The 112779-nt window shown below is 65.0% G+C and carries 100 protein-coding genes and 2 pseudogenes (1 of these 102 only partly in view); 37 read left to right on the forward strand and 65 right to left on the reverse strand.

The features are described 5' to 3' along the window. Positions 1–527 precede the first annotated feature (527 nt). On the forward strand, positions 528–2603 hold the full coding sequence (locus DK261_RS17385; protein WP_038630479.1) for an AsmA family protein: 2076 nt from the start codon (positions 528–530) through the stop codon (positions 2601–2603). A 241-nt stretch (positions 2604–2844) separates the two neighbouring features. Here DK261_RS17385 and DK261_RS17390 read toward each other — a convergent pair whose 3' ends face one another. Continuing rightward, positions 2845–3756: a LysR substrate-binding domain-containing protein gene (locus tag DK261_RS17390; RefSeq protein WP_009046727.1), complete on the reverse strand. Its 912-nt coding sequence runs from the start codon at positions 3754–3756 to the stop codon at positions 2845–2847. Positions 3757–3898: 142 nt separating this feature from the next. Here DK261_RS17390 and DK261_RS17395 point away from each other — a divergent pair, with 142 nt between their 5' ends. From DK261_RS17395 to DK261_RS17405, 3 genes are all read left to right on the forward strand, one after another. Then, positions 3899–4537 carry an FMN-dependent NADH-azoreductase gene (locus tag DK261_RS17395; protein WP_009046728.1) on the forward strand — a complete coding sequence of 213 codons (639 nt, stop codon included), beginning with the start codon at positions 3899–3901 and terminating at the stop codon, positions 4535–4537. 9 nt (positions 4538–4546) lie between these two features. Then, entirely contained in the window at positions 4547–4852 is a 306-nt protein-coding gene (locus tag DK261_RS17400; RefSeq protein WP_009046729.1) for a multidrug efflux SMR transporter, read from the forward strand. A 307-nt stretch (positions 4853–5159) separates the two neighbouring features. Then, on the forward strand, positions 5160–6050 hold the full coding sequence (locus DK261_RS17405) for a triacylglycerol lipase (RefSeq protein WP_110176062.1): 891 nt from the start codon (positions 5160–5162) through the stop codon (positions 6048–6050). A 103-nt stretch (positions 6051–6153) separates the two neighbouring features. Here DK261_RS17405 and DK261_RS17410 read toward each other — a convergent pair whose 3' ends face one another. After that, on the reverse strand, positions 6154–7041 hold the full coding sequence (locus tag DK261_RS17410) for a DMT family transporter (protein WP_009046731.1): 888 nt from the start codon (positions 7039–7041) through the stop codon (positions 6154–6156). Between the two features lie 97 nt (positions 7042–7138). Here DK261_RS17410 and DK261_RS17415 point away from each other — a divergent pair, with 97 nt between their 5' ends. From DK261_RS17415 to DK261_RS17425, 3 genes are all read left to right on the forward strand, one after another. Continuing rightward, a complete protein-coding gene (locus tag DK261_RS17415) occupies positions 7139–7927 on the forward strand; it encodes a helix-turn-helix transcriptional regulator (RefSeq protein ID WP_016704103.1) in 789 nt (262 codons plus the stop codon). Between the two features lie 71 nt (positions 7928–7998). Next, positions 7999–8298: a PsiF family protein gene (locus tag DK261_RS17420; RefSeq protein WP_009046733.1), complete on the forward strand. Its 300-nt coding sequence runs from the start codon at positions 7999–8001 to the stop codon at positions 8296–8298. 163 nt (positions 8299–8461) lie between these two features. Next, positions 8462–9472: an AI-2E family transporter gene (locus DK261_RS17425; protein WP_009046734.1), complete on the forward strand. Its 1011-nt coding sequence runs from the start codon at positions 8462–8464 to the stop codon at positions 9470–9472. Between the two features lie 124 nt (positions 9473–9596). Here the strand turns inward: DK261_RS17425 and DK261_RS17430 are convergent, their stop codons facing one another. Then, entirely contained in the window at positions 9597–10862 is a 1266-nt protein-coding gene (locus DK261_RS17430) for an Hsp70 family protein (RefSeq protein WP_009046735.1), read from the reverse strand. Between the two features lie 299 nt (positions 10863–11161). Here DK261_RS17430 and DK261_RS17435 point away from each other — a divergent pair, with 299 nt between their 5' ends. Together DK261_RS17435 and DK261_RS17440 are read left to right on the forward strand one after the other, a co-directional pair. Further along, positions 11162–12100, forward strand: a complete 939-nt coding sequence (locus DK261_RS17435) for a DnaJ C-terminal domain-containing protein (RefSeq protein ID WP_016704101.1) — start codon at positions 11162–11164, stop codon at positions 12098–12100. Between the two features lie 41 nt (positions 12101–12141). After that, a complete protein-coding gene (locus tag DK261_RS17440; RefSeq protein WP_009046737.1) occupies positions 12142–12444 on the forward strand; it encodes a chaperone modulator CbpM in 303 nt (100 codons plus the stop codon). A 316-nt stretch (positions 12445–12760) separates the two neighbouring features. On the opposite strand, the gene DK261_RS17445 is transcribed toward DK261_RS17440, so the two are convergent. From DK261_RS17445 to DK261_RS17570, 26 genes and pseudogenes are all read right to left on the reverse strand, one after another. Beyond that, positions 12761–13903, reverse strand: coding sequence for a sensor histidine kinase KdpD (locus DK261_RS17445; RefSeq protein ID WP_110176063.1), 1143 nt, complete (start codon positions 13901–13903; stop codon positions 12761–12763). A gap of 138 nt (positions 13904–14041) precedes the next feature. Further along, positions 14042–15742, reverse strand: a complete 1701-nt coding sequence (gene ureC / locus DK261_RS17450) for an urease subunit alpha (protein WP_009046739.1) — start codon at positions 15740–15742, stop codon at positions 14042–14044. 140 nt (positions 15743–15882) lie between these two features. Further along, positions 15883–16188, reverse strand: coding sequence for an urease subunit beta (locus tag DK261_RS17455; protein WP_009046740.1), 306 nt, complete (start codon positions 16186–16188; stop codon positions 15883–15885). Beyond that, positions 16185–16718 carry an N-acetyltransferase gene (locus DK261_RS17460; protein ID WP_110176064.1) on the reverse strand — a complete coding sequence of 178 codons (534 nt, stop codon included), beginning with the start codon at positions 16716–16718 and terminating at the stop codon, positions 16185–16187. Before DK261_RS17460 ends, DK261_RS17455 begins: the two co-directional genes overlap by 4 nt. 6 nt (positions 16719–16724) lie before the next feature. Then, positions 16725–17258, reverse strand: a complete 534-nt coding sequence (locus DK261_RS17465; RefSeq protein WP_009046742.1) for a GNAT family N-acetyltransferase — start codon at positions 17256–17258, stop codon at positions 16725–16727. Between the two features lie 9 nt (positions 17259–17267). Further along, positions 17268–17570 (reverse strand): urease subunit gamma, encoded by a 303-nt coding sequence (gene ureA / locus DK261_RS17470; RefSeq protein WP_007927275.1) that lies wholly within the window; start codon positions 17568–17570, stop codon positions 17268–17270. 130 nt (positions 17571–17700) lie between these two features. Beyond that, a complete protein-coding gene (locus DK261_RS17475; RefSeq protein WP_110176065.1) occupies positions 17701–18540 on the reverse strand; it encodes an urease accessory protein UreD in 840 nt (279 codons plus the stop codon). A 30-nt stretch (positions 18541–18570) separates the two neighbouring features. Beyond that, the gene (gene urtE / locus DK261_RS17480; protein WP_009046744.1) at positions 18571–19269 is read right to left on the reverse strand and encodes an urea ABC transporter ATP-binding subunit UrtE; all 699 of its coding nucleotides are present in this window, start codon (positions 19267–19269) and stop codon (positions 18571–18573) included. A 113-nt stretch (positions 19270–19382) separates the two neighbouring features. Then, complete coding sequence (gene urtD, locus DK261_RS17485) at positions 19383–20243, reverse strand: urea ABC transporter ATP-binding protein UrtD (RefSeq protein ID WP_038582464.1); 861 nt, start codon at positions 20241–20243, stop codon at positions 19383–19385. Further along, the gene (gene urtC, locus DK261_RS17490) at positions 20240–21319 is read right to left on the reverse strand and encodes an urea ABC transporter permease subunit UrtC (protein ID WP_110176066.1); all 1080 of its coding nucleotides are present in this window, start codon (positions 21317–21319) and stop codon (positions 20240–20242) included. The genes urtD and urtC overlap by 4 nt, the downstream gene beginning before the upstream one ends. Next, complete coding sequence (urtB, locus tag DK261_RS17495; protein WP_110176067.1) at positions 21319–22821, reverse strand: urea ABC transporter permease subunit UrtB; 1503 nt, start codon at positions 22819–22821, stop codon at positions 21319–21321. The genes urtC and urtB overlap by 1 nt, the downstream gene beginning before the upstream one ends. Before the next feature lie 176 nt (positions 22822–22997). Beyond that, on the reverse strand, positions 22998–24263 hold the full coding sequence (gene urtA / locus DK261_RS17500) for an urea ABC transporter substrate-binding protein (RefSeq protein WP_009046748.1): 1266 nt from the start codon (positions 24261–24263) through the stop codon (positions 22998–23000). A 409-nt stretch (positions 24264–24672) separates the two neighbouring features. Further along, on the reverse strand, positions 24673–25683 hold the full coding sequence (locus DK261_RS17505) for an iron ABC transporter permease (protein ID WP_038630492.1): 1011 nt from the start codon (positions 25681–25683) through the stop codon (positions 24673–24675). Beyond that, entirely contained in the window at positions 25680–26651 is a 972-nt protein-coding gene (locus DK261_RS17510) for an ABC transporter substrate-binding protein (RefSeq protein ID WP_110176068.1), read from the reverse strand. Before DK261_RS17510 ends, DK261_RS17505 begins: the two co-directional genes overlap by 4 nt. A gap of 244 nt (positions 26652–26895) precedes the next feature. Then, a pseudogene (locus DK261_RS17515) lies at positions 26896–27436 on the reverse strand (ABC transporter ATP-binding protein); the annotation flags it as partial. A 105-nt stretch (positions 27437–27541) separates the two neighbouring features. After that, positions 27542–29668, reverse strand: a complete 2127-nt coding sequence (locus tag DK261_RS17520; RefSeq protein ID WP_110176105.1) for a TonB-dependent siderophore receptor — start codon at positions 29666–29668, stop codon at positions 27542–27544. A gap of 171 nt (positions 29669–29839) precedes the next feature. Then, on the reverse strand, positions 29840–31222 hold the full coding sequence (locus DK261_RS17525) for a PepSY domain-containing protein (RefSeq protein WP_110176069.1): 1383 nt from the start codon (positions 31220–31222) through the stop codon (positions 29840–29842). 144 nt (positions 31223–31366) lie between these two features. Next, positions 31367–33502 carry a TonB-dependent copper receptor gene (locus tag DK261_RS17530; RefSeq protein WP_110176070.1) on the reverse strand — a complete coding sequence of 712 codons (2136 nt, stop codon included), beginning with the start codon at positions 33500–33502 and terminating at the stop codon, positions 31367–31369. Between the two features lie 91 nt (positions 33503–33593). Then, complete coding sequence (locus DK261_RS17535) at positions 33594–33941, reverse strand: DUF2946 domain-containing protein (RefSeq protein ID WP_232788626.1); 348 nt, start codon at positions 33939–33941, stop codon at positions 33594–33596. 105 nt (positions 33942–34046) lie between these two features. After that, on the reverse strand, positions 34047–34541 hold the full coding sequence (locus DK261_RS17540) for a copper chaperone PCu(A)C (RefSeq protein ID WP_016703762.1): 495 nt from the start codon (positions 34539–34541) through the stop codon (positions 34047–34049). Between the two features lie 48 nt (positions 34542–34589). After that, positions 34590–34988: a DUF2946 domain-containing protein gene (locus DK261_RS17545; RefSeq protein WP_028683706.1), complete on the reverse strand. Its 399-nt coding sequence runs from the start codon at positions 34986–34988 to the stop codon at positions 34590–34592. A gap of 104 nt (positions 34989–35092) precedes the next feature. Beyond that, complete coding sequence (locus DK261_RS17550) at positions 35093–35416, reverse strand: DNA-binding protein (RefSeq protein ID WP_009046758.1); 324 nt, start codon at positions 35414–35416, stop codon at positions 35093–35095. Positions 35417–35421: 5 nt separating this feature from the next. Further along, on the reverse strand, positions 35422–35757 hold the full coding sequence (locus DK261_RS17555; RefSeq protein ID WP_028683705.1) for a type II toxin-antitoxin system RelE/ParE family toxin: 336 nt from the start codon (positions 35755–35757) through the stop codon (positions 35422–35424). Positions 35758–35973: 216 nt separating this feature from the next. Beyond that, positions 35974–36687: a cobalt-precorrin-6A reductase gene (locus DK261_RS17560; protein ID WP_028683704.1), complete on the reverse strand. Its 714-nt coding sequence runs from the start codon at positions 36685–36687 to the stop codon at positions 35974–35976. Beyond that, positions 36684–37781: a cobalt-precorrin-5B (C(1))-methyltransferase gene (locus tag DK261_RS17565; protein ID WP_016703764.1), complete on the reverse strand. Its 1098-nt coding sequence runs from the start codon at positions 37779–37781 to the stop codon at positions 36684–36686. Before DK261_RS17565 ends, DK261_RS17560 begins: the two co-directional genes overlap by 4 nt. A gap of 108 nt (positions 37782–37889) precedes the next feature. Further along, positions 37890–39095 carry a bifunctional cobalt-precorrin-7 (C(5))-methyltransferase/cobalt-precorrin-6B (C(15))-methyltransferase gene (locus DK261_RS17570; RefSeq protein ID WP_028683703.1) on the reverse strand — a complete coding sequence of 402 codons (1206 nt, stop codon included), beginning with the start codon at positions 39093–39095 and terminating at the stop codon, positions 37890–37892. Between the two features lie 138 nt (positions 39096–39233). On the opposite strand from DK261_RS17570, the gene cobG reads away from it, so the two are divergent. The 5 genes from cobG to DK261_RS17600 all read left to right on the forward strand — a co-directional run bounded on the left by cobG (position 39234) and on the right by DK261_RS17600 (position 44786). Continuing rightward, positions 39234–40541: a precorrin-3B synthase gene (gene cobG, locus DK261_RS17575; protein ID WP_037006053.1), complete on the forward strand. Its 1308-nt coding sequence runs from the start codon at positions 39234–39236 to the stop codon at positions 40539–40541. Continuing rightward, a complete protein-coding gene (locus DK261_RS17580) occupies positions 40534–41160 on the forward strand; it encodes a precorrin-8X methylmutase (protein ID WP_028683701.1) in 627 nt (208 codons plus the stop codon). The genes cobG and DK261_RS17580 overlap by 8 nt, the downstream gene beginning before the upstream one ends. Further along, on the forward strand, positions 41160–41891 hold the full coding sequence (locus DK261_RS17585; protein ID WP_009046765.1) for a precorrin-2 C(20)-methyltransferase: 732 nt from the start codon (positions 41160–41162) through the stop codon (positions 41889–41891). Before DK261_RS17580 ends, DK261_RS17585 begins: the two co-directional genes overlap by 1 nt. Beyond that, the gene (gene cobJ / locus DK261_RS17590; RefSeq protein WP_110176072.1) at positions 41891–43588 is read left to right on the forward strand and encodes a precorrin-3B C(17)-methyltransferase; all 1698 of its coding nucleotides are present in this window, start codon (positions 41891–41893) and stop codon (positions 43586–43588) included. The genes DK261_RS17585 and cobJ overlap by 1 nt, the downstream gene beginning before the upstream one ends. 937 nt (positions 43589–44525) lie before the next feature. After that, positions 44526–44786 carry a hypothetical protein gene (locus DK261_RS17600; RefSeq protein ID WP_028681593.1) on the forward strand — a complete coding sequence of 87 codons (261 nt, stop codon included), beginning with the start codon at positions 44526–44528 and terminating at the stop codon, positions 44784–44786. Between the two features lie 88 nt (positions 44787–44874). Here DK261_RS17600 and DK261_RS17605 read toward each other — a convergent pair whose 3' ends face one another. The 14 genes from DK261_RS17605 to DK261_RS17670 all read right to left on the reverse strand — a co-directional run bounded on the left by DK261_RS17605 (position 44875) and on the right by DK261_RS17670 (position 63687). Further along, the gene (locus DK261_RS17605) at positions 44875–45468 is read right to left on the reverse strand and encodes a MarC family protein (protein ID WP_009046767.1); all 594 of its coding nucleotides are present in this window, start codon (positions 45466–45468) and stop codon (positions 44875–44877) included. A 62-nt stretch (positions 45469–45530) separates the two neighbouring features. Continuing rightward, the gene (locus DK261_RS17610) at positions 45531–48314 is read right to left on the reverse strand and encodes a hybrid sensor histidine kinase/response regulator (protein ID WP_016703771.1); all 2784 of its coding nucleotides are present in this window, start codon (positions 48312–48314) and stop codon (positions 45531–45533) included. 99 nt (positions 48315–48413) lie between these two features. Then, positions 48414–49709 (reverse strand): phosphoribosylamine--glycine ligase, encoded by a 1296-nt coding sequence (gene purD / locus DK261_RS17615; protein WP_016703772.1) that lies wholly within the window; start codon positions 49707–49709, stop codon positions 48414–48416. A gap of 170 nt (positions 49710–49879) precedes the next feature. Further along, on the reverse strand, positions 49880–51487 hold the full coding sequence (gene purH, locus DK261_RS17620) for a bifunctional phosphoribosylaminoimidazolecarboxamide formyltransferase/IMP cyclohydrolase (protein ID WP_009046770.1): 1608 nt from the start codon (positions 51485–51487) through the stop codon (positions 49880–49882). A gap of 81 nt (positions 51488–51568) precedes the next feature. Beyond that, positions 51569–51889 carry a DNA-binding transcriptional regulator Fis gene (fis, locus tag DK261_RS17625; protein ID WP_007921650.1) on the reverse strand — a complete coding sequence of 107 codons (321 nt, stop codon included), beginning with the start codon at positions 51887–51889 and terminating at the stop codon, positions 51569–51571. Further along, positions 51886–52899, reverse strand: a complete 1014-nt coding sequence (gene dusB / locus DK261_RS17630; protein ID WP_007921649.1) for a tRNA dihydrouridine synthase DusB — start codon at positions 52897–52899, stop codon at positions 51886–51888. Before dusB ends, fis begins: the two co-directional genes overlap by 4 nt. Positions 52900–53095: 196 nt before the next feature. Next, positions 53096–54337, reverse strand: coding sequence for a DUF3426 domain-containing protein (locus DK261_RS17635; protein ID WP_110176074.1), 1242 nt, complete (start codon positions 54335–54337; stop codon positions 53096–53098). Between the two features lie 30 nt (positions 54338–54367). Then, entirely contained in the window at positions 54368–55246 is an 879-nt protein-coding gene (prmA, locus tag DK261_RS17640; protein ID WP_028681590.1) for a 50S ribosomal protein L11 methyltransferase, read from the reverse strand. 287 nt (positions 55247–55533) lie between these two features. After that, on the reverse strand, positions 55534–56889 hold the full coding sequence (gene accC / locus DK261_RS17645; protein ID WP_007921646.1) for an acetyl-CoA carboxylase biotin carboxylase subunit: 1356 nt from the start codon (positions 56887–56889) through the stop codon (positions 55534–55536). Between the two features lie 17 nt (positions 56890–56906). Then, positions 56907–57368, reverse strand: a complete 462-nt coding sequence (gene accB, locus DK261_RS17650; RefSeq protein ID WP_009046774.1) for an acetyl-CoA carboxylase biotin carboxyl carrier protein — start codon at positions 57366–57368, stop codon at positions 56907–56909. A gap of 24 nt (positions 57369–57392) precedes the next feature. Next, a complete protein-coding gene (aroQ, locus tag DK261_RS17655) occupies positions 57393–57848 on the reverse strand; it encodes a type II 3-dehydroquinate dehydratase (protein ID WP_007921644.1) in 456 nt (151 codons plus the stop codon). A gap of 134 nt (positions 57849–57982) precedes the next feature. Further along, a complete protein-coding gene (locus DK261_RS17660; RefSeq protein WP_110176106.1) occupies positions 57983–59776 on the reverse strand; it encodes a protein-disulfide reductase DsbD in 1794 nt (597 codons plus the stop codon). Positions 59777–60005: 229 nt separating this feature from the next. Next, positions 60006–61970, reverse strand: a complete 1965-nt coding sequence (locus DK261_RS17665; RefSeq protein WP_110176075.1) for a methyl-accepting chemotaxis protein — start codon at positions 61968–61970, stop codon at positions 60006–60008. A gap of 52 nt (positions 61971–62022) precedes the next feature. Further along, complete coding sequence (locus DK261_RS17670; protein ID WP_009041984.1) at positions 62023–63687, reverse strand: PleD family two-component system response regulator; 1665 nt, start codon at positions 63685–63687, stop codon at positions 62023–62025. A gap of 292 nt (positions 63688–63979) precedes the next feature. Here DK261_RS17670 and DK261_RS17675 point away from each other — a divergent pair, with 292 nt between their 5' ends. The 4 genes from DK261_RS17675 (at position 63980) to speA (ending at position 68296) form a co-directional block, all read left to right on the forward strand. Then, complete coding sequence (locus DK261_RS17675; protein WP_110176076.1) at positions 63980–65047, forward strand: DUF2333 family protein; 1068 nt, start codon at positions 63980–63982, stop codon at positions 65045–65047. Between the two features lie 3 nt (positions 65048–65050). Continuing rightward, positions 65051–65587 carry an NUDIX hydrolase gene (locus DK261_RS17680; protein WP_009046778.1) on the forward strand — a complete coding sequence of 179 codons (537 nt, stop codon included), beginning with the start codon at positions 65051–65053 and terminating at the stop codon, positions 65585–65587. 201 nt (positions 65588–65788) lie between these two features. Further along, positions 65789–66160, forward strand: a complete 372-nt coding sequence (locus DK261_RS17685; RefSeq protein WP_007921638.1) for a translation initiation factor Sui1 — start codon at positions 65789–65791, stop codon at positions 66158–66160. A gap of 222 nt (positions 66161–66382) precedes the next feature. Further along, positions 66383–68296 (forward strand): arginine decarboxylase, encoded by a 1914-nt coding sequence (gene speA / locus DK261_RS17690; RefSeq protein ID WP_009046779.1) that lies wholly within the window; start codon positions 66383–66385, stop codon positions 68294–68296. Between the two features lie 61 nt (positions 68297–68357). Here speA and DK261_RS17695 read toward each other — a convergent pair whose 3' ends face one another. Then, complete coding sequence (locus DK261_RS17695) at positions 68358–69704, reverse strand: MATE family efflux transporter (protein ID WP_053268124.1); 1347 nt, start codon at positions 69702–69704, stop codon at positions 68358–68360. Next, the gene (locus DK261_RS32900) at positions 69692–69883 is read right to left on the reverse strand and encodes a hypothetical protein (protein ID WP_138984938.1); all 192 of its coding nucleotides are present in this window, start codon (positions 69881–69883) and stop codon (positions 69692–69694) included. The genes DK261_RS17695 and DK261_RS32900 overlap by 13 nt, the downstream gene beginning before the upstream one ends. 126 nt (positions 69884–70009) lie before the next feature. On the opposite strand from DK261_RS32900, the gene DK261_RS17700 reads away from it, so the two are divergent. Beyond that, positions 70010–74914 (forward strand): alpha-2-macroglobulin, encoded by a 4905-nt coding sequence (locus DK261_RS17700; RefSeq protein ID WP_110176077.1) that lies wholly within the window; start codon positions 70010–70012, stop codon positions 74912–74914. Positions 74915–74978: 64 nt separating this feature from the next. Here the strand turns inward: DK261_RS17700 and DK261_RS17705 are convergent, their stop codons facing one another. Next, positions 74979–75272: a hypothetical protein gene (locus DK261_RS17705; protein WP_007921634.1), complete on the reverse strand. Its 294-nt coding sequence runs from the start codon at positions 75270–75272 to the stop codon at positions 74979–74981. A 223-nt stretch (positions 75273–75495) separates the two neighbouring features. Here DK261_RS17705 and pbpC point away from each other — a divergent pair, with 223 nt between their 5' ends. The 6 genes from pbpC to DK261_RS17735 all read left to right on the forward strand — a co-directional run bounded on the left by pbpC (position 75496) and on the right by DK261_RS17735 (position 82295). Further along, the gene (gene pbpC / locus DK261_RS17710) at positions 75496–77802 is read left to right on the forward strand and encodes a peptidoglycan glycosyltransferase PbpC (protein WP_110176107.1); all 2307 of its coding nucleotides are present in this window, start codon (positions 75496–75498) and stop codon (positions 77800–77802) included. Positions 77803–77869: 67 nt separating this feature from the next. Further along, entirely contained in the window at positions 77870–78172 is a 303-nt protein-coding gene (locus DK261_RS17715; protein ID WP_009041990.1) for a MazG-like family protein, read from the forward strand. Beyond that, positions 78172–78921 (forward strand): methyltransferase, encoded by a 750-nt coding sequence (locus tag DK261_RS17720; RefSeq protein ID WP_016703782.1) that lies wholly within the window; start codon positions 78172–78174, stop codon positions 78919–78921. Before DK261_RS17715 ends, DK261_RS17720 begins: the two co-directional genes overlap by 1 nt. 12 nt (positions 78922–78933) lie before the next feature. Next, the gene (locus DK261_RS17725) at positions 78934–79545 is read left to right on the forward strand and encodes a DUF4136 domain-containing protein (protein ID WP_009046784.1); all 612 of its coding nucleotides are present in this window, start codon (positions 78934–78936) and stop codon (positions 79543–79545) included. A 112-nt stretch (positions 79546–79657) separates the two neighbouring features. Further along, positions 79658–80215, forward strand: coding sequence for a DUF4136 domain-containing protein (locus tag DK261_RS17730; protein ID WP_110176078.1), 558 nt, complete (start codon positions 79658–79660; stop codon positions 80213–80215). A 133-nt stretch (positions 80216–80348) separates the two neighbouring features. Then, a complete protein-coding gene (locus tag DK261_RS17735; RefSeq protein ID WP_110176079.1) occupies positions 80349–82295 on the forward strand; it encodes a TadG family pilus assembly protein in 1947 nt (648 codons plus the stop codon). Here the strand turns inward: DK261_RS17735 and DK261_RS17740 are convergent. Together DK261_RS17740 and DK261_RS17745 are read right to left on the reverse strand one after the other, a co-directional pair. Beyond that, a complete protein-coding gene (locus DK261_RS17740; protein ID WP_110176080.1) occupies positions 82280–85048 on the reverse strand; it encodes a PAS domain-containing sensor histidine kinase in 2769 nt (922 codons plus the stop codon). The genes DK261_RS17735 and DK261_RS17740 overlap by 16 nt on opposite strands. Then, positions 85045–85491, reverse strand: coding sequence for a TadE/TadG family type IV pilus assembly protein (locus tag DK261_RS17745; protein WP_110176081.1), 447 nt, complete (start codon positions 85489–85491; stop codon positions 85045–85047). Before DK261_RS17745 ends, DK261_RS17740 begins: the two co-directional genes overlap by 4 nt. Before the next feature lie 75 nt (positions 85492–85566). Here DK261_RS17745 and DK261_RS17750 point away from each other — a divergent pair, with 75 nt between their 5' ends. After that, positions 85567–86037 carry a prepilin peptidase gene (locus DK261_RS17750; protein ID WP_038630516.1) on the forward strand — a complete coding sequence of 157 codons (471 nt, stop codon included), beginning with the start codon at positions 85567–85569 and terminating at the stop codon, positions 86035–86037. Positions 86038–86161: 124 nt separating this feature from the next. After that, on the forward strand, positions 86162–86953 hold the full coding sequence (locus DK261_RS17755; RefSeq protein WP_009046790.1) for a response regulator transcription factor: 792 nt from the start codon (positions 86162–86164) through the stop codon (positions 86951–86953). 98 nt (positions 86954–87051) lie between these two features. Here the strand turns inward: DK261_RS17755 and DK261_RS17760 are convergent, their stop codons facing one another. From DK261_RS17760 to cpaB, 6 genes are read right to left on the reverse strand one after another with little or no spacing between them, the layout of a single operon-like run. Beyond that, positions 87052–87939, reverse strand: a complete 888-nt coding sequence (locus tag DK261_RS17760; RefSeq protein ID WP_009046791.1) for a type II secretion system F family protein — start codon at positions 87937–87939, stop codon at positions 87052–87054. A gap of 1 nt (position 87940) precedes the next feature. Then, positions 87941–88825 (reverse strand): type II secretion system F family protein, encoded by an 885-nt coding sequence (locus DK261_RS17765; RefSeq protein WP_110176082.1) that lies wholly within the window; start codon positions 88823–88825, stop codon positions 87941–87943. 18 nt (positions 88826–88843) lie between these two features. After that, positions 88844–90118 carry a CpaF family protein gene (locus DK261_RS17770; RefSeq protein WP_009046793.1) on the reverse strand — a complete coding sequence of 425 codons (1275 nt, stop codon included), beginning with the start codon at positions 90116–90118 and terminating at the stop codon, positions 88844–88846. Next, positions 90115–91305 (reverse strand): pilus assembly protein, encoded by a 1191-nt coding sequence (locus tag DK261_RS17775; protein WP_110176083.1) that lies wholly within the window; start codon positions 91303–91305, stop codon positions 90115–90117. The genes DK261_RS17770 and DK261_RS17775 overlap by 4 nt, the downstream gene beginning before the upstream one ends. Further along, positions 91302–91469, reverse strand: a complete 168-nt coding sequence (locus tag DK261_RS33210) for a hypothetical protein (RefSeq protein ID WP_164485438.1) — start codon at positions 91467–91469, stop codon at positions 91302–91304. Before DK261_RS33210 ends, DK261_RS17775 begins: the two co-directional genes overlap by 4 nt. A gap of 20 nt (positions 91470–91489) precedes the next feature. After that, a complete protein-coding gene (gene cpaB, locus DK261_RS17780) occupies positions 91490–92428 on the reverse strand; it encodes a Flp pilus assembly protein CpaB (RefSeq protein ID WP_110176084.1) in 939 nt (312 codons plus the stop codon). A 322-nt stretch (positions 92429–92750) separates the two neighbouring features. On the opposite strand from cpaB, the gene DK261_RS17785 reads away from it, so the two are divergent. The 3 genes and pseudogenes from DK261_RS17785 to DK261_RS17795 all read left to right on the forward strand — a co-directional run. Next, on the forward strand, positions 92751–92963 hold the full coding sequence (locus DK261_RS17785; protein WP_009046797.1) for a Flp family type IVb pilin: 213 nt from the start codon (positions 92751–92753) through the stop codon (positions 92961–92963). Between the two features lie 74 nt (positions 92964–93037). Further along, positions 93038–93451, forward strand: a complete 414-nt coding sequence (locus DK261_RS17790; protein ID WP_028681576.1) for a response regulator — start codon at positions 93038–93040, stop codon at positions 93449–93451. A 6-nt stretch (positions 93452–93457) separates the two neighbouring features. After that, positions 93458–93805 (forward strand): annotated as a pseudogene (locus tag DK261_RS17795) (autotransporter outer membrane beta-barrel domain-containing protein); the annotation flags it as partial. Positions 93806–93868: 63 nt separating this feature from the next. On the opposite strand, the gene DK261_RS17800 reads toward DK261_RS17795, so the two are convergent. Both DK261_RS17800 and DK261_RS17805 read right to left on the reverse strand, forming a co-directional pair. Beyond that, positions 93869–95539 (reverse strand): ShlB/FhaC/HecB family hemolysin secretion/activation protein, encoded by a 1671-nt coding sequence (locus DK261_RS17800; protein WP_009046800.1) that lies wholly within the window; start codon positions 95537–95539, stop codon positions 93869–93871. Between the two features lie 198 nt (positions 95540–95737). Next, entirely contained in the window at positions 95738–97372 is a 1635-nt protein-coding gene (locus DK261_RS17805; RefSeq protein WP_103331480.1) for a collagen-like triple helix repeat-containing protein, read from the reverse strand. A gap of 374 nt (positions 97373–97746) precedes the next feature. Here DK261_RS17805 and DK261_RS17810 point away from each other — a divergent pair, with 374 nt between their 5' ends. Then, entirely contained in the window at positions 97747–98196 is a 450-nt protein-coding gene (locus DK261_RS17810) for a DMT family transporter (protein ID WP_016703794.1), read from the forward strand. 7 nt (positions 98197–98203) lie between these two features. Here the strand turns inward: DK261_RS17810 and DK261_RS17815 are convergent, their stop codons facing one another. Both DK261_RS17815 and DK261_RS17820 read right to left on the reverse strand, forming a co-directional pair. Beyond that, positions 98204–99058, reverse strand: a complete 855-nt coding sequence (locus tag DK261_RS17815; RefSeq protein ID WP_009046804.1) for a MaoC family dehydratase — start codon at positions 99056–99058, stop codon at positions 98204–98206. Positions 99059–99060: 2 nt separating this feature from the next. After that, entirely contained in the window at positions 99061–100413 is a 1353-nt protein-coding gene (locus tag DK261_RS17820) for a 3-oxoacyl-ACP reductase (RefSeq protein ID WP_103331821.1), read from the reverse strand. A 273-nt stretch (positions 100414–100686) separates the two neighbouring features. Here DK261_RS17820 and DK261_RS17825 point away from each other — a divergent pair, with 273 nt between their 5' ends. Both DK261_RS17825 and DK261_RS17830 read left to right on the forward strand, forming a co-directional pair. Next, a complete protein-coding gene (locus tag DK261_RS17825; protein ID WP_101281754.1) occupies positions 100687–101964 on the forward strand; it encodes an acetyl-CoA C-acetyltransferase in 1278 nt (425 codons plus the stop codon). A gap of 236 nt (positions 101965–102200) precedes the next feature. Then, positions 102201–103097, forward strand: coding sequence for a PA4780 family RIO1-like protein kinase (locus DK261_RS17830; protein ID WP_096372983.1), 897 nt, complete (start codon positions 102201–102203; stop codon positions 103095–103097). A gap of 172 nt (positions 103098–103269) precedes the next feature. Here DK261_RS17830 and cueR read toward each other — a convergent pair whose 3' ends face one another. From cueR to DK261_RS17845, 3 genes are all read right to left on the reverse strand, one after another. After that, positions 103270–103671 (reverse strand): Cu(I)-responsive transcriptional regulator, encoded by a 402-nt coding sequence (cueR, locus tag DK261_RS17835; RefSeq protein WP_016703798.1) that lies wholly within the window; start codon positions 103669–103671, stop codon positions 103270–103272. Beyond that, complete coding sequence (locus DK261_RS17840; RefSeq protein WP_110176085.1) at positions 103668–106064, reverse strand: heavy metal translocating P-type ATPase; 2397 nt, start codon at positions 106062–106064, stop codon at positions 103668–103670. Before DK261_RS17840 ends, cueR begins: the two co-directional genes overlap by 4 nt. A gap of 163 nt (positions 106065–106227) precedes the next feature. Next, the gene (locus DK261_RS17845) at positions 106228–106611 is read right to left on the reverse strand and encodes a hypothetical protein (RefSeq protein WP_009046810.1); all 384 of its coding nucleotides are present in this window, start codon (positions 106609–106611) and stop codon (positions 106228–106230) included. Positions 106612–106759: 148 nt separating this feature from the next. Between DK261_RS17845 and DK261_RS17850 the strand changes: the two genes are divergently transcribed. Further along, positions 106760–106957 (forward strand): heavy-metal-associated domain-containing protein, encoded by a 198-nt coding sequence (locus DK261_RS17850; RefSeq protein ID WP_007923288.1) that lies wholly within the window; start codon positions 106760–106762, stop codon positions 106955–106957. 107 nt (positions 106958–107064) lie between these two features. Further along, positions 107065–108261 carry a multidrug effflux MFS transporter gene (locus DK261_RS17855; RefSeq protein WP_016703800.1) on the forward strand — a complete coding sequence of 399 codons (1197 nt, stop codon included), beginning with the start codon at positions 107065–107067 and terminating at the stop codon, positions 108259–108261. Here the strand turns inward: DK261_RS17855 and DK261_RS17860 are convergent, their stop codons facing one another. The 3 genes from DK261_RS17860 to DK261_RS17870 all read right to left on the reverse strand — a co-directional run bounded on the left by DK261_RS17860 (position 108262) and on the right by DK261_RS17870 (position 109928). Further along, the gene (locus DK261_RS17860) at positions 108262–108441 is read right to left on the reverse strand and encodes a hypothetical protein (RefSeq protein WP_038582330.1); all 180 of its coding nucleotides are present in this window, start codon (positions 108439–108441) and stop codon (positions 108262–108264) included. Between the two features lie 147 nt (positions 108442–108588). Next, positions 108589–109602 (reverse strand): zinc-binding alcohol dehydrogenase family protein, encoded by a 1014-nt coding sequence (locus tag DK261_RS17865; protein WP_016703802.1) that lies wholly within the window; start codon positions 109600–109602, stop codon positions 108589–108591. A 32-nt stretch (positions 109603–109634) separates the two neighbouring features. Beyond that, the gene (locus tag DK261_RS17870; protein WP_110176108.1) at positions 109635–109928 is read right to left on the reverse strand and encodes a putative quinol monooxygenase; all 294 of its coding nucleotides are present in this window, start codon (positions 109926–109928) and stop codon (positions 109635–109637) included. 132 nt (positions 109929–110060) lie between these two features. Here DK261_RS17870 and DK261_RS17875 point away from each other — a divergent pair, with 132 nt between their 5' ends. Then, the gene (locus DK261_RS17875) at positions 110061–110990 is read left to right on the forward strand and encodes a LysR substrate-binding domain-containing protein (protein ID WP_029526873.1); all 930 of its coding nucleotides are present in this window, start codon (positions 110061–110063) and stop codon (positions 110988–110990) included. A 109-nt stretch (positions 110991–111099) separates the two neighbouring features. After that, positions 111100–112476 carry an MFS transporter gene (locus DK261_RS17880; protein WP_016703805.1) on the forward strand — a complete coding sequence of 459 codons (1377 nt, stop codon included), beginning with the start codon at positions 111100–111102 and terminating at the stop codon, positions 112474–112476. Positions 112477–112591: 115 nt separating this feature from the next. Here DK261_RS17880 and DK261_RS17885 read toward each other — a convergent pair whose 3' ends face one another. Then, positions 112592–112779, reverse strand: the 3' end of a protein-coding gene (locus DK261_RS17885; RefSeq protein WP_007923280.1) for an adenosine deaminase. 766 nt of this gene lie beyond the right edge of the window; 188 of the gene's 954 nt are visible here — the last part of the coding sequence; its start codon lies off the right edge, out of view; it ends in the stop codon at positions 112592–112594.

Below are 112779 nucleotides of genomic sequence, written 5' to 3' on the forward strand. Positions count from 1 at the left end.
ACCGTCGGAAGCCAGGGTCTGGGTGAATACCGAGGTGCTTGCCTTGACTTGTGGGGTAGCCTGTTCAGCGGCTGGCAGGGCGAAAGCGTTGGCTGCCAGGATCGAGAGGGTCAGGCTAAGCAGTAATTGGCGTTTCATGATGAGTTGCTCCTTGGAAGGGCGATAAAGTGGGTACGGAGCCAATGTTACGCGCGCTAAATCGATATAAAAGTTCATAAAGACAATGGTAATAATCAACAGAATTGATTGTTCGGCCCGAGGGCTCTAGAACGGGCGTTTTCGAAGAAGGGTTTTGCACCGGGGTGGGTATTTTCGACCCATCTGCGCCTCGCAAAAGTGCGGCGGCGGTAACGCCAAGCTGGCGCTTCGGTCAGAAAAATCCGTGCTTTTGTGTCTGAGTCGCGGCTTTTGGGTTAAACCTGCGGGCCGTTTGTCAGTCCTAGTTTCCATGACCGGTGGATTTCAACCCCGGCAGTTCATAAGGGCGTCGCCATCCAGGCGCCCGTCAGCAGTCAGGAGCCCTGTGCATGACGCGCACCCGTAAAATTCTCGCCTGGACAGTCGGTAGCCTTTTCCTGCTGCTGGCCGTGCTGGTACTGATCATCGCGTTCTTCGATTGGAACCGGATCAAGCCGCCACTCAATGCCAAAGTCTCCGAAGAACTGCATCGCCCCTTCGCCATCAACGGCAACCTGGCGGTGATCTGGCAGCGCGAACTCGACGAAGGCGGCTGGCGGGCCTGGGTGCCCTGGCCGCACGTGGTGGCCGAAGACCTGACCCTGGGCAACCCCGAGTGGTCCAAGGCGCCGCAGATGGTCAGCCTCAAGCGCGTCGAATTGCGCATTTCACCCCTGGCGTTGCTGGCGCAGCGCGTGCGCATTCCGCGTATCGACCTCACCGAGCCGAATGCCGCCCTCGAGCGCCTGGCCGACGGCCGCGCCAACTGGACTTTCCAGTTCGACCCGAAAGACCCGAACGCCGAACCCTCCAACTGGGTGGTGGACATCGGCGCCATCGGCTTCGACAAAGGGCATGTCATCCTCAATGACCAAAACCTGAAAACCCGCCTCGACCTGCTGATCGACCCACTGGGCAAGCCGATTCCGTTCAGCGACATCGTTGGCGACAAGGCGGCGAAGAAAGCCGAGGAGAAGGGCGCAGCTCCCCAGTCCTATGCCTTTGCCTTCAAGGCCAAGGGGCAATATCACGGCCAGGCCCTGGCCGGCTCCGGCAAGATTGGCGGCCTGCTGGCGCTGCAGGATGCGAGCAAGCCGTTCCCGCTGCAGGTCCAGGCAACGATCGGCGATACTCGCGTCGAACTGGCCGGCACCCTGACCGATCCGCTGAACCTCGGCGCGCTGGATCTGCGCATGAAGCTCGCCGGCACCAGCCTGGGCAACCTGTACCCGCTGACCGGCGTGACCCTGCCGGACTCGCCGGCCTATGCCACCGATGGCCACCTGAGCGCGCAGCTGCGCGATCCGGCCGGGGCGAAGTTCCAGTACCAGGACTTCAACGGCAAGATCGGCGACAGCGACATTCATGGCAACCTGACCTACGTCGCCAGCCAGCCGCGGCCCAAGCTGACCGGCGCGCTGGTGTCCAATCAGTTGCTGTTCAGCGACCTGGCGCCGCTGATCGGTGCCGACTCCAATGCCGAGCAGAAGGCCCGTGGTGGCGACAGCAAGCAACCGGCGGACAAGGTGCTGCCGGTGGAAGAGTTCCGCACCGAGCGCTGGCGTGACATGGACGCCGATGTCGAATTCACCGGCAAGCGCATCGTCCAAAGCGCCGATTTGCCCTTCACCGACCTGTACACCCATCTGGTGCTCGACGACGGGCGCCTGAGCCTGGAGCCGCTGCGTTTCGGCGTGGCCGGCGGCAAGCTGGATGCGCAGATTCGCCTCAATGGCCAGGCCGCGCCGCTGGAAGGCCGGGCCAAACTGACTGCGCGCAACTTCAAGCTCAAGCAGCTGTTCCCGACCTTCGAGCTGATGAAAACCAGCTTCGGCGAACTCAACGGCGATGCCGATATCGCCGGGCGCGGCAATTCGGTGGCGGCCCTGCTCGGCAGCGCCAACGGCGAGCTGAAGATGCTGATCAACGACGGCGCCATCAGCCGCAGCCTGATGGAGATCGCCGGGCTCAACGTCGGCAACTATGTGATCGGCAAGATGTTTGGCGACAAGGAAGTGAAGATCAATTGCGCCGCCGCCGACTTCGGCATCAAGACCGGCCTGGCCACCAGTCGCCTGTTCGTGTTCGATACCGAGAACGCGATCGTCTACATCGACGGCACCGCGAACATGGCCAGCGAGCAACTGGACCTGACCATCACGCCTGAGTCCAAGGGCCTGCGCCTGTTCTCCCTGCGCTCGCCGCTCTATGTGCAAGGCAAGTTCATCAAGCCGGAGGCCGGGGTCAAGGCCGTGCCGCTGATGTTGCGCGGCGCTGGCATGGTGGCGCTGGGGGTGATCGCCGGGCCGGCGGCCGGGTTGCTGGCGCTGGTGGCGCCGAGCGGTGGCGAGCCGAACCAGTGCGCGCCGCTGCTCGAGCAGATGCGCTCGGGCAAGGCGCCGGTGGCGGTCAAGCCGACCCGCTAAGGCCCGCTTTTCTGTAGGAGCAGCCGGTCGACGCTCGATTGCTCGCGATGAACGATAACGCGGTACTACAGGCACTCCGCGGCGCCTGAATCGCGGGCAAGCCTCGCTCCTACGGGGAGGATGGCCCCACGCATCCAGTGTAGGAGCGAAGCTTGCTCGCGATGAACGATAACGCGGTATTACAGGCACTTCGCGGTGCCTGGATCGCGGGCAAGCCTCGCTCCTACCTGTTCGGCGGGCCTCAGCCGGCGGTGAGCATCGGATGTCCGGCCGCCTGGGCCTCTTCGCGCAACCACTGGAAAAACGCCCGCACCGGCGGATGCCGTTCGCGCCCGGGCACGCACAAGGCGCTGTAGCCTGCACCGTCGACATGGATCTGCGGGCGATACGGCACCAGCAGGCCGCTGGTCACGCTCTCCGACACCAGGATATTGCTGGCCAGCACCAGGCCCTGGCCGGCAATGGCCGCTTGCAGGGCGTAGTGCTCCTCGTCGTATTCGCGAAACACCGGGCGATCCCGCATCCAGCTTTCCTGCGCCTTGTCGCACCAGGCCTCCCAGCCATGGGCATAGAGCTTGGAGTTGTGCCAGCGCACGCTGATCAGCGTCGGCGTTTGCTGGCGGGCCAGGGCCACCTGTTCCGGCGAGCCGTAGACCGCGAAGCACTCGTCGAACAGGCACAGCCCATAGAGGTTCGGGTAGTCGTCCAGGCTGTAGCGGATCACCAGGTCGACGCTCGCGTCCTGCTGCAGGTCGATGACCTCGCAATTGGTGTCCAGGCGCAGGTTGATGTTCGGGTGCCGGGCATAAAAACGCCCCAGGCGCGGCACCAGCCACAGCGCGGCGAAGGCTGGCGTGGTGGAGATCATCAGGTTCGCGCCGCTGCGTTGCGGGCGCAGGCTGTCGACGCTCTGCGCCACTTCCAGCAAGGCGCCGTGCAGGCTGTGGAACAGGCGCTCGCCGCATTCGGTCAGGCGCACCTGGCGTGGCAGGCGCTGGAACAGCGGCACGCCCAGCCAGCTTTCCAGGGAGCGGATCTGGTGGGAAATCGCCGTGGGCGTGACCGACAGCTCCTCGGCAGCGGCCTTGAAACTCAAGAGCCGGGACGCCGATTCGAAGGCGCGCAAAGCGGTCAGCGGCAGGTTGGCAAACATACAGGGTCACCTTATGGGTGAAATGGATTCATCCTGATCAACTATTGCTCATTTGTTCCATGGGGCCGGCATCAATAGCTTTATTCCCGCCCAGGAAGGCTTTTTACGGTCTTCCAGAATGATCCAGGATGAGGAATGACAGATGAGCAGAATTCTAGCAGTACATGGCAGCCCCCGTGGCGAACGCTCCCATTCGCGGCGGCTGACGGAACGCTTTCTCCAGGCCTGGCTCGAGGCCCATCCCCAGGGCCAGCTGACCCGTCGGGAAGTCGGCCGCGCTTCGCTGCCCCATGTCAGCGAGGCCTTCGTCGCCGCGGCGTTTTATCCCGAGCCGCAGGCGCGGCCCTTGTCGATGCAGGCCGACCTGGCCCTGAGCGACGAGTTGGTGACCGAGCTGCTGGAGCATGAGCTGCTGGTGATCTCGGCGCCGATGTACAACTTCAGCGTGCCCAGCGGCCTCAAGGCCTGGGTCGACCAGATCGTGCGCCTGGGCCTGACCTTCAATACCGTGCAGGACAATGGCATCGCCCAGTACGAGCCGCTGGTGCGGGGCAAGAAAGCGCTGATCGTCACCAGTCGCGGCGGCTTCGGCTTTGGTCCGGGTGGCGAGCTGGAAGCCATGAACCACGCCGATCCGTGGTTGCGTACCGCGCTGGGCTTTATCGGGATCGAGGACGTCACGGTGGTCGCGGCCGAAGGCGAGGAGTCGGCCGAGCGCACGTTCCAGGTGTCCTGCGCCGAAGCCGAGCAACGCCTGCTGGCGCTGGCACGGACCTTCTGAGGAGGCGACATGGCCTGGCTGTTCTTGCTGATCGCCGCCGCCTTCGAAGTCACCTTCGCCATGGGCATGAAGTACGCTGAGGGTTTCACCCGGCTCTGGCCGTCGCTGCTGACGGTGGTGGCCGCGCTGGGCGGCATCTACTTCCTGACCCTGGCGATGCGTGAGCTGCCGGTGAGCATCGCCTACCCGATCTGGACCGCCATCGGTTCCCTGGGCACGGTGTTCCTCGGTTTTGCCTTGCTGGGGGAGAGCCTGACGCTGGTCAAACTGGTGTCGGTGGGGCTGATCGTGGCCGGGGTGGTGGGGTTGAAATAGCCTATCCCTTGTAGGAGCGAAGCTTGCTCGCGATGGGCTGCGCAGCAGCCCCAAACCCGCTTCAGTTCTACTGGAAGAAATCCATTGCCTGAACCGGAGCTATCGCGAGCAAGCTTCGCTCCTACAGACCCGGGGCGATCCATTTATTGCCAATCCCCTGTAGCGAGCTTGCTCGCGTTAGCCTCGGGGGAATGTCATACAGTGGTCGTGAAGCTGTCATCTTGGCTGTCGATGCTCTTGGCTGCTGCCGACATCCAGCCTCGGGCGCCGCGGTCCCTGATACAAGTCCGATCACAAGGATGTTCCCATGTCCCAAGAGCTTGCCACGCGTTACCCGCTGGTCCTGGTCCCCGGCATGCTGGGGTTTATCCGGCTGGTGCTGTACTCCTACTGGTTCGGCATCGAGTCGGCGTTGCGCCGCGGCGGGGCCACGGTGATTGCGGTGCAGGTTTCGCCGCTGCATAGCACCGAGGTGCGCGGCGAGCAGTTGCTGGCGCGGATCGAGGAGATCCGCCGCGAAACCGGCGCCGACAAGGTCAACCTGATCGGCCACAGCCAGGGGGCGCTCACCGCCCGCTATGCCGCGGCCAAACGCCCGGACTGGGTGGCCTCGGTGACCTCGGTGGCCGGGCCCAATCATGGCTCGGAGCTGGCCGACTACATCGAACGCCACCATTCCATCGACACCCTGCGCGGGCGGGTGCTGAGTTTTATCCTGCGGGTGATTGCCGCGTTGATGTGCTGGCTGGACACCGGCTATCGCGGGCCGAAGCTGCCGGCGGATATCCATGCCTCGCACCGCTCGCTGACCAGCGAGGGCGTGGTGCTGTTCAACCGCCAGTATCCCCAGGGCCTGCCGGAAACCTGGGGCGGGCAGGGGCCGGAAGAGGTCAACGGGGTGCGTTACTACTCCTGGTCCGGCACCTTGCAGCCGGGCAAGACCAATCGCGGGCGCAACCTGTTCGACGGCACCAATCGCAGCTGCCGGCTGTTCGCCAGGACCTTCGTCCGCGAAGCCGGGCAGTGCGATGGCATGGTCGGCCGCTACAGCTCGCACCTGGGCACGGTGATTGGCGACGATTACCCCCTGGATCATTTCGATATCGTCAACCAGTCCCTGGGGCTGGTGGGCCGGGGCGCGGAGCCGATCCGGCTGTTCGTCGAGCATGCGCAGCGATTGAAAGCGGCGGGGGTATAGCCAGGGAGAGATGTGGCGGTTTTGAGATTTATCGCGAGCAAGCTCGCTCCTACAGGATCGAGCCATCCCCTGTAGGAGCGAGCTTGCTCGCGATGACGATCTGTCAGGCGACGCTGACCTTGCGCCCCAGCACCGTGGTCCAGCGTTCCGACAGGATCACCCCGCCCAGGGTCAGCATCCCACCCACCAGGTGATACAGCGCCAGCTGTTCATGCAGCACCACGGCGGCGATCAGCGCGGTAATCAGCGGCAGCAGATTGAAGAACAGCGTGGTGCGGCTCGGCCCCAGGCGCACCACGGCCTGCATCCAGGCCAGCGGCGCGAGCATCGAGGCCAGCAGGCAGGCGTAGAGCACCAGGGGAATGTTGTGCAGGGTCAGGCCGGTTTTCGGCGAGGCCAAGAACAGCGGAAACAGCACCACCACGGCCACCAGCACCTGCAGGTACAGCAGCACCAGCGGCGGCAGGCGCAGCTGCCATTTTTTCAGCAGGGTGCTGTAGATCGCGTAGGCCAGGGTGGCGATCAGCATCATCGCGTCGCCCAGGTTCACGCCGTGTTCCAGCAGCACCTCGAGGCTGCCGGACGACACCACCACCAGCACCCCGGCAAACGACAGCACCGCACCGACCAGGGCACCGGCCGTCAGGCGTTGGCCGAGGCTGGCGATCGCCATGGCCAGCGACATCAGCGGCATCAGCGAAAGAATGATGCCCATGTTGGTGGCCGAGGTCAGTGTCGCGGCGAAGTACGCCAGGCTCTGGTACACCGCCATGCCCAGCACGCCGAGGATGAAGATCTTGCCCAGGTTCGGGCGGATCACCGCCCAGTGGGCGACCACCGCCTTGAGCATGAACGGCGTGAACAGCAGGCCGGCCAGCAGCCAGCGATAGAAACCGATCTCCGCGGGGAAGATCGCCCCGACCGCCAGCTTGTTGATGACGGTATTGCCGGCCCAGATAAAGACGGCCAGTAACGGATAAGCGTATTGCATGAGGAAAAACCAGAACGTTGATGAAGGGTGATTATCCCTCTGTCTGGATCAAAGCCTATACTTCGATCCAGACAACCCGCCCTTGAATCCGGACAGCATGAGCAAAAAACACATCGACCTGCTGCCCTTCAGCGGTCTGCCGGCCCCGGTGTACTTCCGCTACGCCGATTTCGACGCCCACAGCCATGCGCTGGAGCATCGTCATCCCTGGGGCTGCCTGGAGTATTCGGCCCACGGCGTGATGCACATGGAGATCGCCGGCCAGCGCTTCATGTCGCCGCCGCAGTACGCCATCTGGATTCCGCCGGACACCGAGCACAGCTTCTACAGCCCGCAGCCGATCGTATACCGCGCCGTGTGCCTGGTCCCGGAGCTGTGCCGGGTGCTGCCGCAGCAGGCCTGCACCCTGGCCATCAGCGATATTCTCAAGGCGATCCTCAAGGACTTCGCCGCGCGCGATGTGCAGATCCCCGAGCAGGAAACGGACAGCCGCCTGGCCCAGGTAATGCTCGACCAGTTGCAGCAGGCGCCGGTGCATGACGGTTACCTGCCTTATGCCAGCAGCCCGGCCTTGCTCGGCGTGCTGGAGGCATTGCAGGCCGCCCCGGGGGATAACCGCGCGCTGGCCGATTGGGCGCGGCAGATCCATGTCAGCGAACGCACCCTGGCCCGGCAATTCGTGCGCGAGCTGGGCATGAGTTTTGGCGAGTGGCGCCAGCGCCTGCGCTTCCTGGCGTCCATCGAGGCGCTGGACAGTGCGCGCAGTGTCCAGGAGGTGGCGTTCGACATGGGCTACAGCAGCGCCTCGGCGTTTATCGCGATGTTCCAGCGCCAGGCCGGCTGCACGCCCGAGCAGTACCGGCGCACCAGCCTACAGAACAGGTGAACCTGTAACAGGGTTTGTCTACACTGCGCTGGAGGCCGCGCCCGTCGGTGCGGTAACAAGGAGAAAACTCCATGAAGATGCTGCGTATCCCTTTGTTGATGGTTGGCCTGCTGCTCTGTTCCCAAGGATTTGCCGCCACCGCCCAGCAGAACAAGATGACCACGTGCAACGCCGACGCCACCGCCAAAGCCCTCAAGGGCGATGAACGCAAAGCCTTTATGAGCACCTGCCTGAAAGCCACCCCGGCTGCCGCGGCGACCCCGTCCACCCCGCAGGAACGGATGAAGACCTGCAACGCCGACGCCACCGCCAAAGCCCTCAAGGGCGACGAGCGCAAGACCTTCATGAGCACCTGCCTGAAGAAGCAATAACCTTTTCCCTCGCAGGCGCGAGCTTGTTCACGATCCGGTCGCGGCAGTTTGCCTGACACACTCTGTATCGTTGATCGCCAGCAAACCCGCGCCTGTCGGCCTCGCATCGTCAGTGCAACGCTGGCAGACTGCCAATCCTTTCACGCTGTTTGTTTGAGGCTGTATGCCAACGTTTTCTCAGCGTCATCTGTTGTTGTTCAGTTGGGTGATCATCTTCGGCGGCCTGCTGCTGGTAATACCGTTGCGGCTATTACCGAGCCTGCTGGCGGGCCTGCTGGTGTTCGAACTGGTCAACATGCTCACCCCGCAATTGCAACGGCTGATCGAAGGTCGGCGGGCGCGCTGGTTGGCGGTGGCCCTGCTCGGCACCCTGGTGGTCAGCGTGCTGACGCTGCTGTTCGCCGGCGCCATCAGCTTCCTGCTGCACGAAGCGGAAAATCCGGGGGCTTCCCTGGACAAATTCATGGCGGTGGTGGACAAGGCGCGCGGCCAGTTGCCGCCGTTCCTCGACTCCTATCTGCCGGCCAGCGCGGCGGAGTTCCAGGTGGCCATCGGCGCCTGGGCCAGCAAGCACCTGAGCGAGCTGCAACTGGTGGGCAAGGACGCGGCGCACATGTTCGTGACCTTGTTGATCGGCATGGTGCTGGGGGCGATCATCGCCTTGCAGCGCGTGCCCGACCTGACCAAGCGCAAGCCGCTGGCGGCCGCGCTGTTCGACCGCCTGCACCTGCTGGTCCAGGCCTTTCGCAACATCGTGTTCGCGCAGATCAAGATTTCCCTGCTCAACACCTTCTTCACCGGGATCTTCCTCGCGCTGATCCTGCCGATGTTCGGCGTCAAGCTGCCGCTGACCAAGACCCTGATCGTGCTGACCTTCCTCTTGGGGCTGTTGCCGGTGATCGGCAACCTGATCTCCAACACCCTGATCACCATCGTCGGCATGTCGCTGTCGATATGGGTGGCCGCGGCGGCGCTGGGCTACCTGATCTTTATCCACAAGCTGGAATACTTCCTCAACGCGCGGATCGTCGGCGGGCAGATCAGTGCCAAGTCCTGGGAATTGCTGTTGGCGATGCTGGTGTTCGAGGCGGCGTTCGGCCTGCCGGGGGTGGTGGCCGGGCCGATTTATTACGCCTACCTGAAGAGTGAGTTGAAGCAGGCGGGGTTGGTTTGAGCTGACGCTATCCCTGTAGCCGCTGCCGAAGGCTGCGATCGGCCGAAGGCCGTAGCGATCTCAAAATCGCTGAAGGTCCTGCGGACCTTATCGCAGCCTGCGGCAGCGGCTACAGGGGGGGCGTTTAGCCGTAGCGTTTTTTCGCTTCGATCGCCAGGCCGCTGCCGATGCTGCCAAAGATGTTGCCTTCGACGTGGCGTGCGTTGGGCAGCATGTCCGCGACGCTCTGGCGCAGGGCCGGGATGCCGCTGGAGCCGCCGGTGAAGAACACCGTATCGACCTGGCCGACGCCGACATTGGCATCGCCCAGCAGTTGCGTGACGCTGCCGCGGATGCGCTCCAGCAGGCTGTCGATGGACGACTCGAACAGCGCCCGGCTCAAGTCCACGCTCAGGCCCGCCTCGATACGGTCCAGGGGCACCACGCGGTTGTCGGCGTGGGTCAGCTGGATCTTGGTCTCTTCCACCTCCATCGCCAGCCAGTGTCCGGCGCGCTGCTCGATCAGCTTGAACAGGCGGTCGATGCCGCCGGTGTCTTCGATGTCGTAGCGCATGCTGCCCAGGGCCAGCTGGGACTTCTGCGAGTACACCGAGTTGATGGTGTGCCAGGTCGCCAGGTTCATGTGGGTGCTGGTGGGCATGTAGGCGCCGCTCTTCATCCGGCTGCCGTAGCCGAACAGCGGCATCAGGCCCTGGAGGCTCAACTGCTTGTCGAAATCGGTCCCGCCGATGTGCACGCCGCCGGTGGCGAGGATGTCCTCGTGGCGGTTGTCCAGGCCACGGCGCTCGGGCGACAGGCGCACCAGGGAGAAGTCGGAAGTACCACCGCCGATGTCGACGATCAGCACCAGCTCTTCGCGTTCGATGGTCGACTCGTAGTCGAAGGCCGCGGCGATCGGCTCGTACTGGAAGGAGACTTCTTTGAAGCCCAGCTTGCGCGCCACTTCCACCAGGGTGTCCTGGGCCTCCTGGTCGGCGGCGGCATCGTCATCGACGAAAAACACCGGGCGGCCCAGTACCACTTCCTCGAACTCCCGGCCAGCGGCAGCTTCGGCGCGGTTCTTGAGCTGGCCGATGAACAGGCCCAGCAGGTCCTTGAACGGCATCGCCGTGCCCAGCACGCTGGTGTCGTGCTTGATCAGCTTGGAGCCCAGCAGGCTCTTCAGCGAGCGCATCAGCCGGCCTTCGTAGCCCTCCAGGTACTCATGCAGCGCCAGGCGGCCATACACCGGACGGCGTTCTTCGATGTTGAAGAAGACCACCGACGGCAGGGTGATCTTGTCGTCTTCCAGCGCAATCAGCGTTTCCATGCCGGGGCGCAGCCAGCCGACCGTGGAGTTGGACGTGCCGAAGTCGATACCGCAGGCACGGGCCGCAGATGCGTTTTTCATGTCTTTCGAGTTCCGGTTGGAAAAAACGGCCGCGCAGTGTATGCCAGTCGTTCGCAGAATCGAAGGCCGACTATCCGCTAAATCGAAACCCGCAAGCCTTGAAAGACTATTCTTTACCCCAAACTTGCAGGCATGGGCCGGGCAGCCATCGGGCGGTCGCAAGAACCGCCGCCAGCTGCCGATAAACTTCTGCTGCGCCGCGTGAGTCACAGTATTGAGATCGATCAGCCTTGACGCTGCTCAAGAGTGCATGCTGTACGTCCCGCCGCGCCACATTGATAACGGATGGTGATCCTTAGATGGACTTCAAAGACTATTACAAGATTCTCGGGGTGGAGCCGACGGCGGACGACAAGGCGATCAAGGCCGCCTATCGCAAGCTGGCGCGCAAATACCACCCTGATGTCAGCAAGGAAAAAGACGCCGAAGCCAAGTTCAAGGACGCGTCGGAAGCCTATGAAGCGCTGAAAAGCGCGGACAAGCGGGCCGAATACGACGACCTGCGGCGTTATGGCCAGCACGGCCAGCCGTTCCAGGGCCCACCGGGCTGGAAAGGCCGCGCGGATGCGGGCGGTTTCGGCGATGGCGGGGACTTTTCGGACTTCTTCAGTTCGATCTTCGGCAACCGCGGGCCGGGTTTCGGCGGTGGACAATCGCGCAGCGCCGGGCGCAGGGGGCAAGACGTGGAAATGGAATTACCGATCTTCCTGGAAGAAACCCTGTCGGCCGAGTCGAAGAAGGTCAGCTTCAAGGTGCCGCAGTACAACGCCGCCGGGCAGCATGTCAGCAACACCAGCAAGAGCCTGAACGTGAAGATCCCGGCCGGCGTCGCCGACGGCGAGCGCATCCGCCTCAAGGGCCAGGGCGCGCCCGGTGTCGGCGGCGGGGCCAATGGCGACCTGTACCTGACCATTCGTTTCGCGCCCCATCCGAAGTTCGATATCGAGGGCGAGAACCTGATCATCACCCTGCCGCTGGCCCCTTGGGAGCTGGCGCTGGGGACCGAGGTCGCGGTGCCGACCCTGACCGGCAAGATCAACCTCAAGGTGCCGGCCGGCAGCCAGAACGGCCAGCGCATGCGCGCCAAGGGCCATGGCCTGCTGAACAAGGCCGGGCATCGCGGTTATCTGTTCGTGCAGCTCAAGGCCGTGATGCCCAAGGCTTCCGGCGACGACGTCAAGGCGTTGTGGCAGGAGCTGGCGAAGAAGGCCGCCTTCAACCCGCGGGAGCATTTCTGATCCGCAACCCATTCTGATCTGGAACATAGGAGTCGCTGACCATGAGCACCCTGATCGTTCAGCTGGATATGGAAGAGTTCTGCGAGGTGGCCGATCTGCCGGCCGCCTATGTGATGGAAATCGTCGAGCACGGGATCCTCGATCCCCATGGCGCGGCGCCCCGCGACTGGCGCTTCACCGACTATGAACTGGCGGTCGCCAAGCGCGCCGCCAAGTTGCGGCGCGACCTGGAATTGGAGTGGGAAGGCGTCGCCCTGGCGCTGGAACTGCTCGACGAAGTCCGCGAGTTGCGCACGGAAAACCAGATGCTCAAGCAGCGCCTGGGGCGCCTGCTCGCCGACTGAGACTGCGCGTTATCGTTCATCGCGCTCCTACGGAGGCATGGGTGGTGATGTTGTAGCCGCTGCCGAGCCCGCGAGGCTGCGATCGGCCGCGAAGCGGTCGCAAAACCGGGCAACCCGTTCTTCCAGACACACCCCATGCCCAGGCTTTGCGAGGACTTCGTCCTCGATCGCAGCCTCGCGGGCTCGGCAGCGGCTACGGTGCGTTCGTCTCTATAGCGGTTGGAAGGCTCGGGCATCGTCCATCGCGAGCAATGGCGCGTCGGCCGGCCGCTCCTACAGAAGCATGGGCAGCGGCTACAGGGTTCTGTGTTGGCGGCTACAACGATTCGGCGCGGGATACTCGTGGCAGGGTCACGGTGAAGGTGGTGCCATCGCTCTCGTTGGAGCTGACCTCTATGCTGCCCTGGTGGGCGGTGACCACTTCCTTGACGATGAACAGGCCCAGGCCGAGGCTGGTGGAAGGGCTGCCGAGCTCTTCGTTGGCACTGCGCACCAGGGGATCGAAGAGGGTGCCTAGGGCTTCCTTGGGAATCGGCGGGCCGTAGTTGTGGATGGTCAGCAGCACCTGCTCGGCGCTGCCAGTGAGGGTCACGGTCACGGTGCGACTGTTGTTGCCATGCTGCAGGGCATTGCCGATCAGGTTCTGCAGCATCTGTTCGATACGCCCGCGATCCCAGATGCCATGGCTGTCGCCATGGAAGTTCAGCGCCGGTGTGCAGTCCGGCTGGCCGGCGCAGGCTTCGTCCATGGCTGCCTTGATGGCACTGGCCATGTCCATGGGCGCCGGCTCGATGGGCAGGCTGCTGCCCAGGCGGCTGCGCACGAACTCCAGCAGGTCGCCGACCATCGCCGCCATGTGCCTGGCGCCACTCTTGATCCGCGACACATAGGCCAGCGCATCGGCGTCCAGCGCGACTTTGCGCGCCAGCATCTCGGTGGACATGCTCACCGCCTGCAAGGGCGCGCGCAGGTCGTGGCCGAGAATCGCCAGGAAGATATCCCGCGAGCGGTTGACCTGCTCGGCATAGGCCGTGGTGGATTCGGCCAGCGCCTCGTCGATGGTTTCGTTGAAACGGATCATGTCCTGGAAATAGGCCAGCTGCGGCGACTCCAGGCTGGTGACCCAGAGACGGATCACGCAGGCGCGCAGGTGGCGGAATTCCGAGGTCATCTGTACCAGGTCGAAGCCGACGTTGTGGCGCAATTCGCCATGGCTGGCGGCGGCCTCGTCGAGGCTCGGGGTCTTCTCCGGGCCTTCGCCCCTGGCCTTGGCCGCCTGTTCGCTGGCGGTCTGGGCGGTGCGCATGTCGCGAGCGGCGGCCAGCAGGATGGACTTGGCATGGTCGCGCAATTGCAGGCGGGTCAGGGAGTCGGTTTCGGGGGCGATGGATCGGGCGAATTGCTCCCACTCATCAACGATTCGATCAACCTGTTGCACGATGAAGTCGGGTAGACGCATGGCCGGGAACCTTGTCAGGCAGCAAGAGTGAGAACGGCCTGTCGAATTCTAGCCGCGATTGAGCCGTTCAACACGGCAAGACGTCCGGCTTTGCTGACCGTTGGGCGGCCCGCATGGGCGCCCGTTGGATCCAGGTTTCTAGAACAGAAAGTAGCGCTGGGCCATCGGCAACACGTCCGCCGGCTCGCACCACAGCAGCACACCGTCGGCCTTGACCTGATAGGTCTGCGGGTCGACCTCGATATCCGGCAGGTAGTCGTTGTGGATCAGGTCGGTCTTTTGCACGTCGCGGCAGCCCTTGACCACCGCGATCTGCTTTTTCAGCCCCAGTTGCTGCGGCACCCCGGCCTCCAGCGCGGCCTGGCTGATAAAGGTCAGGCTGGTGGCGTGCCGACTGCCGCCGTAACTGGCGAACATCGGCCGGTAATGCACCGGCTGCGGGGTCGGGATCGAGGCGTTGGCGTCGCCCATCAGGCTGGCGGCGATGGCCCCGCCCTTGAGGATCAGCGTCGGCTTGACCCCGAAGAACGCCGGACGCCAGAGCACCAGGTCGGCCCATTTGCCGATTTCGATGGAGCCCACTTCGTGGCTGATGCCGTGGGTGATCGCCGGATTGATGGTGTATTTGGCGATGTAGCGCTTGACCCTAAAGTTGCTGTTGCCGGCACCGTCGCCCGGCAGCGGGCCGCGCTGGCGGTGCATCTTGTCGGCGGTCTGCCAGGTGCGGGTGATGACCTCGCCGACCCGGCCCATGGCCTGGCTGTCGGAGCTGATCATCGAGAAGGCGCCCAGGTCGTGGAGGATGTCTTCGGCGGCGATGGTTTCGCGGCGGATGCGGCTTTCGGCGAAGGCCACGTCCTCGGCGATGCTCGGGTCGAGGTGGTGGCAGACCATCAACATGTCCAGGTGTTCGTCGATGGTGTTGCGGGTGAACGGCCGAGTCGGGTTGGTCGAGCTCGGCAGCACGTTGGGGAAACCGCAGGCCTTGATGATGTCCGGGGCGTGGCCGCCGCCGGCGCCTTCGGTGTGGTAGGTGTGGATGGTGCGGCCCTTGAAGGCGCCGAGGGTGGTTTCGACGAAGCCCGACTCGTTGAGGGTGTCGGTGTGGATCGCCACCTGCACATCGTACTGGTCGGCGACGCTCAGGCAGTTGTCGATGCTGGCCGGGGTGGTGCCCCAGTCTTCGTGGAGCTTGAGGCCGATGGCCCCGGCCTTGACCTGCTCGATCAGAGGCTCCGGCAGGCTGGCGTTGCCCTTGCCGGTGAAGCCGATGTTCATCGGGAACGAGTCCGCCGCCTGGAGCATGCGCGCCATGTGCCAGGGCCCGGAGGTGCAGGTGGTGGCGTTGGTGCCGGTGGCCGGCCCGGTGCCGCCGCCGATCATGGTGGTGACGCCGCTCATCAGCGCCTCTTCGATCTGCTGCGGGCAGATGAAGTGGATATGGGTGTCGATGCCGCCGGCGGTGAGGATCATGCCTTCGCCGGCGATCACTTCGGTGCTGGCGCCGACGGCGATGGTCACGTCGGGCTGGATGTCCGGGTTGCCGGCCTTGCCGATGGCGGCGATGCGCCCGTCCTTCAGGCCGACGTCGGCCTTGACGATGCCCCAGTGATCGATGATCAGCGCGTTGGTGATCAGGGTGTCGACCACCTCGGCCGCGAGCAGCTGGCCCTGGCCCATGCCGTCGCGGATCACCTTGCCGCCGCCGAACTTCACTTCTTCGCCGTAGGTGGTGAAGTCCTTCTCGACTTCGATCCACAGCTCGGTGTCGGCCAGGCGCACCTTGTCGCCGACGGTGGGGCCGAACATGTCGGCGTAGGCTTGTCTTGAAATCTTCATGTGCTTGCCTTGGGATTCAATTGGATTTGAGACCGCTCGCGTAGCTCGCTATTCGCGGGCAAGCCTCGCTCCTACATTTGATCGCATTCCCTTGTAGGAGCGAGGCTTGCCCGCGATGGCGTCAGAACAGGCAATGCACCTCAAAGGTCGCCCATGACCCGCCCGGCGAAACCGAACACCCGGCGATGCCCGGCCAGGTCCACCAGTTCCACCTCGCGGGTCTGCCCCGGCTCGAAGCGCACGGCGGTGCCGGCCGGGATGTTCAGGCGCATGCCTCGGCTGGCGGCGCGGTCGAAGGTCAGGGCGTCGTTGGTTTCGAAAAAGTGATAGTGCGAGCCCACCTGGATCGGCCGGTCGCCGCTGTTGGCGACGCTCAGGCTGAGGGTGCGGCGGCCGGCGTTGAGTTCGATGTCGCCGGGCTGGATCTGGTATTGGCCTGGAATCATACGGGTTGCCCCAGAGTCTTGAAGTAAATGGCGGTCGGGCTGTAGGCGCCGTCCGGGCTTTGGCAGTAGTTCGGCAGTTCGCCGACGCGGGTGTAGCCGAGGGCGCTGTAGAAGGCTTCGGCGTCCGAACCGGCTTCGGTGTCCAGGTACAACAGGCCGCGCTTGTGCTGGCGCGCCGCGAGCTCCACGGCGTGCATCAATTGCTGGCCCAGGCCACGGCGGCGGGCGTCGTGGCGCACCTGGAGCTTCTGCACTTCGGCGCGATTGAGGCCGTTGGGTTTCTGGCACAGCGCCAGTTGCACGCTGGCCAGGACCCGCTCGTCCTGCACCACCACCCACAGCAACAGGCTGCCGTCGGCCACGCTGGCCTGGACGCTGTTGACGTAGGCGCGGGCCTGTTCCTCGTCGAGGTCGGCCATGAAACCCACCGAGGCGCCGTGGCCCACGGCGTCGAACAACAGATCAATCAACCCCTGGCGATAGTGGGCAAAGCTCTCCGCATGGACTCGACGCAGTTGGGCAGCGTTCATCGGGTATCACTCCTTGTGGATAGTGGGCGGTAGCGCCCCCGGATCGAGGGTCAGTTGCATGAACGTCAGGTCCAGCCAGCGCCCGAACTTGGTGCCCACTTGCGGCATCTGTCCGGTGGTGACGAAGCCCAGGCGTTCGTGCAGGCGGATCGAGGCGGCATTGCCGCTTTCGATGGCCGCGACCATCACGTGCTTGTCGCAGGTCCTGGCGCGTTCGATCAGCGCTTGCATCAGGCGCGGGCCGAGGCCGTTGCCGCGCTGGTCGTTGCGCACATAGACCGAGTGCTCGACGGTATGGCGGAAACCGTCGAAGGGCCGCCAGTCGCCGAACGAGGCATAGCCGAGCACGCTGTCGTCGGCGTCGACCGCCACCAGCACCGGATAGCCCTGGGCCTGACGGGCGCTGAACCAGGCCTGGCGATTGCCCAGGTCCACGGCCTGCTCGTTCCAGATCGCCGTGGTGTTAAGCACGGCGTCGTTATAGATATCGCGGATCGCCGGCAGGTCGGCATGCACGGCATCGCGGATGGAATACGTCATGGCGCGGCCTCAGGCGATCGGTTGATGGACGGTGACCAGCTTGGTGCCGTCGGGGAAAGTCGCTTCCACCTGGATTTCCGGAATCATCTCCGGGATGCCTTCCATCACCTGTTCGCGGGTCAGCAGGGTGGTGCCGTAGTGCATCAGTTCGGCCACGGTCTGGCCGTCGCGGGCGCCTTCGAGCAGCGCCGCGGAAATGTAGGCCATGGCTTCCGGGTAATTGAGCTTCACCCCCCGGGCCAGGCGCCGTTCGGCCACCAGGCCGGCGGTGAAGATCAGCAGTTTGTCTTTTTCGCGTGGGGTCAGGTCCATCGTTGGCAATCCGTTGTTGTAGGAGCGAGCTTGCTCGCGAAAAGTGTTAGCGATAATGCGTACTGCCTGAAGGAGCGCGGTGACTTGGCGTTTTTCGCGAGCAAGCTCGCTCCTACAGGGACATGGATATTCATGTGCTCCAGATCCTCGGCGGCAGCGCCTCGCGGCCCAGCAGGGCGGGGCGCAGCAGGCGCCACAGGTCGATCAGCCAGGCGCGGGCCAGCAGCGCTTCGCTGGCCAGGCAGCGGGCTACCAGCAGGCCGGGCAGTTGCGTCAGGTCGCCGCGCACGGCATGAGGCAGTGCGCGGCAGCGTTCCAGCAACGGGCTGTCGATTTCGCCGGTAGCCAGCAAGGTGGCGAAGACCGGCTGGCCGTCCAGGCCGATCGGCGAGTCGAGCAAGCCGTCGCCGCCGACAATGCGCTGGCGTTCGTGCCAGAGCAACTGGCCGTCGCGGCGGATGTCCAGGTGCGACTGGAAATGCCCGAGGTCGAAACGTTCGTTGCTGGCGGGGCGCCCGAGGGCCACCAGGTCCCAGTAGAACAGCCGGGCGTCGCCTTGCAGTTCGATACGGGTGCTCAGCTCGGCCTGGGCGGCGCTGAACACGATGGTTTCCTGGGGCAGCCATTCCAGGGTGGCACCGGCGGCGACGCTCAAGTCCAGGGTCTGATAGGCCGGCCCGGTGGCGCGATACCACTTGGCGGCGCCGGGGCTGGTCAGTTGCGCCCAGGCATCGCGCTCGACGCTGGCGCGGATCTGCAGGCGGTCGCCGCCGGCAATCCCGCCGGGCGGATGCACGATGATGTGCTGGCAGACTTCGGGGCCTTCGGCGTACAGGTGCTTCTGCACCCGCAGCGGGCCCTTGTGCCGGCGCTGCACCGGGCGCGTGCTGTCGCCAAAGCGGGCGTAGCCGAGTTCCAGCTCGGCATGCCAGCTGGGGGTGAACAGGGCGGTGTGGGCAGGCAGATTCATGATTCGTGCTTAATGTCGGGACGTTACAGGTTAGATCGTAACCAGTCCGCGTACACCCTCGGCTTCCATATTTTCACCGCGGCCCTGCTGGACGATTTCGCCCCGGGACATCACCAGGTACTGATCGGCCAGTTCGGCGGCGAAGTCGTAGAACTGTTCCACCAGCAGGATCGCCATGTCGCCGCGTGCCGCGAGTTTCTTGATCACCGCGCCGATCTCCTTGATCACCGACGGCTGGATGCCCTCGGTGGGCTCGTCGAGGATCAACAGCCGTGGCCGGCTGGCCAGGGCGCGGCCGATGGCCAGCTGCTGTTGCTGACCGCCGGACAGGTCGCCGCCGCGCCGCTGCTTCATTTGCAGCAGCACCGGGAACAGCTCGTAGATAAAGGCCGGCACTTCCTTGGCCTCTTTCGCGCCAAAACGCGACAGCCCCATCAGCAGGTTTTCTTCCACGGTCAGGCGGCCAAAGATTTCCCGGCCCTGGGGCACGTAGGCGATACCGGCGTGTACCCGCTGATGGGGCTTGTAGGCGGTGATCGCCTGGCCTTCCCAGTTCACCGCGCCTTCCCTGGCCGGCAGCAGGCCCATCAGGCATTTGAGCAGGGTGGTCTTGCCCACCCCGTTGCGCCCGAGCAGGCAGGTGACCTCGCCGACCTTCACCTCGAAGCTCAGGCCCCGCAGGATGTGGCTACCGCCGTAGTACTGGTGCAGGTGTTGGACTTGTAGCATTGGAACTCCGTTAGTAGGGCTTCAAGCGGCAAGCTTCAAGCTGCAAGTAAGGGCGGGGGATGTGGCTTTGCTGTTCACTTGCCGCTTGAAGCTTGCGGCTTGAAGCTGGCCGATCATCTGCCCAAATAGACTTCAACGACACGTTCATCGGCCTGCACCTGTTCCAGCGACCCTTCGGCTAGCACGCTGCCCTGGTGCAGCACGGTGACGTGGTCGGCGATCGAGCCGACGAAGCCCATGTCGTGCTCCACCACCATCAGCGAATGCTGGCCCGCCAGGCGCTTGAACAGCTCGGCGGTGAACTCGGTCTCGGCGTCGGTCATGCCCGCCACCGGCTCGTCGAGCAGCAGCAGTTGCGGGTCCTGCATCAGCAGCATGCCGATCTCCAGGAACTGCTTCTGGCCGTGGGACAGCAGGCCGGCCTGGCGCTCCACCGAGGCGGTCAGGCGAATGGTTTCCAGCACTTCGTCGATGCGGTCCTTCTGCTCGCCGGAGAGTTTCGCCCGCAGGCTGGCCCATACCGACTTGTCGGTCTTCTGCGCCAGCTCCAGGTTTTCGAACACGCTCAGGGCCTCGAACACCGTGGGCTTCTGGAACTTGCGGCCGATGCCGGCCTGGGCGATCTGCACCTCGCTCATCTGCGTCAGGTCCAGGGTTTCGCCGAACCAGGCCTTGCCGTGGGTGGGCCGGGTCTTGCCGGTGATCACGTCCATCAGGGTGGTCTTGCCCGCGCCGTTGGGGCCGATGATGCAGCGCAGCTCGCCGACGCCGATGTACAGGTTGAGGTCGTTGAGCGCCTTGAAACCGTCGAAGCTGACGCTGATGTCTTCCAGGGTCAGGATGGTGCCGTGGCGGGTGTTCAGGCCCTTGCCGGCGGCCTGGCCGAGGCCGATGGCGTCGCGGCTGCTACCCGCGTCCTTATTGGGTTCGAGGATGGGCTCAAGCATGAAGTCAGCCGTCGCAGTGACTCTCATTGTTCACCTCGTTTTTTCAGCAGGCCGATTACACCTTTAGGCAGGTACAGGGTCACGACGATAAACAGCGCGCCGAGGAAGAACAGCCAGTATTCCGGGAAGGCCACGGTGAACCAGCTCTTCATGCCGTTGACCACGCCGGCGCCGAGCAGCGGGCCGATCAGCGTGCCGCGACCGCCCAGGGCGACCCACACGGCGGCCTCGATGGAGTTGGTCGGCGACATTTCGCTGGGGTTGATGATGCCCACCTGCGGCACGTACAGGGCGCCGGCCAGGCCGCAGAGCACTGCGCTCAGCACCCAGACGAACAGCTTGAAGCCGCGCGGGTCGTAGCCGCAGAACATCAGGCGGTTCTCGGCATCGCGCAGCGCGGTCAGCACCCGGCCGAACTTGCTCCGGGCCAGGCGCCAGCCGATGTACAGGCTGGCCACCAGCAACAGCACGGTGGCCAGGAACAGCACCGCGCGGGTGCCCGGCTCGGTGATGCCGAAGCCGAGGATGGTGCGGAAGTTGGTGAAGCCGTTGTTGCCGCCAAAGCCGGTCTCGTTGCGAAAGAACAGGAGCATGCCGGCGAAGGTCAGGGCCTGGGTCATGATCGAGAAATACACGCCCTTGATCCGCGAGCGGAAGGCGAAGAAACCGAACACCAGCGCCAGCAAGCCCGGCGCCAGCACCACCAGGCACATCGCCCAGAGGAAGCTGCCGGTGCCGCTCCAGTACCAGGGCAGCTCGCTCCACGAAAGGAAGGTCATGAACGCCGGCAGGCTGTCCCCCGCGGCCTGGCGCATCAGGTACATGCCCATGGCGTAGCCGCCGAGGGCGAAGAACAGGCCATGGCCCAGGGACAGCAGCCCGGCATACCCCCAGACCAGGTCCAGGGCCAGGGCGACTATGGCGTAGCAGAGGATCTTGCCCACCAGGGTCAGGGTGTAGGCCGAGACGTGCAGCGAGTTGTCCGGCGCCAGCAGCGAGAGCAGCGGCAGGGCCAGCAGCACCGCCAGGATCAGCGCGCCGACGGCGACCGAGACCTTGGGCCCGGCTTTCTGGCTGGCGGTAATGAGCAATGGTTGATTCATCAGTCGATCACCCGTCCTTTCAATGCGAAGAGGCCTTGCGGACGTTTCTGGATAAACAGAATGATCAGCGCGAGGATCAGGATCTTGCCGAGCACGGCGCCGATCTGCGGTTCGAGAATCTTGTTGGCTACCCCTAAGCCGAATGCGGCGAACACGCTACCGGCCAACTGGCCGACGCCGCCGAGCACCACCACCAGGAACGAGTCGATGATGTAGCTCTGGCCCAGGTCCGGGCCGACGTTGCCGATCTGGCTCAGGGCCACGCCACCGAGGCCGGCGATGCCGGAGCCGAGGCCGAAGGCGAGCATGTCGACCCGTCCTGTCGGTACGCCGCAGCAGGCGGCCATGTTGCGGTTCTGGGTGACCGCGCGCACGTTCAGGCCCAGGCGGGTCTTGTTCAGCAGCAGCCACGTGAGGACGACGACAAACAGCGCGAAGGCGATGATCACGATGCGGTTGTAGGGCAGCACCAGGTTGGGCAGCACCTGGATCCCGCCGGACAGCCAGGCCGGGTTCGACACCTCGACGTTCTGCGCGCCGAACACCAGGCGCACCAGCTGGATCAGCATCAGGCTGATGCCCCAGGTGGCGAGCAGGGTTTCCAGGGGCCGGCCGTAGAGGTGGCGGATCACCGTGCGTTCCAGGGCCATGCCGATGCCGGCGGTGACGAAGAACGCCACCGGCAGGGCGATCAGCGGGTAGAACTCGATGGCCTGCGGGGCGTAGCGCTGGAACAGCAACTGCACCATGTAGGTGGAGTAGGCGCCGAGCATCAGCATCTCGCCGTGAGCCATGTTGATCACCCCGAGCAGGCCGAAGGTGATCGCCAGGCCCAGGGCCGCCAGCAGCAGGATCGAGCCCAGGGACATGCCGCTGAAGGCCTGGCCGAGCACTTCGCCCACCAGCAGCTTGCGCTTGACCTGGGCCAGGCTGGTTTCGGCAGCAGTGCGCACCCCGGCATCGGCTTCCACCCCGGGTTCGAGCAGGCCTTCGAGGCGGGTGCGGGCCAGCGGGTCGCCGGTTTCACCCAGCAGGCGTACCGCGGCCAGGCGCACGGCCGGGTCGCTGTCCACCAGTTGCAGGTTGGCCAGGGCCAGGCTCAGGGCGTCATGCACGCCCTGGTCCTGTTCGGCGGCCAGGCTGGCATCGAGGAATTTCAACTGCGCCGGCTTGGCGCTTTTCTGCAACTGCTGCGCGGCGGCCAGACGGATGTTGGCATCGCTGGCGAGCAGTTGATGGCTGGCCATGGCGGTGTCGATCAGGCCGCGCAGGCGATTGTTCAGGCGCAAGGTCTTGGCTTGCCCATCGACGGTCAGATGGCCTTGCTGCAAGGCGCCGAGCAGTTCGAGGCGCGCCGGGTCGGGTTGCGCGGCCCAGCTTTCCAGGAGCCTGGCCTGTTGCGTGGCGTTGGCCGCGACGAAGTCTTCGGCATCGCCGGCCCTGGCGGCCAAGGGCAGCAACAGCAGGCAGGCGAGAATGAAACGGTAGAGGGCAGTGGGCATATCGATGTCCTTGAAAGGTCCGGATGACCTCGCGGTACACCCGGACACCTGTAGGAGCGAGCTTGCTCGCGATGAGGCCCGCAGGACCTCCAGCGGTGATTGCTCTTGCGACCGCTTCGCGGTCGATCGCGAGCAAGCTCGCTCCTACAGGGAAGGCGTCAGACCTGAGGTCAGGATCAGTTGCTCTTCACCGCGTAATCCGGCTTCTTGTCGTTGCCCGGGATGAACGGGCTCCACGGCTGGGCGCGGATCGGGCCTTCGGTCTGCCAGACCACATTGAACTGACCGTCCGGCTGGATCTCGCCGATCATCACCGGCTTGTGCAGGTGGTGGTTGGTCTTGTCCATGGTCAGGGTGTAGCCCGACGGTGCGGCGAAGGTCTGGCCGGCCAGGGCTTCGCGGACTTTGTCGACGTCGGTGGACTTGGCTTTCTCCACCGCCTGGGCCCACATGTGGATGCCGACGTAGGTGGCTTCCATCGGGTCGTTGGTCACGGCTTTATCCGCGCCCGGCAGCTTCTTGGCCTTGGCGTAGGCTTTCCAGTCGGCGACGAACTTCTGGTTCACCGGGTTCTCCACGGACTCGAAGTAGTTCCAGGCCGCGAGGTTGCCCACCAGCGGCTTGGTGTCGATGCCGCGCAGTTCTTCCTCGCCCACGGAGAAGGCCACCACCGGTACGTCGGTGGCTTTCAGGCCCTGGTTGGCCAGTTCCTTGTAGAACGGCACGTTGGAGTCGCCGTTGACCGTGGAGATGACTGCGGTCTTGCCGCCGGCGGAGAATTTCTTGATGTTGGCGACGATGGTCTGGTAGTCGCTGTGGCCAAACGGGGTGTAGACCTCTTCGATGTCCTTGTCGGCCACGCCCTTGGAATGCAGGAACGAGCGCAGGATCTTGTTGGTGGTGCGCGGGTAGACATAGTCGGTGCCGAGCAGGAAGAAGCGCTTGGCGCTGCCGCCGTCTTCGCTCATCAGGTATTCCACCGCCGGGATCGCCTGCTGGTTAGGCGCCGCGCCGGTGTAGAACACGTTCGGCGACATCTCTTCGCCCTCGTATTGCACCGGGTAGAACAGCAGGCCGTTGAGTTCCTCGAACACCGGCAGCACCGACTTGCGCGACACCGAGGTCCAGCAGCCGAACACCACGGCGACCTTGTCCTGGGTCAGCAGCTGCCGGCCTTTCTCGGCGAACAGCGGCCAGTTCGACGCCGGGTCGACCACCACCGCCTCGAGCTTTTTACCGTTGACGCCGCCCTTGGCGTTGATCTCGTCAATGGTCATCAGCGCCATGTCCTTGAGCGAGGTTTCGGAGATCGCCATGGTCCCCGACAGCGAATGCAGGATGCCGACCTTGATGGTCTCGGCGGCCTGGACGGTCCAGGTCATGCCCATCGCGGCAATGCTTGCCGTGAGTGTGAAAGCCTTGATCAAGCTGCGACGCTTCATTGTGCGATCTCCATGAACTTATGAGTTTTCTTGGTTGGCAGATGCGGACTACTGAAGGGCTGTTTTGCAAGGGGTGTGCCTAGTCGGCACAGGGCATGAAAACGTCGCTTTTACGGAGCAGGGGAGAAAGCTGGCGCACCAATGCGGGGCCATCAGGCGTCTTTGGTGCGGGCGAATGCGCTCCGTTGGTGCTGGTGGCGACCGCCTTTGTAGCCGCTGCCGCAGGCTGCGATCGCGACCGAAGGGCGCGCAAGGCTTCAAGATCGCCGAAGGCCTTCGGCCTTATCGCAGCCTGCGGCAGCGGCTACAGGGCAGCGTCCGCTAAACCGTGCGCATTGTTCTTCTGCAGGAGCGAGTGGGCGGCGATCCGACTTGCCCGCGATGGCGGCGCATCAGGCACACCGCTTTTTCAGCGGCGGCGCATCAGGCCGATAAAGAACAGCCCACCGATGGCCGCCGTGGCCACGCCTATGGGCAGGTCTTCGGGGGCGATCAGGGTGCGGGCGGCGACGTCGACCCAGACCAGGAACACGCTGCCCAGCAACACGCACACCGGCAACAGCCGACGATGCTCGGCGCCGACCAGACGCCGGGCAATATGCGGCACCATCAGCCCGACGAAGCCGATGGAACCGCTGATGGACACCAGCACCCCGGTCATCAGCGAAGCGATCAGGAACACCCGCAGCCGCACATTGCGGGCATTCAGGCCGAGGGTCACCGCGGTCTGCTCGCCGGCCATCAGCGCGTTCAACGGCCGCGCCATGCCCAGCAGCAGGACCAGCCCGAGCAGCACGCTGGCCGCCGGCACCGCCAGCAGTTCCCAGCGCGCCAGGCCCAGCCCGCCGAGCATCCAGAACATCACCGCCGAACTGGCGCGGTGGTCGCCCATGAACAGCAGCAGGTTGGCCACCGCCATCATCACGAAGGACACCGCCACCCCGCACAACAGCAGGCGGTCGCTGTCGAGCCGGCCATGGCGCGCGGCGATGCCGAGCACCAGCAACATGCTCGCCAGGGCACCGATAAAGGCGGCGATGGGCAGGGTCAGCAGGCCGACGATTTCACCCACATGCAGCACCACGATCACCGCGCCCAGGGTGGCGCCGGAGGTCACGCCGAGCAGGTGCGGATCGGCCAGCGGGTTGCGCGTCACCGCTTGCAGCACCGCGCCGATCAAGGCCAGCCCGGCGCCGACCAGGGCGCCGAGCAGCATGCGCGGCACGCGGATCAGCCAGACGATATGTTCCTGCCCGGCGCTCCAGTCCACCTCGCCCAGGCCGAGGGCCTTGTGCAGCAGGATGCGCCAGACCACGTCCACCGGCACCCGCGCCGAGCCGAAACCCAGGGACAGTACGCAGGACGCCAGCAACAACGCGCCGAGGGCAGTTAGCAGCAAGGCATAACGACGATCGATCATGCGCCGTGGAAACCCTTGGCCAGGGTTTGCACCGCTTCGACGTTATCGATGCCCGGCGTGGCCTGCACGTAGGGGATCACGATGAAGCGCTGGTTGCGGATCGCGTCCACCGATTGCAGCGCCTTGTTGTTGAGCAGGAACTGCTGCTTCTGTTCGGCGCTGATCTCGCTGTAGTCGACGATCACGATCACCTGCGGGTTGCGCTCGACCACGGTTTCCCAGTTGACCCGGGTCCAACTGGCCTCCACGTCGTCGAGGATGTTGCGTCCGCCGGCGGCGTCGATCAGCGCCTGGGGCATGCCCAGGCGGCCGGAGGTCATGGCGCGGTCTTCGCCGCTGTCGTAGAGGAACACCCGAGGTTTTTCCGTGGGCAGGTCCTGCTGGATCGCGGCGACCTGTTGCTGCATGTCGGCGATCAACTGGTTGGCGCGGTCCTGCACATCGAAGATCCGCCCCAGGTTGCGCAGGTCGTTGTAGGTGTCGTCGAGGCTGGCCGGCGGGCGCTTCATCACGAAGGCGCAGGACTCGGTCAGCTCCAGCACATTGATGCCCAGCGGCGTCAGGGTCTGCGGGGTCAGGTCGCCGCCGACGCGCATGCCGTAGTCCCAGCCGGCGAAGAAGAAATCGACATTGGCGTCGAGCAGGGTTTCCACCGACGGGTACTTGGCCGCCAGCTCCGGCAGGCCGTCGAGGATGGTCCGCATCTCGGGCGTCACCGCCTTCCAGCCGCTGATGCCGCTGTAGCCGACCATTCGCGACTTGAGGCCGAGGGCGAGCATCATCTGGGTCATGTTGATGTCGTGGCTCAGGGCGTGTTTCGGCGTTTCCTTGAAGGTCACCTCGCGGTTGCAGCTGTGGATGGTCAGCGGGTAACGGGTGGCTTCGGCGCAGGCCTGGCCGGCGAGCAGCGACAGGGCCAGGCACAGGCTGGAGCGAAACAGGCTGTTGAGTGAGACGCGCAGGGTCATGGTTGGGTTATCCAGGTGATTCGTGGGTAGCCGGACAGCGGGTGTTGGTCGACCAGGGCCTGGACGCCGAACACCTGCTGCAGCAGTTCGCGGGTCAGCACTTCGGCCGGTGTGCCGCTGGCGACGATGCGCCCGTGATCGATCACATACAGGCGATCGCAGAAGGCCGCGGCGAGGTTCAGGTCATGGATGCTGGCGAGGGTGCCGATGCCCAGGCGCTTGACCCGTTGCAGCAGCTCCAGCTGGTAGCGTGGGTCGAGGTGGTTGGTCGGCTCGTCGAGGATCAGCAGTTGCGGTTGCTGGGCCAGGGCGCGGGCCAGGATGACGCGCTGCTTTTCGCCGCCGGACAAGGTAGCGAAGGCATGCGCCTCGAAACCCAGCAGGCCCACCGACTCCAGCGCCTGGCGGGCGATGGCGCGGTCTGCGGCGCTGTCGCCGTCGAACAGGCCCTTGTGCGGCGTGCGGCCCATGGCGACCACTTCTGCGACGGTCAGGCCGAAGGCCTCGGGAAACTCCTGCAACACCACGGCGATGCGTTGCGCGCACCAGCGCGGTGTCTGTTTCCAGACGTTGTAGTGATCGAGCCGGACTTCGCCCTGGTCCGGCCGGCTGAAGCGATAGCTGCAACGCAGCAGGCTGGTCTTGCCGCTGCCGTTGGGGCCGATCAGCCCGACGAACTCCCCCGGCGCCACGCGCAGGCTGGCCTCACGCAGCTGGAACTGGTGATGACAGTGGCCCTGGCCCAGGGGCGTCCAGGCCAGGTTGGTGAGGTTCAGCGAGGTCATGCGGTTGCTCTTGAATACGGGGTGATGCGACAGGCGTCGTCGCGGGCAAGTCGGATCACCGCCCGCTCTGTAGGAGCGAGGCTTGCCCGCGATGGGGCCATCGGCTCAAAACTGATAATCGGCGGTCACGAAAAACGACCGCGGTTCGCCGAGGATCCATTGCTGGCCCTCATTGTATTGGCTTTGCGCGTACTGCCGGTCGAACAGATTGTTCAGCTGCAAACCGAAGGTGGTGTTGCGCAGGGCTTTCCACGACAGCACCGCATCGACCACGGTGTAGCTGGGCAGTTCGTTGCGGTTGGCCAGGTCGGCATAACGGGCATCGACATAACGCACCCCGGCGCCGGCTCGCAGGTTATCGGTCACCGCCTTGTTCAGCCACAGGTTGGCGGTGCGCCGCGGCACGTCCACCGGGCGATTGCCACTGCGCGAGACGAACCGGTTGCCGACCTGCTCTTCGAAGTCGTCGTACTGGGCCTTGACGATGGCGGCGTTGGCTTGCAGCTGCCAGGCGTGCGGCAGTTGCAGGTCGAGGCTGGCTTCCAGGCCGCGTGACGACTGCTGGCCGACCTGTTGCTTGAGTGTCGGGTTGCCCGGGTCGTCGGTCAGCAGCTTCTTCTTGACGATGTGATAGGCCGCCAGGGTCCACTCGCCGCGCTGGTCCCAGAACATCTGCTTGAGGCCGATCTCGCTCTGCCGGGCGCGGGCCAGGTCGTATTGCTGCTGGCTCGGGCTCAGGGAAATCAGGCCGCCGACGCCGTCGGTACTGGTGGCGTACTGGCCGTAGAACGAAGTGTCCGGCGTCAGGGCGAACACCAGGCCGACCTTCCAGTTGTTGCCGGTCAGGGTCTTGTCGCTCTGGCTGCCGTCCACCAGGTTGTCGCGATCCACCTGCACGTAGTCGCGGCGCACGCCGGTCACCAGCGACCAGCGCTCGCTCAGTTGGGTACGGTTTTCGGCGAAGGCCGACATCTGTTTGGTGGTGCTCTGGAACTGCGGGCGATAGGCCGAGGCGCTGTCGAAACGGCCCTTGTCCGGGTGTTGCAGATCCAGCGGCTGGCCATCCGGCAGCGCATCGTTGAACGGCGAGTTGCTGTTGAGCTGGAAGCGGATGCGGTTGTAATCGACCCCGGCCAGGGTCTGGCTGTCGAGGCCGAACAGGCTGTGCTTGAAGGTGAAGGTCTGGCGATCGCCGACCTGCTCCTGCTGGTGCTTGATGGCGAAGTTGCCGCTGCGCAGAAGCTGCTGGCCGGCGGTGTCCCAGTTGTAGTTTTCGGCGTTCTGCCAGCGCCGTTGGGCCTTGAGGTAATACAGCTCGTTGCTGGCGCTGACGCTGTCGGAGAGCTGCCACTCGCTGGTCAGGCGCGTCCACTGATCGTTGTAGTGCTGCTTGTCGTTGCCGATGTTGTAGTTCTTGTCCCGCAGGCCCTCATGGAAGCGGCCATTGACCAGCGGGGTGCCGAAATAATTCATCGGCTGCTGGTCGCCGTAGTCGTGGGCGAGGGTGAAGGCCAGGTCGTCCGTGGCCTGCCAGCGCAGCGCCGCGCTGATGAAGTCGCTGGCGCTGTCGCCGCGATCGATCCAGCCGTTGCTGCGTAGGCGGTTGAGGTTCAGGCGATAGCTCAGGGTGTCGCTCAGCGAGCCGCCGCTGTCGAGGGCCTGCTGCTGGCTGTCGTAGGAGCCGTAGCCGAGGCGCAGGTGGTTTTCGATTTCGCCGGCGAAGGGTTTCTTCGGAATCACGTTGACCACCGCGCCGGTGGCGCCTTCGCCATACAGCACCGAGGCCGGGCCGCGCAGCACATCCACCCGTTCCACCGACCAGGTGTCCACCGGGAAGGTCACGGTGCCCATGCCGCTGTACAGGCGATTGCCGTCATACAACTGCATCACCGAACCCTGGCCGGTAAAACCACGGGCCGACAACGAAGTGCCGCCGTCGCCGGGTGTGCCGGTACGGCTGATCCCGGTGCCGCGCGACACCGCGTCCTGCACGCTGCGGTCGCCACGCTGGCGAGTGCGCTCGCCGCTCAGGCTCTCGGTGCTGGCCGGGGTTTCCAGGGCGCTCAGGCCCAGGCGCGAGCCGGCGGTGGTCGGGGTTTGCAGGCTGATGTCCTGGGCGTCGATGGCGGGCGCGCTGATGGTGCCGGTGGGCAGCGTCAGCGGTGCGTCGTCGGCCTGGGCGGGCTGATTCAGGGCCAGCAGGCAGAGGCTGGACGCAAGGTACTTATTTATTGAGGGGCAGTTCATTGGGGCGGTTGAATCGCTTCTTCGAAAGGAATACCCGCAGCCTTGGCGCTGCGGGTAGGGATCTTACACGAAAGTGTTATAAAGTAACATTATGCGTGTCGGAAATTGAAGCGACAGCAGTCTACAGATCCCTCTAAACCGCGCATCTCGCCTGATTCATGATGAAGATGAGGCCGATTCAGCCGAGCGGTTCCAGCGCGACAACAGCAAGCGATCCAGCAGCCACACGGCCACCAGCGAGGCCCCGACCAGAGGAAAGGCCACGGCCAGCGCCAACATGATCGCCATCGCGGTTTTCCATTTCGGCAGGTCGTGGCGCAGCGGCGGTACGCCAAGGCGTCCCTGGGGGCGGCGCTTCCACCAGATCACCAGGCCACTGACGGCGCTCAGCAGGATCATCAGGCAGATCAGCAGCACCACGATCTGGTTGAACGGGCCGAACATCTTGCCTTCGTGCAGCATCACCCCGACTTCGGTGGCGCGGGCGACGTTGCTGTACTGCTGCCAGCGCACATCGGCCAGGACCTTGCCGGTGTATTGGTCGACATGCAGGGTGGCGTCGTTGCGCGGGTCGTCGGCGAACACGGCAATGGTGAATACGCCGCTGGCGGTGGTCGGCAAGGTGATGCTGTAACCGGCTTCGACCTGGCGCTGGGTGGCGATGTCCTGCACCTGCTGCAGGCTGATCACGGGCGCCGCCGGGCCTTCGTGCGCGGCGCCGTGGGCCATGTGCTCGGCATGGTCGCCGGACATCGGCATCGGCGTGTTCTCCATGGCCCAGGGCACGGTCTGGCGGCTGGCGGTGTTGAGTTCGCCAGCCTGCTGGTCGGACTTGGGCACGTCATTCCACATCGCCGCCGGAAAGCGGTTCCACAGCTCGGCGTATTGCTTGCCCCAGAAGCCGGTCCAGGTCATGCCGCTGAGCAGCATCAGCAGCAGGAACGCCGCGCCCCAGAAGCCGACCACCGCATGCAGGTCGCGCCACAGCACGCGGCCGCGGCTGCCCAGGCGTGGCCACAACACCCCGGCCGACGACTTGCCGCGCGGCCACCACAGGTACAGCCCGGACACCACCAGGACGATGCCCCAGCCTGCCGCCAGCTCTACCAGGCGGTCGCCGAGGGTGCCGATCATCAGCTCGCCATGAATGGCCCGGGCGATGGCTTGCAGATTGTTCTTGGCGTCCTGCTCGCCAAGGATAGTGCCGTGGTAAGGGTCGACGAACACATTGAGTTCACCGCCTTCCTTCTGCACCACGAACTGCGCGCTGCGCCCGGCTTCGAGCGGCGGCAGGTACTGTTTGACGTGGCCCTGGGGATACGCGGCCTGGACCCGCTGGAGCTGCGCATCGGCGCTGAGGATGTGGTGCCCCGCCGGCACCTGCAGCAGGTGGCTATACATCAGTTGGTCGAGCTGGGGTTTGAACAGGTAGATGATCCCGGTCAGGGACAGCATCACCATGAAAGGGGCTACGAACAGCCCGGCGTAGAAATGCCAGCGCCAGGCCAGGTTGTAGAACGACACTTTGGGTTGGCTCATCAGGGAATGCTCCGCATGGGCAATTGTCTCTGTAGCCGCTGTCGAAGGCTGCGATCGGCCCCAACGGCCGCAGCGTATTCAAGATCGCTGAAGGCCTTCGGCCTTATCGCAGCCTGTCGGCAGCGGCTCCATTTCTTGTTGTGTTTAGAAGCTCAGGTCCACCTTGGTCCAGAGCGTGCGCCCCGGTTCGTTGATGGCTTGCGGGTCATTGGCCGGGTAGCCGAACCCGGCGTTGCCGGCCAGGTTCAGGTGCTCGGCGTAAGCCTTGCCGAACAGGTTGTCGACGCCGGTGCTGACCTTCAGGTTCTTGTTGATCCGATAGGCGCCGTTGAGCGAGAACACGCCGAAGCCGCCGCTCTTGCCGAAGTCCTTGCCGACCACGTTGCCCTTGTTTTCGTCGATGCGGTTCTGCGCCGCCACCACCCGCCACAGGGCGCCGGCACTCCAGTTGTCCTCGCTGTAGGTCAGGCCGAAACGCGCGTCCAGCGGCGGCATCTGCGGCAATGGCGTGCCGTCACTGCTGTTCTTGCCCCAGGCATAGGCCAGGGTGGCGTCGGCCTTCCAGTTGTCGGTCAGCTTGTAGGCCGCGCCGAGTTCGCCGCCCATGATGCGGGCGTCGATGTTCTCGGCTTGCGAGGTCATGCCCATCATTCCCGGGCGGTAGTTGAACAGGATGTAGTCGCGCACCTGGCCGATGTAGCCGGAGGCCCAGGCTTCCAGTTCGGCGGTCTTGTATTGCAGGCCGAAGTCGAGCTGGGTGGTCTTTTCCGGCTTGATCGAATCGAAGGCGTTGAGCGATCCGGCCGGGCCCATTTTCGGCGAGAACAGCTCCCAGTAATCCGGGAAGCGTTGCGCGTGGCCGAGGCCGGCGTAGACCGTGGTCGGGCTGTCGGCCAGGTCATGCTCGTAGCGGATGAAACCGCTGGGCAGGGTGTCGGCGCGGGTATCGCCAGCGGTCGGGTTGGGCCGGCTCATCATTCCTGAACCGATGCGCTGGCGGTAATCCTTGGCCGAGGCGCGGTCCACCCGGGCGCCGCTGATCAGCCGGTCGCGGTCGGCGGCGTACCAGGTCAGCTCGCCGAACGCGCCGTAGTTGTGGAAGTCGGCGTCCTTGGTGCGGGGCTGGTCCTTGTAGGTGTCGATGCCCATGGCGCTGCGCTGGCGGTGTTCGTTGGTCTGCGCATCGATACCGCTGATCAACTGCACGTCGGCCCAGCGCCAGGTGGCCTTGATCCGCGCGCCGAGGGTGCGGCGGTCGACGTTGCTGGCCATCGGGCCGGCCATCATCCCGGTGCCGGACGGCGTGCGCAGGGTGTAGTTGTCCATCACATGGTCGGCATAGTTGTAGTAGACCTGCGCCTCGACCTTATCCAGTACCTCGCCGATATTGGAGCGCTCGAAACGCAGCCCCAGGCTTTCACGCTTGAACTGCGAACCGTCCATGCCGCGCCCGGCGTAACGCGCTTCGCCGTCGCCCTTGCCGGCGGTGAATTCCAGCAGGGTGTCGGCGTCCGGGGTCCAGCCGACGGCGACGTCACCGTTCCACTTCTCGTAGCGCGACGGCACGGTGTCGTTGTTGCCGTCCTTGTAGTCGTCGGAATGGGCCTGGTTGCCAATCACCCGCACGTAGCCCAGCGGCCCGCCGGCGGCGGCATCCACCACCTTGTCGAAGCGGCCGTTGGAGCCGGCCAGGACGCTGGCGTTGACCCGGGTACCCAGCTCGCCAAAGTTTTCCGGCTCGCGGTCGAAGAGGATGGTCCCGGCCGAAGCGCCCGGACCCCAGAGCACGGTTTGCGGGCCCTTGATCACCGTCAGCTTGTCGTAGGTTTCCGGCGAGATATAGGAGGTCGGCGCGTCCATGCGGCCAGGGCAGGCGCCGAGCATCATGCTGCCGTTGGTGAGGATGTTCAGGCGCGAGCCGAACATGCCGCGCAGCACCGGGTCGCCGTTGGTACCGCCGTTGCGCACCAGGGCGAAGCCGGGGATGGTTTTCAGGTAGTCGCCGCCATCGCTGGCCGGGACCGGTTGGCGCGGATCCTTGGGGTTGGTGACCACGGTCAGCGGCGAGCTGGGGGCGATGGCGGTGATCACCGTCGGGCTCAGTTCTTCGCCGTGCAGGCTGTGATCCACCGGCTGTTCGGCCGCCAGGGCCAGTGGCGTGAGCAGGGCGCCGCACAGGACGGCGATGGCATGGCTGAAACGTACGCGAGGTTCGTTCAGGGCAAAGGTAGCGCAGGCCTGGGCAGAGCACAGGCGAGTGTCAGCAGAAAACCTGGACATAAAGGTTCCATCAATCATTTCGTAAACAACACGGCCAGCAGCCTGCGGCTGTCTTTTCTACAGTCGGCCGGGTGAAGTGCGGTTGAGGGGTTTACGCAATGACTGGCGGGGCGCGGGTCCGGGCACCGGGGAACACCGTCTGCCGGGCATGGCCCAGGCGCGGCGAGGGGGTGAGGAAGTGGCTGGACGGCGAACTGTCGAGCGCCGTGAACGACAGGCTGCCAGGCAATGCCGGGCAGTTGAACAGCAGGCTGCAATAACCGCACTTTTCCCAGAGTGCATGGTGTTCGCCCTGGACCTTGCCGTGCTCTGTGCCGTGCGGGGTTTCACCGTGGCAGCCGGGCTCGCCCATGTCCATCGACATGGACAGGTTCATCGGCATGGCCTGATCCATCGGCATCGACTGGGAAATCAGCGGGCCGATAAAGATCATCAGCATGGCGAACAGGCTGATCCAGCTGGCGCGCCGTACTTTCAGGGGCGTGCGCACGGATCGCCGGGTGCCAGGCGAGCGCGGGGAGTTCACGGTAATGACGGCCGGCGCTTATTGGGCGTGCATGTGTTCCTGGGTGCCCGCGGGCGCCTGCTTCTGCACCGCCACCTCGACCGTGACGTCGCCGGATTTCTCGAAGTGCAGGGTCAGCGGGAAGCGCTTGCCGTCGCCGAGCAGGCTGCGGTCTTTGAGCTCCAGCAGCATCACGTGATAGGCCATGGGCGCGAAGGTGACGGTATCGCCCGGGGCAATCGCCACGTTGGGCACCTGCTGCATCTTCATCAGGTCGCCCTGCTGCACGTGTTCATGCAGCTCGGCCTTGCCCGCGATCGGCGAGTCGACGCCAAGCAGGCGGTCGGCATTCTTGCCGGTGTTGTGTATGACGAAATAGGCCGCCACCGTCGGAGCATTGGGCGGCAGCTCCTGCGACCAGGGGTGGGCAATCTGCAACTCGCCGGCCTTGTATTCATGGGCGGCGACAAAACCAGCGGGCAACAGCAGGGCGGCCAGCAGCAGAGCTTGCAAGGCCTGTACGGATTTCAACATGACAGTTCTCCAGAACGATTCGACACGCAGATCAATTGCGAGGTGGAATCAGGCCAGAGGTGAGGCGCGGGGATTGAGGCTCGGCCATTGCTGGCGCGGCGTGGGCATGACCAGCGCGGGTGGCGCGACGCTGCGGTTGGACTCGAAACGGGCGAAATACAACTGCGGCGCATGGCCTGGCAGGGCAACCAGGGGCGCCGAGCCGGAACAGCACCAGCAGTGCTGCATGGTGGAGTGATCGTCGTTCTGCGGGGCTTGCTGCTCCAGCTTGCCCAGGGATATCGCCACCAGCTTGGTGCCGCTGGAGGAACAGAAGCTGCCCCACAACAGCTGTTCGGCAGGTGCTCGATCGGTCTGCTGCATGGCTCCCGAAAGCGGCATGGCAAGCATGTTGAACAGCACTGCGAAGCAGGCGATCCAGGCAAATGCGAGCCGTTGTCGGGACATGGTGACGATCCGTCAGGTTGAGCGAACAGGGGGGGTATTTAGCCTGATCGCTGTGGATAAGTAAAAAGGCGCCGTGCGGTGTGGTGTCGCAGCGCCACCGTTGCTCAGTGAGCCGGTACCGCGCGGACCTCGATGGCAACGCCGAGCTTGGCGCGGATGGCGGCAAAGATCGCGGCCAGGTTGTCCATGCTCGGGTTGCCGCTGGCGGACAGCATGCGATGCAGGCTCTTGCTTGGCTTGGCGGTCTCCCGGGCCAGGGCTTCGAAGCCGACGGTGGCGTTGATCAGGTCGCGCAGAATGATCCGCGACATCTCCGGTTCGCCGTTGAGAAACAGCGTAGCAGCCTCGTCCAGCAGCGCCTGGGAAAACGCCGGGTCGCGCTCGGCGCGTTCGGCAATGCTGTGCTTGAAGCTTCGAGTCAGTGCCATGGGTGTCACCTCGTTTTCAGTTCGGCCTTCTTGCGGTGATGGAATTCGGCGATCAGTTTTTTTGCCTGCCTGATGTCTGCCTGCTGGCTGGACTTGTCGCCACCGCCAAACAGGATCACCAGGTGCCGGCCTTCCTGGATCAGGTAGATCCTGTAGCCCGGACCCCAATCGATGCGGTATTCGCCAAGCCCGTCGAACCACTTGATGTTGGACGTGTTGCCCATTTCCAGGCGTAGCAGCGCGGTGGAAACCTTGACGGCTGCCTGGGTATCCAGCGTTTCGAACCAGCGACCGAAGGGGCTGCGCTGGTTCTTTTGCTGGTATTCCTCGACTGTGATCATCGCCGGCCTTAAGGGTAACAAATAAGTTACTATATGGATAGGCCTTTGATCGTGACGCAAAGCCTGTTCGTGGCCAACGCCGCAAGTGTTTCTACTGTCTTCAATACGCGAAGGCCCCGTGGCACGGCGGCCGGGGCTGCGCCTTGCCGTTCAGCGGGGAACGTCGGATGGCTTGGTAACTCGATGTATCGGCCGCGCTTTGGCGCGGCCAGAAGGTCAGCGCAGGGCCAGGAGCAACTCGCCCAGGTCATGGAATTCCCGATCGACCGCTGGCAACGGCGGCCGCTGCAGGATCAGCACCGGCAGCCCACGCTCGCGCGCCACTTCCAGCTTGGGTTCGGTGGCGCTGCTGCCGCTGTTCTTGCTGATCAGCACGTCGATACGACGGCGTTCGAACAGTTCGCGTTCGCTGTCGATCAGGAAGGGGCCGCGTGCGCCTATCACTTCGCACCGCTCATTACCGGGGTACGGGTCGAGGGCGCGCAGGGTCCAGAACTGCCCGGCGGGGATCTCATGCAGGTGCTGCAAGGGCTCGCGGCCCAGGGTGAACAGCGGGCGCTTGAAGGGTTGGAGTGCCTGGACCAGTTCGGCCCAGTCGCGGACTTCGCGCCAGTCGTCACCGGCCTGTGCTTGCCAGGCCGGTCGGCGCTGGGCCCAGCAGGGGATGCCACACAGCTGCGCGGCCGTGGCGGCGTTCTGGCTGATCTGTGCGGCATAGGGGTGAGTGGCGTCCAGCAGCAGCTCGATGCCTTGCTCGCGGATGAACCGGGCCAGGCCCTCGGCGCCGCCGTAGCCGCCGACCCGCACCTGGCAGTCCAGGTCTGCGGGCACGCGCCCGATACCCGCCAGGCTATAGATGTGCTCCGGCCCCAGGGTCCGGGCGATGGCCAGGGCCTCGGTCACGCCACCCAGCAGCAATATGCGTTTCATCGAAAAGCTCCGGCATGGCCAACGATGCCGCCCTGGCGATCGATGGCGAAGACTTCGACCTGGACCTGTGCCGGCACCACGCTGCGTGCAAAGTTAAGGGCGTGCTGGCACACCGCGTCGCCCAGGGCGATGCCGGCGGCGCTGGCCATGGCCAGGGCCTGCTGGCTGGTGTTGGCGCCACGGATGGCGTCTTGCAGCGCCTGGTCGGCGCCGACCGCCGCGGCCCATTCGGCCAGTTGCGGCAGGTCGATGCTGGAATGGCGGCTGTGCAGGTCCATGTGCCCGGCCGCGAGCTTGCTGATCTTGCCGAAACCGCCGCACAGGCTGAGCTTGTCCACCGGCACTTTGCGCAGGTGCTTGAGTACGGCGCCGACAAAGTCGCCCATTTCGATCAGGGCGATTTCCGGCAGGTCGTAGACGCGGCGCATGGTGTCTTCGCTGGCGTTGCCGGTACAGGCGGCGATGTGCAGGTAGCCGTTGGTCTTGGCGACGTCGATGCCCTGGTGGATCGAGGCGATATAGGCCGCGCAGGAAAACGGCCGCACGATGCCGCTGGTGCCGAGGATCGACAGGCCGCCGAGAATACCCAGGCGCGGGTTCATGGTTTTCAGTGCCAGGGCTTCGCCGTCCTCGACGTTGACCGTGACCTCGAAACCGCCCTGGTAGCCGCGTTCCCGGGCCAGCGTCGTCAGGTGTTCGCTGATCATCCGGCGTGGCACCGGATTGATCGCCGGCTCGCCCACACCCAGCACCAGGCCGGGGCGGGTCACGGTGCCCACGCCTTGGCCGGCGATGAAGCGAATGCCGCTGTCCGGGCTCAGGCGCACCTGGGAATAGAGCAGGGCGCCGTGGGTCACGTCGGGGTCGTCGCCGGCATCCTTGATCGTGCCGGCTTCGGCGCCGTTGTCGGTAAGGCGGCAGAACTCCAGGCGCATCTGCACCTGCTTGCCCTTGGGCAGGACGATCTCCACGGCGTCGCTACTGGTGCCTTCGAGCAACAGGCGCGCCGCCGCCAGGCTGGTGGCGGTGGCGCAGCTGCCGGTGGTCAGGCCGCTGCGCAGCGGGGCGGGTTGTTCCGCCGTTTCTTCACGCATGCTGCGCGGCCTTGTGTAGGAGCGAGCTTGCTCGCGATCCAGGCAACTCTGTCCGTCTGGCAGACGCTATCGCGAGCAAGCTCGCTCCTACAGGGGAGGGCAGGGCGTTCATAGCGGTTTGACGAGGTCGAGCAAGGTAATGGGCAGCGCCTGGCGCCAGGTGTCGAAGTCCCCCAGGGGCAGGGCCTGGGCGACATGGATGCGGGTCAGCTCGCCGCCATGCCGTTCGCGCCAGGCCATCAGGGTCGTTTCGCTTTGCAGGGTCACGGCGTTGGCCACCAGCCGGCCACCGGGCTTGAGCCGGGCCCAGCAGGTGTCGAGCACGCCGGGGCGGGTCACGCCGCCGCCGATGAAGATCGCGTCCGGGGCTTCCAGGCCATCCAGCGCCTGCGGCGCGCTGCCGCGAATCAGTTGCAGGCCGGGCACGCCGAGGGCGTCGCGGTTGTGTTCGATCAGTTGCTGGCGGCCTGGGTCGGCTTCGATGGCCAGGGCCCGGCAACTGGGGTGCGCGCGCATCCATTCGATGCCGATCGAGCCGCTGCCGGCGCCGACATCCCACAGCAGTTCGCCCGGGACAGGGGCCAGGCGAGCCAGGGTGATGGCGCGCACATCGCGCTTGGTCAGCTGGCCGTCGTGCTGGAAGGCCGCGTCCGGCAAGCCGGCCAGGCGCGACAGCCGCAGCGTATCGGGCTCGGCCAGGCATTCGATGGCCACCAGATTGAGGTCGGCGATGGCCGGGTCGCTCCAGTCGTTGGCGGTGCCGTCGGTCCGTCGCTCGGCCTCGCCGCCCAGGTGCTCGAGCACGCTGAGCCGGCTCGGGCCAAAGCCGCGTTCGCGCAACAGCGCGGCGATGGTCGAGGGGCTGAGGCCGTCATTGCTCAGGACCAGCAGGCGCACGCCGCTGAACAGCTGGGCGCTGAGGGCCGCCACGGGGCGGGCGACCACCGAGAGCGTCACCACCTCTTGCAGCGGCCAGCCCAGGCGCGCGGCCGCCAGGGAATAAGAGGAGGGCGCGGGCAGGACATACATTTCCTCCTGAGCCACCTGGCGCGCCAGGCTGGCGCCGACGCCGAACAGCATCGGGTCGCCGCTGGCCAGCACGCACACCGGCTCGCCGCGCTTGGCCAGCACCGGTTCCAGTGAGAAGGGGCTCGGCCACAGTTGCCGCTCGCCACGGATGCACACCGGCAACAGGTCCAGTTGCCGCTGGCTGCCGACGATCCGCGAAGCGCCCAGCAGGGCGCGCCGGGCGTTCTTGCCCAGGCCCTTGAAGCCGTCTTCACCGATTCCCACTACTGTCAGCCAGGGCGACATCGCTATTCCTCGAGGGTAAAACCTGTTCTTCCGACAGGCAGGCTTTTCATGCCTTCGGACAAAGCAGGCATAATACCGCGCCTTCGCCCGCGAAGCGCCTTTCCCACACAGCCGGTCACCCCTTTGAACGAACGCCCGATGTCCACCGCCTTACGCCCCTCGGCCTGTCCGGGGTTGCTGCGTATCGTCCCGGCGCTGGACGGCGGTATCTGCCGGATCAAGCTGGCCGGCGGGGCGATCAGCGCGGCCCAGGCCCGCGCGGTGGCCGATGCGGCCGAGCGTTATGCCGGCGGGGTGATCGAGGCGACCAACCGCGCCAACCTGCAGATCCGCGGCATTGGCGCCGAGCATCAGGCGCTGATCGCCGAGCTGCTGGCCGCCGGCCTGGGGCCGACCACCGCGGCCGGCGATGATGTGCGCAACCTGATGCTCAGCCCCACGGCCGGGATCGACCGGACGCTGCTCATCGACACCCGGCCCCTGGCCGCGCAGATTCTCGCCACCTTGCAGAGCCATCCGCGTTTTCATGAGTTGTCGCCCAAGTTTGCCGTGCAGCTCGACGGTGGCGAGGCCCTGGCCATGCTGGAGCATCCCCATGACCTGTGGCTCTCGGCGTTCGAAGGCGCGGGCGAGCCCTGGCTGGCCTTCGGCCTGGCCGGCTGCCCTGGGGACCTGCCCCTGGCCAGCGTGGCGCTGGAGGATGGGCTGGCCCTGGTGGTGGCGGTGCTGGAGCTGTTCCTCGACCTGGCCCGCCCCGAACAGACCCGTATGCGCCAGCTGTTGGCGGAACACTCGGCGGCTGAACTGCTGGCGCAGGTGTCCGCGCGCTTGCCGGGGCCGGTGATCCGGGTGGGCGATTGGCAGCGCGTAGCCCCTTCGGAGCCGCTGCATATCGGTACTTATCCACAGCGGCAACCGGGCCAGGTCTATGTCGGTGCGGTCACACCCCTGGGGCGGCTGGACCCGCCGATACTGCGCGGCGCGGCGCAGCTGGCCGAGCAATGGGGCGACGGCAGCCTGAGGTTCACCCCCTGGCAAAGCCTGCTGCTGCCGAACCTGCGGGCCGAGGACGCGCCTGAAGTCACGCGCCGCCTGCAACAGCTGGGTTTTCTCTGCTCGCCAGAGCAGCCCCTGGCCCACCTGATTGCCTGCACCGGTTCCAGCGGCTGCGGCAAGGCCCTGGCCGATACCAAGGGCGACGCGGTGAAGCTGGCCGCCTTGCTCCAGCACCACGGCCTGGACGTACACCTGTCCGGCTGCTCGCGTTCCTGCGCCGCCGCCCATGTGGCACCGGCTACTTTGCTGGCCGTCGCCCCCGATCGTTACGACCTCTATTTTCGCGATGCCGCGCAGCCGGGTTTCGGCACGCTGCACGCCCGCAACCTTTCCCTTGAAGCGGCCGGCGCATTGCTCGATGCCCGCCCACGGAGCACCCTTGATGATTGATTACATCCGCGACGGTCAGGAGATCTATCGCAACTCCTTCGCGATCATTCGCGAGGAGGCCAGGCTCGATCGCATTCCCGCGGACCTGGAAAAACTCGCGGTGCGGGTGATCCATGCCTGCGGCATGGTCGATGCCATCGACGGTCTGCAATTCTCCGAAGGCGCGGGCCAGGCCGGGCGCGTCGCGCTGGCCGCCGGGGCGCCGATCCTCTGCGATGCGCGGATGGTGGCCGAAGGCATTACCCGTGCCCGTCTGCCGGCGAACAATCAGGTGATCTGCACCCTGCGCGACGAGCGCGTGCCGGAGCTGGCCCGCGAGCTGGGCAACACCCGCTCGGCGGTGGCCCTGGAACTGTGGCGGCCGTACCTGGAAGGCAGCGTGGTGGTGATCGGCAACGCCCCGACCGCGTTGTTCTACCTGCTGGAAATGCTCGACGCCGGCGCGCCGAAACCGGCGCTGATCCTTGGCTTCCCGGTAGGCTTCGTCGGTGCGGCCGAGTCCAAGGCGATGCTCGCCGCCGACAGCCGCGGCGTGCCTTTTGTGATCATGCAAGGTCGCCTGGGCGGCAGCGCCATGGCCGCCGCCGCCGTCAACGCCCTGGCCACGGAGATCGAATGATGCAGCAACCTGGACGTTTGATCGGCCTGGGCGTCGGCCCCGGTGATCCGGAACTGATTACGGTCAAGGCCCTGCGCCTGCTGCGCGAGTCGCCGGTGGTGGCGTACTTCGTCGCCAAGGGTAAAAAGGGCAATGCCTTCGGCATCATCGAAGCGCACCTGCAGGACGCACAGACCCTGTTGCCACTGGTCTACCCGGTGACCACCGAAGTGCTGCCGGCGCCGCTGTCCTACGAGCAAGTGATCAGCGACTTCTACGACACCGCCAGCGAGCAGTTGGCCGAACACCTGGACGCCGGCCGCGACGTGGCGGTGATCTGCGAAGGCGACCCGTTCTTCTATGGCTCCTACATGTACCTGCACGACCGCCTGGCCGAGCGTTATGAGGCCGAAGTGGTGCCGGGCGTGTGCTCGATGCTCGGTGGCGCCTCGGTGCTGGGCGCGCCGCTGGTGTATCGCAACCAGAGCCTGTCGGTGCTCTCCGGCGTGCTGCCCCATGACGAACTCAAACGTCGTTTGGCCGATGCCGACGCGGCGGTGGTGATGAAGCTGGGGCGCAACTTCCCCAAGGTGCGCCAGGTGCTCGAAGAACTGGGCCTGGCCGAGCGCGCGCTGTACGTCGAGCGCGCAACCATGGCCAACCAGAAGATCGTACCGCTGGATGAAGTGCAGCCGATGTCTTCGCCGTATTTCTCGCTGATCATCGTGCCCGGTGAAAGGTGGCAAGGTTGATGGCCCGTTCCGCGCCGGCCATCGTCATCCTTGGCCAAGGCAGCCTGGCGACTGCGCGCAAACTTCAACAGCTGTACCCGGATGCGCTGATCCACGGCCTGGCCGAACGGGTCGAAGGCGCCGACCGCCCGTACCAGGAGTTCGGCGCGACCCTGCGCCAGCTGTACCAGCAGGACACGCCGATCATTGCCCTGTGCGCCGCGGGCATCGTCATCCGGACCCTGGCGCCGCTGCTGCTGGAGAAGGGCGCGGAGCCGCCGGTGCTGGCCGTGGCCGAAGACGGCAGCGCCGTGGTGCCGTTGCTCGGTGGCCTGGGCGGGGTGAACGTCATGGCCCGGGAAATCGCCGCCGGCCTGGGCGTGGCGGCGGCCATCACCACCAGCGGCGAGCTGCGCTTCGGCACCTGCCTGCTCAACCCACCTAGCGGCTATGCCCTGGGCGATCTGGAGCTGGGCAAGCGTTTCGTCTCCGACCTGCTGGGCGGGGAAAGCGTGCGCATCGAAGGCGCCGCGCCCTGGCTGGCCGAGGCCCGGTTGCCGCAGGACCAGCAAGCCCGGCTGACCATCCGCGTCGGCTCGGCCGAGCGCGAGCCGGCCGCCAACGAACTGCTGATCTATCCGCGCAGCGTGCTGATTGCCTGCAACGGCAAGATCGCGGGCGCCGCTGCGCTGCGCGATGCCCTGCACCAGAAGCAGATCGCCGTGCAATCCGTCGCCTGCCTGCTGGCCGCCGACGGCGACATGGCCAGTCCGGCCCTGCGTGAAGCCGCCGCCGAGCTGGGTGTGCCCCTGCGTTTCGCCCCGGCCGCCAGCAGCGTCGCCGAGCTGGCGCAACAGGCCGTGCCGCAACTGCTGCCGCCGCTGAGCGTGGGGGAAGACATCGCCATTGCCGTGGCCAGCCAGCCGCTGGACCCGCAGCAGATCGGCCGCCCTCGTGGTCGCCTGGCGGTGATTGGCCTGGGCCCTGGCGCCGCTGAGCTGATGGTGCCGGCGGTGAAAGCCGAACTGGCGCGGGCCAACGATATCCTCGGCTACGAAACCTATGTGCGCATGGCCGGCCCGTTCCGTGCCGACCAGGTCATGCACTGCACCGATAACCGTGAAGAAATGCAGCGTGCGCGCCACGCCTTTGAACTTGCCGCCCAAGGCCGTTCGGTGGTGGTGGTGTCCTCTGGTGATCCGGGTGTCTTTGCCATGGCCGCGGCGGTGCTGGAGGCGCTGCATGAATCCAGTGAGCCGAGCTGGCATCAGGTTGAGCTGGAAATCCTTCCCGGGGTTTCCGCTTCCCTGGCTACCGCCGCACAGGCTGGCGCGCCGCTGGGCCACGACTTCTGCGTGCTGTCGCTGTCGGACAATCTCAAGCCCTGGGCAATCATCGAGAAGCGCCTGGACCTGGCGTCCCAGGCCGACCTGGCGCTGGCCTTCTACAACCCGATCTCGCGTTCGCGTCCTTGGCAGCTGGGGCGCGCGCTGGAGATCGTGCGTCAGCACCGCACCGCGGATACGCCGGTGGTGCTGGGGCGGGATATCGGCCGTCCGGGGCAGACTCTGCGGGTTACCACCCTGGGTGCCCTGACTCCGGAGCAGGTGGATATGCGCACCATGGTGTTGGTGGGGTCTTCCACTACCTGTGTATTCCCCAGGGCTGGAGGTGGGGAGTGGGTGTATACGCCGAGGTGGTACGGCCAGAAGCCATAGACCTGCCTTGCTCCCGGGCGGCTGTATGGTTCCGCCGTTATGGCGAGGGCATGTTTTTGTAGGAGCGAGGCTTGCCCGCGATGGCGTCCGTGCTGGCGCTGCATTTTTTGGACGGTGTACATATCCGTTCCTGCGGTAACGGCGGCTGGCGGTTTCGCCCTTACGGCGACTCACTTTTTACAAACGCCTAAAAAGTAAGCAAAAACGCTTGCCCCTGCGTACGGCCTTCGCTGCGCTCAGGTTCCCTCGCTCCGGTGTCCATCAGGGGGCATCGACTCCGGTCGGCTTCGCTTCGACCTCCATACGATGTCCTCGACTGCGTCGAGGGGCGCTGCGCGCCATCCCCCTGATGAACACCTCCGCTCGGCCTCCCGATGGGGCGGGTGGATCAAGATCAAAAGCCAAAGCCAAAGCCAAAGCCAAAGCCAAAGCCGGGCGCGACCTGCCGGTCGGCGCGAAACTCTGTAGCCGCTGCCGAGCTTGCGAGGCTGCGATCGACCGCGCAGCGGGCGCAGGGATCTCGAAACCGCTGGAGGACCTGCGGTCCTATCGCAGCCTCGCTAGGGCTCGGCAGCGGCTACAGGAGGAATAGGGTCGCCCCCGGTCGGTATGGCAAGTCTGGTTCTGCGGAAGGTAATGGCAACACTTTGACGGTTGCCGCTGATTTTTTGCGAAGCCATAGTTGCCCGGTCGCCGACGCATCGGCGGCCGATCTTAGCCGGTCGGAAAGCATCTCTATGAATGCTTAAGCGCCATCCATTAACATGCTGGCGCTTTTTGCTGCATGGCACCTTCTATGGCAGCTGTGCGCGGGACACCTTCGGGTGTGCCGGGTTTCTCATAGGCTGCACCCGGTCGGCTAACCCTCGTACAGCTGCCACCCTTTTGTTTAGCCGCTCAGGGTGGTTGTTCTTCAGCAACCTATGGAGATATACCCGTGACGGATTTCATCCCCCTACAAAGCAATCTCACCCCCACCCCGATTTTCCATCTTGACCGCAACGCGCCTGCAATTGATCTGCATGGCGGTGCGGTGCAGCGCATCAAGGCCTCGCGCGATTTGATGCACAGCCTTAATTGTCTGAGTGTCAAAGGTGTGGGCGATCAGGATCTGATTCATTTCGTCAACGCCGCCCACCTGTTGCTACAAGACGGCTGCGACGCCCTGGATGCCTTGCAGTGGCAACTGCAGGCATAAAAAGTCCACCCCAGAAACAGCACAGGCTCACTGTCCCCAGTGAGCCTGCTCGTTCTTGCCGCTTAAAGCTTGAAGCTTGCCGCTGCCCCTAACCCAGGTACCCCTTGACCCCGGTAAAGATGATCTGCGCCGCCAGGGCGCAGACGAACAGGCCCATCAGTCGGCTGACGATCTGCAAGCCTTGCTCGCCGAGGATCCGTTCGATGCGGTTGGACAGGTAGAGCACCACGCCGACGGTGAAGCTGGCCAGGGCGATGCTGAGAATCGCGGTGAGTTTGTCGTCCCAGTGCGGCTGGCCGACGCCCATCACCAGCAGGGCGCCGATGGTGCCGGGGCCGACGGTCAGGGGGATGGTCAGCGGCACGATGGTCACGTCCTGCTGCACGTTGTCGGTCTGGATCGCCGACTTGCCCTGGGCCATGCCCAGCGCCGAGATGAACAGCACGCTGCCCGCGCCGATGCGGAAGGCATCCACAGTGATGCCGAACACGCTGAAGATCACCCGTCCGAACAGGTACAGCAGCACGCTGGAGGCCAGGGTCGCCAGGGCGACGTTCCACGCCAGGCGCCGACGTTCCTTGTTGGAGTAGCCACGAGTCAGGCTGATGAAGCAGGACAGGACGAAGAAGGGGCTGTAGAGCACCAGCATCTTCAGGTACACGCTGAACAGCACATGGAGCATGGCGCAAACTCACAGCGAGGGAGGGCGAGCGGAGTTTAACAGGCGTTTGCCGTGCTGTCGGCTCAGGACGGTTGCGCCGTGGTGCGGTTCTGCAGGTCGCGCTGCGCCACCCAGTGCTCGATCAGTTCGCGCAGTTGCGACAGCTCCACCGGCTTGGCCATGTGCCCGTCCATGCCGGCCTGCCGCGCACGTTCCTTGTGTTCGGTGAGGATGTGCGCGGTCAGTGCCACCACCGGCGTGCGCACGCGCTGGTTGCCGACTTCCCAGGCCCGCAGCTGCTGGGTGGCGGAGAAGCCGTCGAGGATCGGCATTTCGCAGTCCATCAGCACCAGGTCGTAGCGCTGGGCCTTCATCGCTTGCAGGGCTTCCTCGCCGTTGCTCGCGGTATCGGGCTGCAGGTTGAGCTTGCCGAGCATGCCGCGAATCACCTTGGTGGAAATGCTGTTGTCCTCGGCCACCAGGATGCGGAAGTCGCTCGGTACCTTGACCGGCACCGGAACCCCGCTCAGCGCATGGGGCTGATGCGGCACGAACTGGCCCTTGTTGCGCTGGGTCAGCTCGTCGGCCAGGGTGGTCTTGAGGGTATAGCCGGCCACCGGCTTGGCGAGGATGCGCTTGACCCCGGCGTTACGCGCGATGACCTTGCTCGGCGCGTTGCTGATGCCGGTGAGCATGATCAGCAGGATGTCGTGGTTCAGGCTCGGGTCTTCCTTGATCTTGGCCGCCAGTTGCATGCCGGTCATGCCGGGCATGTTCTGGTCGAGCAGCACCACGTCGAAGTAGTCGCGCAGGTGCGCCTTGGTGCGCAGCAGGGCCAGGGCTTCCTTGCCCGAAGGCACGGCGCTGACGTTCAGGCCCCAGGCGCTGCATTGCTGCACCAGGACCTTGCGGCAGGTGTCGTTGTCGTCCACCACCAGCACCCGCGCCCCTTGCAGCGGGCCATCCAGGTCGGAGGTCGGGTGCTCCAGGCGTTCCGGGTCCAGCGGCAGGGTCAGCCACAGGGTGCTGCCCTGGTTGGCGCTGGTCTTGATCCCGAACTCGCCATGCATCAGCAGGATCAGCTGGCGGGCGATGACCAGGCCGAGATTGCCGCCCAGGCGGGTGCTGGCGAGGAAGTTCTTGCTGTGCAGTTCCGAGTGCAGCAGGGCATCGCGCTCTTCGGCTTCCATCGGCTGGCCGCTGTCCTGCACGGCGATGCGCAGGCGCGGTTTGCTGGTGCGCTCGTCCAGCGCGACCACCACCAGGACCTCGCCTTCGTCGGTCTTCTTCAGGGCGTTTTCCAGCAGGCTGAGCATGGCCTGGCGCAAGCGGGTCGGGTCGCCGCTGATCACGCGCGGCACCTGCGGCTGGATGAAGCTGATCAGCTCGACGTTCTGCTGCTCGGCCTTGGCGCGGAAAATACTCAGGCAGTCTTCGATCAGTGCATTGAGGTCGAATTGCACATCGTCCAGCTCGATCTGCCCGGACTCGAGCTTGGAGATGTCGAGGATCTCGTTGATCAGGGTCAGCAGCTCATTGCCGGCGCTGTGGATGGTCTGCACGTAGTCGCGCTGCTTGACCGACAGGGGCGTGCCCAGCAGCAGTTCGGTCATGCCCAGCACGCCGTTCATCGGTGTACGGATCTCGTGGCTGATCTTCGCCAGGAACTCGGCCTTGGCATTGACCTCGGCGTTGCTGGCGGCGAGGTCGCGGCTGACGCTGAACTCATCCTCGGTGATGCTGCGCTGGCGCTCGCCCAGGGCGATGCTCATCGCCCAACCGCTCAGGCACATGGTCACCAGCAGGGTGACGATCAGCCCCTGGGGCGCGACCATGGTCAGCCCCAGCAGCGCCGGCAGCACGATCAGCGCGCCGATGTTGAAGATGCCCATGCCGGCCACGAAGTAGCGCGCCGGGCGGTAGCCTTTGTGCCAGTGATAACCGGCGATGAACAGCATGCTCAGGCCGACCAGGGCCACCAGGCCGTAGGTGATGAGATTCAGCGGCAGCGAGTCGACGAACAGCAGCAACAGGCTGCACAGGCCGACCATCAGGATGTCGACCAGCAGCAGCTTGTTCAGCGGATGCGGGCCCAGCGGGGCGAAAAAGCGATAGACGAACATCAGCCCGCAAGGGGTGGTCAAGAGCAGCGCGAGGTAGGCACCAGGGGTCTGTATCGCATGCCAGTCCGGCAGCCAGGGGCCGAACAGGTTGAGCATCAGCGCCAGGCTGAGCATCACCAGGGCTTCGCAGGACGCCAGCCACAGGCTGCTGCGCGAACGGGTGTAGGCGTAGCGCACCAGGTTGTGCAGCATCAGCATGCCCATGCAGCCGAACAGCAGGCCGTAGAGCACGCTCTGGCCCTGATTGGCCGCGGTCATGACCGCCGGTTGCAGGGTGATGTAAGGGCGCAGCTGATGGTCGGAGACCAGGCGCAGATAGACATCGAGGGTCTTCTGCTCCTGTGGCAGCGGCAGCATGAAGTCGCTGCTGGGCAACGGCCGTTCGGCCTGGGGTTGTTGGGTGCCGGAGGTCAGCTGCTCGACCAGGTTGTCGCCGTCCAGCACATACATGTCCAGGCGTGACAGGTCGGGCGCGAAGATCCGCAGCAGTTGTTCGTGCTTGCCCGGTTGCAGTTTGAAACGCAGCCATAACGCGCCTCCGGGTTCGGCGGCGGTGATGCGTTCCAGTTCGATCGGGCTGAATTGATTGGTGTAGCGCGGGGAGCGGATATCGCTCAGTTGCAGGTCGGCCTGTTCATCGAGCAAAACGGCCCAGTTACTGCCTTGTGCGGCCTGGGCCGGGATCAAGCAGAGCAGGGTCAGCAGAGTGACGGTGAAACCTATGGCAGTCCTGAGCCAGCGCACGGCGAAATCCCTTCGTAGGTTGATGCCAGATTATAACTATGCGCGGCGCTGGAGCCGTCCGGCAAGGGCCTGGGGCGCCTGCCGGACGGGAAGACAGGATTACTCCTGATTTTCGCCACGCTCGCGGGCAATGGCCCGGTAACCGATGTCTTTGCGGTAGAAGCAGCCTTGCCAATCGATCTTAGCTGCCAGTTGGTAAGCCTGCTGCTGCGCGGCACTTACGCTGTCGCCCAGGGCGGTGGCGCAGAGCACGCGGCCGCCGGAGGTTACCACTTGACCGTCCTTGAGCGCGGTACCGGCGTGGAAGACTTTGCCTTCCAGTTTGGCGGCTGCGTCCAGGCCTTCGATCACCGCGCCCTTGGCGTAGTCACCAGGATAGCCGCCAGCGGCCAGGACGATGCCCAGGCTCGGGCGTGGATCCCATTGCGCTTCGACCTTGTCCAGCGCCTGGGCCAGGGCGGCCTCGACCAGCAGCACCAGGCTCGACTGCAGGCGCAGCATCACCGGTTGGGTTTCCGGGTCGCCGAAGCGGCAGTTGAACTCGATGACCTTCGGGTTGCCGGCCTTGTCGATCATCAGACCGGCGTACAGGAAACCGGTGTAGACGTTGCCTTCGTCGGCCATGCCGCGCACGGTCGGCCAGATCACCTGGTCCATCACGCGCTGGTGCACGTCGGCGGTGACCACCGGGGCAGGGGAGTAGGCACCCATGCCGCCGGTGTTCGGGCCGCTGTCGCCGTCGCCGACACGTTTGTGGTCCTGGCTGGTGGCCATGGGCAGCACGTTCTTGCCGTCGACCATGACGATGAAGCTGGCTTCCTCGCCGTCGAGGAACTCTTCGATCACTACACGCGAACCAGCGTCGCCGAAGGCATTGCCGGCCAGCATGTCGCGCACGGCGTCTTCGGCTTCGGCCAGGGTCATGGCGACGATCACGCCCTTACCGGCGGCCAGGCCGTCGGCCTTGATCACGATCGGCGCGCCTTTTTCCCGCAGATAAGCCAGGGCTGGCTCGATCTCGGTGAAGTTCTGGTAGTCGGCGGTCGGGATCTTGTGGCGAGCCAGGAAGTCCTTGGTGAAGGCTTTCGAACCTTCCAGCTGGGCCGCGCCAGCGGTCGGACCGAAGCAGTCCAGGCCGCGGGAGCGGAACAGATCGACCACGCCGGCGACCAGCGGGACTTCCGGACCGACGATGGTCAGGGAAACGTTCTTCTCGGCGAAATCGGCCAGTTGCTCGAGGGCCAATACATCGATGGCCACGTTCTCGCACTTGGCTTCGATGGCGGTGCCGGCGTTGCCCGGGGCAACGAAGACTTTCTCGACCCGTGGGTCTTGAGCGACTTTCCAGGCCAGGGCGTGTTCACGACCGCCGCTACCAATGATCAAAACGTTCAAGTCAGACTCCTTCGGAGGAAGCTATAAGCCGCAAGCTGCAAGTTAAGAGCAATCTGGATCGCTCTGAAGTGCTGCGTGCAGCTTTGAATTAGGAAGGCTGCAAGGGCAAGGCAAGAGCAACTGCGGTCGGCTCTGCCTTGTCGCTTGCAGCTTGAAGCTTGTGGCTGCTCTTAGTGGCGGAAGTGGCGCATACCGGTGAACACCATCGCGATGCCGGCCTCGTCGGCGGCGGCGATCACTTCGTTGTCGCGCATCGAGCCGCCTGGCTGGATCACCGCGGTGATGCCGACCTTGGCCGCGTTGTCGATACCGTCGCGGAACGGGAAGAACGCATCGGATGCCATGACCGCGCCCTGCACTTGCAGGCCGGCGTGTTCAGCCTTGATCGCGGCGATACGGGCGGAGTTCACGCGGCTCATCTGGCCGGCGCCGACGCCGATGGTCTGACGGTTCTTGGCGTAGACGATGGCGTTGGACTTGACGAACTTGGCCACTTTCCAGGCGAAGATCAGGTCGTGGATTTCCTGTTCGGTCGGGGCGCGCTTGGTCACCACTTTCAGGTCGTCGGCGCCGATCATGCCGATGTCGCGGCTCTGCACCAGCAGGCCACCGTTGACGCGCTTGTAGTCCCAGGCCGGAACACGGTCCGCCGACCATTGGCCGCAGGCCAGCAGGCGCACGTTGGCCTTGGCGGCAACGATGGCGCGGGCTTCCTCGCTGACCGAAGGGGCGATGATCACTTCGACGAACTGACGCTCGACGATGGCCTTGGCGGTCTCGGCGTCCAGTTCGCGGTTGAAGGCGATGATGCCGCCGAAGGCCGATTCGGTGTCGGTGGCGTAGGCCAGCTCGTACGCCTGGCGGATACCGCCTTCAGCGTCCGGGCTCACGGCCACGCCGCACGGGTTGGCGTGCTTGACGATGACGCAGGCCGGCTTGACGAAGCTCTTCACGCATTCCAGCGCGGCGTCGGTGTCGGCCACGTTGTTGTACGACAGTTCCTTGCCTTGCAGCTGGGTAGCGGTGGCGATGCCGACTTCGGCAGGCTTGGCTTCCACGTAGAACGCCGCACTCTGGTGCGGGTTCTCGCCGTAGCGCATTTCCTGGGCCTTGATGAACTGGCTGTTGAAGGTGCGCGGGAATTCGCTGCGGCCTTCGGTGGTCAGGGTTTCAGCCGCCTGGTTCACGGTGCCCATGTAGTTGGCGATCATGCCGTCATAGGCCGCGGTGTGTTCGAAGGCCTTGAGCATCAGGTCGAAACGCTGGGCGTAGGTCAGGCCGCCGGCCTTCAGGCTTTCCAGCACCTGGCCGTAGTCGCTGGCGTTGACCACGATGGCCACGTCTTTGTGGTTCTTGGCCGCCGAGCGGACCATGGTCGGGCCGCCGATGTCGATGTTCTCGATGGCGGTCGGCAGGTCGCAGCCCGGCTTGGAGATGGTGGCTTCGAACGGGTAGAGGTTGACCGCTACCAGGTCGATCGGCTTGATGCCGTGCTCGTTCATGATGGCGTCGTCGATACCGCGACGACCGAGGATACCGCCGTGGATTTTCGGGTGCAGGGTCTTCACCCGGCCGTCCATCATTTCCGCGAAACCGGTGTAATCCGCGACTTCTACTGCGGCCACGCCGTTGTCCTGCAGCAGTTTGAAGGTCCCGCCGGTGGAGAGGATCTCCACGCCCAGGGCTTCCAGCTCCTTGGCGAATTCGAGGATCCCGGTCTTGTCGGAAACACTGATCAAGGCGCGGCGGATCGGCAGGCGGGTAGTCTGGTCGGTCATCTCAATTTCCATCAAAAGCAAAGGAGTCAGCAAAAAAGGCGACCGGTTTTACGCGGGCGCCTTTCTGGTTTGATTGAATGCTTACAGCAAATCGTACTGCTTGAGTTTCTTGCGCAGGGTGCCGCGGTTCAGACCGAGCAGCTCGCTGGCCTTGGTCTGGTTGCCCTTGACGTAGTTCATCACGCTTTCGAGCAACGGAGCCTCGACTTCGGAGAGCACCAGGTTGTACACGTCCGTGACGGCCGCGCCCTCAAGGTGGGCGAAATAATTGTGCAGCGCCTTCTCGACACTCCCGCGAAGGGTCTGGCCTTCTTCGCTCGGTGTATTGAGGTGCTGTTTCAAATTCACGTTGTCGCTCACGGGTGCTGTTCCACTCACTAAAGTCTCGGTCATCATCGTCATGCGGCCACCCCCTCTCCGTCCCCTGTCACCAGGCTCTTGTAACGCTCGGCAAAGAACTCACGAACGTTGGCGCACTGTGCTTCCGTATCTTCCAAACGATTGAAGTGGGCGCGAAACTCCCTGGCGCCCGGCAGGGTTGCGAGATACCAGCCCACATGCTTGCGAGCAATGCGTACGCCCATGACATCGCCATAGAAGGCATGCAGCGCGGCCAGATGCTCAAGCAGAATACGTTCCACCTCGAACAGCTCAGGTGCCGGCAGGGTTTGACCGGTACGCAGAAAATGCTCGATTTCACGAAAAATCCATGGCCGCCCCTGAGCGGCCCGGCCAATCAACAGCCCGTCGGCACCGGTAGCGTCGAGGACGTAGCGGGCCTTTTCGGGCGAGTCGATATCGCCGTTGGCGAAGACCGGGATCGACACCGCCTGCTTGATCGCAGCGATGGTGTCGTACTCGGCAACACCGGTGTACAGGTCGGCCCGGGTCCGGCCATGGACCGCCAATGCCGTGATACCTGCCTGTTCGGCGATCTTCGCCACCGTCAGGCCGTTCTTGTTCGCCCGGTCCCAGCCGGTACGGATCTTCAGGGTGACCGGCACATCGACTGCGGCCACCACGGCCTGCAGGATCTCGTTCACCAGATCTTCATCTTTCAGTAACGCGGAGCCGGCGGCCTTGTTGCAGACCTTCTTTGCCGGGCAACCCATGTTGATATCAATAATCTGTGCGCCCAACTCGACGTTGGCGCGGGCGGCATCCGCCAGCATCTGTGCATCGCCACCGGCGATCTGTACCGAGCGCGGCTCGGGATCACCCTCGTGGATCATGCGCAGACGCGATTTGCGACTGTTCCACAAACTCATGTCGCTGGTGACCATTTCCGAGACTACAAGGCCTGCACCCAACCGCTTGCAAAGCTGACGAAAGGGCTGGTCGGTGACTCCCGCCATGGGGGCGAGAATCAAGCCGTTGTGCAATGTATATGGGCCGATGCGTACCGCCGACATAGGACTTCCCTGTTGTGGGGCCGGATCATGAGAGTTCGAAAAAGGGTTGGCATGATACCCGCTCTCGATGACCGGATAAAGGCTGAATTGGATAAAATCTGAACAGTTATTCTGTTATCGCCAACGGTTTGGTCCGCTGGGCAGCAGTCAGAAAACCGTCGTCAATCCAGCGCGGCCTTTGCTCGGATGGCCCGTCTTACTCGGGCGAGTGAAAGCTTAGGCTGTAGTTGACGGCCTTGGGGCCCGGATCGAGGATGTCCAGCGCGATATGGATCGGCGTCTGCGGCGGCATCTCCGACACGCCTTCGAGTTCACCCTTGACGTATTCGCCGGGCTTGAAGCGACGACTGGCGATCAGATGGCCGTTGAGGTCGGCGAAACGCAGCTCCAGCAGCGGGAAGGGCTGGGAGAACGGCGCGCGGTTGTAGATGATCGCATCCACTACCAGGGCGCCGCTGAAGTCCGGGTGGCTGCGCACCACCAGGTTGCTGCTCTTGATGCGACCGATATCGACCTTCGAGGGCACGGTGCAACCCAGTTCCGGGCACAGTTGCTGGAACCAGGGGCGGTACTGGTCCTGGCGCGCCAGTTCGTCGAAGTGATAGGCAATGTACTGGCCCGCCAGGCCGGCGGCGGCCAGCAGGATCAACAAACTCCAGAGCAGGCGGCGGCCCCAGGGCGAGCGGCGCTTTTGCCAGTCCAGCTGGATCGGGTCGTCTTCCAGGTCCAGCAGCACGGCGTCCGGCGCCTCGGGCTCGGCGCGGCCACGCTTGTTGCGTCGTGGCGCCGGGCTGGCCGGCGGCTCGATCTCATCGGGCTCGTCGGCCTTCAGGGAGCTGTGCGCTGGCACGGGCTCCAGGTCGTCGTCCGGGAGCAGGGAGGGCGCCTTGGGTTCGTCTTCCAGATCGTCCAGGTTGAAGGACAGCGACGGTTCGGTACGCCCGGAGCGGCCGGCGTCGACGGCGGGCGGCTCGGGTTTTTCGTCGAGGTCGTCGCTGCTGCCGGGTGGCTGGCTGAACAGGCTGTCGGGCCAGTGTTCCTCCTCGGCTTCCGGCTGGTCGCGGCGGGCACTGAGGGTATCCTCCCTGGAAGCGCGCTCCTGGCCGAAGGCCTTGGTCGGCTGGATTTCCCGCTGTTCGAGCTTGGCCAGCTCCTCGTCCAGGTCGAGGCTGTCCAGGTCGAGTTCGGTGGCGCTCCACTGCTTCTGGCTGATGGCGCGCGGTGGCGGCGGGGTCAGCGGTTCGGCAGGGGTGGCCGGTGTGGAAGGTGCAGCGACAGCGTCCTTGCCAGCGCGTTGCTCAAGCAACTGCCGTGCGGCGTTGAACACCTGCAGGCACGAGCCGCAGCGCACCACGCCCCGGGCCACGCTCAACTGAGCGTGGCTGACGCGGAAGCTGGTCTGGCAATGCGGGCACTGGGTGACGAAACTGTCGGTCATGCGGCGATCCGGTTCATGCAGGCGGCCATTCTAGCGCCGACGGCCGGTGATGCGTACCCAGCCATCGAGGTTGGCGATAGGATCCAGGTCGAAGTCCTGGGCGTAGGCGGCCGCGACTTCTTCACCTTGTTCGGCGAGGATGCCCGACAGCGCCAGGCGTCCGCCGCTCTTGACCAGGCGGGATAGTTGCGGCGCCAGGGAAACCAGCGGGCCGGCGAGGATATTGGCGACCAGCACGTCCGCCTGGACCTGTGGCAGGTCTTCCGGCAGATAGAGCGGGAATAGTTCTTCGGCGATGTTGTTGCGCCCGGCGTTGTCGCGGGAGGCTTCCAGGGCCTGCACGTCGATGTCGGTGCCCACCGCCTGCTTGGCGCCCAGCAGCAGGGCGGCGATCGCCAGGATCCCCGAGCCGCAACCGAAGTCCAGCACGTTGCAGCCTTTCAGGTCCTGGCCGTCGAGCCATTCCAGGCACAGCGCGGTGGTCGGGTGCGTGCCGGTGCCGAAGGCCAGGCCCGGATCGAGCAGCAGGTTGACCGCGTCCGGCTCGGGAGCGGCGTGCCAGCTGGGGACGATCCACAGGCGCTGGCCGAAACGCATCGGCTGGAAATTGTCCATCCAGCTGCGTTCCCAGTCCTGGTCTTCGATCACTTCGCTGTAGTGTTCGGGCAGCGGGCTGCCGGTCAGCAGCTCAAGGTGGGCCAGCACGCTGGCGGCCTCGGTGCCGCCTTCGAACAGGGCCAGCAGGTGAGTGTGATTCCACAGCGGGGTGGTGTTGAGTTCCGGTTCGAAGATCGGCTGATCCTCGGCGTCCATGAAGGTCACCGAAACGGCGCCGACTTCGAGAAAAGCGTCTTCGTAGGTTTCGGCTTGTTCTGGGCTGATGGCGAGACGGACTTGCAGCCAAGGCATGGCGGGCACCTTTGAAATATGTAATGTGCAGCCTAGCGGGCTGCGAGAAGCGCGCAAGTTTACGCGAGCGAGGCGCAGAAGACGACACGCCAGGCGCCATTTCCACTTGCCCGCACCGCCTCTCTGTAGGGGCGAGCTTGCTCGCGATGCCTGCAGGGGCGCCGCGTAACACCAGGAAAATGCGTGTTGTCGCTGATGGCCCTGTCGCGAGCAAGCTCGCTCCTACAGGGGGGGCAGAAACGACAAGGCCGCTCGAAAGCGGCCTTGTCGGTCTGGTGCGGTGTCGATCAGTGTTGACCGGCCAGCTTGTGCTCCAGGTAGTGAATGTTCACACCACCTTTGCAGAAGCCTTCGTCACGAGTCAGGTCGCGGTGCAGCGGAATGTTGGTCTTGATCCCGTCGACCACGATTTCGTCCAGCGCATTGCGCATGCGCGCCATGGCTTCTTCACGGGTTGCCCCGTAAGTGATCAGCTTGCCGATCAACGAATCGTAGTTCGGTGGAACCGCGTAACCGCTGTACAGGTGCGAGTCGACGCGTACGCCATTGCCGCCCGGAGCATGGAAATGCTTGACCGTGCCTGGGCTTGGCATGAAGGTTTTCGGGTCTTCGGCGTTGATCCGGCATTCCAGGGCGTGGCCACGAATGACTACGTCCTTCTGGGAGATCGACAGCTTGTTGCCAGCGGCGATGCTCAGCATCTCCTTGACGATGTCGACGCCAGTGACCATTTCCGATACCGGGTGCTCTACCTGCACGCGAGTGTTCATCTCGATGAAGTAGAAACGACCGTTCTCGTACAGGAACTCGAAGGTACCGGCACCGCGGTAGCCGATGTCGATGCACGCCTTGACGCAGCGCGCGAAGACTTCCTGGCGAGCGGTTTCGTCGATGCCCGGGGCCGGCGCTTCTTCAAGCACCTTCTGGTGACGACGCTGCAGGGAGCAGTCGCGGTCGCCCAGGTGGATCGCGTTGCCCTGGCCGTCGGACAGTACCTGGACTTCCACGTGGCGTGGGTTGGTCAGGAACTTCTCCAGGTAGACCATCGGGTTGCCGAACGCCGCGCCCGCTTCGGAGCGGGTCAGCTTGGCCGAGGAGATCAGGTCTTCTTCTTTATGCACCACGCGCATGCCGCGACCACCGCCGCCGCCAGCGGCCTTGATGATCACCGGGTAGCCGACTTCACGGCCGATGCGCAACGCGGTTTCTTCGTCTTCCGGCAGCGGGCCGTCGGAACCGGGAACGGTCGGTACACCGGCAGCGATCATCGCGTGCTTGGCCGATACCTTGTCGCCCATCAGGCGAATGGTCTCGGCTTTCGGGCCGATGAAGGCGAAGCCGGAGTTCTCGACCTGCTCGGCGAAGTCGGCGTTTTCCGCGAGGAAGCCGTAGCCTGGGTGAATGGCGGTGGCGCCAGTCACTTCGGCGGCCGCGATGATCGCCGGAATGTGCAGGTAGGAGTGCGCGGCGGAGGCCGGGCCGATGCAGACGGATTCGTCTGCCAGACCCAGGTGCATCAGTTCCTTGTCGGCCTTGGAGTAAACGGCGACGGTCTTGATACCCATCTCTTTGCAGGCACGCAGGATCCGCAGGGCGATTTCACCGCGGTTGGCGATCAGAACTTTTTCCAACTTCGCAGACATCGTTGGCTCTCCGCGGTTCAAACGATGGTGAACAGCGGTTGGTCGTACTCAACCGGCTGGCCGTCTTCGACGAGGATGGATTCGATCACACCGCTGGTTTCAGCTTCGATGTGGTTCATCATCTTCATGGCTTCGACGATGCACAGGGTGTCGCCTTTCTTCACGCTCTGGCCGACTTCAACGAAGGCTGGCGAGGTTGGCGAGGATTTGCGGTAGAAGGTGCCGACCATCGGCGAACGGGCAACGGTGCCGTTCAGCGCTGGGGCAGCTGGAGCTGCTGGTGCAGCGGCGGCGGCCGGAGCGGCAGCGGCAGGTGCGGCGGCCGGAGCAGCCATCGGTGCCGGTGCGTAGTACTGCTGGGCTGGAGTCTTGCTGTGGCGGCTGATGCGTACGGACTCTTCGCCTTCCTTGATCTCCAGCTCGTCGATGCCGGACTCTTCCAGCAGTTCGATCAGTTTCTTAACTTTACGGATATCCATGAATCATCAACTCCCAAGGGTCGGTCAGGGGCGTTTAGCTTGTTGTTCAAGCTGCTCTAGTGCGGCCTCCAGGGCCAGTCGGTAACCGCTGGCGCCAAGGCCGCAGATCACTCCCACCGCAACGTCGGAGAAGTAGGAGTGATGGCGGAAAGGTTCGCGTTTGTGCACGTTAGACAAATGCACTTCGATGAATGGGATGCTCACCGCCAGCAGCGCGTCACGTAATGCGACACTTGTATGCGTAAAAGCTGCTGGATTGATCAGAATGAAGTCCACGCCTTCATCGCGGGCAGCATGGATACGGTCGATCAATTCATACTCGGCGTTGCTTTGCAGGTAGAGCAAATGGTGGCCGGCCTCGCGAGCCCGGCGTTCCAGGTCCTGGTTGATCTCAGCCAGGGTGACTGCGCCGTAGACCCCCGGTTCACGGGTGCCGAGCAGGTTCAGATTGGGTCCGTGAAGCACCAGTAGGGTCGCCATCTGCCGTTCCTTGTTTTATCTGTGGGCCATTATTCAGAACCCGGCGACTATGCCGCAAAGCCTTTGTGACTGTCCAGTTCTCTGCAATAGGCAGCACGATGACCGATGTTTACGCGAAATATGTGACCAACTGACTAATTCCGGTCATTCGCTGCGGCAATGCGTTCGGCGAAGTCCGCGGCGCTGATTTCGCCGACCACGCGCACATCGGCACGTTCGACGCCATCTTTGCCGAAGAACATCAGCGCCGGCGGGCCGAACAGGTGGTAGCGGTCCAGCAGGGCGCGCTGTTCGCGGTTGCTGGCGGTGATATCGAAGCGGACCAGGCGATAGCCCTGCAGGCGTTCGACGACCTGGCGGTCGCCGAGCACCTCGCGTTCGATGACTTTGCAACTGATGCACCAGTCGGCGTACCAGTCGAGGAGCAGTGGGACACCCGCGTTTCGGGCATCGGCCAGGGCCTGGTCCAGCTCGCCCGGAGTGGTGACGGTCTGCCACTGGCCGGCGCTGGTTTTCTCAGGGCTGTTGCTGGTGGTCGCGACCGGTGCGCGGGCGAGCGGGCTGAACGGATCGGTCTGGCCGCTGAATGCGCCGTACCAGCAGGCCAGGGCATACACCAGCAGGAACAGCCCGCACAGCTGCGCCAGGCGCGCGCGCGGTGCCTTGTAGACAAACTCCAGGGCGCCGAGAAACAGGCCGACGCCGGCCGCCAGCGCACCAATCAGCAACAGGCTGACCTGGCCCGGCAAGACCCGGCTCAGCAGGCCGATCGCCAGGCCGAGCAGCAGCACGCCAATGGCGTTTTTCACGTAGACCAGCCATGGCCCGCTTTTCGGCAGCCAGGCCGCGCCGCCGGTGGCCACCAGCAACAGCGGCGCGCCCATGCCCAGGCCCAGGGCGAACAGTTTCAGGGCGCCGCCCAGGGCGTCGCCGCTGGCGCTGATATACAGCAGGGCGCCTGCCAGCGGCGCCGAAACGCAGGGCGATACCAGCAGGCTGGACACCACGCCGAGAACCGCCGCGCCCCACAGCGAGCCGCCTTCGGTGCGCCCGGCGATGCGTTCCAGGCGTTGGCTGACAAAACGCGGCAGCTTGAGTTCGAAGACATCGAACATCGCCAGGGCGAACACGACGAAGAACAACGCAAAGGGCACCAGCACCCAGGCCGATTGCAGGCGCGCCTGCAAATTGAGCTGGGCGCCGAACAGCCCCATCAAGGCGCCGAGCAGGGCGAAACAGGCGGCCATCGGCAACACATAGGCCAGCGACAGATTGAAGCCGCGCCAGCCGCCAACCTGGCCCTTGAGGACCACGCCGGACAGAATCGGCAGCATCGGCAGGACGCAGGGAGTAAAGGTCAGGCCGATGCCGGCAAGGAAGAACAGCGCCAGTTCGCGCCAGCTCCAGCCGGTTTTCCCACTGTCGGTAGCGGGGCTGCCGGCACTTGAGGCATTGGCAGAAGAGGCGGCGCCATCGATCTGCAAACGCTCGGTTTCCGGTGGATAACACAGGCCCTTGTCGGCGCAGCCCTGGTAGGTCACGACCAGGGTGAAGGCCCGTTGATCTGCGCCGGTACGCGGCAGTTCGACATCGACAATGTCGTGGTAGACCTCGACGTCGCCGAAAAACTCGTCGTGTTTCTGTTCACCCTTGGGCAGTTGGGCGGCACCCAGGGCGATGTCGGCGGGCTCGGCGCGGAACTGGAAGCGGTGGCGATAGAGGTAATAACCCTCGGTGGCGACAAAACGCAGCTTGATCGATTGCGGCGTGCCTTGTAGCAGGCTCAGCTGGAACGCTTCGCGCACCGGCAGGAAGTCGGCGCTGTTGTTGATCGAACCCAGGGTCGAACTGGGGCGGCTGTCCAGCAGCCCGGCGGCGGTCGCCGGCAGGGCAAGCACGAACAACATCAGGCAAAGCAGGCGACGCATGGCAATCTCGCGAATCGAAGGTGTGCGCATGATAGCGGAGAGCGGCTGACTCTGCGCATGCGCCCTGTAGCCGCTGCCGAGCCTGCGAGGCTGCGATCGGTCTGGGCGGCATTCCGACGTAGCGGCCGCAAAGTCTGCAACCGTGCTCTTTCAGGCAAACCACATGGGTCGGCTTTGCGAGGACTGCGTCCTCGATCGCAGCCTCGCAGGCTCGGCAGCGGCTACAGGGTCAGACGCGGAACGCCTGCACCGCCGTGTGCAGCTGGCCGCCCAGGGCCAGCAGGTTCTCGCCCTGTTCGCGACCTTCGCCGATGCGTTGCAAGTTATCCCCACCCAGTTGATGGATGCGCTCGCTGTGGTCGCGGATTTCGCTGACGGCGCCGCTTTGCTGGGCCGTGACATCGGCGATGCGGATGGCGGTGTCGGAGATGGTCTGGATCGCCCCGACGATTTCATCCAGCGCACCGTCGGCGGCCTGGGCCTGGCTGGCGGTGGCTTCGGCATGTTCGACCTGGGCGCGCATGCCCTCCACCGATTGCCGGGCGGCGGCCTGCAGGCCGGCGATCAGGGTCTGGATCTCGGCGGTGGCGCCAGCGGTGCGTTGCGCCAGGGAGCGCACTTCCTCGGCGACCACGGCAAAGCCGCGACCCATTTCCCCGGCCCGCGCGGCTTCGATGGCGGCGTTCAGGGCCAGCAGGTTGGTCTGGTCGGCAATGGAGCGGATCACCGTGAGCACGCCGCCGATGGTCGCCGATTCCTCGGCCAGCTGTTCGATCATCTGCGCGTTGCCCTGCACTTCGCCGACCAGGGCATGCAGCCCGGTCAGGCTCAGGCCGATCACTTTCTGCCCCTGTTCCACCGCCAGCCCGGCGCTGCGGCTGGCATCGGCGGCCTGGCTGGCATCGCCGGCGACTTGCTGGATGGTCGCTTCCAGCTCGCCCAGGGCGTCACGGATCTGCGCGGTATCCCCGGCCTGGCGCTCGGCGCCGCCGTGCAGGCCGCTGCTCAGGTCCGCCAGGGCGCGGCTGCTGCCGGCGACCTGTTCGGCGTTCTGCCGGATGGTGCCCACCAGGTCCACCAGGTAGGCACGCAGACGGTTCAGGGACTCTTCGATATCGTGCAGTTCGCGGTTGGTCCGGCCCAGCTGGATGTCGCGGCTGAAGTCGCCTTCGGCCCAGGTCGACAGGGCCGGCGCCAGGTTGGTCAGGACCCGCGCCAGCCGGCGCTGCAAGGTATCGATAAGCAGGGCGATCAGCAGGATCAGGCCGATCATCAGGCCCTGCATCAGCCGTACTTCGCCCTGGATCTGCCCATGTTGGGCGCGCACCACCGGCTCCAGCTCGGCGATGGCCTGCTGCACGGCGGTGATTTTCAGGTGGGTGGCGGCGCTGAGGTCGGCGCGTTTCTGGATCTGCTCGCGGGTGCGGTTCAGCTCGGCGGGGTAACGACCGAGCAGGCTGTTGAGTTCGCGCTTGAGGCCGATGCCGGCGTCTTCGGCGGCGGCTTTCTCGGTGTTCTCCAGGCCCATCATGGCGGCGAAGTCATCGGTATTCGACTCGTTGCTGGCCGCGACACCCAGCAAGGGCAGGACGTCCAGCTGCTCGGCCTGGACGCGCATGTTGCTCACTTCGCGCTCGACGTCGGCGGCCAGCTCGCTGCGGCCGCTGCTCACCAGTTTTTCCCGGGCCAGGGACAGCTTGCCCAGGTGCTGGGAGGCGCTCAGCAGCAGCGGCAGGTAGGTCGCGGCGCTCGGGTTGCTGGCGGCTCCGGTGGCGTATTGGCTCAATTGTTCGAGGCTGGCCCCCAGCTCGCGCTCGGCCTGTAGCAGCAGCGCCTGTGGATCGCCGGCCAGTTTGCCGGCGGCCAGCAGGTCGGTCTTGCTGAATTCGGCCAGGCCCGACAGGCTCGGGCGCAGGCTTTGCGCCAGTTCCGCGGGCAGTTCGTCGAGTTGGGCCTGCAGGGTTTCGATGGCCTGGCTGGCGCTGCTCAGGCGCAGGGCGTCGCCGCTGGCCAGGTAGTCCACGATGTTGCGCGCCGCCTGGTTCTGGAACTGCTGGGACAACCCCAGGTAGCGCTCCATCAATAGATAGGGGCGTTCGAGGGCGCGTTGCGACCACCAGAGCGTGGCGCCCAGGGCCAGGCAAACGGCAACTAATAGCAGGGTATTGAGATTGGTCAGCAGCTTCAGGCGCATTGCGTTCTACCAACGACTTGAATGGTAAGTGCCTGAATTTATTGCGTTTGTATTACAGGGTTATGACCGAATCGGTGGATTCCGGTGAAAAAGTGGCGCTTTGATGGCGCGCCGCCTGGACGCGATTTCGTCCGCTGTCCTTGGCGCGATAGAGCGCTTCGTCGGCCTGGCTGGCCATCATCAGGCTGTCGGAATCTTCCCGCAGCTCGACCACTCCGGCGCTGAAGGTGCACCACAGGTCCTGCGGCTGGGCCGGGTAGTGGATCTCGGCAAAGCGCTGGCGGATTTCATCCAGCACCTTGCAGGCCGCTTCCAGGTCGGTGTCGGGCATGACGATGGCGAACTCTTCGCCGCCGTAGCGGCCGATGAAGTCGGTCTTGCGCAGGCGCTGCTTGAGAAACAGCGCCAGGCTCTTGATCACCCGGTCGCCCATGGGGTGGCCGTGGCTGTCGTTGACCCGCTTGAAGTGGTCGATGTCGAGCATGGCGAAGCTCAGCGGCTTGTTCTCGCGGCGCGCGCGGAAGCTGCAGTCTTCCAGCAGTTGCAGGATATGGGTGTGGTTGTACAGCCCGGTGAGGCTGTCGCGCACCATGCGCGCCTTGAGGTTGCGCGCGCGGGCGGCGCGGTTGCGCACGGTGGTGATCAGGTGGCGCGGCTTGATCGGCTTGGTCAGGAAGTCGTCGCCGCCCTCGCTCATGGCGTCCAGCTGCTTGTCCAGGTCGTCTTCGGCCGACAGGTAGATGATCGGCACGCTGACATAACGGTCGTTATGGCGGATTACCTTGGCCAGTTCGGTGCCGGTACAGGCTGGCATGTACATGTCGAGAATGATCAGGTCCGGCTGGAAGTCGGCCAGTTCGGCCATCGCCTGGATCGGCTCGATCAGGGTCCGGGTGATGATCCCGGCGCTGTTGAGCAGGCGTTCGGTGTGCAGGGCCTGGGCGCGGGAGTCGTCGATGATCAGCACTTTATAGGGTTCATACTGGGCGACGCAGGTGAGGATTTCGATCTTCTCCAGCAGGCTCGAAGCCTCCAGGGTACCGGTGAGGAACTCCTGGCCGCCGGCGCGCACGGCGGCCAGGCGGGTCGGGGTGTCGGTTTCGTGGAGGCTGAAGAACAGCAGGGGCAGCTTCTGCTCCAGGCCTTCCTGGGCTTCGGCGGCCAGTTGCAGGCCCATGCCGTTGCCACAGAAATCGACGTCGATGACGATCGCCGCGGGCAGACGCTCGACCATCGAGGCGCGAAACGCGGCGATGCTGTCCAGGGACTGGGCGCTAAGGCCGAAGAATTCCAGCTGCTTGGCCAGGCGCTCGCCGCGATCGTGATCTTGCAGCATCACGTAGATCGGCTTGCGCAGGGGCGGCAGGAAGGTCTGTTCCAACTGGTCGCCATGGCGCAGGCCGGTGCGCGACAGGCGTTGCATCAGGCGGTTGAGGTCGGTGATCAGGCCGCTGCTCAGGCGCCCGCGGTTGGCGTCCACCGCTTCCAGCGAATCGCTGATGCTGCGCGCCAGTTGGGTATGTTCGGGTTGCTCGAAGCGTTCGGCGAAACGCAGCAGGCGCAGGTTGGCCTCGCTGAGTTCGGACATGTCGGCGGTCGACCATTCGCTGCGCTGCAGGCGCTGCCATATCTCGAGGATCTGACGAGCCTGGTGAATTACCCGCTGGGCAAAGTGGTGCTTGAGGCGCTCACGGCTGGGGTCTTCTGGCTCGGTCATATCCTGACTACTAGTTAGGGTGCATGCTGAGATCGACTGGTGGCTCTATGCTAGCACCTCTTATGGATTGTACGAGTGTCGTACGTCAACAATCTGCAAAGCGACCTTATTCAGTTCCCGACCGACTGGTCGCATAGGTTCTGAACTGTGCTTCATTTATAGTGGCCGCTCGATATGCACCCGGCATGTGGCGTCTTGCGCGGTGGATGATTTTTAATCCGCTCGGTTCGAGGCACGATGGAGCAGGGTTGTGGTCGAACCGATGAACCCAAGTGATTGAAAGGATATAGCCATGCTGGACTGGAAGAACCGCGCGGGCAGCGCGCCGGATCGTGCTGCCGAACCCAAGTCGGCGACACGCAGCTACTTTGGTGGCCTGCTGTTCAGCCGCGCCCTGGGCACCCTGCTGGTCCTGTACCTGCTGGTGGCCGGTGCCCTGGGCTGGTACTGGAGCCAGGAACCGTCGCTGTTCCCGGTCCAGCAAGGCGCGCAGGTTGCCGCCGAGAAGGAAGGCAAGCAGATGGTCGTGGGCTACACCACGGTGGAAACCCTCAAGACCGTGGCCGGCACCCTGCTGAACAAGCCGGGTGGCTATATCTCCAACGACCGTTTCCCGCCGGGCCTGTGGATGGACAACATGCCGAGCTGGGAATACGGCGTGCTGGTGCAGGTCCGCGACCTGACCCGCGCCTTGCGCAAGGACTTCGCCCGCTCCCAGTCGCAGTCCGCCGAGGACGCCGACCTGGCCAAGGCCGAGCCACGCTTCAACTTCGACAACAAGAGCTGGGTGCTGCCGTCCAGCGAGTCCGAGTACCAGGAAGGCATCAATTCCCTGAGCCGCTACCAGGCACGCCTGTCCGACCCGGAGCAGAAGAGCGCGCTGTTCTATGCCCGTGCCGACAACCTGAACAACTGGCTGGGTGACGTCGGGACCCGCCTGGGTTCGCTGTCCCAGCGCCTGTCGGCCAGCGTCGGCCGGGTCAAGCTCAACACCGCGCTGAAAACCGAAGTCCCGGCGCCGGGCCAGTCGCCGCAGGTCGACGAAGAGGTGGTGGAAACCCCTTGGATGCAGATCGACAACGTGTTCTACGAAGCGCGCGGCCAGGCCTGGGCCCTGTCGCACCTGCTGCGCGCCATCGAGGTCGACTTCGCCGACGTACTGGCCAAGAAGAACGCCACCGTCAGCGTGCGTCAGATCATCCGTGAACTGGAGGCGTCCCAGGAAACGCTGTGGAGCCCGATGATTCTCAACGGCAGCGGCTTTGGCGTGCTGGCTAACCACTCGCTGGTCATGGCCAACTATATTTCCCGGGCCAACGCGGCGGTCATCGACTTGCGTCAATTGCTCAACCAGGGTTGATTCATGGTGGTTACCTCCAATGAGGCCGCGCATCGCGCGGCCTCCGATGCCGAACAAGTCGCCTGGGTCGATGGCGAAGACCAGTTGCTGGGCGCGCTGGCCCGCTCGGAGTTGCGCGAGCGTGGCCTGATCGGGCGCGGCACCTATATCCTGCTGTTCAATTCCGCCGGTGAGCTGTGCGTGCATCGGCGCACCCTGAGCAAGGCCCTCTATCCCGGTTACTGGGACGTGGCCGCGGGCGGCATGGTGCTGGCCACCGAGAGCTACGCCGAGTCGGCGGCCCGTGAGCTGGAGGAAGAACTGGGGGTGAGCGGGGTGGAGTTGACCGCCCACGACCACTTCTTTTTCGAAGACACCGGCAATCGCCTCTGGTGTTCGGCCTTTTCGGCAGTCTGGGACGGGCCTTTGCGCCTGCAGCCGGAAGAGGTGCTGGAAGCGCGCTTCATTTCGATCGACGAAGTGATGCGGGAAATCGCCGAAAAGCCCTATTGCCCGGACTCCCTGGCGGCCTTGCAGCGCTATCTGGCGCGGCGTCGTTAAAGTTGTATAAATTGGCGCGCTTAGGCTCTTAGCAAGTCGGCTTTTTGCCGTTACACTGCGCGACCTTTTTCAAGCTGAGCCGGCGCTGCCTTTACAAGCGCGGTCGGTCCAGTAGCGCTGCCCCTGCCTGAGTGGGGCTTCGCGGTCGATGGCACAGGCCATGTGCTTCGACCAGTCTTTGTCCTCCCAAGAGGATTGCCGGTGGCCAAAAAAGCCGCATCCTTCGCCGCCCTTGGTGGCCTGGTATTTTCCACCGACGCAGGTCGACATTGCCCGGACTGTAGCCAGCCGGTGGCAGCCTGCATCTGCAAACAAACCGTTATCCCTGCCGGCGACGGCATTGCTCGCGTGCGCCGCGAAAGCAAGGGCCGCGGCGGCAAGACGGTGACCACCATCACCGGCGTGCCGTTGGCCGAAGACGCGCTCAAGGAGCTGGCGACCACGTTGAAGAAACGTTGTGGCACAGGTGGCGCGTTGAAAGACGGCGTCATCGAGATCCAGGGCGATCATGTCGAGCTACTCTTGGCAGAGCTGATCAAGCACGGTTTCAAGGCGAAGAAGTCCGGCGGCTAGCAGCCTCTGTGAAAACCACCCCCGACTTGATGCAGCCCTGATCGATTCAGGTTTGCCGTCGTCTTCATGGTTTTCACAGAGCCTGTTCATGACCGGTTTCTAAACTCAGCGCTGTAACCGAGGTCTACGTCCTCGTTGCAGGCTAATCGTCATTTTCATTCTTTAGACTGCGCCAGCCCCGGACCGGGGTGGCGCTCTATGACTTCTTTATAGGGGACTTCGATGTCCGTACGACGCACACGCAAAGACGATGGCAGCCAATGGACAGTTGCGGACAGCCGCAGTGTTTATGGGATTCGCCATTGGGGGGCCGGGTATTTCGCGATCAATGACGCCGGTCGCGTCGAAGTTCGTCCGAACGGCCCGAACAGTTCGCCTATCGACCTGTTCGAACAAGTCGAGGAGCTGCGCAAGAGCGGCTTGTCCCTGCCGCTGCTGGTGCGCTTCCCGGATATCCTGCAGGACCGCGTGCGCCAGCTGACCGGTGCCTTCGACGCCAACATCGAGCGCCTGGAATACCAGAGCAAGTACACCGCGCTGTACCCGATCAAGGTCAACCAGCAGGAAGCGGTGATCGAGAACATCATCGCCACCCAGAACGTCTCCATCGGCCTGGAAGCCGGCTCCAAGCCCGAGCTGCTGGCGGTGCTGGCGCTGGCGCCGAAAGGCGGGACCATCGTCTGCAACGGTTACAAGGACCGTGAGTTCATCCGCCTGGCGCTGATGGGCCAGAAGCTGGGCCACAACGTGTTCATCGTGATCGAGAAGGAGTCCGAAGTCGCCCTGGTGATCGAAGAGGCCGCCACGCTCAAGGTCAAGCCGCAGGTCGGCCTGCGTGTGCGCCTGTCGTCCCTGGCATCGAGCAAGTGGGCCGACACCGGCGGCGAGAAATCCAAGTTCGGCCTGTCGGCGGCGCAGCTGCTGTCGGTGGTCGAGCGTTTCCGCAGCGCCGGCCTGGACCAGGGCATCCGCCTGCTGCACTTCCACATGGGTTCGCAGATCGCCAACCTGGCGGACTACCAGCACGGTTTCAAGGAAGCCATCCGTTACTACGGCGAGCTGCGCAACCTCGGCCTGCCGGTGGATCACATCGACGTCGGCGGCGGCCTGGGCGTGGACTACGACGGTACTCACTCGCGCAACGCCAGTTCGATCAACTACGACATGGACGACTACGCCGGTGTCGTGGTCGGCATGCTCAAGGAATTCTGCGACGCGCAAAGCCTGCCGCATCCGCACATCTTCTCCGAGAGCGGTCGTTCGCTGACCGCGCACCACGCCATGCTGGTGGTGCAGGTGACCGACGTCGAGAAACACAACGACGACGTGCCGCTGATCGAGAACAAGGAAAGCCTGCCGGAAACCGTGCAATGGCTGGTCGACCTGCTGGGCCCGACCGACATCGAGATGGTCACCGAAACCTACTGGCGCGCCACCCACTACATGAGCGACGTGGCCGCCCAGTACGCCGACGGCAAGCTGACCCTGGCCGAAAAAGCCCTGGCCGAGCAGTGCTACTTCGCCGTGTGCCGGCGCCTGCACAACTCGCTGAAGGCGCGCCAGCGCTCGCACCGCCAGGTGCTGGACGAACTCAACGACAAGCTGGCCGACAAGTACATCTGCAACTTCTCGGTGTTCCAGAGCCTGCCGGACACCTGGGCCATCGACCAGGTCCTGCCGATCATCCCGCTGCATCGCCTGGACGAAGAGCCGCTGCGCCGCGCGGTGCTGCAAGACCTGACCTGCGACTCCGACGGCAAGATCAACCAGTACGTCGACGAGCAGAGCATCGAGACCAGCCTGCCGGTGCATGGTTTGAAAGAGGGTGAGGACTATCTGCTGGGCGTGTTCCTGGTCGGTGCCTACCAGGAGATCCTCGGCGACATGCACAACCTGTTCGGCGATACCGACTCGGTGAACATCTACCAGAACCCGAACGGCACCGTGTACCACGCCGGCATCGAGACCCACGACACCATCGAAGACATGCTGCGCTACGTGCACTTGTCGCCGGAAGAGCTGATGACGCACTACCGCGACAAGGTGGCCAGCGCGAAGATCAGCGCCAGCGAGCGTACCCAGTTCCTCGACGCCCTGCGTCTGGGCCTGACCCGCTCGTCGTACCTGTCTTCCTGATAGGTCGACCGTTCGAAAAAAACCACCGCTTGCGGTGGTTTTTTTATGCTCGCCGGAAGGCTCAGCGGGCCGGAGCGAACCAGCCGTCGTGCCGGCGCAGCCCCAGGGCGAAGGCCAGCAGGGTCAGGCTGCGCACCAGCATGAACAGCAGGAAGGTCAGCCACAGGCCGTGGTTGCCCAGGCCCTGCAAGGCCCAGGCGCAGGGCAGGGTGATGAGCACACTGAGCAGCATGCCGTTGCGCATTTCCCGGGCGCGGGTGGCGCCGATGAACAGGCCGTCCAGCAGGTAGCTCCAGACCGCGATCAGCGGCAGGGCGGCGAGGTAAGGCAGGTAGATGAAGGCGGTCTGGCGCACTTCGGCGATATCGGTCTGCATCTCGATGAACAGGTGCCCGGCGCACAGGAACAGCACGGCAAAGCCGAGGCTGGCCAGCAGCGACCAGCCGCCGGCCACCACCAGCGAACGGCGCAGAGCCAGGCGATCGCGGGCGCCGATGGCGTGGCCGCACAGGGCCTCCACCGCATGGGCCAGGCCGTCCAGGGCGTGGGCGGTCAGCAGCAGGCCGTTGAGCAACAGGGCGTTGGCGGCCACGGTGGCGTCCCCCAGGCGCGCGCCTTGCACGGTGATCAGGAAGAACACCGATTGCAGGGCCAGGCTGCGAATGAAGATGTCACGGTTGACCGCCAGCAGCGGTCGCCAGCTGGCCCAGCGCTGCAACGCCGCCCAGGCAATCCGCCCCGGATAGGCGCGCAGGGCCGGGCGGGTCATGGCCAGGCCGATCAGCGCGCCGGTCCACTCGGCGATCACCGAGGCCCTGGCCGAGCCGGCCACGCCCCAGTCCAGGCCCAGCACGAACCACAGGTTGAGGGCGATGTTGATCAGGTTGGTGCTCAGCAGGATCGCCAGCGGCGCGCGGGCGTTCTGGGTGCCGAGGAACCAGCCGACCAGGGCCATGCTGGCCAGCGCCGCCGGCAGCCCGAGCAGGCGGGTATGGAAGAAGGTCCGGGTCATTTCGTCCAGCTCGGCCGAAGGCTGCATCAACTGCAAGGCCGCGCCGCTCAGCGGCACGCCTATGGCGCCCAGCAGCAAGGCCAGCCCCATGGCCAGCAGCAGGCCTTGCACCAGGATCTGCCGCAGCGCCGCACCGTCGGCGCGCCCGGCGGCCTGGGCGGCAAAGCCGGTGGCGCCCATGCGCAGAAAACCCATGGCCCAGGCCAGGAAGGTATAGAGGCTGGCGCCGACCGCCACCGCGCCGAGCTGGTGGGCGTGGGGCAGATGGCCGATGACGGTGCTGTCGACCAGCGCCACCAGCGGCACGGAAATATTGGAAAGAATCATCGGCGCGGCCAGCGCCCACACCCGACCATGGGTCGGACGGTGGCGCCAGGCAGAAATCAGGCTGGACATGCAGGCTCCTTGCGAGAGCCGGCATTGTAGCTGCTTGCCCGGCCGGCCATGCCACCCCAATCACGCCGCAAATCCTGTAGGAGCGAAGCTTGCTCGCGATTGGCGTCGGCATGTTCACTCATGTTCTTCCGGGTCTGCTCAGGCAGCGCAAGCGCCGCTTCGCGGCTGATCGCGAGCAAGCTTCGCTCCTACAAAGAAGCTGCGGGTGATGGGCCCTCTATCGATCAATGTGCGCTGCGCCACAGCCAGCCGGACGGCGGTGAGATATAGTTCAACCCTTCGATACTCCTGCCTATGAGTGCCCCATGCTTAACAAAGGATTGTTCCTGGCCTGTGCGCTGGCCTTGCTGAGCGCTTGCGATTCCTCGACCTCCGACAAGGCGGCGACCACTTCGGCTCCGACAGCGGCGGTGCCCGCGGCCAAGGCTCGGCCCGTGCAGGATGTCGCTGTCCTCAAGCAACGCTACGCCGGTCGCGAGTTGAGCGTGGTGGACGTGTCCGAGGTGCAGCTCGACGGGGCCAGCACGCTGTCGGTGAGTTTCTCGGTGCCCCTGGACCCGCAGCAGAAGTTCGCCGACAAGCTGCATCTGGTGGACAGCAAGAGCGGCAAGGTCGACGGCGCCTGGGAGCTGTCGGACAACTTCATGGAACTGCGCCTGCGCCACCTGGAGCCGCAGCGCAAACTGGTGCTGACCGTCGACGCCGGGCTGCGCGGAGTGAACGACGCGACCCTGGCCGCCGAATACGTCAGCCGCCTGGAAACCCGCGACCTGCAAGCCACGGTTGGTTTCGCCAGCCGCGGCACCCTGTTGCCGACCCGTCTCGCCGAGGGCCTGCCGGTGATCGCGCTGAACGTCGACAAGGTCGATGTCGAATTCTTCCGCATCAAGCCTGAGTCGCTGCCGGTGTTCCTCGCCCAGTGGGGGCGCAATAACAGCCTGCACAGTTACGAGTCCCGCGAACTGCTGCCGATGGCCGACCTGGTGTATGGCGGCCGCTTCGACCTCAACCCGGCGCGCAATACCCGGGAAACCCTGCTGCTGCCGATCGCCGGGCTCAAGCCGCTGCAACAGCCGGGCGTGTACCTGGCGGTGATGCGCGCCTCGGGCACCTACAACTATTCGCAACCGGCGACCCTGTTCACCCTCAGCGACATCGGCCTGTCGGTGCACCGTTACCAGAACCACCTGGATGTCTTTACCCAGGCCCTGGAAGGCGGCAAGGCGCTGGACGGCGTCAGCCTGGAACTGCTGGACGGCGAAGGCCGCGTGCTCGGCCAGGGCAAGACCGAGAAGGGTGGCCATGCCGAGCTGCCGCTGCCGAAGAAAGCCGAAGTGCTGCTGGCCCACCAGGGCGAGCAGACCAGCCTGCTGCGCTTGAACGGCTCCGCCCTGGACCTGGCCGAATTCAATATCGGCGGCCCACAGCCCCATCCGTTGCAGTTCTTCGTGTTCGGCCCCCGCGACCTGTATCGCCCCGGCGAAACCGTGCTGCTCAACGCGCTGCTGCGGGACAAGGATGGCAATGCGGTCAAGCCGCAGCCGGTAAGCGTCGAAGTACGCCGGCCGGATGAGCAGGTCAGCCGCAAGTTCGTTTGGGACGCCGATGCCTCGGGGCTGTATCAGTACCAACTGCAACTGGCCGGCGAAGCGCCGACCGGGCGCTGGCAGCTGGTGTTCGACCTCGGCGACGGCAAGCCGCAGCTGTACGAATTTCTCGTGGAAGATTTCCTGCCCGAGCGCCTGGCGCTGGAACTCAAGGGCAGCGACACACCGCTCAAGCCGGACGAGGCCGTCGAGATCAGCGTCAACGGTCGTTACCTGTATGGCGCCCCGGCCGCCGGCAATCGCCTGAGCGGCCAGCTTTACGTGCGGCCGCTGCGCGAGGCGGTCAAGGCCTTGCCGGGCTACCAGTTCGGCTCGATCACCGAAGAAGAGCTGAGCCAGGACCTGGAGATCGAGGAGTCGACGCTGGATGAAAACGGCGAAGAAGTGATCGCCCTGGAAAGCAAATGGGCCGGGGCCCGTTCGCCGCTGCAACTGATCGTCCAGGGCAGCCTGCAGGAATCGGGCGGTCGCCCGATCACCCGGCGGGTGGTGCTGCCGGTGTGGCCGGCGGACCGGTTGCCGGGGCTGCGGGCGCTGTTCGACGGCACGGAAACCGACGGCGATGGCCCGGTCGAATTCGAACTGCTGGTGGCCAACAATGAAGGCCAGAAGCTGGCTGCGGACAACCTCAAGGTGCGCCTGGTGCGCGAGCGCCGCGACTACTACTGGAACTATTCGGAAAGCGATGGCTGGAGTTATCACTTCAACGAGAAATTCCTCACCCAGGACGAACAGACCCTGAGCATCAAGGCTGGCGATACCGCGAAGGTCAGCTTCCCCGTGGAGTGGGGCCCTTATCGCGTCGAGGTCGAGGATCCGCAGACCGGGCTGGTCAGCAGCCTGCGTTTCTGGGCCGGCTACCGCTCCCAGGACAACGCCGAAGGCGGCGCGGTGCGCCCCGACCAGGTCAAGCTGGCGCTGGACAAACCGCTGTATGGCGACGGCGACACCGCCAACGTCACGGTGACCCCGCCGGCCGCCGGCAAGGGTTACCTGCTGGTGGAGTCCAGTGACGGTCCGCTGTGGTGGCAGGAAATCGACGTGCCGGCCGAGGGCAAGAGCTATGCGATCAAGCTCGATCCGAAGTGGGCGCGCCACGACCTGTACGTCAGTGCGCTGGTCATCCGCCCCGGCGAGCGCAAGGCCAACATCACCCCCAAACGCGCGGTGGGCGTATTGCACCTGCCGCTGGATCGCACCCAGCGCAAGCTCGGCCTGACCCTGACTGCGCCGGAAAAAATGCGCCCCAAGCAACCGCTCAAGGTGAAGATCCAGGCGAAGAACGCCGATGGCAGTGTGCCGAAAGAGGCTCATGTGCTGCTGGCGGCGGTGGACGTGGGCATCCTCAACATCACCGAATACCCGACCCCAGACCCGTACTCCAGCCTGTTCGGGCGCAAGGCCTATGGCGCCGACCAGCTGGATATCTACGGGCAGTTGATCGAGGCCGGCCAGGGCCGCCTGGCCAGCCTGGCCTTCGGTGGTGACGCGGCGCTGGCCAAGGGCGGCAAGCGTCCGGACACCAGCGTCACCATCGTCGCCCTGCAAAGCGCGCCGGTGACCCTCAACGAACAGGGTGAAGGCGAAGTCAGCGTCGATATCCCCGACTTCAACGGCGAGCTGCGCCTGATGGCCCAGGCCTGGACCGACGAGCGCTACGGCATGGCCGAAGGCAAGACGGTGATCGCCGCGCCGCTGATCGCCGAGCTGTCGGCGCCGCGTTTCCTCGCCGGCGGCGACCAGACTACCCTGGCGCTGGACCTGTCCAACCTCTCGGGCAAGGCGCAGAAACTCGATGTGCAACTGAGCGCCGAAGGGCAGCTGGCGCTGGTCAACGAGACCCACCGGAGCGTGCAACTGACCCAGGGCCAGCGCACCACGCTGCGTATCCCGGTGCGGGCGCTGGGCGGCTTCGGCCAGGGCAAGGTCAAGGTGCTGGTCAATGGCCTGGATCTTCCCGGCGAGAGCCTGCCGCCGTTCAGCCGCGAATGGACCCTGGGGGTGCGACCGGCCTATCCGGCGTTGCTCAGGCATTACCGCGCGGTGCTCAAGGATCAGCCGTGGAGCCTGCCGGAAGGCGAGTTGGCGGCGTTCGAACCGGCCGGGCGCGAAGCGCTGCTGAGCCTGTCGAGCCGGCCACCGCTGAACCTCGGCGAGCAGATCCGCGCACTCAAGGCCTACCCCTACGGCTGCCTGGAGCAGACCACCAGCGGCTTGTACCCGGCGCTGTACGCCGATGCCGTCAGCCTGAAACGCCTGGGCCTGGAAGGCGAGCCGGATGCCGAGCGCAAGCGCAAGATCGAGCTGGGCATCGAACGCCTGCTGGGCATGCAGCGCTACAACGGCAGCTTCGGCCTGTGGGGCGCGGACGGCGAAGAGGAATACTGGCTGACCGCCTACGTCACCGACTTCCTGCTGCGGGCCCGCGACCAGGGCTTCGCGGTGCCGGCCGAGGCGCTGAAGAAGGCCAACGAACGCCTGCTGCGTTACCTGCAGGAGCGCAACCTGATCGAGGTCAACTATAGCGAAAACGCCGAGCACACGCGCTTTGCCGTGCAGGCCTACGCCGGGCTGGTATTGGCGCGCAGTCAACAGGCGCCGCTGGGCGCGCTGCGCAGCCTGTTCGAACGGCGCACCGATGCCCGCTCCGGCCTGCCGCTGGTGCAACTGGCCATCGCCCTGCAGAAAATGGGCGACCAGCCACGGGCCGAGCAGGCCTTGACCGCCGGCCTTGCGGCCTCGCGCAACAGCAAGGATTGGCTGGCCGACTATGGCAGCCCGCTACGGGATCAGGCGCTGATCCTGGCGCTGCTGGAAGAGAACGACCTGGCCAAGGGCAAGCGCGAGGAGCGGCTGTTCGAGCTGTCCGACCAACTGGCGGCCAGCCCGTACCTGTCGACCCAGGAGCGCAACTCGCTGTTCCTCGCCGGTCGTGGCCTGCTGGGCAAGCCGGAAGCCAACTGGACCGCGCAACTGAGCAGCGACGCCGAAAGCCGCGAGCTGAACAACGGCCAGCCGGGCCTGAAACTGCAAGGCGCATTGTTGGCGTCGCCGTTGTCGGTGCGCAATCAGGGCAGCGAACCGGTGTACCAGCAACTGACCATTTCCGGTTATCCACAGCATGCGCCGCTGGCCGGTGGCGAGAACCTGAGCATTCGTCGCGAATACCTGGGAATGAACGGCCAGCCGTTGGACCTGCGGGCCCTGGGCAGCGGCGACCTGGTGCTGGTGCACCTGGCGGTCAGCGCCAAGCAACGGGTGCCGGATGCGCTGGTAGTGGACCTGCTGCCGGCCGGCCTGGAGCTGGAAAACCAGAACCTGGCGCAGAGCGCCGCCAGCCTGGAAAACGCCAGCAGCCAGGTCAAGGAATGGCGTGAGTCGATGCAGAACGCTAGCCTCAAGCACCAGGAGTTCCGCGATGACCGCTACGTGGCGGCGCTGAACCTGGACGGCTACGACAGCGTCACGCACCTGCTGTACCTGGCTCGGGCGGTCACGCCCGGCACCTACCGTGTGCCGCCGCCGCAAGTGGAGTCGATGTACCGGCCGAACTGGCAGGCCGTGGGTGAAACCCTGCCGGAGATGGTGATCAAGGGGCGTTGAGAAGGGGATTGCGGCAAGCTCGCCCCGCTAGGCGCGAGCTTGCCGGCGATCAACTGTCGGGCGGTCAGTGCACTACCCAGCTCAGCAGCCACAGCCCCAGCAGCAGCCAGATGATGCCCATGACGATCGAGGCGCGCATGAAGGCGCGGACCGCCGAGTACAGCAGCATCAGCCCGACGATCAGGGTGATGATGCTGATGATCGAAGTGTCCATGCCCAGCGCCCGCGACAGGCCGTCGATAAAGTTGCCGCCGGCGTTGGTCAGGGCGTTGAACAGACCGCTGAGGCCATCGACGATAAACCGTATGACCGAGCCCAGCGCCTGGCCGAGCCATTCAAAAAAGCTTTCTACCTGCATGCGTGCATCCTGATGAAAAAGTTGGCGTGCTTGCCAGACCCGAGCCTTTGGCCATCAATCGCGCTGGCGAGTTCCGTTCCAAGCATAGAGGTTCGCGGGTTTGATTTTTCGATTAGTTGTATCGCGCCTGCGCAGTTTCTGGTGGCGAATATCCGGCCAGGCAAAGTCGCCCGGCTTGCCATCGGCGCAACCGGGCGGCCGCCGTGGCTGGCGCATCCTGCGGATGGTGCTGGGCGGCCTGTTGCTGCTGTGGGCCGCGCTCTGGCTGGCCGATCGCATCTGGCCGCTGCCGCTGCCCAAGGATGACCTGGCGCGGGTGGTGCTGGCCGAGGATGGCACGCCACTGTGGCGCTTCGCCGATGCCAATGGGGTCTGGCGTTATCCGGTGCGCACCGACGAAGTCTCGCCCTATTACCTGGACGCGCTGCTGACCTACGAAGACCGCTGGTTCTACAGCCATCCCGGGGTCAACCCGATGGCGCTGGTGCGCGCTGCCTGGCAGAACCTCACCGGCGGGCGGGTGTTGTCCGGCGGCAGCACCCTGTCGATGCAGGTGGCGCGCTTGCTCGATCCGCATTCGCGAACCTGGCACGGCAAGCTGCGCCAGCTGTGGCGCACCGCGCAGCTGGAATGGCACCTGAGCAAGCAGCAGATCCTCACGCTCTACCTCAACCGCGCGCCATTCGGCGGCACCCTGCAAGGGGTGGCCGCGGCCAGCTGGGCTTACCTGGGCAAGTCGCCGCAGCACCTGACCCACGCCGAAGCCGCGCTGCTGGCGGTGCTGCCCCAGGCGCCGAGCCGGCTGCGCCCGGACCGGCATGCCGCGCGGGCACAGGCGGCCCGGGACAAGGTGTTGCAGCGCCTGGCGCAGTTCCAGGTCTGGCCGCAGTCGGCGGTGGACGAAGCCTTGCAGGAACCCCTGTTGCTGGCGCCGCGCCTGGAGCCGAGCCTGGCGCCCTTGCTGGCGCGGCGGCTGAACCGTCCGGACAGCCCGCCGCTGATCCGCACCACCCTGGACGCCAACCTGCAACGCCGCCTGGAAGACCTGCTGCTGGGCTGGCGCGCGCGCCTGCCGGAACACACCTCGGCGGCGATCCTGGTGGTCGAGGAGCAGACCATGGCCGTGCGCGCCTACCTGGGTTCGGTGGATATCAACGATGCGCGGCGCTTCGGCCATGTGGACATGATCAGCGCTATGCGCTCGCCGGGTTCGACCCTCAAGCCCTTCCTCTATGGCATGGCGCTGGATGCCGGGTTGATCCATTCCGAATCGCTGCTGCAAGACGTGCCACGGCGTTATGGCGACTACCGGCCGGGCAATTTTTCCATGGGCTTCAGCGGCGCGGTGTCGGCCAGCTCCGCCCTGGCCACCTCGCTGAACCTGCCGGCGGTGCAACTGCTGGAAGCCTACGGACCGAAACGGTTTGCCGCCGAGATGCGCATCGGCGGCATGCCCCTGACCCTGCCGGCGCTGGCGGAACCGAACCTGGCGCTGATTCTCGGCGGCGCCGGCAGCCGCCTGGAGGACCTGGTCAGCGGCTACAGCGCCTTCGCCCGTGGCGGCAAGAGCGCCAGCCTCCGCCTGCAACCGGACGATGAGTTGCGCGAGCGGCCCTTGCTGTCCCCCGGTTCGGCGTGGATCGTGCGGCGCATTCTCAGCGGCCAGGCGCGCCCGGACCGCGACCCGCGGGCCGAACTGGTGCAGCGCCCGGTGCTGGCCTGGAAGACCGGCACCAGTTATGGCTTTCGCGACGCCTGGGCGATCGGCGTCGGGCCGCGCTACCTGATCGGCATCTGGATCGGCCGCCCGGACGGCACCCCGGTGCCGGGCCAGTTCGGCCTGGCCTCGGCGGCGCCCTTGATGCTGCAAGTGCACGATGTGCTGATCAACCGCGACAGCCAGCGCGGTATCGGCGCGCCGGTACAGCCGGTGCCGATGAATGTCGGGGTGGCGGCGATCTGTTGGCCGTTGGGCCAGCCCATGAGCCGCAGCGATCCGAACTGCCGCCGCCAGCGTTTCGCCTGGACCCTGGACGGCACCACACCGCCGACCTTGCAGGCGGCGGATCAACCCTTGGGGGTCGGCCTGCTGGAAAAAGTCTGGGTCAATGCCAAGGGCCTGCGGGTCGACGCCAAGTGCCCGGGGGCGCAGGCGCGGGATATCGCGCTGTGGCCGGCGCCGCTGGAGCCCTGGCTGCCGCGCATCGAACGGCGTGAAGCGCGCCTGCCGGCCAACGACCCGGATTGCCCGGGGCCAGCCCTGGCGGCAGCGGCGCCTTTGTCCATCGTCGGCGTGCGCGAGGGCGATCGGTTGCGTCGCCCGGCGGCCAGCCAGGAACTGCTGCGGCTCAAGCTGTCGGCCCTGGGCGGCAGCGGCCGGCGCTGGTGGTTCGTCAACGGCGAGCCGCTGGGCGAGAGTGCCAACCAGGACAGTATCAACGCCAGCTTCGAACGCTTGGGGCCTTATCAACTGAGCGTGCTGGACGAAGGCGGGCAGACGGCGCGGGTCGAGTTCAGCGTTATCGATTGAGAGGGGCGGTACGGGCCTTGCCTTCACTCGCCATCCCCCCGAAGCTATACGCCTTCAGGAGACCCCGATGAACCTAGACGAACTGACCCAACGCCTGCACGCCATTCGCGACCGCAATGACTGGCGGCAATTTCACAGCCCGAAGAACCTCGCCATGGCCGCCAGCGTGGAGATGGCCGAGCTGGTGGAAATCTTCCAGTGGCTGAGCGAAGACCAGTCGCGGCAACTGCCGGCGGACAAGCTGGCCCACGCCGGCCAGGAAGTCGGTGACATCGTGCTGTACCTGTTGCTGCTGTGCAGCGAGCTGGGCCTGGACCTGGAGCAGGTGGTGCGCAGCAAGCTGGCCGACAGCGAACGGCGGTTCAGCTGATGAGCGATCGTCATTTCGACCAGCTGGCGACCCGTTTCGCCCAAAAGATCTACGGCGGCGCCAAGGGCGCGATCCGCCTGGCGGTGCTCCAGGCGGACCTGGCCGAAGCCTTGCCGGACCGGCCGCTGCGGGTGCTGGATATCGGCGCCGGGCTGGGGCACATGTCGTTGTGGCTGGCCCAGCGTGGCCATCAGGTGACCCTGGCCGAGCCGGCCGAACCGATGCTCGAAGGCGCCCGCCAGCGCTTCGCCGAGGCCGGCCAGCAGGCGACCTTTATCCAGGCGCCCTGGCAGGACCTGCTGGGCCAGCTCACCGAACCCTACGACCTGGTGCTGTGCCATGCGGTGCTGGAATGGCTGGCCGAGCCCCACGCGATCCTGCCGGTGCTGCATCAACTGACCACTCAGGACGGCTGGCTGTCGCTGGCCTTCTACAACCGCGATGCGCTGATCTATCGCAACCTGCTCAAGGGCCACTTTCGCAAGATGCGCAAGAACGACATGGCCGGCGAGAAGCAGAGCCTGACCCCGCAACAGCCCCTCGATCCACGGGAGCTGGCGGCGCAACTCGACGGCTTGTGGCGGGTCGAAACCCAGAGCGGGGTACGGGTTTTCCACGACTACATGCCGGTGGAATTCCAGGCCCGCGCCGAGTTGCTGGATCTGTTGGAAATGGAATTGGCCTATCGTCGTCACCCAAGCTTTGCCGGGCTTGGGCGTTACCTGCACTGGATTTGCCGTCCGGTCTGAGCGGAGCCCGAAATGAAACGCCACGCTGGTTTGCTTGTGATGTCCCTGGGGCTGGCGGCCTGCCAGAGCCCCAATCCCTATGTCGCCAGTTCCAATCCGTTGCCGCCGGCGCCCCCGCAGGCGGCCGGCACCTTCGACCGCAGCGCCTATCCGGCGCCCCAGCGCGACTATGGCCGCTATCGCAGCTGGGCCTGGCGCGACGGGCGCCTGCCCAACGGCTCGGCCTGGGCCGATTCGGCGCAGGTCGCCGAGGCGGTCAGCAATGCCCTCGACCAGCGCGGCCTGCGCCCGCTGCACGACAACCGCCCGGCGGACCTGTGGGTCAGCGCCGACCTGCACCTGGAAAAGCGCCTGCGCCAGGTGCAGGACGACTACGGCTACGGTTACGGAGGTTATGGCTACAACCGCTACGGCCCCGGCTACGGCATGTACAACACAGTGCCGGTGGTGCGTACCTACGAGGTGGAAGTCGTGGTGGTGCGGGTCAACCTGTTCGACGGCGGCAGTGGCCAGCCGGTGTGGAGCGCCAGCGCGGAAACCTCGAGCCAGGGCAGCCTGAGCGAGCGCGCCGATGCGTTGCGCGAGGCTGTGGAAAAGGCCATGGCGGCGTATCCTCCTAGTTAGGCTCCGTACGAAGCTGCGCGATGGGCTGGGTTGAAAACAGGCTTCGCTCGCCAACTTTCGTACAGACCTAGCGACATCCCTTCAGGTGCATTTGCTCTTCTGGAGACACATCATGTTCCGCCCTCTTGCTTTACTGGCCGTGGCCGCGCTGCTCAGCGCCTGCGCCGCCAACCAGGTCAACCATGACTTCGACGCCAGTCGCGACTTCGCTGCCTATCGCAGCTGGAGCTTCAAGGAACCCGCCCTGCAATACCGCCCCGACGATCCGCGGATCAAGAGCGACCTGACCGAACAGCGCATCCGCCAGGCGGTCAGCGACCAACTGGACCAGCGCGGCCTGCGTCCGGCCGCGGCGGGCAAAAAGGCTGATCTCAACGTCCAGACTTACCTGATCGTCGAGAACCGCCAGCAGCAGGTCACCACCAATTACGGCGGCGGCTGGGGTGGCCCGTGGAACGGCTACTGGGGCGCGCCGATGTACAACGAAACCCGCAACATCACCTACAAGGTCGCCACCATCCAGATCGACCTGCTCGATGGCAAGGACGGCAAGCTGGTGTGGCGCGGCAGCGACGAGCAGATACTCAGCAGCACGCCGAACCCCGCCGATCGCAGCACGGCGATCAGGGAGACCGTCGGCCGGATCCTGGCGAACTATCCACCCAGGTAAGTCGCGGCATTCCACCGCGGCCACTTCCCAAACACAGCGCTGGCAGGTCGCCAGCGTTGTGTTGCAGCCTTGACTACACTCCTTTCACCCAGCGGAGGTTGCGCCCGGCGGTGCGCCGGCAAAGGAGTGCTTCATGTTTTCCCGCACGCAGTTTTCCGGACCGGCTCGGCAGCGTGGCGCTATTGGTCTGATAGGGGCGCTGGCGTTGGGCACGGCGGTGTTGTGCACGCTGGTGGTGGTCGACAGCGGGCGCCTGTACCTGGATCAGCGCGAGTTGCAGCGAGTGGCCGATAACGCCGCCTTGGAGGCGGTGGCGCGGGGTGGCAATTGCCAGGCGGGGGGCAGCGCTGATACGTATGCGAAAGAAAGCGCGGCGCGCAACGGCTTTGTGGTATCGGATCCAGATAATCCGGATATTTACAAACGTGAACTGACAGCCACCTGCGGCTCGCTGCAGACCGGTGCCGACAACCTGCGCACCTTCAGCCCCAACGCCAGCCAGGCCAGCGCCATCCGGGTGGTGGTCAGTGAGAGGGTGCCCACCAGCATTGCCCTCGGCGTAACCAATCTGTTTTCCGACAATCCCGTTAGCGCCACGACTTCATTGAGTGCCACGGCGGTGGCGGCTCAGCCCAAGCCGCCGCTGGCGCAATTGACGATTCGCAGCACGCTGGTCGATCTCAACCTGTTGAACGGGGCCCTCGGTGGCCTGGCGGGTAGCGCGATCAATGTCAGCCTGCTCGGTTGGCAAGGCCTGGTCGATACCGACATCAGCCTGCTGAGTTACCTGAATCAGCTGGCCATCGACCTGAATGTGAGCGCCGGAAACTACAGTGAGCTGCTCGACGTCGATACCGACATTACCCAACTGCTCCAGACCGCCATTAGCGTGGCCGAGAGAAATGGCGCCACCCTCGAGGTGCTGACAGCCCTGGGCAGCATCAAGGCCGCTGCGATCAATACGGTTCCGGTGAAGCTGGGTGACCTGTTGAAGTTGCAGACCGGCACCGCGGACTCCGGGCTGGATGCCAACGTCCAGCTGCTGAGCCTGGTCAAGGCGTTCCTGCAACTGGCCAGCAGCCAGAGTGCCGCGGCCGTCGAGCTGCCGGTGAGTGTGTTGGGGCTGGCGGGCGTCACCACCCGGGTCAAGATCGTGTCACCCCCCGAGTTCGCGATCGGCAACCCGGAACTGGCCGCCGCCGACCCGCTGGGGCCCAATCGCATCTATGTGCGTACCGCTCAGGTGCGCGCATTGCTGACGGTGGATCTCTCGCTGATCAACAGCGTGTTGCAGGCAGTGAATACCCTGCTGTCGCCGGTGGTGGTCACGCTCAACACGGTGCTCAGCGCCAACCTCAGTTGTATCCTCGGCGGCTCCTGCGTAAAGACCGACCTGCTGATCCTGCCGGACGGCGCGAACCTGGATGTCAGCCTTGAGGTGGCGGCCGGCGACAGCCATGTCACCGGCTATACCTGCGTCAGCGACAGCGACAACAGCCTTTCCGTCGACACCACCACCGCCGCGGTCAAGCTCAAGGTCGGTCGGGTGGACGCCAGCAACTGGGCGTCTTCGACCGCTCAGGTCAGCGTGAGCCCGTTGCCGCTGGTGGATATCGGCGCGAGGGCCTGCCAGGGGCTGTCTGGTCCTTGCGGGGCACGTACCTCGTTTGCCGGCGGCGGCAGCGAGGTGATGATCGACACCTCGATCGCCGGCACCCACGAGCCGAATTTCACCTTCGTCAATCCACCGAAAATGAAGCAGGAGCTGGCGGACGACGATTGGCACAGCGTGACTGCGGCGAATGTGGTCAGCAGCCTGCGCGAGTCGCTGACCGGCATCTCGCTGATTCAGCATCCACCCACCATCGGCAGCCTGCTCGGGGTGGTGCTCAATACCCTGTTGTCAGCGTTGAACGGCGTGGTCAGCCTGCTGGCCACGGCGATCGGCTCCTTGCTCGGCCCGTTGCTGGACCCGCTGCTGAACAATGTCCTGGCGGTATTGGGCATCGATCTGGGCCGGGTCGAGGTGGGCGCCAACCTCAGTTGCGGCCAGGCCGGCCGGGCTTACCTGGTGCTCTGATCGCTCTGTACCAGCGGCAGTTCGATGCAGAAACAGGCGCCTGCGTCGGTGTTGCTGACGCTCAGGCGCCCGCCCATGTTCTCGACTATGCCGTAGCTCACCGAGAGCCCGAGCCCGGTGCCCACGCCGACCGGCTTGGTGGTAAAGAAGGGTTCGAAGATGCGCCCCAGCAGGCGTGGGTCGATGCCGCCGGCATTGTCTTCGACCAGCAGCCGCACCCGCTGCGGGTCATGCTCGGCGCGTATCGCGATCCACGGCCGCAGGTCCGGATCCTGCTCGCGCCGGCTGAGCAGCGCATCCCGGGCATTGACCAGCAGGTTGATCAAGACTTGCTCAAGCTGATCGACGTGGCCGCGGACCTGCACCTTGAAGTCGATTGGCGCGATACGCAATTCCACGCCCTTGCCGCGCATGCCGTCGGCCAGCAGCGACAGGCAGCCTTCCACGGCCTGGGCCGGGTCGAAAGGTTGTTGCTCGATCTCCGAGCTGCGGCCAAACACCCGCATATGGTCCACCACCCGGCCGGCCCGCTGGACCTGGGCATCAATGCGCTTGAGCTTGTCCTGCAGGTAGTCGAGTTGCACGTCGCCGTTGTTCAGGCGCTTGAGCACGTTGACGATGGCCATGCGCATGACATTCAGCGGCTGGTTGATTTCATGGGCCAGCCCGGTGGCCATTTCACCCAGAGTGGCCATCTTCGCGCTTTGCATCAGTTGCAGCTGGGAGCGACGGACTTCGGTATTGTCGCGGCCGACGGCCTGGATCTCCCGCAGGCGCCCTTGCGCGTCGAATACCCCGCGGTCGGACCAGACCCACCAGGCGTGTTCGCGCCCCGGCAGTTGCAGGTTGATTTCCGCGGTGCTGACCGGAAATTCCGGGGTCAGCTGGCGGATGCGTTGCACGAAGGCGGCGTGTTGTTCGGCGGACAGCCAGTCACCCAGGTTGGCCCCGGCCAGTTGTTCGGGCGGGCATTCCAGGTAGGTCGCCAGGGGCCGGTTGCCGAAGGTCAGGGTCAGGTCGGGCAGGTAGCGGCAGATCATCGCCGGGGAGTCTTCCACCAGGATCCGATAGCGCTCCTCGCTGAGTCGGATCTGCTCGGCGGCCAGGGTGGCGTCGGTGACGTCCAGCCACAGGCCGACGGCCTCGACCGGCATGCCCAGGTCGTCGCGCAGCAGCCTGGCCTCGTCGAGCACCCAGTGGTACTCGCCACGGCTGTCGAGCAGGCGGTAGCGGCTGCGCACCGCGCCTTCGCGCAGCAGTTGCCGGTTGCGCTCGAAGTAGCGGTCGCGGTCGTCGGCATGCACCCGTTCCGCCAGGGCGCCGTCGTTGCAGTCGTTCAGGCTCCAGCCGAGCAGCGGTTGCAGGCTGTCGCTGAAAAATGTCGGCTGCAGCGCGCCCTCGACATAGCGCTGGACATAGATCACTGCCGGCGAATGGGCGATCAGGTTGTCCAGCCGGGCGTGTGCCGCGGCTGCCTGCTGTTCCTGGTTCTTGATGTCGCTGATGTCCAGCATGAAGCCGACAAAACGCTGGTTCTGGCCAATGCCCAGGGCTTGCCCCTGCAGGCGGTACCAGATGGCCGGCAACTGCGGGTCGGCCCGTTGCAAGCGTACGCAGAGCAGCAGGGGTTTACCCTGTCGCAACTCCTGCAGGCGGCTGCTCAGCTCCTGGCGATCGGCGGGGTGGATGAGGGCCAGCCAGGCCTGCAGCGACAGGCGCCGGGTCTGGGGTTCCAGTAGCAGGTTGAGGGCCAGCTGCGGTGCCAGCTGGATCTCGTTGTTTTGCGGGAACAGCTCCCACCAACCGGTGCCGAGCAAACCTTGCAGGGCCTCCAGGCGCTCCAGCTGGTGATGGTGCTGTTGTTCGCGCAAGCGTCCGAGCAGGGGCCCGGCCAGGGCGGCGCTCAATTGCAGCCAGTCCCGTTCGCTCAATTGCGGTGCCAGCTGGCGCGCCGGGTAGAAGCCGCAGAGCAGCCAGGCCGCGACGCCATGATCGTCGCGAAAGGGCACGACAAAGCCCTCGCTGTTGCCGAACGCACGTTGCAGGCGCGGATGGTCGCCGAGGCCTTGAGTGAAGGTCAGCGACTGCGGGGCATTGCCGTTCAGGCTGTCCAGCCCGGTACCCAGGACCTGGCCCTTGTGCCACAGCTGCGGTGCCTCGGCGGCCTGATACAGGCCATGGATGTACCAACCCTGTTCCTGGTCGTCGAGCAGCGCCAGGGCGAGGCAGGGGATATGCCAGTGCTGGGCCAGGGCATGGAGTTGCTCATGCAGCACCTCGGGCAGGCGGAAGAGGCTGCACAGGCGCAGTTGCTCGCTGATCTGCGCGGTGAACTGCTGGCAGTCCTGGCGCTGCTGCGCCTGCTGGCGTTCCAGCAGCAGGTCGCCGATATCCAGCAGGTGCAGGAACCAGCCTTGGGTGGACGGTTGTACCCAGCCGCGCAGGTGCAGGGTTTGCCCGCCAGCCCCCTGAAAGTCCAGGTCGAGCACGTGCCCCTGCCAGTCGCCAGGGCTGCCTTCGACACTCAGCGCGCTGTGCGCCAGCAGGTAATCCAGCAGCGGCGCCGGTCCCTCGGCGGCCGGTGGCTGGGCCAGGGCGTGGCGCAGCGGGCCGGTCATTTGCAGCACCTGGGCGTTGTGGTCCAGATGCACCAGCAGGCCGACCCCGGGCGTGGCCAGGGGTGGCGCGGGAGGAAGCGCCTGGGGCGTGGTCCGGCCGAGAAAGCGCCCGAGGAGTTTGTCGCCCGAGCTCAAAATTGCAGACTCGACTGAGCGCTGAGGTTCGCCGGCAGGGCGGGCACGCTGCCCATGCCCGGCAGCACCAGGAAGGGGATGACCTGCCTGAGCTTGTCGGTGGAGTAGTGGACCCGCACTGTGAGCAGGCCGCCCGCGTAAGTCACGGTGGCATCGCTGGCGCTGTTGGCGTCGAAGTCGAAGGCCTCCGGAATCCAGGTCAGTTGCTCGCGCAATGTGGTCTTCGCGCGTGCTATCAGGGCGGCGTCATAACCGGGCATGGTCGGGTCCAGGGCGACGCTGCGCCGCACCGCTTCGGCAGTCGCCTTGTTGAAGGACTGCACCATCAACAGCGGCACGCTGTAGCTGACCAGGCCATAAAACACGGCGAAAAAGATGATGAAGACCATGGCGAACTCGATGGCCACGGTACCTTTTTGTTTTCCCGGCAGGTTCACTTTCACGGCGGCGTCTACCCTGACTGCTAGTGGGTCATGTCAGCATAGGATCATTCAGCCAGAAGGGATGTTTTTTAACCGATGCAGAACTGGATTCTCTTGGCTTGGCTGGGGCTGTGTGCGGTGCAGGATATCCGCCAGCGTCATCTCGCCAACGGCTTGACCCTGGGGGTCGCGCTGCTGGCGCTGGGTTACTTGCTGTGGGCCGGCAACACCTGGCTGGGCGCCGATGCGGTGGACGGGGGCAAGGCGCTGTTGCTGGCGTTGCTGCTGACCGTGCCGGGCTATGTGCTGGGTCGGATGGGCGGCGGTGACGTGAAGCTCCTGGCGGCCCTGGGGCTGGCGTCCGACCCCTTGCACCTGCTGGGTACCTTCATCGGTGCCGCGCTGGCCAGCGGCCTGTGGTGGCTGCTCGCGCCCAGGCTGTTGCCCGCTGCCGACCAACCGCTGGCAAGGTCGTTGCGCCACCTCGATCCGCGGCAGGGGCAAAAGTACGCCTTTGCCCCTTTTGTCCTTGTCGGCATGGCCCTGACCCTGCTGTGGATCCGCTAGTCGTCGTGCGGCCTATCTCTATGTACATAGTCGGAAAGTAGTCTACGTTTATCCTGTACCTGCCCGAAGTGGACGCGGCAGGGCAGGAACATTCGTCTTGGGCTTGCCAGGCATGGAGTTGCGCGTGAACAAGCTTATATCCGGCATCAAAGTACTCGTGGTCGACGACCAGTCGCTGATAGTCGAAGAGCTTTGCGAGTTTCTTGAAGGCAGCGGTTATCGCTGTGTCCCTTGTGAGTCCAGCCGTCAGGCGATCCAGCAGTTCAATGAAGATGCTGAAATCGGCCTGGTGCTGTGCGACCTGCACATGCCCGATCTCGATGGCATCCAGCTGGTGCAGGAACTGCAGCGTATCGCCGGCAAGCATCGGGTCTTCGAAGCCATCATGCTCACCGGCCAGGCCGACAAGCAGGATGTGATCAAGGCCTTGCGCGCCGGTATCGCCGATTACTACCAGAAACCCATCGACCTCGATGAACTGCTGGCCGGCCTGCAGCGCCAGGAAGCGACCTTGCAGGAGCGGCAGAAAAACCTGCAGCTGGGGCATCTGAACCAGAAGCTGCAGTTCCTTTCCGAATCCATCGACGACCTGTACCAGGATCTGGACAAAGTGCGTCGCGCACCACTCGCGCCACCGACGACGCAGGCGTCGGACCAGGGCGGCGGCGAGGTGGAGCAGGTCGAAATCCCGGCGATCTTCAGCCAGCTGTCGCCCCGGCAACTGGATGTGGCTCGCCTGGTGGGCAAGGGGCAGACCAACTACCAGATCGCCTGTGAACTGGGGATCACGGAAAACACCGTGAAGCTCTATGTGTCCCAGGTACTGCGCCTGACCCATATGCACAACCGCACCCAACTGGCATTGGCGCTGGCACCCAGCAACTCGGGGTTGCGCCAGCGCGTGACCGCGCACTGATCCCTCCCGACGCGCAGCAAACCCCGGCAGTCCCGAGGGTTTGCTGCGTCCTGCAGGCCGGCTTTTGTCATTCGCTGTGAGCCGCGGCGTCCTTCTATCTATTGGGCGAAAGCCCGGGCAATGGCGCTGACGCCAGGTCCGGCCAGGACGATCAGTAGCGCCGGGAAGAGAAACAGCATCATCACCACGGACATTTTCGCCGACATCGTTGAGATGTATTCCTGCAGGCGCGTCAGGCGCCGGTCATCGAGCAGCAGCTTGAGCGACTGCAACGACTTCATCGCCCCACCGCCCTGGTGGATCAGTTGCTGAAGGATCACGCAGGTGTCGGTGAACTCATCGACGGCCAGCAGTCGCGCGGACTTGTTCAGTTCTTCCCCCAGTTCCAGGCCGGAATCCACCCGGGCCAGCACCAGGCGCAATTCCTGGGTCAGGGCCGGCAGCAGTTTCTGCGCGTCCTTGCTCAACACCCGCAGGGCCTGTTCTACCGCCATGCCCGATTCGAACAGGATGCGCAGCAGGGGAATGAAGGTGGAGATATCGACCGCCAATTGTTTCTGCCGCCTGCTGGCGGCCATGGCCAGCAGACGCTTGGGCAACAGGTAGCCGAGGCTCAGGGCGAACACCGGGGCGACCCAGTGGTTTTTCGCCGCCGGGAAAAACACCCCCTGGATCACCAGGGTCAGGCCCAGGGCGAGAATCGGTACGCCGATCTGGCAGGCGGCGAACAGCGAGCGTTGCCGCGCGCTGCGCCAGCCCAGGCGGTTGAGCAGCAACTGGGTTTCGTTGTCGAGCCTGACCGCATGCTGGCCGATCTTGCTGTCGCCCAGCACATGCAGCCAGTTGCCGAGTGGGTTGTCGCGCGCCAGGTGTCCCAGCAGGCGTTCGGTCACCTGGCGCGTGCGCCGGCGCTGCTCCAGCCAGCTGCTCAGCATCAGCAGCATGGCGGCGAGAAACAGCAGCGCACTGATCAGCAAGGCCGTCATGTCAAACACTCCGCAGCATGCGCCAGAGCAGCGCGCAACCGACGACCTGCAACCCGAAGGCGGCCAGCAGCATCATCTGGCCGCCACTCTGGTTCCACATGCTCATCAGGTAGGTCGGGTTGGCTATCAGGAAATAGCCGGCCAGTGACACCGGCAGGGCCGCGAGGACCATCGCCGTGATACGGGTTTCGCCGGTCATGGCGCGCAGTTGCCGGGCGGCCTGGTCGCGCTCGCGGATCAGCTTGATCAGGTTTTCCAGCAGCTCGCTGGCATTGCCGCCATAGCGGTGGTTGACCTTGAGCCCGAGGGCGAACAGGCGCAGTTCATCGCGCTCGTACAGTTCGGCGAAGTCGGCCACCGCATCCGGCAGGTTGACCCCCAGCAACACGTTGCGCTGGACCCGGCCCATGGCGTGCTGCAACGGATTGTCGGCGGCCGCGATGCCGCCCAGCACCGCGTCGGCCAGGGTGCGTCCCGACTTGAGGCTGCGCACGGCATGGTCGAGCAATGGCGGCAGTTGTTCGATCATGCGCTTGAGGCGCCGCCGGTACAGCCAACTGATGTACAGGCGCAGCAACAGGGGAGGCGCGACGAGCAGGGCGAGCAACCCCGGCCACTTGCCCAGCCCATACCCGAGCATGCAGCCCGCGGCCCAGACCACCAGCCATAGCCCCAGGCGCTCGGTGGGACGACCGAGGCCGGCGCGCAGAAAGGCCCTTTCAAGCCGGTTCCAGGAGGTCTTTTCCACGCTCGGTTGCGGTTGCCCCTGGGCCAGGCGGTCGAGCACCCGGGCGGTGCGGGCTTGGCGCAGGCCGCTGTAGAACATCCAGCCCGACAGCCCCAGCAGGGTCAGGCACAGGAGGGCAAGCAGCACGGGACCCAGCATGCGGTGGCGCTCCCTGGCTCAGTTGATGGGCAAGTCGGCGTCGCGTCGCAGCTTGTCGCCAGCGGGGTTGGCCGCTTCGCGCAGAAAGCCGAAACCGCTACGTCGGTTCAGACGGAACAGGGTGTTGGTGACGTAGATGTTCTCGCGCACGCCGACCACTTCCACCACCTCGCTGACGCAGCGCCGGCCATCGGGCAGGCGCGTCAGTTGAATCACCACGTCCAGGGCCGCGCAGATCATCTGCCGCAGGGTGCGTTCGGCCACCTGGCGCCCGGTCAGGCCCACCAGGGTTTCCAGGCGCAGCAGGGCATCCTGGGCATTGTTGGCGTGCACGGTGCTCATGGAGCCGTCGTGGCCGGTGTTCATCGCCGTCAGCACATCGAGCACTTCGACGCCACGGATCTCGCCGAGGATGATCCGGTCCGGGCGCATGCGCAGGGCGTTGCGGATCAGGTCGCTGGCCTTGACCTCGCCGTGCCCTTCGGCGTTCGGCGGACGGGTTTCCAGGCGCACCACATGGGGATGGCCCAGTTGCAGTTCGGCCACGTCCTCGATGGTCACCAGGCGTTCGTGAGGGTTGATCAACTGGCTGAGAATATTCAGCAGGGTGGTCTTGCCGGTGCCGGTGCCGCCGCTGATCAGGATGTTGCAACGCTTGCCCACGGCCTCCTGGACGAATTCGAAGATGGCCTGATCGATGGTCTGCATGGCCATCAGGTCGCTGCTCTTGAGCATGTCCTTGCGGAATTTGCGGATCGACAGGCAAGGGCCGTCGAGGGCGATCGGCGGGATGATGGCGTTGACCCGGCTGCCGTCGGGCAGCCGGGCATCGACCATGGGCGAGGACTCGTCGAGGCGTCGGCCCAGGGGCGCGAGGATGCGTTGCATGACCCGCTCCACATGGTGCGCGTCGATGAAGCGCAGGTCGCTCTGGTGCAGCACGCCATCGCGCTCGACGAACACCCGGTGCGGGCCGTTGACCAGGATCTCGGTCACTGCCGGGTCGCGCAGCAACACTTCCAGCGGGCCGAAACCGGTGAGTTCGTCCACCAGTTCTTCGGCCAGGCGCTCCATTTCATAGCGGGAAATCGCCAGGTGCAGGCGGGAGATGTACTCGGCCACCTTGTCGGTAATGAAGCGTGCCAGTGCCTGGCGCGAACCTTCCAGCAGGTTTTTTCCCGACTCCTCGATGGCGTCGATGACGTAGCGATGCAGCACCAGTTTCAGGCCTTCGTGATCGGTGTTGCCGATGGGGCTGTGGGGCTGGGCGCCAAAAAGTTTTTCTGTGCTCATCGACTTCCCCTGAGGCGCTCGAACCAGCCGGGCCTTGCCGTGGGCAGTCCTTGGGAGCGCCTGGCCAGGCGCTCGCCGAGGGTCTTCAGGGCTTGGGTGAGGCCTTCGCGGGGGGCCAGTTCGAACAGGGTGACGCCCTGGTTTTTCGCGTTGAGACGCACCTCGGGGCTGTAGGCCAGGACCGCGATCACTTCCAGGGCAAAGCTCTTGCCCAGGGTTTCCGCATCCGGCGCGACCCCGCGCAGGTAGCGGTCGACCAATAGGCGGGCGTGTTCCAGCTTCATGCCTTTTTCGCGCCAGAGGTTGAGCACCGCGAGGTTGCGGCGGCAGTCGAGCACGCTCTGGTCGGTGTACCAGAGCAACTTGTCGCAATGGCCGACGAAGGTGCGCAGGGCTTCGCTGTCCGGTTGCCCGGTGAGGTTCACCACGATGTGCTGGAAATGCTGGCGCAGGGCGCTGAGCAGCATGTACAGCTCGGCGGCGCTGGTGCGCTCCAGCGGCTCGTCATGGCCGGCGTAGGCCAGGATCCGCAGCCCGGCTTCGGTGCTGGTGAAGGCACTGTCGATCAGGGTCGCATCCAGGCGCCGCAGATGGCGCAAGGCATCGCCGAAGTGGAACGAGCTTTCCAGCCCCAGCAGCACCAGGCTGTCGCCGCGCGGCAGGCCGAGGTCGAGCAACAGGGTCTGCTGGCCGCTCTTCTGCACCACCAGCGCCAGATGGCTGGCGAGCAGGGCGCCATCGGCATCGCTCTGGGTGCCGTAGAGCACGGTCAGGCCGCCGAGCTGGGTGCTTGGCGTGACCTGGGGCAGGCGTTTGCTCAGGCGCCGTACCAGGCCGGCTACCTCGCTGGAGCGCGAGCCGTAGGCCACGAAGTCGCGGGCCCCGGCGCGCATGGCGTTGAGTACCAGCTGGTTGTCCATGCCGTCGCCCAGGGCGACGATGGCCAGCATCGGCTTGGCCTCCAGCGCGCCCTCGATCAGCGCCGCCTGGGTGACCACATGCTCGCGATCGAGGCCGACGAAGACCAGGCTGGCGCACGTCACATCCACCAGCGCCAGCAACTCGTCGAGGCTGCCGCTGCCCGCGCTGACCACCTGCCCGAGTGGCGCCAGGGCGCCTTGCAGCCATTCCAGGTCGGTGCCGTTGCGGGTGATCGCGAGGAAGGTCTGGCTCAGGTTCTGACTCATTGCGATAGCCCACTGCGTTGATTGAAGTTGCGGTTTTCCAGGGAGTACGGGTGGCACCCGTCCGGGTCGTGGTTGCGCAGCGGTACGTCGCCCTCGACAGGCACACCGCTCGACATCAGGGCCCGGATCAGGCCTTTGCACAGGGGCTGGGAATCATTGGACATGAAGAAGTGTCCTTGCATGATCAGGGTGTTTGTTGGCTCGCTTCGATGCCGCGTATGACTTCTATCTGGGCGCGACGCGCTGCGGCGTCGAAGGTTCTGCCGGTGGAGGGAGGGGAGGTGGACAGGGCCAGCTGGTTGAACTGGATCAAGGACCTGTCGGCGTTTTGCAGATGCTTCGATGCGCTTTTTTCGCCCGCCCAGTAATGCGCCAGGCGTTTCTCGTCGGCGCTGCGTACCGCCAGGCGCAGCACGCCGGCCTGGGCCGCAAGCATCAAGCGGCTCAGCAAGGGTTCCGGGACCGCCAGCAACACGCTGCGCGCGTTCAGGCGACGCTGGTCCTGTTTGAGTTTTTCCTCGGCACTGGCGGGCGGCGAGCCCGGCTTGCCATCGTTGGTCAGGCCCAATTGCTCGCCGATGCCAAGTACCCGCAGGGCCGGCACCACGACCTGGGCCGAGGGCAGCAGGTTGTTGCTGTCCTGGCGCAGGAACAGCAGCACATCGACGTAGTCGCCAGGGCTCAGTTGCCCGCTGGCGCCGATGACTTCGTCTACTGCAACCGCCAGGGCGCGCTCATCGGGACGGATCATGCGGGCCACGCTGCCACCGGCTTCGAAGCTTTCCTCGCTCAGCCAGGTCCCCGCCGACAGCGCCCGCCATGGGGTGCGTCCGATGACCTGATCGAGGCTTTTGAGGCTACCGGCGGGGGCGGTGCGCAGCCGCTCCAGCGTGACATCGCCAGCCTTGATGGGAACGAATGGAGGGATGTCGCGGACCAGCACCGCGACGGGCTGGCGGGTCGCATCTTCGGCGGAAGCGGTGACGGTCTGCACGGTGGTGGGGGAAGGCTGCGCTACAGGTTCCGCTGCGGGCCGACGACTCAATGCCACACCCCAGTAACCGGCAATGAGGGCCCCCACCAGAAACACCCCAGCCAACCCCATAGTGATACGACTGTTCATGACGGCTCTCCCTTTCCCGCTGCATCACCGACTCGCAAATTCCAACGAGCCAATTTCGCAATCAGGCAGCTATGAACATGCAACTATTTCGCTATTTGAAGGTAGAACAGCTGCAACAAAACGCCATTACTGTTGAGAAAATAACTTGGCTCCTCCGCGCCCTGTCCGATGCCGCGTTTTTTTGACGCCAAGGGAACGAACTAATACTTAATGATTAATCAGTTCTTACAGTTGTTGGCTGGAAGTTTGTTGACAATGCTGTGGTGGCACAGGGGAATCATGTTGCAACGCTGCAACACTCGGTGCATTGAGGAGAAACCAGATGTTCTTCATTCTCGCCACCCAATGGATCGCCCTTCAGACCTCCCGGCTCCTGCGTTTCCTCAAGGATAACGAGGGGGCGTCAGGGATCGAATACGCACTTATCGCCGGTATGGTAGCCGTGGCCATCGCGGCATTTGTACCTGATATTTCGCTCGCTATCACCGGCACTTTCGAGACGCTGAAATTGGCATTAGAAGGTGAACCTGAATAAGTCGTAATACGGACCCTCAAGGCTTTATCGAGGCATCGATACCCTCAGTACGCAGTCACTTTCAGGTATTGCCCATGAGCTCTTCTTCGTTTCCACGCCAGCAGCTTCTTCTCGTGGACGATGAAGAGGACGCGCTGCTCGAGCTGGCCGAGCTGCTGGAAGGTGAAGGCTTTTGCTGCTTCACCGCGACCTCGGTCAAGCTCGCCCTGGCCCATCTCACTCAACACCCCGACATCGCGCTGGTCATCACCGACCTGCGCATGCCGGAGGAGAGTGGCCTGTCGCTGATCCGGCGACTGCGCGATCACACCTCCCGCCAGCACCTGCCGGTGATCGTCACCTCGGGTCATGCCGACATGGACGACGTCAGCGACCTGCTGCGCCTGCAAGTGCTGGACCTGTTCCGCAAACCCATCTACCACGTGCGCCTGCTGGAGACCCTGAATACGCTGTTCCCGCAGCCGCACATTCATCTGGTCAATCCCTGAACCTGCGTGATGATCGATTCGTACCGGGGAAAAGGCAGCTCGGTGGAATTGAATGTCGCCAGCCAGCGTTACGAAGTGGGCGAGCTGGGCATCGGCGCGCGCCTGGCCGCCGCGTTCGATCTAGGCCAGGACAGCCTGGAGCCGGAAGCCAGGGTCATGGCCTGGCACGACTTCATCGCTGACAAGGCCAACACCACCTCGACCTTTGTCCTGGGGGGCACGCCATTCACCACCAGCGGTGCCTCGCCGGTACGCGACAGCTACGAAGCGAGCCTGGGTGGTTCCTACAACTACCTGACCAAGACCGACTTCTCTGCCGACACCTTCACCGCCAAGGTGCGCTACGACTTCTGATGCTCGCCTGAACAAAACGACCCGCCTTTGAGCGGGTCGTGTTCGTTTGGCTTGAGGGGCTTTTTACAACTGGTAGCTGAAACTCAGGGTGTAGCGCGGGCGGCGGTTGTGGGTGTCCAGCGCTTCATCGGACATCGGCTTGGCCGCTTCGAGGGAGATGTTGTAGTACTTGGCGTCGCCAAAGCGCAGGCCGATGGCGGCCGATGACAGGCTGTTGCCCTTGACCGGCAGTTCGTTGAACCAGGTGCGCGAGCGATCCAGCACCACGTATGGCTGGAGGATTCGCAGCCAGCGGTCTTCGCGATTGAAGCTGTAGTTCACCTCGTAGGCCGCGCCCCAGCCCTTGTCGCCGGACGCCTGGTCGTCGGGGTAACCGCGGCCGAAGTTCTGCCCGCCGAACACCGCGCGCTCGCTGTCGGGCAGGTTGTCGCGGCTCCAGTACAGGGCCGCCGACAGCACCCCTTGCCAGTTGTCGAAGAACTTGTCGCTCTGCACGCCGGACAGGCGCACGCGGAAGAAGTCCAGGTCATACAGGTCGTCGTTGGTCTTCGCGCCCAGGGCGTCCAGCCCCTGGTACACCCCGGCACTGAGAATCCTTAGTTGGCGTGCGTTGGCCTTGCGCCAGTCGCCCTCGAAGGCCAGGGCGCGAACGTTGGTTTTCAGTTCGACGCTCTGCGGATAACCCACCACCTGATAGCGGGTCTTGTCGTTGACCGCATACAGGCGCGAACCGAGGATCAGCAGTTCGTTGGGCGATGCGATGACCGGGTGGCTCAAGCCTATGGAGTAGCGATCGTTCTCTCGGTGGGGCTTGAGTTCGAGGCCGTTGTCGAGCTGCACATTGGTCCCCGGGTCGGCGCGGTAGCGCGTGCCGTACAGGCTCAGCTGGGTGCCTTCGTCATTGAGAAACTGGTTGTAGTCCAGGCGGTAGTAATGCTCGTGATCGTCCCCCGGCGGGAACAGGCCGCTGAGGGTTACCTGCTCGCCCATGGCGGTCTGCGAGTTACTGCTGACCGCCAGCAGGGCTTGCAGGCCATTGCGGTTGTCGTCGGTGGTGCTGAGGCTGCTGGTGAAGGGTTTGCGGCTGGCCTGGGCAATCAGGTAGGCCGCGCCGTCGGTGGTGCCCGGTGGCGGCACCTGGGCTTGCAGGGTGACCCCGGGAATGCGGCTCATCAGGGTGGTGTAGTGCTCGAAGGTCTTGCGGGTCAGCGGCCGTTCAGCCTTGAGTTTTGCCACCAGTTTGTCGAGGTAGGCCGAGACCGGGCCGATATCGCCCTGCAGTTGATAGTCCTTGATGTAGCCCTCCACCAGGACCACGCGCACGGTACCCTGGTCGAAGTTCTGTTGCGGCAGGAACGCGTAGGACAACAGGTAGCCGTCCTGCTGGTAGCGGCGAGTGATTTCCCGGGTGGCTTCGATCAGTTGCGCCAGGGTGCTTTCATGGCCGATCAGCGGCTTGTAGATCTCCGCCAGCTCGTTCAGCGGATAGAGGGTGCCGCCTTCGATCTGCACGGTGCTGACGTTGACGGTGGTGCCCATCATCAGGGGCTGGGCCTGGGGTTCCGTGGGTGGCGCCAGCTTGGGCGCCGGGGTCGTGGGGCGATAGGCGTCGGCCGGCAGGTTGGGCACCGGCAGGTTGCGGATGGTTTCGTTGCTATTGAGAAAGCTGGGAAGGTTTTCGGCGTGGACGTATGAGCAAAGCGAGACTAACAGCAAGGGAGCCAAAGCGCGCATAGGACACTCCATGGTCAAGTCGCAGCAACGCGAGAGGTACTTCAGTCGGCGGCGCTTGTCAGGGTCTTGGCCTTGATCAAGTACTGCAACCGTCATGCTCCAGACAAGAAAAAGACGAGAGACTCAATCGAATCCCTCGTCTCCAACCAAGCGTAGGCGCTGTAGGTAGGGCCGTCGAATCGGCCAGGTGCAAAACGCTTATCGGCTGCCGCCCAGGGTTCCGGTCAAGCCACCGAGCACACCGCCCAGCACGCCGGTGGTGCCCGTGGTCCCGCTGCCGCTGGTGGTGCCGCCGTTGACCAGGGTGCCGACCGTGGCGACGGTAGCGCCGACGGTGTTGACGGTCTGGCCGACGGTGCTCACCACAGGGTTGGGGGCGCTGGCGGTGATGCTGGTGCCTACCGTGCTGACGGCGCCGCCTACCTGGGTGAGCAGACCGGCGACGGGGGTGCCCACTCCGGTTGTGGCGCCGACTTGTTGGGTCAGGCTGGTGACGGTAGTGGTGACCGGGTTCAACGCTGCACCGACCGTGGCGCCGACACCGGCCAGTGGCGCAGTGGCGCCGACATTGGCGACACCGGTGCCGCCCAGGGCGCCACCCACCGAGGCCACCACGTTGCCGACCGAGGCACCGCTGACACCCGCGGCACTGACCAGGGTGTTGGTGTTGCCCGCATTCAAGCCGTTACCCAGGTTGACCACCGCACCGCCGACGGTTTCCAGAAGGCCTGCGCCGCCGATGCCGCCACCTGTGCCCGAGCCGCTGGTGGTAGCCAGGCCGCCGGCCGTGGTGGCGGTGGTACCGATGTTGTTCAGGGTGCCACCGAGGGTATTGGTCAGCGGGTTGCCGCCGCCGGTGGTGGTGATTTTGTTACCCAGGCTGTCGACCACGCTGCCGACCCGGCTGACCAGCCCGTCGACCGGGGTACCCAGGCCGGTCGCGCTGCCCACCTTGCCGGTCAGGCCTTCTGTCAGGGTGACGACCGGTACCAGCAGGTTGTTGCCCACCTTGTCTGTCACTGTCCCCAGGGGGCCGCCACTGGTCACGGTGGTGAGGGTGTCGCCGAGCATGCTGACCTTGCTGCCGACGCCGTCGAGTACCGGCGCCACCCGGGTGACCACGCCGCCCACCAGGGGAATGCTGCTGGTGCTGGTGGCCAGTTTGCCGCTGATGTCCGAGACGCCATCGCCGACGTCCGACACCACGTTGCCGACTATGGCCGTGGTCTTGCTCAAGGCCTGTGGATCGCTACCCAGTTGGCCGAGGCCATTGGTCAGGCCATCGCCTACGGTGTCGACCACATTGCCGGAGGTGTTCACCGCGCTTTGCAGGACCCCGCCGACTACCGGAAGCGGAGCCAGCGCGCTACTGAGGGTGCTGACACCGTCGCCGACGCCGCTGATGGTGGTGCCAAGGTCGGACACCAGGGTCGAGGTGACCAACGGGGTAGTGGTGGGTGTAGTCGGATCGGTCGGATTCGTCGGGTTGGTCGGATTGGTGCCGCCACCGCCACCGGTTCCGCCACCCGTGCCTCCGGTGCCGCCAGTGCCACCTGTCCCTGCGGTACCGCCGCCGGTCCCACCTGTACCACCGGTGCCGCCACCCGTTCCGCCGGTCCCGCCTGTGCCTGCGGTGCCTCCACCGGTTCCGCCTGCGCCACCCGAACCGTCGCCGGAGCCGCCGGAACCACTGTCGGTACCTGCCGCGCTGTCAGGCGAGGAGCTGCCGGAGCTGCTCTTGTGGCCGCCACCGCCGCTGCTGCAGCCGGTCAGGCCGAGGGCCAGGATCAGGGCCAGTGCTGTGCTTGTTTTCAACCAGACTTGAGTTTTCATGAGTGAGATTCCTTGCACCTGTTACAACGTTTTGTTGTTTTCGATAACTCCCCAGTTCTGTTGCTGGAGATGTTTTCGTCCGTTGTCGCTATAAAAGGTCCAAGGGTTTTTTTTCACCATTCTCAACTTGGTATTAACAACTTATATATCGGCTGTTTTTGCTCCTGCGGAGGGACTAATACCAAAGGTGTGGCGAGCGGAAACATTTTTAATAAAACATTATTAATCAGTATCTTGTGTTTTTTTATTTGCGAAATTTCAGGGGGCTAGAACGAAAGTTATATATATACAATTAATTGTCTGTCGGCGCCGTCACGGATTTGGCGTCAACTTGCCTTATAATCCGCAGCCTGGATTTTATTTGGAGAAACTTTATGCCTGCCCCTGTCTGGTGGCTGCTGTGCCTGCCGGTGATTGCCGGTGCTTTCCTACCCCTGCAAGCGGGAATCAACGGTCAATTGGCCAAGCAGGTTTCCAGCGTGCTGGCGGCGGCGCTGATCTCGTTTTTTGTCGGTACTGTGGCCTTGCTGGTCCTGGCCATGGCCCAGCGCGAAGTGCCCGGCCTGAGTGCCTTGAAAAGCCTGACCTGGTGGCACTGGTGCGGCGGTCTGCTGGGGGCGTTTTTCATTGCCACCGCGGCCTTCGCCGGCCCGCGGATCGGCGCCATGCTGTTCATGGCCCTGGTGCTCGCCGGGCAGTTGGGCATGGCCCTGGCGCTGGACCATTTCGGCTGGGCGGGTTTTCGCGAGGCGCCCATCAGCCTCGGCAAGATTGCCGGGCTGGTGCTGATCCTGGCGGGGGTGTTCCTGATTCGTCGCGGTTGAGGCGGGCTCAGGTCAACGGTTGCCAATGCCCGCTCATATGCTCCAGGTCGCCCGCGCCGGTCAGGCGCAAGTCACCGCTCGAACCCGCGGCGCTTGCCAGCAGGCACACCTCGCTGGGCAGGCGCACCGGCTTTCGGAAGTCCACGGCGATCTCGATATTGGCCGCCGGCAAATGCTCGCTCAACGCCGCCAGAGTCCGCGCCTTGTTCCACAGGCCGTGGGCGATGGCCTGGGGGAAGCCGAACATTCGGGCGCTCACCGCGCTCAGGTGAATCGGGTTGTAGTCGCCGGACACCCGGGCGTAACGCCGGCCGATATCGGCGGGGGCTTGCCAGCGCGTCAGCTCGCTGAGGCTGGCCTCGCTCGGCGGCTCTTCGGCCGCGGCTTCACCCGACAGTTTCACGCCCCGACAGAGCATCCGGCTTTGCGCTTCCCATAGAGGTCCGAGTGCATCGTCGACGCTGGTCAACAGATCGAACACCGCGCCTTTGGCATGGGGCTGCAAGTTGTCCACACGCACGCCGATGCTCAAGTTGCCGACCCCACCCATGGGCCGCAGCACACGAATGCGGTTGGCCAGGTGGATCAACCCCAGCAGCGGAAAGGGAAAGTCCTTGGCGGTCAGTAGTTGCATCTGCAGGGCGAACGCCAGCACATGGGGATAGGTCGGCGGCAGCAGGCCGTTCTCGGTAAAACCGCAGACCTGGCGATAGGCCGCAAGCTTCGCCGGCTGCACGCTCACCGGGTGGCGCAGGCCATATTCAGGCAGCTCGGTGCCGGTGATCCTGCGGCGGGTCGCGGCCTTCCAGTACAGCTTGGGCAGGTTCGGCGGGGTATCCAGCTCATTCCATTGCAGGCTCATGTTCAGGCTCCCAATACGCTTTGCCCACAGACGCGCAGCGCTTGCCCGGTGACCGCGCCGGTGCCCGGCTGGCCGAGCCAGGCCACGGCTTCGGCAACGTCCTGCGGCAACCCGCCTTGCCCCAGCGAACTCATGCGCCGCCCGGCTTCGCGCAGGGCGAACGGAATGTGCGCGGTCATCTGGGTTTCGATAAAACCCGGGGCCACGGCATTGATGCTGATGCCGCGCTCCTGCAACAGCGGAGCCCAGGCCTGGGCCAGGCCGATCAGCCCGGCCTTGCTCGCCGCATAGTTGGTCTGCCCGCGATTGCCGGCGATGCCGCTGATGGACGCCAGCAGGATCACCCGGCCGTTGTCGCGCAGGGTGCCGCTGTCCAGCAGTGCCTGGGTCAGCACCTGCGGGGCGTTGAGGTTGACCGCCAGCACCGCGTCCCAGAACTCCGGGGTCATGTTGGCCAGGGTCTTGTCGCGGGTGATGCCGGCGTTATGCACCACGATATCGATGCCGTCCGGCAACTGTTCCACCAACCGGGTCGCGGCGTCTTCGGCGCAGATATCCAGGGTGATCGCGTGGCCGCCCAGGCGCGCGGCCAGGGCTTCGAGATCGGTCTTGGCGGCGGGCACGTCCAGCAGCACCACCTGGGCACCATCCCGGGCCAGGGTCTCGGCGATCGCCGCACCAATGCCGCGCGCCGCGCCGGTGACCAGGGCCCGCGCGCCGGCCAGGGGCCGGGTCCAGTCCTGGACCTGGGGCGCGCAGGGGGTCAGGCGGATCGCCTGGCCGGAGATGTAAGCGCTTTTCGGCGAGAGAAAGAACCGCAGCGCGCCTTCCAGCTGGCTTTCGGCGCCCTCGCCGACGTACAGCAATTGCAGGGTGGCGCCGCTGCGCAGCTCCTTGGCCAGCGAACGGCTGAAGCCCTCCAGGGCGCGCTGGGCGCTGGCGGCGAACGGATCGCCGAGGGTTTCCGGGGCGCGGCCGAGAATCACCAGGTGCGCGCTGGGCTCGAGGTTCTTCATCAGCGGCTGGAAAAATTCGCGCAACTGCTTGAGCTGGTCGGTCTGCAGGATATCGCTGGCGTCGAATACCACGGCCTTGAGCCTGGGGCCGTGGCCGGGAATCCAGGCCGTGGCGAGGGTCGGATCGGTGCCGTAGCTGTAGATGCTCTCGGTCAGCCGCGGGGCGATGACGCCGACCTGCTGGGTGAGCGGGCCGCCGCCGATCAGCAGCGCCCCCTCGACCGGACGCATGCGGCCGGCCTGCCAGCGCTCCAGACGCACCGGCGACGGCAGGCCAAGGGCCCCGACCAGGCGGTGGCCGATGGACGAGTTGGCGAAGTCGATGTAGCGATCTGACATGGAACACTCTCCGTTCAGGCTGTCTGAAAACTACTGCGGGCTTCGCGCGCAATCCTGCGTTAAAAACAGGCTCGGAATGCTCATTTAGGCCCCTAAAGTCGTCCGCGACCCCGGCCGTTCCTCGCCTGTTTTTGCCTTGTCTTGCCTTCGCTCGCTACGTTTCAAACAGCCTGATTGCTGGGGTTCAAAGGTGTGGACCACGAAGGGCCTTCGGTCGTTCGATATACAACCTACGCTTGTCGGTTGTGCCACTCACAGAATAGGGAGCTTTCCATGACTCAGCTGCGTCGTGTTGCGATTATCGGCGGCAACCGCATCCCCTTTGCCCGTTCCAATGGTCCTTACGCCACTGCGAGCAACCAGGCCATGCTGACCGCGGCCCTGGAAGGCCTGATCGAACGCTACAACCTGCACGGCCTGCGCCTGGGCGAGGTGGCCGCCGGCGCGGTGCTCAAGCATTCCCGGGATTTCAACCTGACCCGCGAATGCGTACTCGGCTCGCGGCTGTCGCCGACCACCCCGGCCTACGATATCCAGCAAGCCTGCGGCACCGGCCTGGAAGCGGCGTTGCTGGTGGCCAACAAGATCGCCCTGGGGCAGATCGACTGCGGTATCGCCGGCGGCGTCGATACCACTTCGGACGCGCCGATCGGGGTCAATGAAGGGCTGCGCAAGATCCTGCTGCAGGCCAACCGCGGCAAGACCCTGGGCGACAAGCTCATGACCTTCCTGCAACTGCGCCCCCGGCATCTCAAGCCGGAGCTGCCGCGCAACGGCGAGCCGCGTACCGGCTTGTCCATGGGCCAGCACTGCGAGCTGATGGCGCAAACCTGGAACATCCCCCGCGACGAGCAGGATCAACTGGCGCTGGAGAGCCATCAGAAAATGGCCGCCGCCTATGCCGAGGGCTGGCACGACGATCTGATGACCCCCTTCCTCGGCCTGACCCGCGACAACAATCTGCGCCCGGACCTGACCCTGGAAAAGCTGGCGTCGTTGAAGCCGGTGTTCGAGCGCGGCGACAAAGCCACCCTGACCGCGGGCAACTCCACGCCGTTGACCGATGGCGCGTCCCTGGTGCTGTTGGGCAGCGAGGAATGGGCGAAGGAACGTGGCTTGCCGATCCTGGCTTATTTGCGCGACGGCGAAGCGGCGGCGGTGGATTTCGTCCACGGCGCGGAAGGGTTGCTGATGGCTCCGGTCTACGCGGTGCCGCGCTTGCTGGCGCGCAACGGCCTGACGCTGCAGGACTTCGACTACTACGAAATCCATGAAGCCTTCGCCGCGCAGGTGCTGTGCACGCTCAAGGCCTGGGAGGATGGGGATTACTGCAAGACCCGCCTGGGGCTGGACGCGCCCTTGGGCTCCATCGACCGCAGCCGGCTGAATGTCAAAGGCAGTTCGCTGGCGGCCGGGCATCCGTTCGCCGCCACCGGCGGGAGGATTGTCGCCAACCTGGCGAAGCTGCTGGAGGTGGCGGGGAAGGGACGTGGCCTGATTTCGATCTGCGCCGCCGGTGGCCAGGGCGTGACGGCGATTGTCGAGCGCTGAGGGCCCGGGTTGGACAGCCCTTGTTCGCGATCGAGCGCGAAGCACTCGCGACGAGCAGTGGGCGAGCAGTGGGCTATGATCCTGGTCGGTCGAGGGTGTCGGCATGACGGGTTGACCTGGCACATTGAGTGCATTGGCACTGTCGCAGGTCGGTAACCTCTCCCCGTGGTGCGAGGATTGCCGTATAACGAGTGACATTCGCGTGTTTGGTAATAAAGGACCCCTGATAAAAGCTGATGAAGACTCCAAAACGCATTGAACCCCTGATCGAGGACGGTCTGGTCGACGAGGTGCTGCGCCCACTCATGAGTGGTAAAGAAGCAGCTGTTTATGTGGTGCGCTGCGGCAACGAATTACGTTGCGCCAAGGTTTACAAGGAGGCGAACAAACGAAGTTTTCGTCAGGCGGCCGAGTATCAGGAAGGCCGCAAGGTGCGCAACAGCCGTCAGGCTCGCGCGATGGCCAAGGGGTCCAAGTTCGGGCGCAAGGAGGCCGAGGATGCCTGGCAGAACGCCGAAGTGGCGGCGCTGTTCCGCCTGGCCAATGCCGGGGTGCGGGTGCCCAAGCCGTTCGACTTCCTCGAAGGCGTGCTGCTGATGGAGTTGGTGGCGGATGAATACGGCGATGCCGCGCCGCGCCTGAACGACGTGGTGCTGGAGCCGGATCAGGCCCGCGAATATCACGCCTTCCTGATTTCCCAGATCGTGCTGATGCTGTGTACCGGCCTGGTGCACGGTGACCTGTCCGAGTTCAACGTGCTGCTGACCCCCGAGGGCCCGGTGATCATCGACCTGCCCCAGGCGGTGGATGCAGCGGGCAACAACCACGCCTTCAGCATGCTGGAGCGGGATGTCGGCAACATGGCGTCCTACTTCGGGCGCTTTGCCCCGGAACTCAAGCGCACCCGTTACGCCAAGGAGATGTGGGCGCTGTACGAAGCCGGCACCCTGCACCCGGGCAGCGTCCTGACCGGCGAGTTCGACGATCCTGAAGAACTGGCGGATGTCGGCGGCGTACTGCGGGAGATCGAGGCGGCGCGCCTGGACGAGGAGCGGCGCCAGGCCATGCGCATGGCCGACGACGCACCACCGACCAAGTCCGAGGAACCACCGCCTCCGCCCTGGATGCAGTGATTCACGGGCACAAAAAAATCCGGCAATAGCCGGATTTTTTGTGCCCGTGAATCACGTAGCCGCTGCCGCAGGCTGCGATAAGGCTCGAAGAGCCTTCCAGCGATCTCGAAGAGCACGTCCTCTTCGTACGGAATGCCGCCCAGACCGATCACAGCCTGCAGCAGCGGCTACATCACGCGCAGCACCCGCCCGAAGCAAGGTCCTTGAGAATCGGACAATCCGGGCGATGGTCGCCGTGGCAGTGCTTTACCAGATCCTGCAGGGTGTCGCGCAGCCCGGCCAGCTCGGCGATTTTCCGGTTGAGCTCGTCGATGTGCTGGCGGGCCAGGGCTTTGACATCGGCGCTGGCGCGCTGGCGGTCCTGCCACAGGGTCAGCAGCTTGCCCACTTCCTCCAGGGAAAAGCCCAGGTCCCGCGAGCGCTTGATAAAGGCCAGGCTGTGCAGGTCGTCGTCACCGTACAGGCGGTAGCCGCTGTCGCTGCGATGGGCCGGCCTGAGCAGGCCGATGGACTCGTAGTAGCGGATCATCTTGGCGCTCAGGCCGCTCTTGCGGGCTGCTTGGCCGATGTTCATCGGGCGTCCTCCAGGTCTTTGGGTTTCCAGGTTTTCAACAGTAGCGCATTGCTCACCACGCTGACGCTGGACAGCGCCATGGCCGCCCCGGCCAGCACCGGGTTGAGCAGGCCGAACGCCGCCAGCGGAATGCCGATCAGGTTGTAGACGAAGGCCCAGAACAGGTTCTGGCGGATCTTCGCGTAGGTCTTGCGGCTGATCTCCAGGGCCGCCGGCACCAGGCGCGGGTCGCCGCGCATCAGGGTGATCCCCGCCGCGTGCATCGCCACATCGGTCCCGCCGCCCATGGCAATGCCGATATCGGCGGCGGCCAGGGCCGGGGCGTCGTTGATGCCGTCGCCGACCATCGCCACCACGCCGGTCTTTTTCAGTTCGGCGACCGTGGCGGCCTTGTCAGCGGGCAGCACTTCGGCGTGCACGTTGGTGATGCCCAGGGCCTCGGCGACCACCTTGGCGCTGCCGCGGTTGTCGCCGGTCAGCAGGTGGCTGCCGATATGGCGCGCACCCAGTTGTCGTACCGCTTGCAGGGCGCCGGGCTTGAGGGTGTCGCCAAAGGCGAACAGGCCCAGTACGCGGGGTTGCGGCTGTTGTTCGATCAGCCAGGACAGGGTGCGGCCTTCGGTTTCCCAGGCCTGGGCCGAGGCCGCCAGGTCGCCGGCCTGCAGGCCGCTTTCTTCCAGCAGGCGCCGGTTGCCCAGGGCCAGTTGGCGGCCGTCCAGGGTGCCGGCGATGCCGCGGCCGGTCAGGGACTGGCTGGCGCTGACGTCGGCCACCGCCAACTGGCGTTCGGCGCACAGGTCGAGAACGGCCTTGGCCAGCGGGTGCTCGCTGCCGCGTTGCAGGGCGCCAGCCAATTGCAGCAGGTGGTCTTCGTTGCCATCGACCGCATCCAGATGGGCGATGCGTGGCGTGCCGGAAGTCAGGGTGCCGGTCTTGTCGAAGACCACGGTGCTGACTTCATGGGCGCGCTCCAGGGCTTCGGCGTCCTTGATCAGGATCCCGTGGCGGGCGGCGACGCCGGTACCGGCCATGATCGCGGTCGGCGTGGCCAGCCCCAGCGCGCAGGGACAGGCGATGACCAGCACCGCGACCGCATTGATCAGCGCGGTTTCCAGCGGCGCGCCATACAGCCACCAGCCGATCAGCGTTGCCAGGGCCAGCACCAGTACCGTCGGCACGAACACCTGGCTGACCCGGTCCACCAGCTTCTGGATCGGCGCCTTGCCGGCCTGGGCGTCTTCCACCAGGCGGATGATGCGCGCCAGAACGGTTTCCGCGCCGAGGGCCAGGGTCCGCACCAGCAGCCGGCCTTCGCCGTTGATGGCGCCACCGGTGACCGGGTCGCCGGGCTGTTTCGGCACCGGCAGGCTTTCGCCGCTGATCAGGGCCTCGTCGGCATGGCTCTGGCCTTCGACCACTTCGCCGTCCACCGGGAAGCGCTCGCCGGGCTTGACCAGCACCAGGTCGTTCAGGCGCAGGGCGCTGATCGCCACGTCCCGCTCACGGCCATCGACGACCAGGATCGCCCGCTCCGGGCGCAAGGCTTCAAGGGCACGGATGGCGCTGGCGGTCTGGCGCTTGGCGCGGCTTTCCAGGTACTTGCCCAGCAGCACCAGGGCGATCACCACGGCCGAGGCCTCGAAGTACAGGTGCGGCATGCCGCCGGCGGGGGTGATGGCCCATTGGTACAGGCTCAAGCCGTAACCGGCGCTGGTGCCCAGGGCCACCAGCAAGTCCATGTTGCCGGCACCGGCGCGCACGGCTTTCCAGGCGGCGACATAAAAACGCGCACCGAAGATGAATTGCACCGGCGTGGCCAGGACGAACTGCGCCCAGGCCGGCAGCATCCAGTGCAGGCCAAAGGGTTGCACCACCATGGGCAGTACCAGCGGCAGGGCCAGCAGGATCGCCAGCACCAGGGACCAGCGTTCGCGCTGCAGGCGTTGTTGCTGATCGTCGCGCTCGGGGTGTTCGGCCTGCCACAGGGTGGCGGAGTAGCCGGCCTTGTCGACGGCGGCGATCAAGTCGGCGCTATCGACCTGACCCAGCAGATCGACGTGCGCGCGTTCGTTGGCCAGGTTGACGCTGACCCGGGTGACCCCGGCCACCTTGCTCAGCGCACGTTCCACACGGCCGACGCAGGAGGCGCAGGTCATGCCGCCGATGTTCAGTTCCAGGCTGTGGGCCGGCACGCTGTAGCCGGCATCCTGCACCGCGGCCATCAGCGCCGGCAGGCTGTCGCTGGGCGCCTGGACGCGGGCCTGTTCGGTGGCGAGGTTGACGCTGACAGCCATGGCGCCGGCGACCTTGCTCAAGGCGCGTTCCACGCGCCCGGCGCAGCTGGCGCAGGTCATGCCGGCAATCGGCAGGTCAAAAGTGGTTGATTCGGACATCACTGACACTCCCTGTAAACGGTGGTCTACAGGATCAACCTTGCCATGCTGGCAAGGTCAAGCGCCATGGTGCGGGGTGCTTCAATCTGTCTCGGGGGGAAACCTGGATCGTCGCCCGTGCCGGTTCCGGGGAGGCAAAGGGCGCAGGCGACGATCCGGGGCCTCAGTATCCCAGGCCGGTGCGCTGGAGCTGCAGGCCCGATGGGCTCATGGCGATGCGGAACTTCAGTACGTCGCCGGCCTTGAGGCTGATGTCCTGGGAGCTTGGCGCGAGCATGCCCGGGTTGCAGCCCGGCATCTGCCCCGGCAGCAGTTTCAGACGCAGCGAGACTTTGCCCGGCGGCAGGTTGAAGGACGTGGCTTGTTCCTGGAACAGCCGGCCCGCCAACTGGTCCTCGATGTACAGGCCGATTTCGCAGGACGTGGCGACTTCCAGCCGTTCCCGGGAAATGATCAGGACGCCGTAGTCCTCGCCGGCGGCATTGACCGAAGGGGTGGCCGCGATCAGGCCGAGGAGGCTGAACAGGCTGATAACCGACCAGCGCATGGCTGAATCTCCTAGTGTCGTGTCGTTGAGGGGTGAAGCTTGGCCGAGCGCGTCGCCGATTGCCAGCCCGGCAGATGTATCCGGAACTTGACCTTGCCATGGTGGCAAGGCCAAGACTGGCGATAACCCTCACAACAGGAGAAGCGTCATGCAAGTGTTCAATGTCGAAGGTATGTCCTGCGGTCACTGCGTCCGGGCCATCACTCAGGCGGTGCAGAGCAAGGATCCGGCGGCCAGCGTCAAGGTCGATCTCGGGGCCAGGGAAGTGGGTGTGGAAAGCCGCTTGTCCGCCGACGAGGTGATCAGCCTGATCAGCGAAGAAGGCTATGCGGTCAAGCTGGCTTGAGCGGATTTAACCGGTCTTTTTAATAGTTAGCGACCTATCGGAATGTTCAAGGCCTCCAAGCGCGGATAAACTGTCGGGCTGCCGACCGACCCGCACCTGGATGCCTGATGAACCTTCGCACAATCCTGATTCTCGGCGCCCTGAGCGCCTTCGGTCCTCTGGCCATCGACTTCTATCTACCGGCGTTCCCGGCGATGGCGCTGGCCTTTGGCACCGATGAAAAACACGTTCAGTTGACGCTGGCGGCCTACTTCCTCGGCCTGTCCATCGGCCAGCTGGCCTACGGTCCCGTGGCCGACCGCTTTGGCCGGCGCATCCCGTTGCTGGCCGGGGTGGGGCTGTTCACCCTGGCGTCCCTGGCCTGCGCCTACGCGCCGAACCTGGAATGGCTGATCGGTGCGCGGTTCGTCCAGGCACTGGGCGGCTGCGCGGGCATGGTGATTTCCCGGGCGGTGGTCAGCGACAAGTGCGACGCGGTGGGTTCGGCCAAGGTGTTTTCCCAGCTGATGCTGGTCATGGGCTTGGCGCCGATCCTCGCGCCGATGCTCGGCGGCTTGCTGGTGAATCTCTACGGCTGGCAGTCGATCTTCATCATGCTGACCCTGTTCAGCGCCCTGGCCGGCCTGGCGGTAGCCCTAGGCTTGCCGGAAAGCCTGCCGGCCCATGTGCCGCGCCAGCCGTTGTCCGGCGCCTTGCGCCAGTACGGTCGGTTGCTGGCTGACCGGGTGTTTCTCGGCCATGCCCTGACCGGGGGCATCGCCATCGCCGGGATGTTCGCCTACATCGCCGGTTCGCCGTTCGTCTTCATCAAGCTCTACGGTGTGCCGGCCGAGCACTTCGGCTGGTTCTTCGGGATCAACGCCGGCGGTTTCATCTTGGTGGCGCAGATCAATGCGCGGTTGCTGGCCAAGCGCGGTCCCGCTTTCCTGCTGGCGCGCACGGTGTGGATCTACCTGTTGGGTGGCCTGGCGCTGCTTGCCGTCAGCTCGCTGCACCCGGCACAACTCTGGCCGCTGCTGCTGCCGCTGTTCATTTGCATCGCCAGCCTGGGTTGCATCCTTCCCAATGCTTCGGCCTGCGCCATGAACGGTCAGGGCGCGCGGGCCGGCAGTGCCTCGGCGATGCTCGGCTGCCTGCAGTTCAGCGTGGCGGCCGGCGCCGCGGCGCTGGTGGGAGTGCTGCACGACGGCAGCGCCGTGCCGATGGCGACGGTCATCAGCCTGTGTGGGATTCTGGTGGTGACGCTGGCGATGGTCACCCGGAAATTGCAGAACGCCAGGGCGCTGCAAGCCGCCCAGCTGTAATCAGCCGGCGGCGCGCTGTTGGCTTTCGGGGAATCGATGGGGAGCTTGCAGACGCGTTTCCAGGGTATTGGCGAAGGCTCGGGCTTCGGCTTCGCTGCGGAAGGTCACCGCATGCTGGTCGAGTTGAACCTGCCATTGGGAGCCTTTGGATTTTGCCAATTCTTTTATCAGGATCTTCATTGCTGACCTCCTCGGGTAAAAGATTTGCACTGCAAGGGCCCCCAGTGTAGACCTGAATACGGTCACAAGTATGACAAGGATCAACTCTCGGACTGACGGCGTCCTGCCCCTTTCCGGAGCCGGCAGGACTGCCGTCCGCTCCCTGCTTCAGAACCCTTCCAGCACGATCTTGCCCTTGGCTTTGCCGCTTTCCAGCAAGGCATGAGCGCGCCGCAGGTTGGCCGCGTTGATGGTGCCGAAGTGCTCGCCGAGGGTGGTCTTCAAGGTACCGGCGTCGATCAGCTCGGCGACGCGATTGAGCAGCTTGTGCTGCTCCTGCATGTCCGCGGTCTCGAACAGCGAACGGGTGTACATGAACTCCCAGTGCAGCGACAGGCTCTTGCGCTTGAGCTTGGTCACGTCGAGGGTTTTCGGATCGTCGATCAGCGCCAGCCGACCCTGTGGCGCGAGGGCCTCGACCAACTCGTCCAGGTGCGCGTCGGTCTGGGTCAGGCTGGCGACATGGGTGACGCTGGCCTGGCCGGCCTTCTTCAGTTCCTGGCTCAGCGGCTGGCTGTGGTCGATCACCAGGTCGGCGCCGAGCTCGCGCACCCAGCCCTGGGTTTCAGCGCGCGAGGCAGTGCCTATGACCTTAAGAGCGGTGAGCTGGCTGGCCAGTTGGGTGAGGATCGAACCCACACCGCCGGCCGCGCCGACGATCAACAGGCTCTGCTGCCGATCGGCCTGGCCTTCGGCGATCTGCAGGCGCTCGAACAGCAGTTCCCAGGCGGTGATCGCGGTCAGCGGCAGGGCGGCGGCTTCGGCGAAACCCAGGCTCTTGGGCATATGGCCGACGATGCGCTCGTCCACCACATGCAGTTCGCTGTTGCCGCCGGCGCGGGCGATCGAGCCGGCGTAGAACACCTTGTCGCCGGCCTTGAACAGGCTGACGTCGCTGCCCACCGCCTTGACCACCCCAGCCACGTCCCAGCCCAGCACCTTGGCGGCGCCGCCTTCAGGCTGGACGTTCTGGCGGACCTTGGTGTCCACCGGGTTGACCGAGATGGCTTTGACTTCCACCAGCAGGTCGCGAGGGCCGGCAACCGGTTCCGGCAGTTCGATGTCTTGCAGGGACAAAGGATCGTTGATCGGCAGGGAGGCGTAGTAGGCGATGGCTTTCATGGTGAGTTTTCCTGATGAAGATGAAGGTCGGGTCAGAGGATCAGCAGCAGGCGCTTGAGCTCGAAGTGCTCGATCGCCTCGCGGGTCTGGCTGAGAAAGTGCTGGAAGTGCACCGTGGCGTTGTGAAACTCCAGGGCCGCCTCATCGTCCCAGCGCTCCAGTACATAAAAGGTGCCTGGGTCTTCGGCGTCCTGGTGCAGGTTGTAGTACTGGCAGCCGGTTTCTTCACGGCTCGGTTGCACCAGGGCGGTGAGTTCGCGTTGGAGCAGGGCCTGCTGGCCGCTCTTCGCGACAAGGGTGGCAATGGCGGTAAAGGCTTGCGACATGGTGGCGTCCTTCAGGGCGGTATGACGGGCTGGTGTGAGAGTGCGCAGATCATTGGCCATTTCCCCGGAAGATAAAACCGGCTAAAACAGCAGTCTCTTTCAATATTTTTTTGATAATGCCCGGTGAGCCAGATGCTGCGATTCGATGACCTGCAATTGTTCGTGCGCGCCGCCGACCTCGGCAGCCTGTCTGCCGCGGCGCGGGTCATGGACCTGTCGGCGGCGGTGGCCAGCGCCGCCCTCAAGCGCATCGAGCAGCAGCTCGGCGCCCGGCTGCTGGCGCGTTCGACCCGCAGCCTGCGCCTGACCGCCGAGGGCGAAGGGTTTCTCGAATACGCCCGCGCCGCCCTGAGCAACCTGGAGGAAGGGCGGCGCTTGTTGGCCAGCGGCCAGGATCAGGTCAGCGGCGTTCTCCAGCTGTCCGCGCCCTCGGACTTCGGCCGCAACCTGTTGCTGCCCTGGCTCGACCGGTTCCAGCAGGAGCACCCCAAACTCACGGTGCGCCTGCTGCTGGGCGACCGTATCGCCGACCTGTTTCGCCAGCCGGTGGACATCGCCCTGCGTTACGGCGAACCGGAAGACTCCAGCCTGGTGGCCTTGCCGGTCGCGCCGCAGAACCGCCGGGTGCTGGTGGCCGCGCCCGAGTACCTGGCCCGCCACGGCGAACCGCGCCAGCTGGAGCAACTGGCCCAGCACAATTGCCTGCTCTACATGCTCGGCAGCCGGGTGCACGACCACTGGAGTTTTCACGATGGCAAGCGTGAGGTCGGCCTGACGGTCAGCGGCGATCGTTTCAGCGACGATGCCGATGTGGTGCGCCTGTGGGCGGTGGCGGGGCGGGGCATCGCCTACAAGTCCTGGCTCGACGTGGCGGCCGATGTGCTGGCCGGGCGGCTCAAGGTGCTGATGCCGGAGCTGCGCTGCGAACGGGCACCGCTGAACCTGTTGTGCGCCCATCGGGCGCAGTTGAGCAAACCGGTGAACCTGCTGCGGGACATGTTGCAGGCGCGCTGCGCTGAAGTTTCCGCGCATTACCCCAGGCCAGCCCACGCCGATCACTGACCCTGGCCGGCGGCGTCGTTGCGGGGTGCGGGCAGGTCGCATCCAGCACTGAGCGGCGGCGTCGATCTTGCACACTCGATTGCAGACCATTCAATCGGGGGGACGGGGCATGGCAAGTCAGGGATACAGTGCGGCGGAGCGTCTGGAACGCTTGCCCATCAGCGGTTATCACCGAGTCATTTTCATCATCATCGCCCTGGCGTTTTTCTTCGACTCCATGGACCTGGCGATGATGACCTTCCTGCTCGGCTCGATCAAAGCCGAGTTCGGCCTAAGTACGGCCCAGGCCGGCTTGTTGGCCAGTTCGAGTTTCTTCGGCATGGTGGTCGGCGCATCGCTGTCGGGCATGCTCGCCGACCGCTTCGGGCGCAAGCCGGTGTTCCAGTGGAGCATCGTGCTCTGGGGCATCGCCAGTTACCTGTGCTCCACGGCGCAGACGGTGGACAGCCTGACCCTGTTCCGGGTGCTGCTGGGGATCGGCATGGGCATGGAGTTTCCCATCGCCCAGTCGATGCTGTCGGAGATGATCCCGGCCAAGCGGCGCGGACGCTATATCGCCTTGATGGACGGCTTCTGGCCGCTGGGTTTCGTCGCGGCGGGCGTGCTCTCGTATTTCCTGCTGCCGTTGATTGGCTGGCGCGACATCTTCCTGGTCCTGGCGATCCCGGCGGTGTTCGTGCTGGCGATCCGTTTCTTCATTCCCGAGTCGCCGCGCTGGCTGGAGCAGGCCGGACGGCACGCCGATGCCGACCAGGTGCTGCGACGGATCGAGGATAAGGTCCGGGCCTCGTTGCAGCGCGCGGATCTGCCCGAGCCGGTGCGCCTGCCGCGGGTGGAAAGCGTGCCGGGGCATTTCTTCTCGGCCTTGCGCGAGATCTGGTCGCCGCTCTATCGCCAACGCACCATGATGATCTGGAGCGTCTGGTTCTTTGCCCTGCTGGGTTTTTATGGCCTGACCTCGTGGCTCAGCGCCTTGTTGCAGCAGTCGGGGTTCGCCGTGACTCAGTCGGTGTACTACACGGTGCTGATTTCCCTCGGCGGGATTCCCGGCTTCCTCATGGCCGCCTGGCTGGTGGAGCGCTGGGGGCGCAAGCCGGTGTGCGTGATCACCCTGCTGGGCGGTGGGGTCATGGCGTTTTTCTACGGGCAGAGCGCGGTGTTCGGCGGCAACGTGGCGCTGTTGATCAGCTCCGGCCTGTTGATGCAGTTCTTCCTGTTCGGTATGTGGGCGGTGCTCTACACCTACACGCCCGAGTTGTATCCCACTTCGGCGCGGGCTACCGGTTCCGGCTTCGCCTCGGCGGTGGGGCGCATCGGTTCGCTGCTCGGGCCTTTGGTGACCGGCGTGGTGTTCCCGATGACCGGGCAGGGTGGGGTGTTCGCCCTGGGCGCGCTGTGTTTCGCGGTCGCCGCGGCGGTGGTCTGGCTGTTCGGGATGGAGACCCGGGGCAAGACGCTGGAAGAGTTGAGCGAAGTCGGCGCCTGAGCTGTAGCCGCTGCCGCAGGCTGCGATAGGTCCGCAGGACCTCCGGCGTCATTGAGATCGCCGCGACCGTTCCGGTCGATCGCAGCCTTCGGCAGCGGCTACAGGTGTATCGCGGTTACGGCTTGACCAAGCGCGCATCCAGGCTGTTCTGCGCCAGGCGCTTGGCCTGATCCTGGGTCATGCCCAGGTGGGTGTACAGGGCGTGGAAGTTCTCGGTGACGTAGCCGCCGAAGTAGGCCGGGTCATCGGAGTTCACGGTGACCTTCACCCCACGCTCGAGCATCTCGAGGATGTTGTGCTGCG

This window comes from Pseudomonas sp. RW409, assembly GCF_003184125.1.
Lineage (GTDB): Bacteria > Pseudomonadota > Gammaproteobacteria > Pseudomonadales > Pseudomonadaceae > Aquipseudomonas > Aquipseudomonas chlororaphis_I.

Coding starts and splice junctions, on each gene's coding strand:
- DK261_RS17385 (WP_038630479.1), top strand. CDS start 528: ATGACGCGCACCCGTAAAATTCTCGCCTGGACAGTCGGTAGCCTTTTC.
- DK261_RS17390 (WP_009046727.1), bottom strand. CDS start 3,756: ATGTTTGCCAACCTGCCGCTGACCGCTTTGCGCGCCTTCGAATCGGCG.
- DK261_RS17395 (WP_009046728.1), top strand. CDS start 3,899: ATGAGCAGAATTCTAGCAGTACATGGCAGCCCCCGTGGCGAACGCTCC.
- DK261_RS17400 (WP_009046729.1), top strand. CDS start 4,547: ATGGCCTGGCTGTTCTTGCTGATCGCCGCCGCCTTCGAAGTCACCTTC.
- DK261_RS17405 (WP_110176062.1), top strand. CDS start 5,160: ATGTCCCAAGAGCTTGCCACGCGTTACCCGCTGGTCCTGGTCCCCGGC.
- DK261_RS17410 (WP_009046731.1), bottom strand. CDS start 7,041: ATGCAATACGCTTATCCGTTACTGGCCGTCTTTATCTGGGCCGGCAAT.
- DK261_RS17415 (WP_016704103.1), top strand. CDS start 7,139: ATGAGCAAAAAACACATCGACCTGCTGCCCTTCAGCGGTCTGCCGGCC.
- DK261_RS17420 (WP_009046733.1), top strand. CDS start 7,999: ATGAAGATGCTGCGTATCCCTTTGTTGATGGTTGGCCTGCTGCTCTGT.
- DK261_RS17425 (WP_009046734.1), top strand. CDS start 8,462: ATGCCAACGTTTTCTCAGCGTCATCTGTTGTTGTTCAGTTGGGTGATC.
- DK261_RS17430 (WP_009046735.1), bottom strand. CDS start 10,862: ATGAAAAACGCATCTGCGGCCCGTGCCTGCGGTATCGACTTCGGCACG.
- DK261_RS17435 (WP_016704101.1), top strand. CDS start 11,162: ATGGACTTCAAAGACTATTACAAGATTCTCGGGGTGGAGCCGACGGCG.
- DK261_RS17440 (WP_009046737.1), top strand. CDS start 12,142: ATGAGCACCCTGATCGTTCAGCTGGATATGGAAGAGTTCTGCGAGGTG.
- DK261_RS17445 (WP_110176063.1), bottom strand. CDS start 13,903: ATGCGTCTACCCGACTTCATCGTGCAACAGGTTGATCGAATCGTTGAT.
- ureC (WP_009046739.1), bottom strand. CDS start 15,742: ATGAAGATTTCAAGACAAGCCTACGCCGACATGTTCGGCCCCACCGTC.
- DK261_RS17455 (WP_009046740.1), bottom strand. CDS start 16,188: ATGATTCCAGGCCAATACCAGATCCAGCCCGGCGACATCGAACTCAAC.
- DK261_RS17460 (WP_110176064.1), bottom strand. CDS start 16,718: ATGAACGCTGCCCAACTGCGTCGAGTCCATGCGGAGAGCTTTGCCCAC.
- DK261_RS17465 (WP_009046742.1), bottom strand. CDS start 17,258: ATGACGTATTCCATCCGCGATGCCGTGCATGCCGACCTGCCGGCGATC.
- ureA (WP_007927275.1), bottom strand. CDS start 17,570: ATGGACCTGACCCCACGCGAAAAAGACAAACTGCTGATCTTCACCGCC.
- DK261_RS17475 (WP_110176065.1), bottom strand. CDS start 18,540: ATGAATCTGCCTGCCCACACCGCCCTGTTCACCCCCAGCTGGCATGCC.
- urtE (WP_009046744.1), bottom strand. CDS start 19,269: ATGCTACAAGTCCAACACCTGCACCAGTACTACGGCGGTAGCCACATC.
- urtD (WP_038582464.1), bottom strand. CDS start 20,243: ATGAGAGTCACTGCGACGGCTGACTTCATGCTTGAGCCCATCCTCGAA.
- urtC (WP_110176066.1), bottom strand. CDS start 21,319: ATGAATCAACCATTGCTCATTACCGCCAGCCAGAAAGCCGGGCCCAAG.
- urtB (WP_110176067.1), bottom strand. CDS start 22,821: ATGCCCACTGCCCTCTACCGTTTCATTCTCGCCTGCCTGCTGTTGCTG.
- urtA (WP_009046748.1), bottom strand. CDS start 24,263: ATGAAGCGTCGCAGCTTGATCAAGGCTTTCACACTCACGGCAAGCATT.
- DK261_RS17505 (WP_038630492.1), bottom strand. CDS start 25,683: ATGATCGATCGTCGTTATGCCTTGCTGCTAACTGCCCTCGGCGCGTTG.
- DK261_RS17510 (WP_110176068.1), bottom strand. CDS start 26,651: ATGACCCTGCGCGTCTCACTCAACAGCCTGTTTCGCTCCAGCCTGTGC.
- DK261_RS17525 (WP_110176069.1), bottom strand. CDS start 31,222: ATGAGCCAACCCAAAGTGTCGTTCTACAACCTGGCCTGGCGCTGGCAT.
- DK261_RS17530 (WP_110176070.1), bottom strand. CDS start 33,502: ATGTCCAGGTTTTCTGCTGACACTCGCCTGTGCTCTGCCCAGGCCTGC.
- DK261_RS17535 (WP_232788626.1), bottom strand. CDS start 33,941: ATGCTGATGATCTTTATCGGCCCGCTGATTTCCCAGTCGATGCCGATG.
- DK261_RS17540 (WP_016703762.1), bottom strand. CDS start 34,541: ATGTTGAAATCCGTACAGGCCTTGCAAGCTCTGCTGCTGGCCGCCCTG.
- DK261_RS17545 (WP_028683706.1), bottom strand. CDS start 34,988: ATGTCCCGACAACGGCTCGCATTTGCCTGGATCGCCTGCTTCGCAGTG.
- DK261_RS17550 (WP_009046758.1), bottom strand. CDS start 35,416: ATGGCACTGACTCGAAGCTTCAAGCACAGCATTGCCGAACGCGCCGAG.
- DK261_RS17555 (WP_028683705.1), bottom strand. CDS start 35,757: ATGATCACAGTCGAGGAATACCAGCAAAAGAACCAGCGCAGCCCCTTC.
- DK261_RS17560 (WP_028683704.1), bottom strand. CDS start 36,687: ATGAAACGCATATTGCTGCTGGGTGGCGTGACCGAGGCCCTGGCCATC.
- DK261_RS17565 (WP_016703764.1), bottom strand. CDS start 37,781: ATGCGTGAAGAAACGGCGGAACAACCCGCCCCGCTGCGCAGCGGCCTG.
- DK261_RS17570 (WP_028683703.1), bottom strand. CDS start 39,095: ATGTCGCCCTGGCTGACAGTAGTGGGAATCGGTGAAGACGGCTTCAAG.
- cobG (WP_037006053.1), top strand. CDS start 39,234: ATGTCCACCGCCTTACGCCCCTCGGCCTGTCCGGGGTTGCTGCGTATC.
- DK261_RS17580 (WP_028683701.1), top strand. CDS start 40,534: ATGATTGATTACATCCGCGACGGTCAGGAGATCTATCGCAACTCCTTC.
- DK261_RS17585 (WP_009046765.1), top strand. CDS start 41,160: ATGCAGCAACCTGGACGTTTGATCGGCCTGGGCGTCGGCCCCGGTGAT.
- cobJ (WP_110176072.1), top strand. CDS start 41,891: ATGGCCCGTTCCGCGCCGGCCATCGTCATCCTTGGCCAAGGCAGCCTG.
- DK261_RS17605 (WP_009046767.1), bottom strand. CDS start 45,468: ATGCTCCATGTGCTGTTCAGCGTGTACCTGAAGATGCTGGTGCTCTAC.
- purH (WP_009046770.1), bottom strand. CDS start 51,487: ATGACCGACCAGACTACCCGCCTGCCGATCCGCCGCGCCTTGATCAGT.
- fis (WP_007921650.1), bottom strand. CDS start 51,889: ATGACGATGATGACCGAGACTTTAGTGAGTGGAACAGCACCCGTGAGC.
- dusB (WP_007921649.1), bottom strand. CDS start 52,899: ATGTCGGCGGTACGCATCGGCCCATATACATTGCACAACGGCTTGATT.
- DK261_RS17635 (WP_110176074.1), bottom strand. CDS start 54,337: ATGACCGACAGTTTCGTCACCCAGTGCCCGCATTGCCAGACCAGCTTC.
- prmA (WP_028681590.1), bottom strand. CDS start 55,246: ATGCCTTGGCTGCAAGTCCGTCTCGCCATCAGCCCAGAACAAGCCGAA.
- accC (WP_007921646.1), bottom strand. CDS start 56,889: ATGTCTGCGAAGTTGGAAAAAGTTCTGATCGCCAACCGCGGTGAAATC.
- accB (WP_009046774.1), bottom strand. CDS start 57,368: ATGGATATCCGTAAAGTTAAGAAACTGATCGAACTGCTGGAAGAGTCC.
- aroQ (WP_007921644.1), bottom strand. CDS start 57,848: ATGGCGACCCTACTGGTGCTTCACGGACCCAATCTGAACCTGCTCGGC.
- DK261_RS17660 (WP_110176106.1), bottom strand. CDS start 59,776: ATGCGTCGCCTGCTTTGCCTGATGTTGTTCGTGCTTGCCCTGCCGGCG.
- DK261_RS17665 (WP_110176075.1), bottom strand. CDS start 61,970: ATGCGCCTGAAGCTGCTGACCAATCTCAATACCCTGCTATTAGTTGCC.
- DK261_RS17670 (WP_009041984.1), bottom strand. CDS start 63,687: ATGACCGAGCCAGAAGACCCCAGCCGTGAGCGCCTCAAGCACCACTTT.
- DK261_RS17675 (WP_110176076.1), top strand. CDS start 63,980: ATGCTGGACTGGAAGAACCGCGCGGGCAGCGCGCCGGATCGTGCTGCC.
- DK261_RS17680 (WP_009046778.1), top strand. CDS start 65,051: ATGGTGGTTACCTCCAATGAGGCCGCGCATCGCGCGGCCTCCGATGCC.
- speA (WP_009046779.1), top strand. CDS start 66,383: ATGTCCGTACGACGCACACGCAAAGACGATGGCAGCCAATGGACAGTT.
- DK261_RS17695 (WP_053268124.1), bottom strand. CDS start 69,704: ATGTCCAGCCTGATTTCTGCCTGGCGCCACCGTCCGACCCATGGTCGG.
- DK261_RS17700 (WP_110176077.1), top strand. CDS start 70,010: ATGCTTAACAAAGGATTGTTCCTGGCCTGTGCGCTGGCCTTGCTGAGC.
- DK261_RS17705 (WP_007921634.1), bottom strand. CDS start 75,272: ATGCAGGTAGAAAGCTTTTTTGAATGGCTCGGCCAGGCGCTGGGCTCG.
- pbpC (WP_110176107.1), top strand. CDS start 75,496: ATGGTGCTGGGCGGCCTGTTGCTGCTGTGGGCCGCGCTCTGGCTGGCC.
- DK261_RS17715 (WP_009041990.1), top strand. CDS start 77,870: ATGAACCTAGACGAACTGACCCAACGCCTGCACGCCATTCGCGACCGC.
- DK261_RS17720 (WP_016703782.1), top strand. CDS start 78,172: ATGAGCGATCGTCATTTCGACCAGCTGGCGACCCGTTTCGCCCAAAAG.
- DK261_RS17725 (WP_009046784.1), top strand. CDS start 78,934: ATGAAACGCCACGCTGGTTTGCTTGTGATGTCCCTGGGGCTGGCGGCC.
- DK261_RS17730 (WP_110176078.1), top strand. CDS start 79,658: ATGTTCCGCCCTCTTGCTTTACTGGCCGTGGCCGCGCTGCTCAGCGCC.
- DK261_RS17735 (WP_110176079.1), top strand. CDS start 80,349: ATGTTTTCCCGCACGCAGTTTTCCGGACCGGCTCGGCAGCGTGGCGCT.
- DK261_RS17750 (WP_038630516.1), top strand. CDS start 85,567: ATGCAGAACTGGATTCTCTTGGCTTGGCTGGGGCTGTGTGCGGTGCAG.
- DK261_RS17760 (WP_009046791.1), bottom strand. CDS start 87,939: ATGACGGCCTTGCTGATCAGTGCGCTGCTGTTTCTCGCCGCCATGCTG.
- DK261_RS17765 (WP_110176082.1), bottom strand. CDS start 88,825: ATGCTGGGTCCCGTGCTGCTTGCCCTCCTGTGCCTGACCCTGCTGGGG.
- DK261_RS17770 (WP_009046793.1), bottom strand. CDS start 90,118: ATGAGCACAGAAAAACTTTTTGGCGCCCAGCCCCACAGCCCCATCGGC.
- DK261_RS17775 (WP_110176083.1), bottom strand. CDS start 91,305: ATGAGTCAGAACCTGAGCCAGACCTTCCTCGCGATCACCCGCAACGGC.
- DK261_RS33210 (WP_164485438.1), bottom strand. CDS start 91,469: ATGTCCAATGATTCCCAGCCCCTGTGCAAAGGCCTGATCCGGGCCCTG.
- cpaB (WP_110176084.1), bottom strand. CDS start 92,428: ATGAACAGTCGTATCACTATGGGGTTGGCTGGGGTGTTTCTGGTGGGG.
- DK261_RS17785 (WP_009046797.1), top strand. CDS start 92,751: ATGTTCTTCATTCTCGCCACCCAATGGATCGCCCTTCAGACCTCCCGG.
- DK261_RS17790 (WP_028681576.1), top strand. CDS start 93,038: ATGAGCTCTTCTTCGTTTCCACGCCAGCAGCTTCTTCTCGTGGACGAT.
- DK261_RS17800 (WP_009046800.1), bottom strand. CDS start 95,539: ATGCGCGCTTTGGCTCCCTTGCTGTTAGTCTCGCTTTGCTCATACGTC.
- DK261_RS17805 (WP_103331480.1), bottom strand. CDS start 97,372: ATGAAAACTCAAGTCTGGTTGAAAACAAGCACAGCACTGGCCCTGATC.
- DK261_RS17810 (WP_016703794.1), top strand. CDS start 97,747: ATGCCTGCCCCTGTCTGGTGGCTGCTGTGCCTGCCGGTGATTGCCGGT.
- DK261_RS17815 (WP_009046804.1), bottom strand. CDS start 99,058: ATGAGCCTGCAATGGAATGAGCTGGATACCCCGCCGAACCTGCCCAAG.
- DK261_RS17820 (WP_103331821.1), bottom strand. CDS start 100,413: ATGTCAGATCGCTACATCGACTTCGCCAACTCGTCCATCGGCCACCGC.
- DK261_RS17825 (WP_101281754.1), top strand. CDS start 100,687: ATGACTCAGCTGCGTCGTGTTGCGATTATCGGCGGCAACCGCATCCCC.
- DK261_RS17830 (WP_096372983.1), top strand. CDS start 102,201: ATGAAGACTCCAAAACGCATTGAACCCCTGATCGAGGACGGTCTGGTC.
- cueR (WP_016703798.1), bottom strand. CDS start 103,671: ATGAACATCGGCCAAGCAGCCCGCAAGAGCGGCCTGAGCGCCAAGATG.
- DK261_RS17840 (WP_110176085.1), bottom strand. CDS start 106,064: ATGTCCGAATCAACCACTTTTGACCTGCCGATTGCCGGCATGACCTGC.
- DK261_RS17845 (WP_009046810.1), bottom strand. CDS start 106,611: ATGCGCTGGTCGGTTATCAGCCTGTTCAGCCTCCTCGGCCTGATCGCG.
- DK261_RS17850 (WP_007923288.1), top strand. CDS start 106,760: ATGCAAGTGTTCAATGTCGAAGGTATGTCCTGCGGTCACTGCGTCCGG.
- DK261_RS17855 (WP_016703800.1), top strand. CDS start 107,065: ATGAACCTTCGCACAATCCTGATTCTCGGCGCCCTGAGCGCCTTCGGT.
- DK261_RS17860 (WP_038582330.1), bottom strand. CDS start 108,441: ATGAAGATCCTGATAAAAGAATTGGCAAAATCCAAAGGCTCCCAATGG.
- DK261_RS17865 (WP_016703802.1), bottom strand. CDS start 109,602: ATGAAAGCCATCGCCTACTACGCCTCCCTGCCGATCAACGATCCTTTG.
- DK261_RS17870 (WP_110176108.1), bottom strand. CDS start 109,928: ATGTCGCAAGCCTTTACCGCCATTGCCACCCTTGTCGCGAAGAGCGGC.
- DK261_RS17875 (WP_029526873.1), top strand. CDS start 110,061: ATGCTGCGATTCGATGACCTGCAATTGTTCGTGCGCGCCGCCGACCTC.
- DK261_RS17880 (WP_016703805.1), top strand. CDS start 111,100: ATGGCAAGTCAGGGATACAGTGCGGCGGAGCGTCTGGAACGCTTGCCC.